Origin of the sequence: Arthrobacter sp. USHLN218 (assembly GCF_037144715.1) — a bacterium.
Lineage (GTDB): Bacteria > Actinomycetota > Actinomycetes > Actinomycetales > Micrococcaceae > Crystallibacter.
Map to the genome: position 1 here is coordinate 342,670 of NZ_JBBCYT010000003.1, position 112,275 is coordinate 454,944.

The window sequence follows — 112,275 nt, forward strand, 5'->3', positions numbered from 1 at the left end:
GTGCTTCAGGTAGACCAGGCGGTCCATCAGGCCGCCGAGCAGGAAGTAGAGCTGGCGCAGGCCCATCAGCGCGAAGATGTTCGCGGTGAAGACGATGAACGCGCTCTGCGTCAGGCCGAAGATCGCCGGGATGGAGTCGACCGCGAAGAGCAGGTCGGTCATGCCGATGGTAATGAAGACCATGACCATCGGCGTGAACATGCGCTTGCCGTTGACCGTGGTGCGCAGCTTGTTGCCATCGTAGTGCTCGCTGACCGGCAGCTTCTTGGTCAGCTTCTGGACGAGGCCGCTCTCCTGCTCCTCGTCCTCGCCGGAGTCGGTGGCCTGCTTCCAGGCGGTCCAGAGCAGGAAGGCGCCGAAGATGTAGAAGACCCAGCTGAAGTGGGTAATGACGGTGGCGCCCAGCAGGATGAAGATGCCGCGGAGGATCAGCGCGATGATGATGCCGAACATCAGCACTTCCTGCTGGTACTTCCTCGGGACCGAGAACCTGGCCATGATGATGATGAACACGAACAGGTTGTCCACGCTGAGGCTGTACTCGGTGATCCAGCCTGCCACAAACTCCTGGCCGTAGTCAGGACCGGCCTGCCAGAACAGCATCCCGGCAAAGATCAGGGCCAGGGCCACGTAGAAGCCGACCCAGAGGCCGGCTTCCTTCATGGACGGCTCGTGCGGCCGCTTGACCACATAGAGCAGGTCGAACAAAAGGATGGCGCCCAAGACCACAAAAGAGGTGATCTCGAAGGGCAGGGATAATTGGTCCGACACGGAACCTTGCCTTTCACAGGTGATGCCGCGCGGTGTGGCCGCGCGGGGGTACGGGTGTTCGCCGCAAGTCTCTCCGCCTCCGGTGTCCGGTCAGGCCACTGCGCCCGGCAGGGCCTCGATGCCCCGCGTGCTGACGTTCGCAGTGTTCGGGATACTCCCCTACGCTCGGACAAGTGTACAGCACGCCTGCCGGCCCTAGGCATGGCCGGCAGAGCGCATCTGCCGCAGTTCCTTCTTCAGCTCCCCCACTTCGTCCCGGATCCGCGCCGCGAGTTCGAATTGCAGTTCGGCGGCCGCGGCGTGCATCTGCTCCGTCATCTGCTCGATCATGCCGGCCAGGTCCTCCGCAGGCGCTGCCGCCAGGCCGTCCTTGCGCACCTTCGCGCTGGCCGCGCCGGCTGTACCTGCCTTGTCTTTCGGCTTGGCGGCGGAATACCCGCGCTTTCCCTTGCCGTAGTCGAAGTCGCCGAGCAGCGCGTCCGTGTCCGCGTCCTCGCGGGCCAACTGGTCCGTGATGTCCGCAATGCGCTTGCGCAGCGGCGTCGGATCGACGCCGTTCTCCTTGTTGTAGGCCAGCTGGATGTCGCGGCGCCGGTTGGTTTCCTCGATGGCGTGCTCCATCGAATCCGTGATCCGGTCCGCATACATGTGCACCTGGCCCGACACGTTACGCGCGGCACGGCCGATGGTCTGGATGAGCGAAGTGCTGCTGCGCAGGAAGCCTTCCTTGTCCGCGTCGAGGATGCTGACCAGCGAGACCTCCGGAAGGTCCAGCCCCTCGCGCAGCAGGTTGATGCCCACCAGCACATCGAAGGTGCCCAGCCGCAGTTCCCGCAGCAGCTCCACGCGCCGGAGGGTGTCCACGTCGGAGTGCAGGTACTGCACCTTGACGCCGTGCTCCAGCAGGTAGTCGGTCAGGTCCTCGGCCATCCGCTTGGTCAGCGTCGTCACCAGGACGCGCTCGTCCCGCTCCACCCGCAGGTGGATCTCGCCGAGCAGGTCATCGATCTGGCCCTTCGTCGGCTTGACGATCACCTCCGGATCGATCAGCCCGGTGGGCCGGATGATCTGCTGGACGTAGCCGTCCGACTTGCCCAGCTCGTACTTGCCCGGCGTCGCGGACAGGTAGATGGTCTGCCCGATCCGTTCCAGGAACTCGTCCCACTTCAGCGGCCGGTTGTCCATCGCCGACGGCAGCCGGAAGCCGTGCTCCACCAGCGTCCGCTTGCGCGACATGTCCCCCTCGTACATGGCGCCGATCTGCGGCACCGTCACGTGCGACTCGTCGATGACCAGCAGGAAGTCGTCCGGGAAATAGTCCAGCAGGCAATGCGGGGCGGTGCCCGGCCCGCGCCCGTCGATGTGCCGCGAGTAGTTCTCGATGCCGTTGCAGAAGCCCATCTGCTGCATCATTTCCAGGTCGTAGGTGGTGCGCATCCGCAGCCGCTGGGCCTCGACAAGCTTGTTCTGCGATTCGAGGGTCTCCAGCCGCTGCTGGAGCTCGTCCTCGATGGCCTTCACGGCCCGGCCCATCCGCTCCGGGCCGGCCACGTAGTGCGAGGCCGGGAAGATGTACATCTCGTTCTCTTCGCGCAGCACCTCGCCGGTAACCGGATGCAGCGTGTGGATCGCCTCGATCTCGTCCCCGAAGAACTCGATCCGCAGCGCCAGTTCCTCGTACATCGGGATGATTTCCACCGTGTCGCCGCGGACCCGGAACGTCCCGCGGTGGAAGTCCATGTCGTTGCGGACGTACTGCATCGCCACGAAACGGCGGAGCAGCTCGTCCCGGTTGACTTCCTCGCCACGGCGCAGCGTCACCATTCCGGCGACGTACTCTTCCGGGGTGCCCAGGCCGTAGATGCAGGAGACAGTGGCAACAACGACGACGTCGCGCCGGGTCAGCAGTGCGTTCGTCGCCGAGTGCCGCAAGCGTTCGACTTCCTCGTTGACGGAGGAGTCCTTCTCGATGAAGGTGTCCGTCTGCGGCACATAGGCCTCCGGCTGGTAATAGTCGTAGTACGAGACGAAGTACTCCACGGCGTTGTTGGGCAGGAGTTCGCGGAACTCGTTCGCCAGCTGGGCCGCCAGCGTCTTGTTCTGCACCATCACCAGCGTGGGGCGCTGCACCTTTTCGATCAGCCACGCCGCCGTCGCGCTCTTGCCGGTGCCGGTGGCGCCCAGCAGGACGACGTCCTTCTCTCCCGCCTGGATCCGTTCAGCGAGTTCCTTGATGGCGGTCGGCTGGTCGCCGGCCGGTTGGTATTCGCTGATCACTTCGAACGGGGCAACGATGCGTTTGATGTCCTGGGCAAGGCTCATGGTCTTAACGGTAGACCCGAATGCGGCCAGCGCGGGTCCGTGATTGCTAGGGGCTGAACTGCCGGCAGCCGGTCGGCAGCCGCACCTTTTCCCGCGCCCGCGTGAAGCCTAAGCAAACTGATCAATCGGGACAAATCCCGGCGATTTGCTTGGTTCATGCCGCTGACAAGCGGATACTGTGTCCTAAACGCCGCATCGAACCGAAAAGAAGATGGCATCCCGCGCGGGCTGTGCATCTGGATGGAGAGAAAATGCCAAGCGACCAACACTCACCGGAGGATAATCCCGCCCGGCGGATTCCGGACGGCTCGGCAGGAGGAGCCGGCCGGGAGCCCGAGCCGCAGTACGCCGCCCCAACTACGGACACGCTGGAAGGCCGGCGGACCATCCGCAAGGCGATCGGCGCATCCGCCATGGGAAATGCGACAGAGTGGTTCGACTACGGCATCTACGCCGTGGCCGTCACCTACATCACGGCAAACTTCTTTCCCACCGAGGGCGGCGTCGCCTTCGCGCTGGCAACATTCGCCATCTCCTTCCTGGTCCGCCCGCTCGGCGGACTGATCTGGGGCCCGCTGGGCGACCGCATCGGGCGCAAGTCCATCCTCGCCCTGACCATCGTCCTGATGGCGGGGGCAACGTTCGCAATCGGCCTGCTGCCCACCTACGACATGATCGGCATCTGGGCGCCCATCCTGCTCATCATCCTGCGCATGGTCCAGGGCTTTTCCACCGGCGGCGAGTACGGCGGTGCCGCCACGTTCATGGCCGAGTATTCGCCGGACAAGAAGCGCGGCTTCTTCGGCAGCTTCCTGGAGTTCGGGACGTTGTTCGGCTTCGTGCTCGGCACTGCGCTAGTGCTCTTCTTCCAGATCATCCTCGGCCAGGAAGCCATGACCGAGTGGGGCTGGCGGCTGCCGTTCCTGGTAGCCGGCCCGATGGGCTTGATCGGCCTCTACCTGCGGAGCAAGCTCGAGGACACTCCCGTGTTCCGGGACCTGGAGGACCACCATCAGGAGGAATCCAGCGGCAAGACCGAGTTGAAGGACCTGGTCGTCAAGTACTGGAAGCCGCTGCTGACCATGGGCGGCCTGGTCATCGCCCTGAACGTCACCAACTACACGCTGCTCAGCTACATGCCGACCTACCTGCAGACCGAGATCAACCTCTCGGCCAACAGCGCGCTCACGCTGACGCTGCTGGGACAGCTGGCCATGATGGTCGTGATTCCCTTCGCCGGACGGTTCTCGGACAAGGTCGGCCGGAAGCCTATGTGGTGGGCCTCGCTGGGCGGCCTGTTCGTGGCAGCCATCCCGATGTACCTGCTGATGCGGATCAACTTCGGCGCGGCGCTGATCGGCTTCGCCGTGCTGGGCCTGCTGTACGTGCTGCAGCTGGCCACGATCTCCGCGACGTTCCCGGCCATGTTCCCCACCCAGGTCCGGTACGCCGGCTTCGCGATCACCTACAACGTGGCGACGGCGCTCTTCGGCGGCACCGCCCCGCTGGTAAACGAGCTGCTCATCGAGTCGACGGGCGACACGCTGGTTCCCGCCTACTACATGATGGTCGCCTGCGCCGTGGGGGCCATCGCGCTCAAGTTCGTCCCGGAGACCGCGGGCTGCTCGATCCGCGGAACGGAGATTCCGAGCCTCGAACGGGACCGCGCCGAAGCGGCGCGCTGACGCCGGGACCGCCCGGTGCCGGACCTGGTCCGGCCTAGAACGCGGCGGCCTCCTCCGGCCGCCAACCGGAGCCGCGGATCCAAGCCTGGAGCCGAGGCTCCGCCGTGTCCGTGAACCACTCGTCCTTGTCCTTGGCGTAGCGGCCGGACGACCGGTCCCCCGCATGCAGCTCGGCCAGCCGCCGCTTCTCCGCAAGGTATTCGGCCGCCACCGGGGCCTCGGCGCGCAGCCAGTCGCGGAAGCCCAGGGCGTAGCACCACCCGGGCGACCCCTGCACCCGGACATGGACGTTGGCCGCACGGCCCGGGTCGGCGTTGCAGTGCATCCGCTTCTCCCAGGCCGCAGGATCCGGGCAGGACGGCTTCGGGGAGTCCCGCCACTGGCCCGGCCAGCGCGGGAACCCCGCCGCGGCGAGGTTAGCGGCTATTGCATCCGCGTCCGCCAAGGTCGCAACGGACACCTGCAGGTCAATGACATCCTTGGCCGGCAGGCCAGGGACGGCCGTCGAGCCGACGTGGGCCACGCCCAGGACGCGGCCGTCCGCGGCCGCGATCCTCGCCGCCAGCCGGCGGGCCTGGTCGCGCCACTGCGGGTCCGCGTCGACCAGCTGCGGACCCCCGCCGCGGGGTGCCGCCCGTTCGGCCTGCAGGTTCTCCGCAAAGGGCACGAGGCGCTCATCCCACAGCCGGTCCACCACGGCGAGGAGGTCTTCCGCACTCGAGACGTTGTCCAGCACGACGTCCGCGGCGGCCCGCCGCTGCTCTGCGGTCGCCTGGGCCGCAATCCGCGACCGCGCGTCCTCGGGCGTCATGCCGCGCAGGTCCACCATGCGGCGGACCCGGATCTCCTCCGGCGCGTCCACGACGAGCACCAGATGGAAGCCGGCCCCCTGCCCGGTTTCCACCAGGAGCGGAATGTCCTGCACGACGATCGACCCGGGACCGGCCGACGCCACGAGCTGCGCCGACCGGGCCCGCACCAGCGGATGCACAATGGCATTGAGCTGCTCCCGCTTGGCCTGGTTCCCGAAGACAATGGCGCCCAGCGCCGCACGGTCCAGCCCGCCGTCGTCGTTAATCACCTGGGGGCCGAAGGCCGCGGCGATGGCGGCCAGGCCATCGGTTCCCGGCTCCACGACTTCGCGGGCCAGGACATCCGCATCCACCAGGACCGCCCCGCGCTCGCTCAGCCGCCGCGCCACCAGCGATTTCCCGGCCGCGATTCCGCCCGTCAGTCCAACCTTCAGCATGCCGCCAGCTTAGCGGCATGCCGAAGGGCCGCCGCGCATCAGTCGGCCGCGGGCGGGATGTTCTGGTTGATATGGAAGACGTTGTCCGGATCGTACTGTGCCTTGACCCGGGCCAGCCGTTCGAAGTTCTCCCGGTAGGAAGCCCTGATCCGTTCCGGACCCTCGTCCATCATGAAGTTGACGTAGGCTCCGCCGTCCGAAGTTGGGTGCAGCTCCTCCCAGTAGGCTTTCACCCAGTCGGCGATCGCGGTGGCGTTGGCCGGATCGGGGTCGACACCCGCAACGATGCCTGACCATCCGCCGTGGCGGTACGCGAAGGCCGTGTCCGTCGGACCAACATCCTGTGCCGCGCCGCTGATCGGATACAGGTGCATGTTGGACAGCGGGGTTGGGATGGCTCCGCCATACTTGCTGTGGATGCCGATGGCCTCGTCGGTGATCTCGGTGAAGAAGTCCGCCTTCCAGTACCACTGCAGGTCCGAAGGAAGCAGCGGGTCGAACATTGATTGCATGGCCGAGAACGGCATCTGCTGCAGGCCCACCAGCAGCGGATTGCCGAATTCGCGGACCGGCGCCAGGACCCGCTCGGCATCGGCATGGGACCCCGTGTAGCACCAGACGATCACACAGGACGGGCGGTCGTGCAGCTCCTCCGGGAACAGCGGCACGGCCGGGATCCGCGTGACCCCGATCCAGCCATTGAGTTCCCCGGGCTGGGCCGGCACGTAGTCCCTGTACCAGCGCATGACCGCATCGGTATCAGCCAGGTCGTAGAACACAGGGCCCCCGATGACTACGCCGTGCTCCCCGATATCGTGGCAGCGGAAGCGGAAGGACGTGACGACGCCGAAATTCCCGCCGCCGCCGCGCAGTGCCCAGAACAGGTCCGGATGATGGTCGGCATCCGCCGTGGCCAATGAGCCGTCGGCCAGGACGACGTCGGCGCTGAGCAGGTTGTCGACACTCAGCCCGAAGCGGCGCGAAAGGTAGCCGATTCCGCCGCCGAGCGACAGTCCCCCGACACCTGTCGAGGATACGAAGCCCGACGGCGTCGCCATGCCGAACGGCACCGTCGCATGGTCGACGTCCCTCCACAGGCAGCCGCCGTCCACCCTGACCTCGTGGTTGGCGGGATCGACGGTGGTGCTGCGCATCAGCGACAGGTCGATGACCAGGGCGCCGTCCCAGACGCCCAGGCCGCTGGCGCTGTGCCCGCCGCCGCGGACCGCGACTTCCAGCGAGTGCTGGCGCGCGAAGCGCACGCAGGCGACAACGTCCGCGGCGTCGCAGCACCGGACGATGACCGCGGGGCGGCGGTCGATCATGCCGTTATAGACCGCCCGGGCTTCGTCATAGGCAGGGTCCGCCGGCTTGATCGTGTAGCCGCGAAGCTGCGCCTCGAGATCCTCGTACGGGTTCACAAGGCCGGTAATAGTCGAGTCGACTGGGGTCGTAGACATAGTGGTTCCTCCTGAGTCCGGCCTCGCCAAACACAGGAGCATCCGGCCGCCCCCGCCGCATACCAGGACAGTCCGCAATGCCAATCGGATGGTTCGCTGCGCACGGCGCGGCACGGCGTTTGCTCTGTCCCCCAACCGCAATTTTTCCACCAGCGGCCATGGCAGGCAACGGCCGCCCGCGTGTCGCGGCAGGCCCGGCGTACTAGGCTGGTCTGGTGCAACCAGCCTCCCCCTCGTCCGCCAGCTACACCACTATCGACGGCGAACACCGGCATGAGGTGGAGATCAAGCGCTCCCGTTTCATCACCGTCCTGCGCCGGGTGGAGACGGAAGAGGCTGCCCGCGAACTCGTCGCCGGGCTGCGCAAGGAGTTCCACGACGCGCGGCACCACTGCAGCGCCTTCATCCTGGGCCCTGACCGCGGGGTGCAGCGTTCCAACGACGACGGCGAACCCTCCGGAACCGCGGGGATCCCCATGCTGGAGGCACTGGCAAAACGCGAGACCGCGCCCGGGGTGACGGACCTCAGCGACGTCGCGGCCGTCGTCGTCCGCTATTTCGGCGGGATCCTGCTGGGTGCGGGCGGACTGGTGCGGGCCTACTCGGATTCGGTGTCGCAGGCTCTATCGGGGGCGCGGCTGGTCCGGCGCGAGCACCTGCAGCTGGTCTCGGTTCCGGCCGGGCATGCCGCCGCGGGACGGCTCGAGAACGAGCTTCGCGGCGCCGGAGTCCAGGTCCTGGGCACGGACTATCTCTCCGACGGGGCACGCATCCAGGTCGCCCTGCCGGACTCGCCGGAAACCCTCGCCGGATTCCGCGAACGGCTGGCGGCGTTGACCGGCGGCGGCCTCGAGCCGGTACCCAACGGCAGCCGATGGGTCGACCGTGGCTGACCTCGATCCCGCCGCCCTGCGCCGCTGGCCCGATGTCGAGGCGGAAAATCTCTTCGCCTATGACGCGGCGGACCGGCTCCTGCTGGCGACGGCGGAGCCACTGCTGGCCGGGCTGGACGGCGCGGCCATCGCCGTCGTCAATGACCACTACGGTGCGCTGACCCTGTCCCTCGCCGCCCGCGGGCTGACGGGAGTGCGGGTGCACCAGGACCCGCTGTCCGGCGAACTTGCTTTGGCGAACAATGCCAAGTCGCTGGGGCTTGGCGGCTACCGCCAGCACCCGTTGGGGCCGGAGATGTTCGAGGGAGTCCGCCTGGTCCTGCTGCAGCTGCCCCGTTCGCTGGATGCGCTCGAGGAAATCGCAGGGTGGATTGCGCACTCGGCCGCGCCCGACGTCGTCGTCCTCGCCGCGGGCCGGCTCAAGCACATGACGAAGGCGATGAACGACGTCCTGGGCACCGCCTTCGGCAAGGTGACGGCAGGCCTGGCCAGGCAGAAGGCCCGGGTCCTGACGGCAACCGGTCCGGCGCCGGCGGCATCCAGCCGGTTCCCGCTGGAGGAAAGCCACGACGTCGGGCTGCCGGCCGCCCTGCGGCTCGTCGCGTTCGGCGGGACCTTCGGCGGGGCCAAACTGGATGTCGGGACCCGCTTCCTGCTCCCCCTGCTCGACGGCGCCCGTGACTGCCGCACGGCGGTGGACCTGGGCTGCGGCAACGGAACGATCGCGGCCTACCTGGCCTTGCGGCGGCCGGGGCTGCAGGTCATCGCCACGGACCAGTCGGCCTCCGCGGTGGCCTCGACCCAGGCGACGGCCGAGGCCAACGGCGTCGCCGGTCGCATCACCGTCCGCCGGGACGACGGGCTGTCCGGCCTCGCCGACGGCTCCGCCGAACTGATCGTGCTGAATCCGCCGTTCCACATCGGCAACGCCGTGCACGCCGGGATCGCCCTGAAGTTGTTCGCCGACGCCGGCCGCGTCCTGGCCTCCGGCGGCGAGCTGTGGACGGTGTGGAACAGCCATCTCGGCTACCGCCCCGCCCTGCAGCGCCTCGTCGGACCGACGCGCCAGGTCGCGCGGAATCCCAAGTTCACGGTCACGGTCAGCGTCCGCGAAGGCTGAGCACCGGCGGCAAGCCCGAAGCCCGATGCCCGCAGTCGTCGTCGTCGTCGTCGTCGTCGTCGTCGTCGTTAAACCAAACGGGACCCCCGCCCGAAGGCAGGGGTCCCGCATGCATCTTCAGCGCCTAGGGCGCCTGGGATTAGTGGCCGGTCAGCTTCTCGCGCAGAGCGGCGAGGGCCTCGTCCGAAGCCAGGGTGCCGCCGCTGCTGGGCTCGGTCGACGCAGCGTCCGAGGAGTAGCTGGTCGGAGCCGCTTCGCCGCCCTCGGAGGATGCCTGGGCATCTTCCTGCAGGTGGCGGGCAACCTGCTTCTTGTGGGCTTCCCAGCGGGCCTGGGCGTCAGCGTACTGCTGCTCCCAAGCGGCGCGCTGGTTCTCGTAGCCCTCGAGCCATTCGTTGGACTCGGGGTCGAAGCCCTCGGGGTACTTGTAGTTGCCCTCTTCGTCGTACTCGGCAGCCATGCCGTACAGCGCCGGGTCGAACTCGGTGCCTTCCGGATCGACGCCCTCGTTGGCCTGCTTGAGGGACAGCGAGATGCGGCGGCGCTCCAGGTCGATGTCGATGACCTTGACGAACAGCTCGTCGCCCACGGAGACGACCTGCTCGGCCAGCTCGACGTGGCGGACGGCCAGCTCGGAGATGTGGACCAGGCCTTCGATGCCGTCCTCGACGCGGACGAACGCACCGAACGGAACCAGCTTGGTGACCTTGCCCGGGACAACCTGGCCCAGCGCGTGCGTGCGGGCGAAGGTCTGCCACGGATCTTCCTGGGTGGCCTTCAGCGACAGGGAGACACGCTCGCGGTCCAGGTCCACCTCGAGGACCTCGACGGTGACTTCCTGGCCGACCTCGACAACCTCGGACGGGTGGTCGATGTGCTTCCAGGACAGCTCGGAGACGTGCACCAGGCCGTCGACGCCGCCCAGGTCCACGAAGGCACCGAAGTTGACGATCGAGGAGACAACGCCCGGACGGACCTGTCCCTTCTCCAGCTTGTTGAGGAAGGTCGAGCGGACCTCGGACTGGGTCTGCTCGAGCCAGGCACGGCGGGACAGCACAACGTTGTTGCGGTTCTTGTCCAGCTCGATGATCTTGGCTTCGATCTGCTGGCCGATGTACGGAGCCAGGTCGCGCACGCGGCGCATCTCGACCAGGGAGGCGGGCAGGAAGCCGCGCAGGCCGATGTCGAGGATAAGACCACCCTTGACGACCTCGATGACGGTACCGGTGACGACGCCGTCCTCTTCCTTGACCTTCTCGATGTCGCCCCAGGCGCGCTCGTACTGTGCGCGCTTCTTGGACAGGATGAGGCGGCCTTCCTTGTCCTCCTTGGTCAGGACGAGGGCTTCGACCTCGTCGCCAACGGAGACAACGTCGCCGGGATCAACGTCGTGCTTGATGGAAAGCTCGCGGGAGGGGATGACACCTTCGGTCTTGTAACCGATGTCGAGCAGGACTTCGTCGCGGTCAACCTTGACGACAGTACCTTCGACGAGATCGCCGTCGTTGAAGTACTTGATGGTCGCGTCGACTGCAGCGAGAAAGTCTTCAGCGGTACCGATGTCGTTGACTGCGACCTGAGGGGTACCGGGCTTCTCGGTGGAGGTGATGGTCATGTAGTAGGGGCTCCGATGTGGATAGTTTTCTTGGTTCCGCACAGCTTGACTCTGCTCTGGACCCAGCACAAAATGGCTGCGGCCTTCCAACATTGCTGACTGTCCGGAAGCGGACATTGTGGTTTGACGCAGGATGAAGCTTCTGCGTACGCATTACGCGCCCAACCATTCTAGCCGCAACGGCCAAGTCGGGTCAAAGCGGGCGCGGCGCGTCCCGGCCTTTTTCCAACCCGCGGCCCGGCGCGTCCGCGGCTGGTTCTGCGCCGTCTTCACCGGTGGTCCTGCGCCTAGAAGTGCGTGATGCAGTACGGCGCCGAGGCCAGCGCGAACAGCCCGTCCAAACGTCCGACGGCGGCCTTGTCGCCTTCCAGCCGTCCCGCGCCAGCCAGGGTCCGTCCCCTGGCTCCCCCGAGATAGAGCGAGCCCAGGACGTCGACGTCCAGGGTGAGGTCCACCGCGGCCGAAGCATCCAGCCGCTCCACACGTGCCTGCCCGCCGGCAGCGTCCAGCCGGAACCGTCCCGCGGCCAGGCCGAGCGGATCCCGGACGGCGAACGCCAGCGAACCGTCCTGCTCGAAGCGGCGCGCTTCCAGCGCCCCCACCGGGTCGAGTATCCGCAGCCAGAGGGCGTCTTCCTCCGCGGTGACGCTGTAGGAGCGCGGGTCGGACAGCGCCCAGGGCAGCGGATCGTCGGCCGGGGCCGCGGACCACACGATCCGCTGGACCAGGTCGATGGAGCCGAGGTACCGCCAGAGTTCGCGGTAGCTTGCCTCCGAGGCCGCCACCAGGTCGACGACCTTCATGGTGTGCGGCTCGGAATGCCAGCCGGCGAACTTGTAGGCGACGTAGCCGCCGGGCTCTCCGTCCGAACGGACGTGCACCGCCACCCGAAGGTCGGGATTCGGTTCGGGTTTCTCCGACTGCCAGCGACCGGATGCCACCTGGGCATACGAAAACTGGCGGTCCAGGGAACCGGTGGTCCGCCCATGGAAGCCGGCGAAGATTCGCGGGGCCAGCTCCAGCATCGCGGCTGGATCGACCAGCTCCATAGTGCCGAAGGGCGCCGAACGCAGCGCGAAGCGTTCGCGGACATCGACCTCGACGCGCCGGGTGAACGCCGCGGCCCCGAAGCCAAAGCGGCCGTAGATGGTTGCCTCCGACGCCGTCAGCGCCGCGACGGCGAAGCCCCTGCCGGCCGCCTGCCCGAGGTCCGCGGTGATCATGGTCCGCAACAGGCCACGGCGGCGGTGTGTCGGGCGGACCGTTACCGCCGTGATCTGGTGGGTCGGGACAAGCCGGCCGCCTCCGACGTTCATCGTGTTGGCCAGGGACCCGTACGTGGCCACCGGAATGTCCGGACCCCAGGCACCCGGCCGGGCGCCGTCGTCGTACGCTCCCCACAACACGCGCCGGTCCGCCGCGTAGGCAGCGACGTAGGCCTCCACGTGTCCTGGCTGCGGCGCCCCGTCATGGAACCCGGCCCGCACCGCCTCGAACCAGCCCATGGTCCGGGCATCGGGCCGGCCATCCTCGAGGCCGGCCGGGAACTGTTCGATCCTGATGGCGTCCGCCCGGGTGTCTGCTGCGCTGGTGTCCACGACAGCCGAGCCTAATGCGCGGCGGCCGCTCCCGCCAGAGGAGCGGCCGCTGCGGCCGGAGCCGCTGCCCGGCCCCGGTGCTTGCGTCAGTGGCCGGCTTCGTGCCAGTTCCGGCCGACGCCGACGGAGACATCCAGCGGAACCGAAAGTTCGGCGGCACCGCCCATCTGCTCGCGCACGAGCCGTTCCAGGGCCTCGCGTTCGCCGGGCGCGACTTCGAACACGAGTTCGTCGTGGACCTGGAGCAGCATGCGCGACTTCAGGTCCTGTGCCTTGAGTTCGCCGTCCACGCCCAGCATGGCCTTCTTGATGATGTCCGCGGCCGACCCCTGGATGGGGGCGTTCAGCGCGGCCCGCTCGGACATCTCGCGCAGCTGCCGGTTGGTGCTGGTCAGGTCCGGCAGGTACCGGCGGCGGCCCTCGATGGTGGACGTGTAGCCGTCCTTGCGGGCCTGCTCGACCACTCCGCGCAGGTAGTCGCGCACGGCGCCGAACCGGGCGAAGTAGTCCTTCATCAGCGTCCGGGCTTCATCCACCGGGATGTTCAGCTGCTTGGACAGGCCGAAGGAACTCAGCCCGTAGACCAGCCCGTAGGACATGGCCTTGACCTTGGCCCGCATCTCGCTGGTGACCTCCTCGGGTGCCACGCCGAAGATGTTGGCGCCGACGAACCGGTGCAGGTCCTCCCCCTCGCGGAATGCGCTGATGAGCCCCTCGTCGCCGGACAGGTGGGCCATGATGCGCATCTCGATCTGCGAGTAGTCGGCGGTGAGCAGCGACTCGTAGCCCTCGCCGACGATGAAGACCTCGCGGATCCGCCGGCCCGCCTCGGAACGGACCGGGATGTTCTGCAGGTTCGGGTTGTTCGACGAAAGCCGACCGGTGGCCGCCACCGTCTGGGCGTAGGTCGTGTGGATCCGGCCGTCCTCGCCCACGGTCTTGCGGAGCCCCTCCACCGTCTGGCGCAGCTTCGAGGAGTCCCGGTAGGCCAGCAGCTGGACCAGGAACGGATGCTGGGTCTTGGCGATCAGGTCGTTGAGGGCGTCCGCGTCCGTCGAGTAGCCGGTCTTGATCTTCTTGGTCTTCGGCAGCTCCAGTTCATCGAACAGGACGGCCTGTAGCTGCTTCGGCGAACCGAGGTTGATCTCCTTGCCGATGATCCGGAAGGCCTCGGAACTGGCCGCATCGATCGTGACCGTGAAGTCGTCCAGCAGCCGGTCGAGCTGGTCGGTCGCCACCGCAATGCCGTGGAGCTCCATCCTGGCCAGCACCAGGGACAGCGGAAGGTCAAGCCCGCCGAGCAGCTGGTTGGCGCCGCGCTCCACGAGCTGCCCGGCGAAGTGCTCGCTGAGCTGGAGGGCGGCAAAGGCCTTGGCAACGGCCGGGGCTGCCGGATCCTCGCCGAGGTCCAGCTGCTGCCCGCCCCCTGAACTGCCCGTCGCCGCAACGGAGAGCTTCAGGTGGTACTGGGCAAGGTCCGCCAGCTCGTAATTGCGGCGGTCCGGCTGGATCAGGTAGGCGGAGATCGCGGTGTCATCGACCACGCCCAACAGCTCGAACCCGCGGTGGAACAGGAGCTTGTACGCGTACTTGAAGTCGTGGACCACCTTGGGCGCATCCAGGTCCTGCAGCCATTCCGCCAGACGCTTCTCCGCGTCCGCGTCGAGGCCCTCAAAGGCGACGTAGGCGGCCGCCGAGGGCGACACCAGCGCCAGCGCGACGGCGTCTTCCCCGCCGGTGGTTCCCTCGGCCACCACCTGGATCGCTACCGGCAGCTGGTTCGTCCCGTCCAACCATGCGTCGAGCTGCTCGGCGGATGCCAGCACATCGTGCCGCGGCGCATGGATCTCGGTGTCCTCCACCTGCTCATCGACAGCGAACAGTTCGAACAGCCGCTTGCGCAGCGTGGTGAATTCCAGAGCGTCGAAGAGCTCTTCGACTGCATCCCGGTCCGGGTGCTCCAGCGTCATCGCGGACAGGTTTACCGGCAGGTCCAGGTCGCGGAGCAGGTGGTTCAGCCGCCGGTTGCGCTTGACCTGCTCGATATTCTCGCGCAGCGAATTGCCGACCTTGCCGCCGATGGAGTCGACGTTCTCGAGGATCCCGTCCAGGCCGCCGTACTGGTTGATCCACTTGGCGGCGGTCTTAGGACCGACGCCGGGCACGCCGGGGAGGTTGTCGGCCGTCTCGCCCACCAGCGCGGCCAGATCCGAGTAGCGGTTCGGCGGAACGAAGTACTTCGCTTCCACGGCGGCGGCGTCCATCGGCGGGATTTCGCTGACGCCCTTCTTCGGGTAGAGCACGGTGACTTTGTCCGTGATGAGCTGGAAGGCATCCCGGTCGCCCGAGACCACCAGCACGTCCCAGCCGGCAGCCTCCGCCTGCTCGCTGAGGGTGGCAATGATGTCGTCGGCCTCGTAGCCGTCCATCGAGATCGTCGGGATGCGCATGGCCTCCATGACCTTGATGATCAGGTCGACCTGGCCGTGGAACTCTTCCGGCGTCTTGTTCCGGCCGGCCTTGTACTCGCTGTACTCGGTCTCGCGGAAGGTCGGCGTGTCCAGGTCGAAGGCCACGGCGACGTGCGTCGGCGACTGCTCGCGGATCATCGCAAGGAGCATGGACGTGAAACCGTACACGGCATTGGTATGCTGCCCGGTGCTCGTGGAGAACTTGTCCGCCGGCAGCGCATAGAACGCCCGGAATGCCATCGAATGTCCATCCACAACCAGGAGGCGGCGCGGGCCCTCCGGCTCAGCCATTGTCTGGCTGTCGGATGCGGCCGCAGGAGGCTCGACGGTGGCAACGGATTCCGGTTTGTTTGTTTCACTCACAGGTGCCAGCCTAGTCGCATGACCGAGAATCTCACTCCGGCTGCGGAGCCGGCCGCCAACGCGGAGAACCGCCTGCAGGAGCTCATCGACGCCGGCGTTCCGGAGCATTTACGCCCTTGGCTACGGCAAATGGGGGTCGGCGCGCTTGTCGTGAAGATGGGCATCAAGTTCATTGAGATGTCCGCCGAGCGAATCGTTGCCACCATGCCCGTGCTCGGAAACACACAGGTCGCAGGCATCCTGCACGGCGGAGCCCACGTCGTCCTGGCGGAAACCCTCGGTTCCTTCGCCGCATCGATACATGCCGGCGCGAACCGCCATGCCGTCGGCATCGAGGTCGGAGCCACACACCACCGGTCCGTCGCCTCCGGACTGGTCACCGGGACCGCCACCGCGCTCCAGCTGGGCCGCACATTGGCCGTCCACGAAGTGGTCATGACGGACGAGGAGGGACGTCGGCTTTCCACGGCCCGCATCACCAATCTGATTCGGGACAACGCGTAGCCAGGTAGCGGCGGGAAACCTGGGCAGGCGGGAGCTTGCCTCGTCGGGGCCTGTGACCGCATCGGCCTGTGCCCTCGGCACACTTTTCCGCCCATCGGCACACCTGGCTGTCGGTGGTTCCATCGGGCTGTCCGCTGGGCCCGTCTGGGCTTGCGTGGGCGCACTCAGACGTCCGCATCCAGGCTTTGTCAGAAGGGCGGTGGTTCGTCGGGACCGCGGTTGTGGTGGTGCCCGGCGGCGTGTGGCGTGCCGGTGTGGTCTGGCGGGTTGGGCGCGTCGGTGGGTGTCGGGAGGGCCGCGGGAGGCGCCTGTGCTGGTTTCGCTGGTCCGGCTGGTTCGGTGTGGCCGGGTTGTTGGTGTTTGCGTTGGTAGTAGGCGCGGAGTTTGGTGTTGATGGTGTGGATCTCGTGGCGTTCGAGGATGCTGGCGAGTTCTTCGGGCGGGGTGTGGACCAGGGGTTCGGGTCTGGTCGGGTAGCTGATGCCGGCCGGGGAGGCCCAGTCGAATTCGCCGGGGCTGGGTTGTCGGAGGTTCCAGTCCGTTTCGGTTTTGAGCCGGTGGTGGCGTTTGCATTCGGGGCCGAGGTTGGCGGTGTTGGTGGATCCGCCCTCGGCCCAGCCGATGGTGTGGTCGAGTTCGCAGTGCTCGCTGGAACGGGAGCAGCCGTAGAACGTGCATTTGTTGTAGAGCAGGCGCAGGTAGCGGCGCTGCGCCGCGGTGGGCCGGTACTGTTTGCGGTCCATGGCCAGGACCGCGCCGGTGACCGGGTCGGTCAGGACGCGGGTGAACGAGGGCGCGTTCGCGGCCAGCCGGGCGGCGGCCTCGATCGGGATCGGCCCGTGGCCGTCGAGGTGGGCCGGTTCCTGGCCGAGGCCGAGCAGGGTCAGGGCGGGGATGGTCAGCGCGACGGTGGGCACGATCCCGTACCCGGCGCCCGGGGGCAGTCCGCCGTCCGGAGCGGGATGTTCCCGTAGGTCCCCGGGCCCCGCCGCCGGGTCACCGGTTGCCGGATCACAAGCCCCGGCAGGGCCCTCGGCGCCGAGGCCGCCGGCGTCGGATGCGCCCGCGGCTTCGGTGCCGGGGGCGGGTGCTACCGCTGGCGGGGGCTGCGGTTTGTGGGTGCTGCTGAGCAGGAGGTGGGTGAGGGCGTCGGCGCGCAGTTGGGTTAGGGTGCGGGGCTCTTCGGGGCCTTGGACGGAGAGCGCGATGGCCTGGACGTGGTTGAACGCGGCGACGGCGGTTTCCGCGGGCAGGTAGGCGGAGAGCCAGGCCATGCCGTCGTAGTCGGGCTTGAGCTCGAGGTGGCGGTCGGCTGCTTTTTTCGCGCGGCGGGCGGTGATGGTTTCGGGGTGGCGTTTTTCGCGGAGGGTTCTTGCGCGGCGGCGCAGGCTGCCGGTGGAGCATACCGGGGCGAGGTCGAGGAGTTCGTGTTCGAATCCGGGCCGGGCCCGGGGCGGCAGCGAGGTGGTTTCGTCGGTGATGATGGCGGCCTGCACCCCGGTCAGGTGGCCTTGTTCGAGGGTTTCGAGGGTGGCGGGGCATTCCCCGGCGATGGTCCGGGCGTAGTTGATCCGGATCGCGGCGGTCCTTTCCGGGATCTGCAGGGCGGCGGCGGCTTCGGCGACGGCCGCGGCTTCGGCCAGGTGTTCGTCCGGGGTGCCCGGCCCGAGTGGCGGGGGCCAGCCGCGGGGCTGTTCGTTCACGGACTCTCGGACCAGGGCGTTGAGCAGGCGCAGGATACGGGCCTCGAGCCAGGCGGAGGCGCGGCGGGCGGCGATGAGTTCGTGCGCGGCTTCCTCGTAGAGCATGCGGGACGGCTCGCGGGAGCCCAGCAGGGGCAGCAGGTCTCTGATCTGCCCGGACCGGGCCGGCAGGACCGGCTCCCAGGCCGGGGGCGTGAACGCGCCGCGGGCGGCGGCCCATGGGTCTTCCTCCGCAGGTGCGTCATGGCCGGTCAGCACGTAGAGCGGGATCGGGGTATCCGGGGCGTCGAGGGGGATGCCCTCGGCATCTACGGCCTCGCCCTCCTCCCAGGAATGCTCCTCCCACGGCGGCCGGCACGAGAACGGGTCCGCCGGCCGCAGACCCACCCCGCAGACGCCGGCCGGGACAGCCGCATCCGGGTCCGCGAGGTCAGATGCGTCAGGATCAGCTGGGTCGTCGGACGTGGCGGAACCGGGCCTGCCGGCTGCGGACCCGGAATCACGCCGGTCGTAGAGGGTTGCGGAATTAGGCGGGTTGGGCGTTGCCACAGCGGCGTCAGGGGAATCGTCCGGGCAGGGTCGAGGGTCACGGGAGCCGTCGCAAGGCTCCAGGCCCTCCTTGTCCTGCGGCCGTTCCGCTGATGTGTTCGCCATCACATAAGTCTAGTCGAATTCATGTTCGATGAATAGGGCTGTGGATAACCGTCGAAGGGCAACGTGCGTCCATTCAGGCCTATCCGAAGATGGCGAGAATCAACCCGACCCACCAGGGACGTAGCTGGGCTACGCGGAAGTGGCAACCGGGGTCGTAGCCGGGCTTCGGGTGGCCGACGGTCTGCGGCCGCGGCTACTTGGCGAGGCTGTAGCGGTTCTCCACCATGCCGGAGCCCAAGGTGCGGGAACCGGTCAAGGAGGCGGGCGCCGTCGTCGTTGTGACCGGCAGAAGGCGCTTGCCGCGGCCGAGGACCACCGGCACGTAGGTGACGATGAGTTCGTCGAGCAGGCCGGCGTCGAGGTACTGCGCTGCCAGTTCACCGCCGCCGATCACCCAGACGTCGCGGTCGCCGGCGTCGGCAACCACGTTGGGGTGGAACACCGTGATGTCGCCGCGGACAAAGGTTATGTCCGCGCCGGGGATGCCCGGTAGTTCATGATGCGTAAAGACCCAGGTGGGCGTGCTGCCGTATTCCCAGGCGCCCTCTCCCCCGTTGTCGAGCAGGAACTTGTAGGTTTCCGACCCCATGACCAGGGCTCCGATGCCGGCAATGAACTCTTCGTAGGATTCCTTCACGCCGTCGGCGTCGTTGAACTGGAAGAGCCACTCCAGCTTGTCGTCCTCGTCGGCGATGAATCCGTCGAGCGAGCTGGCGACGTAGTAGACGGTCCTGGCCATGTCACTCCTTCTTCTTGGCGCGGCTCGGCTGCACGCGCGGCGGTTCGCCCGGCATCTTGGGATAGTCAGGCGGGAAGGGCAGCTCACCCAGGCCGGCGGCGCAGTCGCGCTCCCACCAGCCCAGCAGTTCGTCAACGGTGCCGGGGTTGCTGTGCATCTTTGCCCAGGGATCCCCGGTTTCCTGCAACCGGCCCGGCACGGTCGCGATGGTGAAATCCGAGGGCTTGATATGCTCCAGTTCCTCCCAGGTGATCGGGCAGGACACCGTGGCCTTGGGCAGGGCGCGCGGGCTGTAGGCGCCGGCGATGGTGCGGTCCCGGTTCGCCTGGTTGAAGTCCACGAAGACCTTGCGGCCCCGCTCCTCTTTCCACCAGGCCGTCGTGACCTTCTCCGGCATCCGGCGCTCCAGTTCCCGGGCTGCGGCGATAACGGCGTGCCGCACGTCCAGGAACTCGTGGGTCGGTTTGATCGGCGCGTACACATGCAGGCCGCGGTTGCCGGACGTCTTGATGAACGCCTCCAGCCCGGCCTCCGCCAGCACCTTCCGCAGTTCCAGCGCCGCCGGCACCGCGTCGTCGAAGTCGGTGCCGGGCTGCGGGTCCAAGTCGATGCGCAGTTGGTCCGGATTGTCCGTGTTGGCCGTTCGCGAGGGCCACGGGTGGAAGACGATGGTGTTCATCTGGACGGCCCAGACCGCGGCGGCCGGCTCGTCCAGGACCAGCTGCGGATGCGAGCGCGCGCTCGGATAGATGACCGGGACGGCGCGCACGAACTCGGGGGCGCCCTTCGGCGGGTTCTTCGAGAAGAACTGTTCGCCGTCGATATTCTCCTTGAACCGCTGGAGCGCAAGCGGCCGGTCCCCGTTGGCGGCGATGAAGGCCTCCCCCACTTCGGCGATGTAGCGCGCCAGGTCCAGCTTGGTCAGCCCCAGCTCGGGCCACATCACGCGCGACGGGCTGGAGATCCGCATTTCCCGCTCGCCGTGGGGTCCATCCACCTTCAGGATCGTCTGCTCGCTGGCCATGGGACCACCATAAAGGCATGTCGGCGTCCCTGACGAGGGCCAACGCGGCATCATGGGTACATGCCAGACGAACAGCCACTGCAGCTCGCCGTGGGCGATGCCACGGTTTCCGCCGCCTACGCGCGGCCCGACAAGGCGTCCGCCACGCTCGTGGTCGCCCATGGGGCGGGCGCCGGGATGGAGCATCCGTTCCTGCGCGGCTTCACCGATGCCATGAACGACGACGGCGTGGCCACCTTGCGGTTCAACTTCCCCTACCGGGAGGCGGGCCGAAAGTTTCCGGACCGGCCGCCCGCGGCCATCAACACCTGGCGGGTGGCGATGGCCGCGGCCGCCGAGCGGTCGGGCGGCGAACCCCTGTGGGCCTGCGGGAAATCCTTCGGCGGACGGATGGCCTCCATGGCCGTCGCCGAGGGGATGCCGGCCGCGGGGCTGGTGTACCTCGGCTACCCGCTGCATCCGCCCGGCAAGCCGGAGAAGCTTCGGGACGAGCACCTCTACGGCCTGACGCTGCCGATGCTCTTCCTGCAGGGGACCAAGGACACGTTTGCGACCCCGGAACTGCTGGAGGCAGTAGCGGCGAAGATCGGCCCCACGGCGACGATCCAATGGGTTGAAGGCGGCGGGCATTCCTTCGAAGTCGCCGGCCGGAAGCGGAACGCTTATGACATCGGAGCTTCCGTTGCCGCTCCCGTCGCCGCGTTCCTGCGAGCGCAGCACTGATTCCAGGCCTGCCGGCGCGTCCGTGCCGGGATTACGATGGGCTGGCGGGCATCGTACCCCCGCTTCCCGGCGGTTGGAGCAGGTCATGGGCGGACAGCAGGGCAGTCTGGTGCTGGAGCTGGAGTTTGACGTGGCGGCCCCGCGCGGGCGGGTCTTCCGCCTGCTGACGGACCCGGACGAGCTGGTGAAATGGTGGGGGCCCGAGGGATTCACGACGCCGGAGGCGACGCTGGATCCCAGGCCCGGCGGAAGCTACCGGCTCACCATGCAGCCGCCGGACGGGGAAGCCTTCCACCTCGCCGGAGAATTCGTGGACGTGGACCCGCCGCGGCGCCTCGAGTACACCTTCCGGTGGGAGGAACCCGTGCCGGACGACCGCGAGACGGTTGTGTCCCTGTCCCTCGAGCCCGTGGACGGCGGGACCCGGGTTGTCCTCACCCAGCGCGGCTTCGCCACAGAGCAGCGGCTGGAACTGCACCGGAACGGGTGGACGGAGTCCTTCAGGAAGCTGGCCGCGGTGCTCCGGGCCGCGACTTAGCCGGGTATCCGGCACCCCGGGCCCCTGGGTGCCGACGCTGCCTCACCGGCGCCTCACCTGTGCGCCATCTCGCTCGATGCACCGGTGGGCACCGGATCGTGCCGCAGATAGGCACGGCGGAACCTTCCCGTGCCCCCGGTCAGCGACCGGAGATCGATGGCGTACCGCAGCAGTTCCTGTTCGGGGACTTCGGCGCTGATCTCCGCCCCCTCCCCTTCGGCCGAGTCGGTCCCGGTCAACCTGCCGCGCCGGGCCGACAGGTCGCTCATCACCGCCCCCACGTATTCGTCAGGCACCGTGATGGTCACCGCGGAGACCGGTTCCAGCAACTGGATGCGGGCCGCGGCCGCAGCTTCGCGCAGGGCCAGCGCCCCGGCCGACTGGAACGCGGCGTCCGAGGAGTCGACGCTGTGCGTCTTGCCGCCCACCAGCGTCACCCGGATATCGACGACGGGGAAGCCGGCGGCCACGCCCTTGCCCATCTGCGCCCGGACCCCCTTCTCCACGGAGGTGATGAACGGACCCGGGATCACTCCCCCGACGATCTTGTCCACGAATTCGAAACCGGCGCCACGCTCGAGCGGCTCGACCTCGATGTCGCAGATTGCGAACTGGCCGTGCCCTCCGGACTGCTTCACATACCGCCCGTGGCCGTTGGACGGCGCCGCGAAGGTCTCCCGCAGGGGCGTGACGACGTCGACCGTCCGCACGTTGACCCCCTGGCCCCGCAGCCGGTCGAGCACCACCTCGGCGTGCGATTCGCCCATGCACCACAGGATCAGCTGGTGCGTCTCCGCGTTGCGCTCCACCCGCAGCGTCGGGTCCCCGGCGGCGACCTTGGCCAGGCTCTTGGCCAGCGCCGCCTCGTCGTTGCGCGTGGCGGCCTCGACGGCCACCGGCATCAGCGGTTCGGGCATCTCCCACGGCTGGATCAGCAGGGGCTCGTCCTTGGCGGAGACCGTGTCCCCGGTTTCGGCGCTGCCGATCTTGGTCAGCGCGCAGATGTCTCCGGCGATGCAGTAGGACGCCGCCCGGAGCGTCGAGCCGAGCGGCGCGTGCAGGTGCGTGACCCGTTCGTCGCTGTCGTGGTCCGGGTGGCCGCGGTCCGCGAGGCCGTGTCCGGAGATGTGGACCAGCGAGTCGTCGCGCAGCGTTCCCGAGAACACGCGCACCAGGCAGACACGGCCCAGGAACGGGTCGGTGCTCGTCCGCACCACCTCGCCGGCCAGCGGACCCTCGGGATCGCAGCTCAGCTGGCTGGCCCGCGACCCGTAGAGTCCCGCCACGGTCGGCAGCCGACGCTCCAGCGGGGACGGGAAGGCGCGTTTCAGCATGTCCAGCAGTTCGGGAATGCCCAGGCCTGTCTCGGCCGAGGTCGCCAGGACCGGGTAGAAGGAGCCGCGCGCCACGGCGGTCTCCAGATCGGGGAACAGGACGTCCAGGCCGATCTCCTCGCCGCCGAGGTACCGGTCCATCAGGGACTCATCCTCGCTCTCCGCGATGATCCCCTCGATCAGCGTCCCGCGGGCTTCCTCGGCGGCCGCCAGTTCCGCTGCCTCGGCCGGGCGGACCACCGGCTGGCGTTCGCCCTCGCTGTAGTCCGACACCGTCCCGGAGAGCAGCCCGTGCAGCCCGGTGACGTCCGTGCCGCTGGTGAGCGGCAGGTAAAGCGGCTGCACCGTGTCGCCGAAGGCTTGCCGGCATCTGGCCAGCGCCGCCTCGAAGCTGGCCCGGGGGTGGTCCAGCCGGCTGATCGCTACCGCCCGCGGCATCCCCACGCTTTCGCATTCGCCCCAGAGCGCCGTGGTCGCCGCATCGATGTCGTCGACGGCGGACACCACGAACAGTGCGGCATCGGCGGCCCTGAGCCCCGCACGGAGTTCGCCCGTGAAGTCCGAATAGCCCGGCGTATCGAGGAGGTTGACCTTGACGTCGTCGTACATAAAAGGCAGCACGGACAGCACCACCGAACGCTGCTGGTGGATCTCCGAGGGATCCGAGTCGCTCAGGGTCGTGCCGTCCGCAATCGAGCCCATCCGGTTCGTGGCTCCGGCCGCAGCGAGCATGGCCTCCGCGAGCATCGTCTTGCCCGCACCGGAGTGACCGACCAGCACGACGTTGCGGATCCGGTCCGGGCCCTCCGGCGGCGAAGCCGAGGCTTCCGCCCGCCGCGGATCGGTGCCCCGTCCGGAGCCCTTAGCCGTGCCGTTGCTGGATTTCCCCGACATGAGCGCCTCCTGGCGTCGTAGACATCGTCGTCCCTGCACTCGCCCGTGCTGTTAAGAGATTCGACACCATGAAGGGGCTCAGCGGCAAGGCCCCTTCATTGCGGACGGGAGCGCCGGCGGGATCCGTGGAGCAGCGTCAGCGCCAGCCGGGGGCAGAGAACGACGGCGTCTTCCGCCGCTTCGAGGTCGTCCGCACCGAGGGGGACATTGGACTTGTCCCCCGGAGTCCGGCCGGCGCCGGGGCCTGCTGCCAGCGGATAGCCCCACTGATCCCGCACGAGCCGCCCGGACAGCAGCTCCGTGCAGAGCCCGCGGCCGTCGCACTTCGTCCAGTCGATGTGCAGCACGGCGGCGTCGTCGCGGCTGGTCATGCGGTGGCCGCGTTCCGGTTGCAGTATCCGCCCAGGTGCAGCTCGACGTCGTCCGCAAACGCCGTCAGCGCGCTCTCGACCAATTGCACCGTTCCGTCCGGGTGGTGGCACGATCCGCGACCGGCGACGGCATAACCGAGCCGGCGCAGTTCGGGCAGCAGGTCCGGGCTACGGTCTCCTTCGGCCAGGCGGTCCAGCACCCGTGACACCGCTGGGAGCCCGAACATGCACGGACCGCACTGCCGGGCCGATTGTCCCGCCAGGTAGTCCACGATGCGCGCGGTTTCCGCGAGCCCGCAGCGGTGCGCCCCCAGGACGTGCAGCACGCCTGCACCCGGCCGGACCGTGTCCGCCCCGGAAGCCGCGGCTGCCAGCCGGAGCTCTTCGGGCCGCACCCAGCGCCCGTGGTAACCCCCGGCGAGGACTGCCGCCACCCCGTCCGGGTCCGCACCCGCGGCGGCAAGGATTCCGCCGAGCGCCGCCCCGCCGGCCACTTCCATGACCTGCTCGGCGGGCACGTCGCCGGAGACGGAGACCAGCCGGGTCCCCGGGTCATCCGCTGTGCCGACGCTGCGGAACCAGTCGGCGCCGAAGCGCGCGATCAGCGCGATGTGGGCCAGGGTCTCGACGTTGTGCACGAGGGTGGGACGGTGCTTCAGTCCGTCCTCGCTCAGCCGGCGGACCTTGTCCAGCGGGAGCGCGGTTCCGGTCTGGATAGCGTTGACGACGGCGCTGGCTTCCCCGGAGATGAAGGTTTCCGGCGCTGCCGCCACCCTGATGCTCCGGGCATCGGGGCGCTGCGCCAGCGCCTGTTCGACCGGCGCGAGGTGGGCCGGCACAGCGTACAGGTAGGCGCGCGACGCGCGCAGGGACCGGGCCAGCAGCAGCAGGCCGTCGATCACCAGGTGCGGCGCGTTGTGCAGCAGGGTCGCGTCCTTGAAGCTGAGCGGTTCGCCTTCCGCGCCGTTGGCGATGACGACGGGACCGGCGGCCAGGGCCGGTCCTCGCGCTTCCGCCGTCGCCGCCAGCTTGCGCCAGGCCGCGAATCCCGCGCCGCCGCGGCCGGTCAGGCCCGCGTCCCTCACCAGGTCCGCCAGTTCGGTGGCCGCAATTCCAATGGGCAGCGGTCCGTAGGTCGCGGTATGGGAGGAAAGGCCGGCGAGCGCGCCGGCCGCGAAGAGGCGGTTGACCCCGACCGGCGGCCTCACGCCGGCGGCCACGTTGGCGGGCGCGGTCATTGTACGGCTCCCCGTCGCAGGCTGGCAGACTCGAGGAAACCAGCCGAGAGCCGCCAGATGACGGCGGCCCCCACTGTTGCGCCGGCACCGGCGGCGAGCAGCAGGAACCACTTCTCCGCCGCGTCCGTGCCGTTGCCGACCGCATGGAACATGGCGAGGGGCCACAGCGCGTAGGTCAGCCAATGGACGGCGCGGAACACCCGCGGGCCCACCCGCCGGCGGAGCAGGCTGGTCAGCACCACGGCCAGCAACAGGTCCACGGCCACCGTGCCCAATCCCTGCCAGAACGGTTTGTAGGCGCCGAGGAAGGGGACCACGGTGTCCGCGAGGTCCAGCTGGGCGTACGAGTCCAGCAGCAGCGCGCCGACGTGCAGGCCGAGGAATACCGTGGCCAGCAGGGCGATGTTGCGGTGCACGACGGCGAGCGCGAAGCGCGGCAGCACGAGTAGCGGACGCCCGGAGCGGACCAGGATGCCCAGCACCACGGAGATGGTCAGCAGCATCAGGGAGATGATGCCGTTGGTGCGGCCGAAGGCCCACATCGCCTCATCCATGCAGCTGCACCTCCCCCGCCGGTTCATAGGGCATGGCCGGCCAGTTGCCGGTCGTGATGATGTTTCCGCGCCGGTCGACGAACCGGGCGGCCACGCCGCCGGACTCGAGCCATTCGACCGCCGGATAGCCGCGGACGATGGACGCGGTGCTGAGGGCGTTCGCGCGCAGGCAGGACCGGTGGGCCACGGTGACGCTGCGCCAGACGGTCTCGGCCGGCAGGCCAAACCGCGGGTCGAGGATGTGGTGCATTTCCGTGCCGCCGTGCCGCCACCGCCGATGCTGGGTGCTCGAGGTCGCCATGGCCGATCCGGTGGCGAGGGTCACCTGCTGGGCCGGGTCTGCGGCGGTATCCTGCACCAGCACCTGCCACCCGCCGTCGGGGGCCGGTCCGCCGGTGGCCAGATCCCCGCCGAGCACCACCATCACGCCGGTAGCGGAGGCAGCGGCAACCGCCTGTACCGCCAGGTCCGCCGCCACCGCCTTCGCGGTGGCGCCGAGATCCAGCTGCAGGTCGTCCGGGACCCGGAGGAAGGCGCCGTCCAGCTCGACCCGCTTCCACCCGGGCCCGGTCCCCTCGCGCCGCTTCAGGGGCAGCGGTTCGGCGAACGGGTCGATGCTGCGGAGGTCACGGTCGTAGCCCAGGGCGTCGAGCTCGTTGCCGAGCGTCGGATCCACGTCTCCGCCGGTCCATTCGGCCGCCAGCAGCGCCTGTTCCACGAGCAGGGCCAGCACGGGGCTCGCGTCGATGCCGGCGGCCAGCCCCGGGCGGCACCGCGCCAGCTCCGAATCCGGCCGGAACCGGCTGCACGCCTCGTCGACGGAACGGACCACGGATTGCACCGCGTCGACGGCCGTCCCGAGTTCCTCCGGATCGCGGACGACCACGGACGCCTCGAGGCCCCAAACGTTCCAATTCCGGCTTGCCGCCATGTCAGGACCCCGAAGAGGAACCGTGGGGAGCACGGCCGTTGCCCGGCTGGACCGGCGCGTACTGGATGCCGCCGTCGTCGCTGCCGCCCAGGGAAGACGACGAGTCGTCGCCAGAGTACGGGCTGACCGAACTGTCCTGGCTGCCGGAAGTTTCGTCCTGCCCGCTGCTGCCGGAGGACGATGTTGTGGTCTGCGCCGAAGACGAGGAAGAATCGGAGGTCTTTGTGGTGGCATACACCGCTGCCGTTCCGATGCCGGCGGCGAGGATGCTGGCTGCACCGACGGCGGCGGTGGCGCCGAGGGCCATCCGGTTGCCGGATCTGCGAATACTCATGGTCGGCTCCGTTCTCCGAGGGGGAAACTCTCTTGGGAACCATGGTCCGCGCTGTTTCTTTGAAGTTTCTTAGCCCGCGATCCCGCGATCCGGCGATCCGGCGATCCGGGTTCGCGGGTCAGCGGAGCGGCAGGCGAAGCTCGATGACGGCGCCCGACCCCGGCGGCGAGGGCAGCACGCGGACGGAGCCGTTGTGGCGGGCGGCCACTTCGCCGACCAGGGCCAGGCCGAGCCCGTAGTGCCGCTGCGCCTCCGGGCCGCTGGCGCGCGAACTGGCGAAGCGTTCGAAGGCACGCCCCGCCACGTCGGGCGGGAACCCCGGGCCGTCGTCGGACACCGTGACCACCGCCTGCCTGTCTTCCTCCTGCACCCGGACCTCGATCCGGCTTTCGGCGAAGTCCATGGCGTTGGCGATCAGGGCCGTAAAGACGCGCTGGAGGGAGACCCGGGCGCCGTCGACCAGGACCGGTACCTCAGAGCCTGTCCGGCCCAGCGTAAGGCCGCGTGCCCCCGTTTCGCCGGACTGCGCCTTGACCGCGGCCTCCGCCGCCGCGACCAGATCGACGGCCTCCGGACTGGCCGCCTCGCGCGGGTCGGCGGCGATCAGCAGGTCTTCGAGGATTTCGGTGAGGACGCGCGAGTCTGCCACGATCTCGTCCAGCCCGGCCACGATCCCGGGCTGCCGGTCTCCGCCCTGCAGCCGGGCGGCCTCGCGGCGCAGGAGCTGTGCCCGGGTGCTCAGCAAAGTCAGCGGCGTGCGGAGCTCGTGGCTGGCATCCGCCACGAAGCGCCGCTGGAGCGCCAGGGCCTCGGCCATCGGCTGCATCGCGCGCCGCGCCATCAGCACCGCCGCCGTGGCCGCCACCACGGCAGCTACGGCGCCCGAGAGCAGCAGGGCCGTCAGCAGGCGCTGCAGCTCTTCCCTGCCTTCGTGCTGGTCCACTGCCGCCTGGATGATCCTGCCGTCATGCGCGGCCGTCAGGACCGCGTAGGAGCGGCCCCGCACATCTATACGCTTCTCGACCATTCGCGTACCGGCGGCGACCTGGCGGATCGCGTCGAGATCGGGCAGGCCCGGCGGCATGTTCCGGGACAGCTCCACGCGCCCGCCGCCCCCGACCACGGCGACGAAGACGCCTTGCGGGGCTTCCTCCGGTTCGGCGGCGACGACGGCGTCGCGCAGGGCCCGCTGTTCCGCGCTGGCCGCGGTGGCCGCCACGATCGAGTAGGCCAGCGCCCCCACGAGCGCCAGCAGCACCATCATCAGCGCGGTGAAGCGGATGGCCAGCCGGCGGGAGGCCCTCAGGAGTTCGGCCTTGTCGGCGCCGTTCACTCGGGCGCCCCCAAGCGGTAGCCGACGCCGCGGACGGTCAGGATGGCATCGCGTCCGAGTTTCTTCCGCAGGTAGTGGACGTACGTATCGACGACGCCTTCGTCGCTGGCCTCCGGAAACACGCTCAGCAGGAGGTCGGCGCGGGCGAAGATCCGGGAGGGCCTCCGGGCGAAATGTTCCAGCAGGTCGCCCTCCCGGTCCGACAGGACGAGGACCTCGCCGCCGTCGAGCGTTACCGTCCGCCCCTCAATGTCCAGGGCGCCGCCGGGAACCCGCAGGACGGGAACGGTGGCGGTGGTCCGGCGCAGCAACGCCCGCAGGCGGGCCAGCAGCTCGTCAATGTCGAAGGGTTTGGCCAGGTAGTCCTCCGCCCCGCGATCCAGGCCCTCGACCTTGTCGGACGGGTTGCCCAGCGCGGACAGCACCAGTGCCGGCGCCAGCACCCCCTTCCGCCGCAGCCGGCCCAGGACGTCGAGCCCTTCGATGGCCGGCAGGCCGCGGTCCAGGAGGAGAGCGTCGAACGGCTGGGACAGGCCCAGATGCAGGGCACGCTGGCCGTCCTTCGCGACGACGACCTCATAGCCTTCGCCCCGCAGGAGTTCTTCCAGCATCAAGGCCAGCCGGGCGTCGTCTTCCACCACCAGGACGCGTGTCTGCTCACTCACTCCTGAAGTATGTGCGGAACGGCCCCGGCTCCACAATCCGGCCCTTGCCGAACCCGTCGGAGGGGACTAATCTACAACCAAATGGTTGTAGATCAGCTCAGCGACGCAGGACTCGACGGCCTGTTCCAGGCGCTGTCGGACGGCACCCGGCGCGACATCATCGCCCGCGTCCTCGGCAGCGACGGCGGGTACTCGGTCTCGGGTCTGGCGGCCCACTACGCCATGAGTTTCGCCGCGGTGCAAAAGCACGTGGCGGTCCTGGAACGCGCGCTGCTCATCACTAAGGAGAAGCGCGGACGGGAGCAGATCGTGCGGGCCCATCCCGAAGGGCTGGGCCAAGCCCGCCGTCTGCTCGATGAATACGAAGGGATCTGGCGGCAGCGCGTCCGGCGGATCGAGGAGATTCTCACCGAGGGATAGGAAGGCAGCGGCCATGACCGTTATCGAAGCACGCAAGGACACCGCGGCACTGAACTTCACCATCGTGGCCGAATTCGAGGCCGGTGTTGAACGCGTCTGGCAGATCTGGGCGGATCCGCGGCAGCTCGAACGGTGGTGGGGCCCGCCTACCTGGCCCGCAACCTTCGAGGACCACGAATTCCAGCCGGGCGGCAAGGCCAGTTACTACATGACCGGTCCGGAGGGCGAGAAGGCCCGCGGCTGGTGGCGGTTCACCGCCATCGAAGCGCCGCACCGGCTGGAGTTCGACGACGGTTTCGCCGATGAAAACGGGGACCCGGTCGCGGAGCTGGGAACGACCCACGCCGTCGTGACGCTGGAGGACGTGGGCGGGCGCACACGGATGACCACCGTCTCCAGCTTCGAGTCCGCCGAACAGCTCCAGAAGATCCTCGAGATGGGCATGGAGGAGGGCATGAAGGAAGCCATGGGCCAGATCGACGGCGTACTCGCCTCCCACGCCCCATAGAAGCCCCTCAAAGCCACGCCGGCGAACCTGACGGGTGCGTTGATATGTGCCCCGGGAAACCAATAAGTTTTGTCAAGGGAATACATGACCTAATAGTGCAGTAGTCGAAAAAGCAGGGCCATTGGTCCCGATATCTACCGCAGACCAGAATCTGACAAATCGTTGCCCGTCTACCACGCTACTCTGAAAAATACCCCTTAATTGGATGATGTTGGGGCAATTTGCCGCTCCCCTATTGCCTTCCCGAAATAGCACGTCAAGGTTGAGGGAGGCAATATCGCATCCATCACCGTGGGGGGCACTGATGGCGCATTGGGACCTTGGTCTTTTCGGCACTTGGAGTCTTCACACATCGAACGGCCGCGTACGACTCAATCATCGCGAGCAACGCCTCCTCGCAGCCTTGGCCCTGCACGGAACTACATCACGAGCATTCCTAGCGGACTTGCTGTGGCCAGACAGCGACAGGGCGCAGGGGCTGGAAAGCGTTCGGGTAAGCCTCTGGACAATCAATCATCGTGCCGCAGGACTAGTGGCCGTGAATCGGGAGAGGCTGGCCCTCTCTGCAAGCGCCCGAATCGACGTACACGATTTGGAGGCCTACGTCCAAAGCTGCGGCTTGGCAGCCAGCGAGCAATACGCCAAGATCGTGGAATCAGCGGGGACAGCAGACCTGCTGCAAGGTTGGGCAGAAGAGTGGGTGACTCTGGAAAGGGAAAGAATGCACCAAATCAGAGTTCGAGGACTAGAAAAGCTCGCAGAGTACTACTTTTCCCGGGGAAGATTCGACTGCGCCATCGAGACTGCCGGTAAAGCGGCATCACTGGAGCCCTTCAGGGAAGAGGCTTATGGCATCATTATTCGCACGCACGTTTCCAGCGGTGACCATGCCTCAGCTGTTCGCTGCTACCGCTCTCTCACTACCCGCCTCAACAGTGAGCTCGGTGTTGATCCGTCGGGAGAACTTGCCAGCCTGGTACGACATCTGCGGTACCGGTGACACCTCAGGGCCGATCTAGGACATGGTGCCAATCCGTCCACGCTTCCTGAACGTCCATCTGCTCAACGCTAGGAGGACCAGCCGTCGTCGTACGGGTCGCGGAGATGCGCGCGAAGGTACTCCCCGACCACTGCCGCGCCGAGGTCCCCCGGATCGGGTGCGACGACGCGGCCGTCGATCCGGCGGGCCATGCGCTGGACGAAACGCTCAAGCCCGGGGTCGTCGCCGAGCCGGAAGAACGTGGCCTGCGTTCCGGCGCGCCCTAGGCGGTCCAGTTCGGCGACCGTGAGGCTGATGGTCGCCGGGTCCGGCGGCCAGGAGAACCAGGACTCGCCGTCGGGGAGCAGGTGGGCGGTCGGTTCGCCGTCGGTCACCACGAGCAGGACGGACTGCATCGACGGGTGCTGCCGGAAGAACCGGCCGGCCAGGAGCAGGCCGTGATGCATGTTGGTCCCCTGCTCCCGCAGCGCGGGAAGCGCCGTCAGCTCGCCGATGTCCATGGACTGCGCATAGCGGCCGAACGTGATCAGCTGCAGCCGGTCCCCGCGGAACCGGGTCGAGACGAGATGGTGCAAGGCGAGGGCGGTGCGTTTCATCGGCACCCACCGCCCCTCGGCGGCCATCGAGAAGGAGACATCGACAAGGAGGACGACGGCGGCCTGGGTGCGGGCCTCGGTCTCCGTCACCTCGATATCGCCGGGCCCCAGGCGCAGTCCGCGACCCGGGTCGCCGCCGTCGGCCGCCGTGCGGCGGATGGCGTTCGTCAGGGTACGGGTGACGTCCCACGGTTCGGCGTCCCCGAACTGCCACTCGCGACTGGAGCCGGTCTGCTCCCCGGCGGCACCGGCCACCCGCGTGTCCCGGCCGCCCTGGCGGCCGGAGAGCTGCTTCGCGGTGTCGCGCAGGAGCGCCTTCCCGAGGCGCCGCATGGCCTGCGGGGACAGGCGGAGGTCGCCGTCTGCCCCGCGGCGGAGGTAGCCGCCGTCCTGCATGGCCCGCTCGATCTCGGCGAGGGTCCGGGCCGACACGGCGGCATCCTGCCCGAGCTGGCGGGCAAGCGCGTCAAGGTCCAGGTCGTCGAGGTTCGAGCCGCTGTAGGACTGGGAAAGCTGCTCGGACAGCGCGTCGAGTTCGGCAATGTCCTGGAGCGCGCCGGTGCCGTCGCCGAGCCCGAGTCCCTCCTGGCCTTCGAAGCGCTCCGAACCGGTCCAGTCCTCTCCGGGACGCAGGGCGCGGAGGCTCGAGTCGAGCTGGTCGAGCTGGGCCATGAGCTCCGGCGAGCCGAAGGCCTGGGCCGAGAGCCGCATCAGCTCCTCGCGCTGTTCCGGGGACATCGACTGCATCAGGCGCTGGGCGGCGGCGGCGCGCTGGGCGAGGGCATCGATCAGCTCCTCGACCGACTGCGGATTCTCCGGAAAGAAGTCGCCGTGCCGCGCCATGAACTCCTCGAAGTCCGCCTCGGTGTCCTCGCCGCGCCGGTGTTTATCGAGCAGTTCGTTGAGGTCGCGCAGCATCTCGCCCACGGCAGCGCGGTCGGCGTCGGAGGCGTTCTCGAGCGCCTGCTTCATGCCCGCGAACCGCTGGTCGAGGATCTCCCGGCCCAGCAGGTCCTTGATCCGGTCGTAGGCCTCCCTGGCGCTGCTGGACTGCCAGTCGTAGGAGGCGAGCTCGTTGACCGCCGCCGCGGTGGACTGGGGCAGGTTCTGCAGCTGCATCTCCCGGAAGGCGCGGTCCGTGTCGTCCATCCCGGCGTCCCGCGCCAGCTGCTTGCGCTCATCGAGCACCGCGGTGTCTAGCAGCTTGCGGACCTCGTTGAGGGTGCCGTCCAGCCGGTGGCGGCTCAGCAGTTCGTTCCGCCGCTGCTGCACCCGGCCGGCGAGGTTGTCGAGCCCGGAGCGGTTCCGCCCCCCGCGCCGCAGGAACTCCTGCAGCGCGTGCCGCGGCGTGTAGCCGGCCATCACGTCCTCGGCGATCGCGTCGAGCGCCTCCCCCAGATCGACCGGCGGGGCGAGCGGATCGGGTCCTCCCGCGTACCGGCCGTACCGGGAGGTCCGTTTGTGGGCGCCCATGATGCTGCCTCCCTACTGCCTGTTCCTAGCCGTAGATGGTCTCCTCGTCGTCGGACTCCTTGGAGATCCGCCGGGCGAGGAAGAGACCTTCCAGGGCAAGTTCGACGGCGGCGGCACGCTGTCCGTCGGTCTGCGCGCCTACGCGGGCGCTGACTTTGTCATAAAGATTGGAGGCATCGAGCGAAGGGAGGTTGTCGAGGAACTCCCGTGCGGTGACCTGCTCGCCCGTCGTTACCGTCGTGTGGCCGTCCAGCGCCGCCACGAGCGGAGCGAAGTCGATGCCGCGGTAGTGTTCGCGGACGGCCTCGGCCGTGGCCGTGCGCAGGAGATGCTCGAGGATGGCTTCCTCTCGTCCTTCCTCGCCAGGTTCGAACTCAATCTTGCCGGTGAGGACATCGACGGCGCTGTCCAGGTCGACGATGCGGGCGACCGCTTCGTCCTCCCCGCGCACGGTGGCCCGGCGCAGTGCCGCCGCGGCCACCGTCTCGGCACCGGCGATGGCGAACCGCGCCGAGACACCGGAGCCCTGGTTGATGGCCGGCGACTGGCGCAGCGCGCGGGTGTAGCGCGCCAGGATCTCGAGGATGACCGGCGGGACATCCGCCACCAGGCGCCCCTCCTGCTCGATCACGGCCACCTCGTCGTCCAGCTCGATGGGGTAATGCGTACGGATCTCGGCGCCGAAACGGTCCTTCAGCGGCGTGATGATCCGGCCGCGGTTGGTGTAGTCCTCGGGATTGGCGGATGCGACGACAAGCACGTCGAGCGGCAGGCGCAGGACGTAGCCGCGGATCTGGATGTCGCGCTCCTCCATCACGTTCAGCATCGCCACCTGGATGCGCTCGGCGAGATCGGGCAGTTCGTTGATGCCGATGATGCCGCGGTTGGAGCGCGGCACGAGGCCGTAGTGGATGGTTTCCGGGTCCCCGAGCCGGCGGCCCTCGGCCACCCGCATCGGATCCACGTCGCCGATGAGGTCGGCGACGGAGGTATCGGGGGTCGCCAGCTTTTCGACATACCGCTCGGACCGGTGCCGCCATGCCACGCGCAGCCGGTCCCCTTCTGCGAGCGCCCGGGCCCTCGACTGCTCGGTGATCGGCTCGTACGGGTGTTCGTTCAGCTCCGACCCTTCGATCACCGGCGACCACTCGTCCAGCAGCCCGACCAATGTCCGGAGCAGACGCGTCTTGCCCTGCCCGCGCTCGCCGAGCAGTACGACGTCGTGGCCCGCGATAAGGGCGCGCTCGAGCTGGGGAAGGACGGTCCGGCTGAAACCGAACAGACCCGGCCACGGATCGCGGCCCTCGGCGAGCGCGGCGAGCAGGTTGTCGCGGATTTCGTGGCGCAGGTCCTTCTGGACGTGGCCGGCGGCGCGCAACTCGCCGACGGTGAAGATATCGGGACGATCAGTCACACCTCAACGGTAGTCCCCGAACGCGCGGGGAATCGAGCATTGAAGGGCCCGATCCGGCGCGGGCCCTGCAAGAGAGCCGCCAGGGGTCCCCGGACCGAGCTTGCGAGGCATGGGTAAGGCGGCGAACGCTACTCTGGACTTGATGACTGAAGCAGCTCCCCCATCTCCACCGGCACCCGCGACAGCGCCGAGCACCCTGCTCCTCCTGGTGCGCCATGGGGAGACGCCGACCACTGGCGCGGTGCTGCCCGGGCGGGCCGCCGGCCTGCATCTGTCCAAACGCGGACAGGCCCAGGCAGAACGGATCGCGGAACGGCTGGCGGGGCTCGCCGTCGACGGCATCTACTCCTCGCCGCTGGAACGCACACTCGAGACGGCGGCGCCCGCGGCAAGTGGCACGGGGCTCGAGGTCAAGCGTGAGCCCGGCCTGATCGAGTGCGACTTCGGCGCTTGGACGGGCGCCGCGCTCGCCGACCTTGCAGGCCTGCCGGAATGGCAGACCGTGCAGCACGCACCCTCGGTCTTCCGTTTCCCTGATGGGGAGAGCTTCGCCGGAATGCAGGCGCGGATGGTCGAAACGCTTGAGGCGCTGCGCACCACCCACACCGGCGGCGTCGTCGTCTGCTTCTCGCACGCGGACCCGATCAAGGCCGCCGTCGCCCACGCCCTCGGCACGCACCTGGACCTCTTCCAGCGGATCGCGATCAGCCCGGGCTCGGTCTCGGCAATTTCCTACGCGGACGGCCAGCCGCCCGCTGTGCTCACGGTGAACTCGACGGCGGGACCGCTGGCAGAGCTGAGGCAGCCGCGACAGGGCGCAGAAGATGCCCGACCGTGAACTGACGCTGCTCGCCGAGGGCCGGATCGAACTGCTCGGGCGCATCCTGCACAGCAGCAACGCCACCTTCCTGGCCGAAATCTCCTGCGGGGAGGACACCGCCTGGGCTGTCTACAAGCCGGAGGCCGGGGAACGGCCACTCTTCGACTTCGCTCCCGGGCTGTACCGGCGGGAACGCGCTGCCTACCTGCTCAGTGAGCATCTGCAGTGGGGAATCGTGCCGGCGACGGTCATCCGCGACGACTCACCGCTCGGCATCGGGTCGCTGCAGTGGTTCATCGAAAACGACCTGCACGAGCACTATTTCACCCTCTATTCGGAGTCACCCGAAACCCATCAGGTCCTGTCGCAGATTGCCCTATTCGACTGCGTCGCCAACAACACCGACCGCAAGAGCGGGCATGTGCTGCGCGGGCAGGACGGGCACGTCTGGGGCATCGACCACGGACTGTGCTTCTCGGCGGCCTTCAAGCTGCGCACGGTGATCTGGGACTTTGCGGGCGAACCCATCCCCCCGGGGCTGCTCGAGGACATCGCGCCGCTGGCGGACGAGGTGCCCGGCGAGGTCGCGGACCTCCTGGACGACGAGGAGACCGGCGCGCTGAAGCGCCGGGTGCAGCGGCTGCTGCGCGAGGGAGTCCTCCCCGTGGACCGCGGCGGCATGCGCTATCCCTGGCCGCTCGTGTAGGTGGATGGGTGGGTGGCCGGCACTTCGTTGCAGGCATCCGCACCGGGCGTGCGAAAGTTGTCGGTTTCCGGCCTTGTGCCCCCTTCCCGGCCGGGTTCCTACTGGTTGCAGGAGCCCTTACCAGTCGTTAGCGTCCCCTGGGTTCCCGACGGCAAGAAGTGGAGGAAGACCGATGTTCGCACGAGTCAGCACGTACACGGGCAGCCAGGCAACGTCCGGCGGCCCCTCGGAGGACCTCGTCAGGCGCGTGCTGCAGCTCCCGGGCTGCCAGGCGTTCTATTTCCTGACCGGGAGGGGGACGGGCAAGTCCCTGTCCGTCGCCATCTACGACACCGAGGAAAACCTCGCCGCGGCCAAAGAGGCCGCTAGTAAACTCCGCAGCGAGGCCAGCAGTTCCTTGACTCTGGAGGTCATCGACGTCGAAGAATACGAGGTCGTCACCAGCGCACGCAACGACTGAGCGCGTCCGGTTCAGCCGGCTCGTTCCTGCACCTGCGCCTTGGCTTGTGCCGACGTGTGCATCGCGTCAGTGTTGCGGATCAGGACCAGGAGCCAGCTGAAGATGAGCACGAAGGCGACGAGTTCAACAGCGGTCAAAGTGTAGTAGCCCGTGAAGAAGAACACTGCCAGGACGAGAATCACCGCAACAAAGACGTAGCCAAGGACCAGGAAGGTCCGGGGCATGGCGGGAATGAGCCACCGAAGTCCTGCGACCAAGGCGATGTAGGTCACCGCCATGCCGCTCGCGGCAAGGGTGTGCAGGACAAGGAACTCGTCCACCGGGAGGATGCCGACCCAGGCGAGGAGGACGCCGATCAGCGCTAGGCCGGACCTGACCCGGCGTCTTCCTCGCTGTTCCTGGTCTGTTCCGGCAGGTATCGCCGACGTTGCGTAGTGGGCGATGGTCGTTACGACGACGCCCCCGATAATGAGCGTGATATTGAAGGCGCGGGCCGAGACGTCACCGGTGACCCCGAGCATGCTCATGTTCACCTGCCACCAAAGCGGGTCACTGGCGGTGAGCATGCTCGTGAAAATTCCCTCCACGAGGAAGAGGACGAGGAGCAGCGATAGGGACAACGGGGTGAGATGCACCGCCGACAGGAAAACCGTGTAACTCGTCACGGCGACAGCGACGCCCGCCAGGAGGGCCGCGGAGAGGCTGTAGACCACGGCACCTTGGAAGCTCTCGCTGACCACGTTGGCGATGGCGCTCCACCCGAGCAGCGCAATGACGGCATAAGCCAGGGCCACTGCGGCGATGTCGTACCAACCGAGGCGCTCGCGCGGTAGCCCGGATGGCCCGGCAGCGGCCCTCGAGGCGTCGCGGGCCCGCACCGACATGACCGCCGCCATGAAGACGGCGACGGCGGTGATCGCCCCCGCCAGTGCGACGAACTGGCCGATGGATCGATGTCCGGAAATAGGAACGTATTGGCCCCGGAACACCACAAGGGCGACCAGTGCCGCGACGACGAACACCGTTCCCGAGAGAATGACCGCCGCGGACTCGACGGGCGCCACGCTCCGATCGAGGTGACGGCGCAACCGTCCGAACGGTAGCCACAACCGCATGGACATCATGGGTGCCCCCTGACTGGACGATGTCGGGAGCTTATCCCGAGGGCGCAGACTTTGTCATCGGCGGTTCCGGCCGGTATCGGTCACCCCGGCTTATCATTGGCACATAGGGGTTGCTGCTCTTGAGGAGTCCGGCCATGGCCCGCTGGAACGCCGCGGCACGTTATACGTCCGCGCTGGTACTGACACTGGCACTTTCTTCCTGCGGTGCTGCGCCGGGGCCCACCGAAGCGGACGCGCCGGGCACAGCCCAGGCGGATGCGCCGGGAACAGTCCAAGCGGAAGTGAGCCCCCATCCCGAGTCGACCGCAGCGGCGGCGGCACCGGAAACGGACTGGACTGCCCTGGACTCCGCCGTCCGGGACTACGCTGCCACACTGCCCGTGGAATTCTCCGCCGCGGTATACGACGAGCTAACCGGCGAATCATGGACTTTTGAGCCCCGGACCGAGTATTTCGAAGCAAGCCTGGTCAAGGTCCCCATGTTGTTGACGCTGTTCCGGGAAGTCACCGACCAGGGCCGGGAATTGACGACTGACGAAGAATATCTGGCCACTCAGATGATCCGGTACAGCGACAATGAGGCGGCTCGCTGGATGTACAGCCATATTGGCGGAGCCCCGGCATTGGCAGCGACCTATGACCTGATCGGCGTATCCCGGACAATTCCCGGCGAACGATGGGGCGTGACTGCCACCAACGCCGAAGACCAGCTAAAGATCATGAGGACAGTGGCCGAGGGCGCCGACTGGCTGAGGGAAGGGCTGCGGCTGTACCTGCTGGGATTGATGGAATCCGTCGATCCCAGCCAGGCCTGGGGTGCCTCGGCAGGCGCAGCGGCCGACGGGGCCGAGGTCGCCTTGAAGAACGGCTGGCTTCCGGACGACGCCCTGCTGTGGAACGTCCATACCGACGGCGTGATAAACGCCGGCAATGCCAGGTATGACATCGCGGTTCTCTCCTCCGGACATAAGACTTTCCCCGACGGCATCGTTGTGGTCGAAAAAGTCGCGAGGCTCGTCTACGACTTCGAGAAGTCGGGCGCCGCTGACGCCGCTGGCGGCAACGCAGCCTTCGGCCCAAGGCCCTAGGCTACCCGGGAGAGTACGCGGGCCATTCACCCCTCGGCGACGGACTAGGTCCCAGGGAGCCCCACGTCGACGATGCCGATGAACCGGCTGCCGATCCCGTCGTATTCGCTGCGGACCGTCCCCGGGTCCGGCACGGGCACCTCGCCGGGCCCGTGATCGTCGCAGTACAGGAAGGTGAACTCCGGCCACCACTTTTTCGGCCGGGCGGTCTCGTGATAGCCGCAGATGCTGCACTCCAGCCGCACCCACACAGGCTTCTTGCCCGTGCGGTTGGCGCGGGACTGGAGCAGCCATGCTGGTGGATTCTTCTCCAACTCCGCCAATTCATCTTCCGACAGCCGGGACGGTATGCCATGACGGCGGGCCATCTCCAGAGGAATATCAAGGAAGATCGCTGCTTCCCGTCGAATAACCATGGTCATCAACACTAGGCCATCAACCGGCAGGTAGTTCCGCTACAACCACCGATGTATGCAGCTTTTACATCACACGGCCGACGACTCAGCACCGCTGCCGCGGGCATTCTGGTTCCGATCCTGCACGACAGACGTTGGAAGAGGGACTAAGAATGTTCGGTACGGACGAGCCGGCTGCAATATCCACGCTCGAAAGCCCGGAAATAGTGCCGGCCGCGCTGACTCCTATGATGACCTCATCCGGAGCCAAGTGGATTCTGCAGTTGATCGGCGGCTGGCGCCTTGGGCGCGAATCGATGGAATACGAACTACCCAAGCGCCAGCAACGGCTCATCGCATTGCTTGCCGTGAACGGACCAATGAAGCGTTCGACGGCGGCCCGCCTCCTCTGGCCCGAGGGCAGCGATGTCCAGGCCTCCAACTGCCTTCGCGGGGCCATCAGCCAGGTGTCCAGCGCTTTGCCTGGCCTGCTCGTAGCCGAGCCGGGGAGGATTCAGCTGTCCGACGATGTCGAAGTTGATCTGCGCACCGTCCGAGGCCAGCTGGACGGTTCGGTCAACGTGGAGGGCGCAGCGGCCGCTTCCCGCATCCAGCTGCTGAGCCGCGGCGAGCTGTTGCCCGGCTGGTACGACGAGTGGGTCCTCGAGGCGCAGGATGAGTGGCGAACCTCGAGGGTGGATGCGCTGCAGCAGCTCGCCGCCCACCTCCTTGAGCGCGGCGACACCCACGGTGCGGTGGACGCCGCGTCGTCGGTGATGCAGATCGATCCTTTGGATGAAGAGGCGCAGGAGCTCGTCCTGCGGGCCCAGCTGGCGGAGGGCAACCGCGCCTTGGCTCTGCGTGGCTATGCCGACTTCAACTCCCGCTGTCTCGCCGAGCTCGGCCTCCCGGCTTCCTTCAGCCCAAGCGAACTATTCGGATTGGCGTTCGAAGGCTCGCTGCGATGAAGACTCTGCTTGTCGGGGCCGGGGCAACGGGAGGCTACTTCGGGACACGTCTGGCCATGGCCGGCCGCGACGTTACCTTCCTGGTCCGTTCCAAGCGGGCCAGCCAATTGCGGGACGGACTTCGGGTCTACGGTCCGGGCTATGACGAGACAGTGCCGGTCCAGACCATTACCGCAGCGGAACTTGGGGACCAGTACGACCTGGTCCTGCTCATGACGAAGGCCTGGTCTCTGGAAGCCGCGATCCGGGACATCGCACCGGCCGTGGGACCGGATACGACAATCCTGCCCCTGCTCAACGGTATGGTCCACCTGCGGCAGCTTAACGACCGCTTCGGCGCCGACGCGGTCCTGGGCGGAATCGTCCGCGTTGTCTGTACGGTAACGGCGGAGGGGGCGGTTTTCCAGATGAAGCCGCATGCTTCGTTGACCTTCGGTGCACAGGACAGGCAGCAAACCGAGCGGCTGCAGATGATCGGCCGGGAACTGAAGGCTCCAGGATTCAGCAGTGTCATCTCCGGCGACATCCTGGCCTCCATGTGGCACAAGTGGGCGTTCATCACCGCCGGCGGGGTCGTCACATGCCTGATGCGCGGCCCCATCGGGCACATCATGGCAGTCCCGGCCGGGAAGGAATTCATCCTGGATGCCATCGACGAGACGGAACGAGTGGCCGCGGCGGCAGGCTACCCCGTCTCGGCCGATGCGCATGCCGCGAGCCTTGAGATGTTCACCGAGCCAGGTTCGGTATTCACATCGTCCTTGTACCGGGACGTCGTTGCGGGCAACCGGCACGAGGGCGAGCACCTGCTTGGCCAATACGTGCGGATCGCAGACTCCCTGCGGGTCGAGGTACCCCTGACGCGCCTGGCACTAACTCAACTGCGCGTCCATGAGCAGGCGGCGCCGGCGAGTCATCCCTCGGATTGACGCTGAAGTCCACTCCCGGGATGGACGCAGGGATCCGGGAACCGGCAGAAACTTGGAAGTCGGCTGCAGCCATAACCTACGCCGCAGCAATATCAACTACCCCGCAACAACCGACAACCCATCACCTAGAAGGAGCATTTCCATGAACGCAACCGCCGGGCGCCGCAGCCCTCTGACAGTGATCTCGGTCCTGCTGGCCACCCTCTTCGCCGCAACGGGCCTAACCGTCTTGGCTTCTCCCGCCAATGCAGCCGAGGCCGCGGCCCCGCAGGCCGCCGACCGCTACCTCGGCATCGCTTTCTCCCCTTCCACTCTGGGGTGGTACGCAGTCTGGAGCTCGAATAGCAATACCGCTTATAACGACAGTCTGGACCTTTGCAACCTCTACCAGTCCGACAACACCTACGACTGCGTCCAGGCCGGAGTTGCGAAGAACGAGTACCTGGCCCTGGCACTGTCGACGAAGAACGGCCCTTGGGGCTCCTGGGCAGCCTCGACAGCGACCACCGCAGGCAAGAACGCGCTGGCCTGGTGCAAGTACTACGGCGGCGGGAACGACTGCACGGTGGAGTTCAACGAAAGCGCCAACTCCTAGGCCGGAGGACTGCGGTCCTCATACAGAATCCGAAGGGCAGATGGCTGCCGGCACCTTGTGCCGACAGCCATCTGCTGCGCCCGCCGCCGGCCGCATTGAGCGAATCCGTGAGCCGAGCGGCCGGGGTGCGTTCGAAGATACCGGAAGCACTTCAGCCTGACCTTGATCGAGGTCATTTTGCAGGGGCAGAATCGTGGTTGTGGGAAAGCCCGCCATCAAAGTCCGTCGCGCTGGAGCCGGCGACGTCCCCGCCATCATTGGTCTGCTCGCGCAACTCGGTTACACCGCTCACGAGGACTGGGTACGCACGTGGGTGACTAGCAGCTCGCCGGACGACCGATGCATGGTGGCTGAGGTCGGCTCACGAGTGCTCGGACTCGCACACGTCCACCGGGTCCCCTTCCTGACCGAGAGTGCCTACAGAGCAAGGCTGACCGCCTTGGTAGTCGAGGAGGCCGAACGTTCACGCGGCATTGGTGCCTTGCTCCTGCAAGCAGCGGAGCAAGCGACCCGGGACATGGGAGCGGCCGTGTTGGAGCTAACGACCTCAAGCCGACGCGAACGCGCGCACCACTTTTACGAACGGAGCGGATACATCCGGCCGTCCCGCCATTACCAAAAGGCACTGGTGCCGCCAGAGCCCAAGGCGTACTCGCCGGCAGCAGAACCAACCTCGGCCGAACACGCCGCAGAGGCTGCGGACGGGACGATTCAGTAACCTCCGGTCTGCGTTCGTGGTGGTTCGGTTCCCTTTCACCCCCAACGGGTGACGACTGCCCCCCCGCTGGAAGCGTTTACTTGGACCACACGTAGTCGACGAGCCCCTTATCGCTTGTGCGACCTCTTTGAAGGCTCCCGCCGCCCAGCGGAAGGAGAAGGCATGCTCAACTGTTACCGCGGCCAGGGCACGCCGACGCGTTTAGGGGGAAGGACGTTCGGGCTGACCCTAGCCGTCGCAGACTCTCAGGGCTGCGGCGCATGAGCGAACCTGCCGCGTCGCCGCCCGGTATCGATCCGGTCGCCGTCATTCGTTCCAGAACGTACATTGCTGCGCTCGTGCTGGCCGCGGTCTTGGGCGTTCCTATCTCGATGCTCGCCTACGGCTTCCTCGCTGCGGTCGCGGCGATCCAGCGGTTCGTTTTCGACGAACTGCCGAATCAAGTCCTCGGGGGTCCCGCTCCTGCGTGGTGGCCCGTGCCGTGGTTGACGCTGTGCGGACTCCTGACGGCCTTGACTATCCGGTATCTGCCGGGAACCGGGGGCCACTCCCCTGCCTTCGGATTCAAGGTCGGAGGCGGTCCACCCAGCGGCCGGGAGCTCGCGGGCATCGTTCTCGCGGCGCTGACCACGCTGAGCCTCGGCGCGGTGCTCGGTCCCGAGGCACCGCTGATCGCGATCGGCGGCGGCCTCGGGGCGTTGGCGGTGCACCTGGTAAAGAGGGACGCTCCGCCGATGGCCCCGACAATCATGGCGTCGGCCGGCAGCTTCGCGGCGATCAGTACCCTGCTCGGGTCTCCCGTGCTCGGTGCATTCCTGATCATGGAGGCCGCTGGGATCGGGGGGATGACGCTGAGCCTGATGGCCTTGCCCGGACTGCTCGCATCCGGCGTCGGCGCGCTGGTATTCGTCGGCTTGGACGGTTGGACCGGACTGGGCAGTTTTTCGCTGGCACTACCCGTCGTACCCCCCGCGGTGCCGCCGACGCTGGCGTCCTTGGGCTGGGCGGTCGTCATGGGCGCGGTCGGCGCGCTGCTGGGATGGCTGATCCGCGCGGTCGCACTGTCGCTCCGTCCTATGGTGCATATGAACCGGGTGTTGGTCACGTCGGCGCTCGGATTGCTGATCGGGCTTACCGCGATGGCATACCAGTTGATTTCCGGGCGAAGCTTCACGCAGGTGTTGTTCTCGGGGCAGGACGCACTTCCGGAGCTGGTCGAACACGCCGCCGGCTACTCGCTCGCTGTGATGGTCCTGCTGATCGCTTGCAAGACCTTGGTCTACGGGCTCTCGCTGAGCGCATTTCGTGGCGGGCCTGTATTCCCATCGATGTTCATCGGCGCGGCGCTCGGTATTGCTGCTAGCGGACTGCCCGGAATGGATCCTGCGGCAGGGATCGGCATGGGCATGGGAGCCATGTGTGCAGCTATGCTTCGGCTGCCGTTGACGTCGACGCTGCTGGCCACGCTGCTGCTGGGCGTGGACGGCGTGGCCGTAACGCCCCAGGTGGTCGTGTCTGTGGCGGTGGCCTTCGTGATCACCAGTGTGCTCCCGGTGCCGGGCCCAGGAACGACCACGGAGCCTGGCAAGACCGGCAACAGCCAAGGGGCTCCTTCAGGGTCCGGCCCGGCCACCGGGATCGCGGGCGCGGAGCGTCGGACAGTACGTCAGCCGTGGACTGCCTGGCTGTTCATCATTGGCTCGAGCCTATTCGCGCTGGGGGCGATGCCGTTCTACGCCGCGGCGGTGGGATTGCGCTTCGACGCACTTACATTCTTCGTCGGTTCGCTGTTCTTCACTTCTGCGGCGTTCCTGCAGTACCGCGAAGCCGTTGACGCTCTTCCGGCCTCGGGTCCCGGACGGCGCCGTTCATTTTGGGTATGGGCGCCTCAGAACCTCGGCTGGCTCGCCGCCGCGGTCCAGCTTGCCGGCACGCTGTGGTTCAACTGGAGTACGGGAAACGCCATGGCTGGCAACCTCAGCGCGGCACTAACTGAGCAACGGGTGTGGCGGCCGGACGCACTGGGTTCAATCGCCTTCCTTGTTTCAAGCGCTGTGGCCTTGCGTGATGCCGGCCGGGGCGCCATGGCCGGCTGGCCCAAACCCCGGGCCTGGAAGATCGGCGTGGTCAATCTGGCGGGCTCCGTTGCCTTCGGAATTTCCGCTGTCGGAGCCTTCATCGTCCCGTCGAGCGGCGATGTCTGGAGCGCCGAACTGTCGAATCTCGGCACATTCGTGGGGGCCCTGTGCTTCCTCGCCGGCGCAATCCTGATGCTGAGCCCGGAACCCGCCGGCGCCCCGGTCCGTGCGGACCGGGGCGCTCATCCATAACCCCTCGTCAACCCCTCGTCTACAGTTCCTGAAGGAGAAACGATGTCACCGAATTTCGAGCCGACAGACGCCGATGCGACGCTGTTCGGAAACCGATTCGTCACCCAGGAGGTTCCGAGCCGGGAATTCCCGGAGGCCGGCATTCCTGCCCAGGACGCTTTGCGGCTGGTGGCGGAGGATTTGGCCCTGGAGGGTGATCCGGCCCGCAACCTGGCGACCTTCGTGACGACGTGGATGGAGCCGGAGGCGCAGCAGATCATCGCCATGAACCTGCACCGCAATTTCATCGACCACGCCGAATATCCGCGCACGGCCGAGATCGAGCAGCGCTGCATTCGGATGCTCGCCGACCTCTTCCACGCACCCGGCGAGACGACGGGGGCCCGCACACAGGGATCGTCAGAGGCGATCATGCTTGGCGGTTTATCGCTGAAGTGGAACTGGCGCAAGCGCCGCGAGGCCGCCGGCGCGCCGACGTCGAGCCCGAACCTGGTGTTCGGCGGAGACGTGCATGTGGTGTGGGAGAAGTTCTGCCGCTACTTCGACGTCGAACCGCGGATCGTGCCGCTGCAGAGGGGGAAGTACACCATTGAGCCGGACGACGTTCGGGCCCACATCGACGAGAACACCATCGGTGTCGCGGCAGTGCTGGGTACGACGTTCACCGGACACAAGGACGACATCGTCGGCATCAACGACCTGCTGCTGCGGATCAAGCATGAGCAGGGCCTTGATGTGCCGATGCACGTGGACGGGGCCAGCGGCGGATTTGTCTGGCCCTTCCTCTACCCGGACTCGGCCTGGGACTTCCGGCTCGAGCAGGTCCGCTCCATCAATGTCTCCGGGCACAAGTTCGGGCTGGTCTATCCCGGCATCGGCTGGCTGATCTTCCGGGAGAAGGCCGACCTGGCCAAGGACCTGGTCTTCGAGGAGAACTACCTCGGCAAGGTTGACTCGACCTTCACCCTGAACTTTTCCACCGGCTCGTCGATGGTGCTCGCCCAGTACTACAACTTCGTGCGCTATGGCCGCGCCGGTTACACCTACATCATGCGGAATATGCAGGCCAACGCCCGTGTCCTCGCCGAAAAGCTGGACGCCATGGGCCGGTTCGAAATCATCGGACGCAGCGAGGAGCAACTTCCCCTGGTCGCGTTCCGGCTCGCCGAGGACCCCGGGTACGACGAGTTCGACATAGCCTGGCAACTCGCAGCCGAGCGCGGCTGGATGGTGCCGGCCTACACCCTCCCGCCGAACGCGCAGGACGTGACGATTATGCGCGCCCTGGTCAAGGAAACGCTGAGCCGCGAACACGTCGACACGCTGGCCCGCGACATCGAAGAGGCGTGCTCCACGCTGGCGAAAAAGGGCGGCGCGCACGAGGCCGAACGCAAGAAGATCGTCATCGGACCCGGCCATTGACCCGGTGAAGGCACACCGCAGGGGGTCCGTGCACAAAGTACAGGCGCTCAAGGAGGAAAATCTCCCCGGCCGGGGAAAGCACGGTGCCCGAGGTGGGACTCGAACCTGCTTCCAACCCTTGTAAACACTCGGCTCACGCGCGCTAACCTGCGAATGCGGCCCGGTCCGGACGATATACGGGACAGTACGACGGCGAATGTGTGCACCTTCTGCACAGCCGATTTCGGCACTTGTACGACATACGCCTGTTGCCGAAATCCCTCGTCCTACCACGCTGCCACCTGCTGGCACCCCTGCCATATGCTCCGCACAGATCTGTCATTCAAGGTAGGCGCGCGCAGCCCTCCGCACCTCATCGAAGCGTCCTTCACGGATTGCCGTCGCCGGGGGTTCATCGCCGAGCAGCTGACTGGAGTCAACGAACCAGGAGCGGGCGCTGTCCTCCCCTCTGGCCTCGGCCAGCAGGTTCCACAGCTCAACGGCGCACCGAAGCCGCTCCGCCGCATCGGCATCGGGCTCCGGACCGTCTTCAAGCACCCCGTCGTTGGCAGTTAGTTTGACGCGGTTGCCTGTCAGGGCAGCCACCACAGTTTGGCCTAGGGCATCGGTCAGCATTCGGACGACCTCACGCATTCCCGGTTCCGCTTCCTGGCTCATCTGCGGGCTCCCTTCAACTCGTGCTCCCAATCCCACACTAAGCCTCCTGTCCCCATGTCGGCCGTACAGAAGAGGAAACGACTACGCATCAGTGACGGTGCCTCAACCGCAGCCGGAGCTGAAGAGCGGAGATTGTGATGAAGTGGTAACAAGCGTTTGGCCAGGACGCTGATCTTGCACTCAGGCCGGCAGGCCGCGGTTCATCCCGTTTGCATGGCCGATGGAAGAGCAACGCAACAGGGAGAAAACGGCGCCGGCATCCAGGCGCCCGTGGGAACGGAATCCAAGATGCCGGCGGGGCTCAAAATTGCTTGACTCCATGCCGTTCTCCGCTCAATGTTGAGCCTATAAATGGGCGGTGCCGTGCCTGATGGCCAGCGGTTAGCCCATCCTTTGCAGGGTCTCCGAGACGAATGCCGATTTCGCAGAGGCCCATGCACTCACTATCGGATCCGACCTTGTTCATCCAAGGAAGTGAGCCTCATGGCTTCCCACCGCGAACTCAAGAAGACCCTCAAGCCCCGGCATCTATCGATGATCGCCATCGCCGGCGTCATCGGGGCGGGTCTGTTCGTTGGCTCCGGCGCGGCGATCCAGCAGGCCGGCCCCGGCATCCTGCTCGCCTACATAGCCGCGGGCGTCGTCGTCGTCCTCGTCATGCGCATGCTAGGCGAGATGGCCGCTGCCAACCCGGAGACGGGTTCGTTCTCCGCCTATGCGGACAAGGCCCTGGGCCGCTGGGCCGGCTTCAGTATCGGCTGGCTCTACGCCTGGTTCTGGATCATTGTGCTGGGCATCGAGGCCACCGCCGGTGCGGCGATCATGCACCGCTGGGTCCCGGGCGTCGACCAGTGGATCTGGGCCCTGGTACTGATGGTCCTGCTCACCCTCACGAACGTGTGGAGCGTGAAGTCCTACGGTGAGTTCGAGTTCTGGTTTGCCTCCATCAAGGTCACTGCCATTGTCCTCTTCCTCATCGCCGGGGTCATCGCGATCCTGGGCTTCATGCCGGGCGTCCCGGCCCCGGGCCTGACGAACCTCGTGGGCCACGGCGGATTCATGCCCAACGGCGCTAGCGCTGTCCTGGCCGGCATCCTCGTCGTGGTGTTCTCCTTCTTCGGTGCGGAGATCGCCACCATCGCCGCCGGCGAGTCCTCCGACCCTGTCACCGCCGTCCGCAAGGCCGTTAATTCCACGGTGTGGCGGATCCTGATCTTCTATATCGGCTCCATCGCGGTCGTAGTGACCCTGCTGCCGTGGGACGACGCGTCTGTGGCCAAGAGTCCCTACGTCGCGGTGATCGAGAGCTTCGGCATCCCGGCCGCCGGGACGATCATGGATGTCGTGGTGCTTACTTCGGTGCTGTCCTGCCTGAACTCGGGCCTCTACACTGCGAGCCGCATGATCTTCTCCCTTTCGACCCGGGGCGACGCTCCGGGCTCCTGGAGCCATATCTCAAGGCGCGGCGTGCCGGTCAGTGCAGTCCTCGCGTCGACGGTTGTGGGCTTTATTACGGTCGGGTTGAACTATCTCTGGCCGGACACCGTCTTCCTGTTCCTGGTGAACACTTCGGGTGCGATCGCCCTGTTCGTATGGCTCGTCATCGCCTGCTCGCAGCTCATTCTGCGCCGTCACGCCGACGCCGCCGGCACCAAGCTCACGCTCCGGATGTGGCTGTTTCCGTATCTGACGTGGATCTCGATCATCGTCATCACGGCCATGATCGTGGGAATGCTCTTCCTCGACAGCACGCGCGAGTCGCTGCTCCTCTCCGTTGGGCTCGCTGTCGTGGTCGTGGCGATTGGCCTGATCCGCTACCGTCGCCAGCTCAGCCCGGTCGGTCCGCACGAGCATACCGAGGCCGAAGACCGTGCGGAGGCCCTGGAGGAAGAAGCCGAAGCCCATGGCCACGGTGCCTGAGCGGGCCGGCGACCGCGGCCCCGATCAGGCTCGGCGGCCGCCGACCACCTCCTGGCCCCCACCACCGCCAGCGATGTCGCCGTGGGCTTGACTGATTGGGAAGCTGCACCGGGAAGAACTGTCCAAGTATCCGCACACCCGCCAACGGTCGATGTGGGCTTCAAGTTCGGTGTGCAGTTCCATCACGCCCACCCCTCTAACGTCCCACTGGAACACTTCTGCCGGCTACCCGCTCTGGTCATATCACCGGAGCGGTCCGGGCGCATGGTGAGGTGTCAGCACCAAACCGCCGGGCCCCAGAAAGGGAAATACATCTACAGCGCTCCGCAGAAACGGGGCCTCCATGGGCAGACCAACACACCCCGCCCGCGAACAACACCACAGCCGGCCGGACGCCCATCGACCTCATGGAGCCGTAGTCAGCGGGATCCGTGCACAAAACAGAGGCAACTCAAGGAGGAAGACGTCCCTGACTGGGGAGAACACTGTGCCCGAGGTGGGACTCGAACCCACACACCTTTCGGCGCCGCATTTTGAGTGCGGTGCGTCTGCCAATTCCGCCACTCGGGCCCGGCCGCTAGGGCCGATGATCGCAGAAGCAAGCCTCCCGATCGATGTTTCGCGCGTGTGAATACTGTCATGCATCGCAGTGCGCGAATCTACTCTACATGCCGATAGGCTGTTTTCGTGAACCGCCACAGCGGGTTACCCGTACGTCGTCAAGGAGCACCTGTGTCCGAGCAAACTGAGACCACCCCCGCACGCCGCGTCGTCGTCGCCGAGGACGAAACCCTGATCCGCCTGGATATCGTCGAGATCCTTCGCGGCGAGGGGTACGACGTCGTCGCCGAGGCGGACAACGGCGAGAAGGCGGTCGAGCTGGCCACCGAGCTGAAGCCGGACCTGGTCCTGATGGACGTCAAGATGCCTGTCATGGACGGCATCACCGCCGCCGAGCAGATCGTGAAGGCGCGGATCGCCCCGGTCGTGCTGCTGACGGCCTTCAGCCAGAAGGAACTGGTGGAGCGGGCGCGCGACGCCGGCGCCATGGCCTACGTGGTCAAGCCGTTCACGCCGGCCGACCTGGTTCCCGCGATCGAGATTGCGCTCTCGCGCCACCAGGAGATCAAGGCGCTGGAATCCGAGGTCAGCGACCTGCAGGAACAGTTCGCCACGCGCAAGCTGGTGGAGCGCGCGAAGAGCCTGCTGATCACCAAGATGGGCCTGACGGAGCCGGAGGCTTTCCGCTGGATCCAGAAGACCTCGATGGACCGCCGCCTGAGCATGCGCGAGGTGGCCGACACCATCATCAACCAGGTCAACTAGAGCCCGGTTGGCTGATTAAGGAAGAATGCGGGGCCGGTCCAAAGGACCGGCCCCGCATTTGTCATATCAGCCGGCCTGCAAAATCAGGCAGGCTGACCGACCCGCGCCTGATCAGCTGGTCGGCCAGGGGCCGACACGTTCGCGCCGAGCTGCGAGCTGGCTCTCCAGCTGCTCGCCGGCGTCGGCCAGGTCGCCGACACGGTGGACCTTGAGTGAGTTGGTGGAGCCGGCCTTTCCGGGGGGCGAGCCGGCGGCAATGACCACCAGGTCATCGATGTCCACCAGGCCCTTCTCGAACAGCACCCGGTCCACCTGCGCCGTCATCTTGTCCGTGTGCTCCACGAAGTCCACGAGCAGCGGCTGGATGCCCCAGATCAGCGACATGACGTTCAGCGTGCTCTGGTCCGGCGTGAACGCGAAAATCGGCCGTCCCGGCCGGAGCCGCGAGAGCCGGCGCGCGGAGTCGCCGGACTGCGTGAAGGTGCAGATGTACTTGGCGTCCAGCTGGTTGGCGATCTCGACGGCGGCACGGGTGATCGCTCCGCCGCGCGTGCGGGGGCGGCTGCCCAGCGGCGGCACCCGGTCCAGGCCGTGCTGCTCGGTGGATTCGATGATCCGGGCCATGGTCTTGACCGTTTCCAGCGGGTAGGCGCCCACGCTGGTCTCGCCCGAGAGCATCACCGCGTCCGCCCCGTCCAGCACCGCGTTGGCGCAGTCCGAGGCCTCGGCACGGGTGGGCCGGGGGTTGTCGATCATCGATTCGAGCACCTGGGTGGCCACGATCACCGGCTTCGCCCAGCGCCGCGCCAGCTCAATGGCGTGTTTCTGCACCACCGGCACGTCTTCCAGGGGAAGCTCGACGCCGAGATCTCCTCGCGCGACCATGATCGCGTCGAACGCGTCGATGATCTCCTCCAGCGCGTCTACGGCCTGCGGCTTTTCGATCTTCGCGATGACGGGAGCCCGGCGGCCCTCCTCGTCCATGATCTCGTGCACCCGCCGCACATCGGCCGCGTTGCGGACGAAGGACAGCGCGACCATGTCCGCGCCGGCGCGGATCGCCCAGCGCAGGTCGTCCTCATCCTTGTCGCTCAGCGCCGGCACGTTGACGGCGACGCCGGGCAGGTTGATGCCCTTGTTGTTGGAGACCGCGCCGGCCACCGTGACCTCGGTGACAACGTTCTCGTCGTCGACCTCCACGGCGCGCAACGCGACCTTGCCATCGTCGATCAGCAGCGGATCGCCGACGTTCACGTCCTGCGGGAGGCCCTTGAACGTGGTCGAGCAGATTTCCGCCGTGCCCGCGATGTCCCGGGTGGTGATGGTGAACCTGTCCCCCACGGCCAGTTCATGCGGGCCGTCAGCGAAGCGGCCGAGCCGGATCTTCGGCCCCTGGAGATCCGCGAAGATCCCCACGGGCTTGCCCAGCTCGGCCGCCGCGCGGCGAACGTTGTCGTACGTGGCCTGGTGCACGTCATGGTCGCCGTGGCTCATGTTCATGCGTGCAACATCCACACCGGCCTTCAGGACGGCAAGGGTGCTCTCATAGCTGGCGATGGCTGGACCAAAGGTGGCAACGATTTTCGCTCGTCTCATAGTCCTTAGCCTAGCCATGTCCGGACGCTCTGCGGGCCACTTGAGCCGCAGGACACGTCAGGGCTGCGGAAGGGCAACAATCGCACGGTCGGTCGGCGCCACCGGGGACGGCAGGCGGGTCTTGCCCATCAGCCACTTGTCGACCGCCGCAGCACATGCCCGACCCTCGGCGATCGCCCACACGATGAGCGACTGGCCGCGGCCGGCGTCGCCCGCCACGAAGATGCCGTCCGTGTCTGTCATGTAGTCGGCATCGCGTTCCACATTGCCGCGCCCATCGAAGGAGGCGTTGACCTGCTCCGCGATGCCGGCCGGTTCCGGACCGGTGAAGCCCAGCGACAGGAACACCAGGTCCGCCGGGATCTCCCGCTCGGTACCGGCCTTCGGCAGGCGCTTGCCGTCGACGAACTCGGTCTCCGCAACCTTGAGGGCGCGCAGCTTGCCGTTCTCGTCGCCCACGTACTCGACGGTCGACGCCAGGTACGTGCGTTCGCCGCCCTCCTCGTGGGCGCTGGCCACCTCGAACAGCGTCGGGAAGGTCGGCCACGGCTGGTGCGGTGCCCGCTCCAGCGGCGGCTGCTTGCCGATGGCCAGCGTCGTCACCGAGGCGGCCTGCTGCCGGTGCGCGGTGCCGAGGCAGTCCGCTCCGGTATCGCCGCCGCCGAGGATCACCACGTGCTTGCCGCGGGCGTCGATCTGGTTCGGCACGCTCTCGCCGGCCACCACGCGGTTGGCCTGCACCAGGTACTCCATGGCGTAGTGGACCCCGTCCAACTCACGGCCCGGCAGCGGCAGGTCGCGCGGCACGGTGGCGCCGGTCGCGATCACCACGGCATCGTAGCGGCGCCGCAGCTGTTCCCAGCTGACGTCCTTGCCGACCTCGATGCCGGTACGGAACCGGGTGCCCTCCGCCTGCATCTGCTCCAGGCGGCGCTCCAGGACTTCCTTCTCCATCTTGAAGTCGGGGATGCCGTAGCGCAGCAGCCCGCCGACCTTGTCGTCCCGTTCGTAGACCGCGACCGTGTGGCCGGCGCGGGTCAGCTGCTGGGCAGCGGCGAGTCCCGCGGGGCCGGAACCGACGACGGCGATCGTCTGTCCCGTAAGCCGTTCCGGTGCCAGCGGGGTAATCCAGCCGCTGTCGAACGCTTCGTCAGCGATGGAGACCTCGATCTGCTTGATCGTCACCGCGGGCTGGTTGATCCCCAGCACGCAGGACGCCTCGCAGGGCGCGGGGCAGAGCCGGCCGGTGAATTCCGGGAAGTTGTTCGTGGCGTGCAGCCGCTCGCTGGCTTCCTGCGGCTTGCCGCGCCAGGTCAGGTCGTTCCACTCCGGGATCAGGTTGCCCAGCGGGCAGCCCTGGTGGCAGAACGGGATGCCGCAGTCCATGCAGCGACCGGCCTGGCTCTTCAGGACGCCCTTTTCCTGCGCCTCGTACACTTCCTTCCAATCCATGATGCGGACCGGAACCGGACGCCGGGGCTGGGTCTGGCGTTCGCGTACTTTCATGAATCCGCGTGGATCAGCCACCGGTTACCTCCAAAATTCGATGCCAGACAACGTCGCCGTCGGGGTCCAGGCCCTCGGCTTCGGCGGATGCCCGGGTTGACAGCACTGCGGCGAAATTGCGCGGCAGCACCTTGGTCATGCGTGCAAGGGTTCCGTTCAGGTCCTGCAGGAGGCGCTCGGCCAGGTCGGACCCGGTCTCCTCCGCGTGGCGCTTGAGCAGCCCGGCGACCGCCTCACGGTCCTCGGAGTCAAGGTCCTGCAGCAGCAGCTCCTTGTTGTCCAGGCTCTGCCGGTTCACGCGGGCCTCGTCCAGGTCGAGGACGTATGCCACGCCGCCGGACATGCCCGCGCCGAAGTTGCGGCCGGTGCGGCCCAGGATGAGCGCGAGGCCACCGGTCATGTACTCGCAGCCGTGGTCGCCGATACCCTCGACCACCGCCGTCGCGCCGGAGTTGCGGACCAGGAAGCGTTCGCCCACCTGGCCGCGCAGGAACATCTCGCCGCTGGTCGCGCCGTAGCCGATCACGTTGCCCGCGATAACGTTCCGCTCGGACTGGAAGACGTTCGACCGGTCGGGACGGACGATGATCCGGCCGCCGGAAAGGCCCTTGCCGACGTAGTCGTTCGAGTCGCCCAGCAGCCGCAGGGTGATGCCGGCGGGCAGGAACGCGCCCAGCGACTGCCCGGCCTGGCCGCTCAGGGTGACGTCGATCGTGTCGTCGGCGAGCGTGTCGATGCCGAACCGCTTGGTCACCTCATGGCCCAGCATCGTGCCCACGGAGCGGTCCGTGTTGACCACGTCCAGGCTGATGCGCACCGGTGCCCGGCTGCTCAGCGCCTCGGCGCTCATAGCGATGAGCCGGTTGTCGAAGTGCTTGTCCAGCTCGTGGTTCTGGCCGGTCATGTTGCGCAGCGGCGACTGCGCATCGAAACCGTAGCCGTTGAGGATCGGCGCCAGGTCCAGCCCGGAGGCCTTCCAGTGGTCGATTGCCTCACGGGAATCGAGCAGCTCCGAGTGGCCGATCGCCTCGTCCAGGCTGCGGAAGCCCAGCTCGGCGAGGATCTCGCGGACCTCTTCGGCGATGAACTCGAAGAAGTTCACCACGAACTCCGGCTTGCCGGTGAACCGCTTCCGCAGCTCCGGGTTCTGCGTGGCCACGCCGACCGGGCAGGTATCCAGGTGGCAGACGCGCATCATGATGCAGCCGGAGACCACCAGCGGAGCCGTGGCGAAGCCGAATTCCTCGCCGCCCAGCAGCGCGGCGATCACGACGTCGCGGCCGGTCTTCAGCTGGCCGTCCACCTGCACCACCGTACGGTCGCGCAGGCCGTTGAGCATCAGCGTCTGCTGCGCCTCGGCCAGGCCCAGCTCCCACGGGGCACCGGCGTGCTTGAGCGAATTGAGCGGGCTCGCGCCCGTACCGCCGTCGTGCCCCGAAATGAGCACGACGTCGGCCTTCGCCTTGGTCACACCGGCCGCCACGGTGCCGATCCCGACTTCCGAGACCAGCTTCACGTGCACCCGCGCCTGCGGATTGGCCCGCTTGAGGTCGTAGATCAGCTGCGCCAGGTCCTCGATCGAGTAGATGTCGTGGTGCGGGGGCGGCGAGATCAGCCCCACGCCGGGGGTGGAGTGCCGCGTCCGGGCCACCCACGGGTAGACCTTCTGGCTCATCAGCTGGCCGCCCTCGCCTGGCTTGGCGCCCTGAGCCATCTTGATCTGGATGTCGTCCGCGTTGGTCAGGTACAGGCTGGTCACGCCGAAGCGGCCCGAGGCAACCTGCTTGATGGCCGAGCGGCGCTCGGGGTCGAGCAGCCGCTCGACGTCCTCGCCGCCCTCACCCGTGTTGGACTTCGCACCCAGCCGGTTCATTGCAATGGCCAGGGTCTCGTGCGCCTCCTGGGAGATCGAGCCGTAGCTCATCGCGCCGGTGGAGAAGCGCTTGACGATGCTGGAGACGGATTCGACTTCCTCGAGCGGCACTGCCGGACGGTCCCCCGTCTTGAATTTCAGAAGGCCGCGCAGGGTCATCAGGTCCCGCGACTGGTCGTCCACGCCCTTGGTGTAGGCCTTGAAGATGTCGTAGCGGCGTTCGCGGGTAGAGTGCTGCAGCCGGAAGACCGTCTCGGGGTTGAACAGGTGCGGCGGACCCTCGCGGCGCCACTGGTACTCGCCGCCGGTGTCCAGCTCACGGTGCGGTTCTTCGATGCCGTCGCTGGGGTAGGCAGCGGCGTGCCGGGCGGCGGTTTCGGCCGCGATGACCTCGAGGCCGACGCCGCCAAGCTGGGATTGGGTGCCGGCAAAGTACTGGTCGACCAGGGCCTGGGACAGGCCGAGGGCCTCGAACGTCTGGGCCCCGCAGTACGACGCCACGGTGGAGATGCCCATCTTCGACATGATCTTCAGGACACCCTTGCCGAGACCCTTGATCAGGTTGTAAACGGCTTCCTGCTCCGTCACGCCCTGGATGTCGCCGCGGCGGACCAGGTCCTCGCAGCTTTCCATCGCCAGGTAGGGGTTCACGGCGGACGCGCCGTAGCCGATCAGCACGGCCACGTGGTGGACCTCGCGGACGTCGCCGGCTTCGACCAGCAGCGAGATCTTGGTCCGGTTGGCGCTCTTGAGCAGGTGGTGGTGGACCGCGCTGGTGAGCAGCAGCGAGGGAATCGGGGCCCACTGCGCGTTCGAATCGCGGTCGGAGAGGATGATGAACTTCACGCCGCGGTTCACGGCGGCGGAAACCTTCTCGCAGATTTCCTGCAGCCGGGCGCGCAGCTCCGCTTCCCCGCCGTCGGGCCGGTAGAGCCCGCGGACCTTCAGCGTCTCCTTGACGCCGTCCTCCGACTCAAGCGCGGCAATCTTCGCCAGTTCGTCGTTATTGATGACCGGGAACTTCAGCGCCACCTGCTTGGCACGGACCTGGCCGTTGGCGAGCAGGTTGCCGTCCGGCCCGATGGATCCGCGCAGCGAGGTGACGAGCTCTTCGCGGATGGCATCCAGCGGCGGGTTCGTGACCTGTGCAAAGGACTGCACGAAGTAGTCGAACAACAGGCGGGGACGCTTGGACAGCACCGCGATCGGGGTGTCCGTGCCCATGGCGCCCAGCGGCTCGGCGCCGGTGCGGGCCATCGGCCCGAGCAGGATGCGCAGTTCCTCCTGCGTGTAGCCGAAGGTGCGCTGCCGGCGGTTGATCGAGGCCGGGGTGTGCACCACGTGCTCGCGCTCGGGCAGGTCCTCGAGGCGGATCATGTTTTCCTTCAGCCACTCCCCCCAGGGGTTGGCGGAGGCGATCTCGGCCTTGATCTCCTGGTCCTCGATCAGGCGGCCGGCTTCGGTGTCCACCAGGAACATCTTGCCGGGCGAGACACGGCCCTTCTTGACCACGCGCGAGGGCTCGAGGTTGAGCACGCCGACCTCGGAGGCCAGCACGACGAGGCCGTCTTCGGTGACCCAGTAGCGGGCCGGGCGGAGGCCGTTGCGGTCCAGGACGGCGCCGACCAGCTGGCCGTCGGTGAAGGAGACCGCCGCGGGGCCGTCCCACGGCTCCATCAGCGCGGAGTGGTACTGGTAGAACGCCCGGCGGGCCGGGTCCATCGAAGTGTGGTTCTCCCAGGCCTCGGGGATCATCATCATGATCGCCTGGGTGATGGGCTTGCCGGAGAGCATGAGCAGCTCGGCGACCTCGTCGAAGGACGCGGAGTCAGATGCACCCGGGGTGCAGATCGGGAACAGCTCCTCCGGGGTGTCGCCCAGGATCGGATTGCTCAGCTGGGACTGGCGGGCGCGCATCCAGTTGCGGTTGCCCTTGACCGTGTTGATCTCACCGTTGTGGGCGATCGTGCGGAACGGCTGGGCCAGCGGCCAGGACGGGAAGGTGTTCGTGGAGAACCGCGAGTGGACGATGCCCAGCTTGGTCTTGAAGCGGGTGTCCGACAGATCGGGGTAGAACGGCTCGAGCTGGGCCGTGGTCAGCATGCCCTTGTAGACAATCGTCTTCGAGGACAGCGACGGGAAGTAGACGCCGAACTTGTTCTGGGCGCGCTTGCGGAGGCGGAAGACCCGCGCGTCGATTGTGGCTACGTCGGCCCCGGCGTCGGAATCGATGCCCAGGAAGACCTGGACGAAGTGCGGCATGCAGGCCCGGGCCATCGCGCCGACGAGCTCTGCCACGACGGGGACTTCGCGCCAGCCAAGGATCTTCAGGCCTTCATCGGCGGCCAGCGACTCGATCCCGGCCTGGGCAACCTCGGCCTCGGCTTCGTCGCTGGGCAGGAAGGCCGTGCCGACGGCGTACTCACCGGGGGCCGGCAGGGTAAAGCCGGTGACAGCGCGGAAGAATTCATCGGGGATCTGGGTGAGCAGGCCGGCGCCGTCTCCGGTGCCTTCGTCGGCGCCGACGGCGCCGCGGTGTTCAAGGTTACGCAGGGCGGTCAGGGCCGCATCGACGATGTCGTGCCCCGGTTCGCCGCGGAGGGTGGCGATGACAGCGAGGCCGCAGGCGTCTTTTTCGTTGGCAGGATCGTAGAGTCCTGCCGCTTCGGGATAGGCGGCGAATCGCTTGAACGGCGAAACTGCATCAGCAGCGGCGATCGGACCGCCTACTGTGCGTGGTGTACTGGATCCGTTGAACGGAGGAGTCATCTTGATTTTCTCCTTCTCCTGTATGTGATCTCGAGAAGGGGACTCCTTTGGCCCCACAACACGGCGAGGCAAACATTCCACGCCGTACTTAAGTACTGGAATTGTATGGCCTGGCCCATGCCATGCAGCAGTGCTGGTGCATAACGATTCTTACCGGCCGGGAAAAGGACCGGGGGCGTCAGCCACATCCGGCGGTGGCCGTTCGGGTAACTGGGTTACCGCCGGAATCCACATCGACGTGGGTGGCACGATTCTGATAGTCCGGGCGGTGGCCCGGGGGCTATTTCTCTTCGCGGTCTGCGGGCCCAGCCGTGCCGCTGGCTCCGGGCGCAGATGAGCCTTCCGGCTCTATCGAAGTACCAGTGAGATTACCACGATGTGAGTCCGGCGAAACATTTTTCCCGGGTTTTTTCGGCTTCGTTTCCGGCGCGTTAACCTCGGTCTGCTTGGACGTCCCGCCGTCCGCCTCGGCCCCCGGGGTCCCGTTCCCGGCCGTGTCGGATCCCGCATCGCCGCTATTCTCGGCCTCCGGGCCATGCCCGGGCAGGTAGACCGTGTCGGATTCGGCTGTGCGGGGCATGCGGGCGAGCACCGCAAATATTACGAGCGCAGCCACCAGCAGCAGCAGCGAGGTCCACACGTTGAGCCGCTGGGTCACGCCGAAGAGCGTAATCATCTCGGCATCGTCGATCCGCAGCATCTCGATCCAGACGCGGCCCAGCGTGTAGTAGGCAACGTAGAGCCAGAACAGCATGCCTCGACGGAGCCGGAATTTCCGGTCGAGAATCAGCAGCAGGGCCACGCCCGCAAGGTTCCAGAGCGATTCGTACAGGAACGTCGGGTGGAACAGCGTGCCCGGTTCCGCCCCGGCGGGAAAGTTCGGGTTATCCGCGTCAATTTGCAGGCCCCACGGCAGATCCGTCGGGGCGCCGAAGAGTTCCTGATTGAACCAGTTGCCCCAGCGTCCGATCGCCTGCGCCAGCAGCAGGCCCGGAGCGGCGGCATCCATGAAGGCGGTCAGTTTGACCCCGGCCCGCCGGCACCCGATCCACGCGCCGACGAGGCCCAGCGCCACAGCCCCCCAGATTCCGAGGCCCCCCAGCCAGATCTGCGGAATCAGGGCCAGGTTCCCGTTCGGACCGAAGTAGGCGTCCGGCGAAGAGAAGACGTGGTACAGCCGGCCGCCGATGATCCCGAACGGGATGGCCCAGATGGCGACGTCCCACACCGTTCCTTCGGGGCCCCCGCGGGCTAGCCATCGCCGGTTCGTCAGCCACAGGGCCGCGACGATCCCGGCCAGGATGCACAGCGCATAGGCATGGATCGTGACCGGCCCGATCGTGAAGCCGGACCAGCCCGGGCTCGGTATCGACGCGGGGATCACAAGGGCGGAAGACATGGTTTGCACCGGGGCGGTCCTTAGGATCGGCGGAAGGAGCGAGGATCAGTTCTTGGGAGTACCGCTGCGCAGTTCGGCGGCCAGTTTGGCGACGCCGTCCACGCCATCCTTGCCCAGCGCCGCAACGAGGGCGGTGCCCACAATGGCGCCCTCGGCGTATGCGGCAATTTCCCGCACGTGCTCGGCCCGGGACACGCCCAGGCCGACGCAGACGCGTTCCGCACCGGCTGAATGGGCGGACTCGACAACGCGGTGGGCCGCATCGCTGACCGATTCCCTCGCGCCCGTGACACCCATGATTGAGACGGCGTAGACGAAGCCGCGGCTGGCCTTGACCGTCATGGCCATCCGTTCCGGCGACGACGACGGAGCGACCAGGAACACCCGGTCCAGTCCGTACTTGTTCGAGGCCTCGAACCATTCGGCCGCCTCGTCGGGGATCAGGTCCGGTGTGATGAGCCCGGCTCCCCCGGCTTCCGCCAGGCGCCGGCTGAACTCATCCACGCCCATCCGCATGACGGGGTTCCAGTAGGTCATCACCAGTACGGCGGCATCGCAGCGGGCCGTGATGGCGGAGACGATGTCGAAGATCTGCGCAACGCGGAAGCCGTTCGCCAGGGACTGGACTGTTGCAGCCTGGATGACCTGGCCGTCCATGACGGGATCCGAATACGGCACGCCGATCTCGATGACGTCAGCGCCGTTCTCCGCCAGCGCTACGGCCGCGTCGATGGTGGCCTGCGCATCCGGGAAGCCCGCCGGCAGGTAGCCCACCAGCGCCGTGCGGCCGGCCGCCCGGGCCCTGTCGATCGCTGCCGCGGATTTGCTCTGGATGTCGGAATTCACAGCTGTTCTCCTTCGGCGCCGATCTCGGATTCCGGCCCCTTCTCGTCCAGCAGTCCGAACCATTCGGCTGCGGTGGCGACGTCCTTGTCCCCGCGTCCGGAGAGGTTGACGATGATGATGACGTCCTTAGGGTCGGCCTTGCCCTCGGTGAGCGACTTGCCCACCTTAAGCGCGCCGGCCAGCGCATGGGAGGACTCGATGGCGGGAATGATGCCCTCGGTCCTGCAGAGCAGGCGGAAGGCCTCCATGGCTTCGGAATCGGTGATCGGCTGGTACTTGGCCCGTCCGAGGTCCGCCAGGTAGGAGTGCTCGGGACCGACGCCCGGGTAGTCCAGGCCGGCGGAGATCGAGTGCGATTCGATCGTCTGGCCGTCTTCGTCCTGCATCAGGTACGAGCGTGCGCCGTGCAGCACGCCGGGCCGGCCGAGCGTGATGGTCGCGGCGTGGCGTCCGGTTTCGACGCCCTCGCCGCCGGCCTCGAACCCGTAGAGTTCCACCGACGGGTCGTCGAGGAAGCCGTGGAAGATGCCGATAGCGTTGGAGCCGCCGCCGATGCAGGCGCAGACCGCGTCCGGGAGCCGTCCGGCCTGGCTGAGGATCTGTTCCCGCGTCTCCTCGCCGATGACTTCGTGGAAGTAACGCACGAGTGCCGGGAAAGGATGGGCGCCCGCGGCGGTGCCCAGCAGGTAATGGGTGCTCTGCACGTTCGTGACCCAGTCGCGGAGCGCCTCGTTGATGGCGTCCTTCAGTGTCTGCGACCCCGCCGTCACCGGAACGACGGTAGCCCCGAGGAGCTCCATCCGCGCGACGTTGAGCGCCTGGCGGCGGGTGTCCTCCGCCCCCATGTAAACGACGCATTCAAGCCCCAGCAGGGCCGCCGCCGTCGCGCTCGCGACGCCGTGCTGCCCGGCGCCGGTCTCGGCGATGATGCGGGTCTTGCCCATCCGTTTGGCGAGCAGGGCCTGGCCGAGCACGTTGTTGATCTTGTGCGAACCGGTGTGGTTCAGGTCCTCGCGCTTGAGGAAGACCCGCGCCCCGCCGGCGTGCTCGGAGAAGCGCTTGGCCTCGGTCAGCAGCGACGGGCGGCCCGAGTAGTTGCGGTTCAGGTCGGCGACCTGGGCGATGAATTCGGGGTCCGACTTGGCCTTCTCGAAGGTGTCCTCGAGTTCGTCCAGCGCCGCGATCAGCGATTCGGGCATCCAGCGGCCGCCGTACTTGCCGAAGTACGGACCGGCGGCGTGGCGGAGGCTCGCTCCGGCAAGGAAGGCGTCCGCCGTGTCGCTGGCTGCGCCGGTCTCGGGCGTCTGGGGGCTCTGTGTCATGGCCGTCCTCATCTGTTCTCTCTGGCGGCTGGCCGGGCGGGCATCGGAATGCGGGCCCGGCCGGGCCGTCCTCATGCTGAAGCTGTCTGCTAGGCCAACCGGCGTTCGGCGATGGCAGCGGCGCCGGCGGCGGAGAAGTCCGCGATCGCCTGCTCCGGCTGGTTGCCGATTACCAGTGCCTCGCCCACCAGCACTGCGTTGGCACCGTGGGCTGCGTAATGGGCCACGTCCTCCGCATTGCGGACGCCGGATTCGGCGACGATTACGGCCTCCGGCGGGATGCCGCCGGCCAGCGCGGCGAAGACCGAACGATCCACGTCCAGGGTCTTCAGGTTGCGCACGTTGACACCGATGATCCGGCTGCCCACCGCGACCGCGCGCTGGATCTCTTCGGCCGTGTGGGTCTCGACCAGCGCGTTCATGCCCAGGCTATGGGTGAGTTCCAGGAAGCCGCGGAGCTGCGCGTCGTCCAGGGCGGCGACGATGAGCAGGACCAGGTCCGCGCCGTGGGCGCGGGCTTCCCAGATCTGGTACTCATCCACCGTGAAGTCCTTGCGCAGCAGCGGGATGTCGACGGCGGCACGGACCGCGTCGAAATCCTCCAGCGACCCGTTGAAGCGGCGCTGCTCGGTGAGCACGCTGATCACGGCCGCTCCGCCGCGCTCGTAGCGGCTCGCCAGCCCGGCCGGATCCTCGATCGAGGCGAGGTCCCCCTTCGAGGGGCTCTTGCGCTTGACCTCGGAAATCACCCGCAGCCCGGTCCGCGGCTCCGTGTTGCCGCCCAGGGCGGCGTAGGCGTCGCGGGCGGCGGGCGCCGCTTCGGCGCGGGCCTTCAGTTCCTCCAGCGAAACCGCAGCCCGCCGGGCCTCAAGATCCTCCCGGACACCGGCGATGATGTCGTCGAGAACCGTCACTACTAGTGACCGCTGCTCTGGAGCTTGGACCCGTCGACGCCGTAGCCGGCCTTCTTCATGATCCAGCCCACGATGAGGCCGATGACAACGATGCCGATGCCGAAGCCCCAGAAGACCAGGTTGGAGGCCATGATGAAGCCCACGGCGGCGATGATGCAGCCCACGGTCATGATCAGGACGCAGGTCCAGGCCGCCGGGCTGTTGCCGTGGCCGATGACCTCGTCGTGGATGCTCGGGGCGGTGTCTGCAGTCTCCTGCTCGGTGGCGGTGGCGTGATGAGCCATGATCTAACTCCCTCGAAAACGATGCTGTTTCTTATTCTGCCATTGTTTGCACGGGCTACAGGCCACTGTGACGGGGCCGCGCGCCAGGAACGGCGGGTTCAGTCCGTGGGGTCGGTGCCGCGGCTGAGCTGGTCCCAGCTGTCGATTTCATCCGCGGGGCCACGGTCCGACGGCGAGCCGTCCGCCTGCCGCGGTCCGGTCGCCGCGGAGTACTTCCGGCTGGTGGTCCAGTGCCGGCCGGCGACGGCGAGCCAGACGGCCACGACGACCATCAGCAGCCCGCAGGCAAGGCCCAGGGCCGGAAACACGGTAACCGTGACGACGGCGTCCTGGCCGACCTGTCCGGTCGCCTCGCCGATCTTCGACGACGCCGCCGCGTAGGGGTCGGCGAGCACCATGGCGCAGGCCGCCGCGACTCCGGCGCCGGCCAGGCCGAGCAGCACCGCGGTGATGATGCGGGCGACCCGTCCGGCGATGGTCGCGGCCAGCGCAGCGGCCAGGCCCACCAGGGCCAGCGCGGTCACGGCGACCGCCGCCTCGCTGCCCGGCACGGCCAGGTCCGGCGTCTGCACGCTCCCTTCGGGGAGGCGGACGTTGACCCAGGTCTGGGTGGTGGTGCCGAAGGCGGCCAGGGAGGCGGCGATGGCCGCCAGCACCACGATCGCCTTCCGGCGCCACCAGGCGGAAGGACCCGAGGTGCGCTTCGCCGTCGTCATTTGCGCTCCCCCGTGACGATCCGTTCCGGGTCCGCCGCATGCAGCCGCGCCGCCAGGGTGACGGCACGCAGCGGGGCGGCCGCCTTGTTCACCGTCTCCAGCGCCTCGGCGGCCAGCACGGAGTCCGCGACGATGCCGCCGCCTGACTGCACGTAGGCCCGCCCGTCGCGCAGCAGCGCTGAGCGGATGGCGATCGCCATGTCCATGTCGCCGGCGAAGTCGAGGTAGCCGACGACTCCCCCGTAGACGCCGCGGCGGTGCGGTTCCAGCTCGTCCAGCAGCCGCAGGGCGCGCGGCTTGGGCGCGCCGGAGAGCGTGCCCGCCGGGAAGGTCGCGGACAGCACGTCGTAGGCCGTCTTGTCCTTGGCGAGGCGTCCGACGACGGTGGAAACCAGGTGCATGATGTGGCTGAACTTCTCCACCTCCATGAACTGGCTGACGTCGACGGTGCCGGGATCGCACACCTTGGAAATGTCATTGCGGGCCAGGTCCACCAGCATCAGGTGCTCGGCGCGCTCCTTCTGGTCCGCCAGCAGTTCCTCGGCCAGCTCGCGGTCCTGCTCTACGGTCTTGCCGCGCGGCCGGGAGCCGGCGATCGGATGGGTAACGACCTCGTCCCCGGTGACCGTCACGAGCGCCTCGGGCGAGGAGCCGACGATCGAGTAGGCGTTGCCGTCGACGTCCTCGAGGCAGAACAGGTACATGTAGGGACTGGGATTGAGGTTGCGCAGCACCCGGTAGACGTCCAGCGGCGTGGCCCGGCATTCGGCTTCGAAGCGCCGCGAGATCACCACCTGGAACACCTCGCCGTCCACGATGGCTTCCTTGCCGCGCTCCACCGCCGCCAGGTACTTCTCCTCGGCCCAGCTGTGCCGGACGCCGGCCATGATGTCCTGCGTGGTCAGGGCGCTGTCCTCCAGGACGGAGACCTGCTGGGCCAGCGGTTCGTTCAATTGCGCGAGCATCCCGCGCAGGCGTGCGACGGAGTCCTGCCAGGCCTCGTCCACCCGTTCGTCGCTGCCGTCGAAGTTGATCGCGTTGGCAATCAGCGTCACGGCGCCCTCGGCATTGTCGTGCACCGCCAGGTCCGTCACCAGGCACATCGCCAGTTCGGGCAGGGGCAGGTCTTCCTCGGGCGGGCTGGTGAGCTTTTCCCAATGGCGCACGGCTTCCCAGCCGACGAAGCCCACCAGTCCGGAGGTCAGCGGCGGCAGGTCGTCGAACCGCTCGGTGCGCAGGGCCTCCACGGTTGCCCGCATGGCCTCGACGGGATTGCCGTCCAGCGGCACCCCGGCAGGCGGCTGCCCCAGCCAATGGGCCTGGCCGTCCTTGCTGGTCAGGACCGCACGCGAGTGCGTCCCGATAAACGAGTAGCGGGACCACACGCCGCCGACCGCGGCCGATTCCAGCAGGAACGTGCCCGGCTGCCCGCCGCCCAGCTTGCGGTAGAGGGAGATCGGCGTCTGGTCATCGGCCAGGACCTTCAGCGTCACGGGGACGACGCGCCGGTCGCGGGCCAGGACCCGGAACTCCTCGAGGGTGGGGCTGACGACTCCAAGGTCCTGCATTACTTGCTTTCTTTCGCGGTCGGGTGCTCTTCTGCTGCGGGGCCGACGACGGCGTCGATCGAGCGCCCGTCGAAGCAGGTGCGGGTGCCGGTGTGGCACGCGGCCCCCACCTGGTCCACCCGCACGAGGAGGGCATCGCCGTCGCAATCCAAGGCGACGGACTTCACCCACTGGACATGGCCGGAGGTGTCCCCCTTGCGCCAGTACTCCTGCCGGGAGCGGGAGTAGAAGGTGACACGGCCGGTGCTGAGCGTGCGGCGCAGCGCTTCATCGTCCATCCAGCCGAGCATCAGGACCTCGTTGGTGTCGTGCTGCTGGATGATGGCGGCGACCAGTCCGGCTGCGTCGCGCTTCAGCAAGCGGGCGACGGCGGCCGGCAGCTGATCTTCTTCGGTGCCGGCAGCGGACGGCACGGGGTTTGATAGGGAGGACATCCCCTCAAGTCTAGTGGTTTGCCGGGAGGGGGTTTCGACGGCGTTAACATCGGTGGCACAAACGCTGCGGCCCAAGCCCAAGATGACGGCTTCGTGCTAGGTTCAGGACTGATGCATTTCGTTCAACCGTCCCGAGAAGTCCTGGCCGAGACGCTGCTAGCCGCCGGCCCGGACTCCCCCACGCTGTGCGCGGGCTGGCGGACGGCCGATCTTGCCGCCCACCTGTACCTGCGCGAGCACCGCCTGCTGGCCCAGCTAGGCATGGCGTTCAAGCCGCTGGCCAGGGTGTCCGACGAGGCTACCCGCAAGCTGGCGGACACGTCGCGGGGCGCGGCCGGCTACGCAAAACTGGTCGGGTCCTTCCGTGCCGGGCCCCCGCGGCTCTCACCGCTGCGACTGAAGCCGGTCGACGAAGCCGCCAACCTGATCGAGTACTTCGTGCACACCGAAGACATTCGCCGCGCGCCTCACCGCTGGGCGCCGCGGGCGCTCGACGAGGCGTACTCCAACGCGCTCTGGGACGAACTCATCAAGCGGGCGGCCATCCTCTACCGCGGCGTGGACCTGGGCATCATCCTGGTCCGGCCGGACGGACCGAGGCATGTGGCCAAGCGTGCGGCAGTGTCCGTCGCCATCACCGGCGAGCCGGGCGAACTGTTGATGCACGCGCACGGACGGACCAAGAACGCGCTGGTCACGTTCGAAGGCCAGGCGGACGCTGTCGCGCTCCTGGAGAGCGCCGATATCGGGCTGTAGCCACTCCGCTGCGACAGTCCGCACCCGCCGTTACCCAGCGGACGCCGCCGGCAGGGGCGGTCAGCGGACCGGGTAGCCCGCTTCGCGGATGGCCTTCTTGACCTGCGCGATTGCGTCGTCCGGACCGAAGTGGAACACCGAGGCTGCCAGGACCGCGTCCGCGCCGGCCGCCACGGCCGGCGGAAAATGCTCCGGCTTGCCGGCACCGCCGGAGGCAATCAGCGGCACCTTCACGGCGGCACGGACGGCCCGGATCATCTCCAGGTCGAAGCCTTCCTTGGTACCGTCCGCGTCAATCGAGTTCAGCAGGATTTCGCCGACACCGCGGTCCGCCGCCTCCCGGGCCCAGGCGATGGCGTCGATGCCGGTGCCCTTGCGTCCGCCGTGCGTCGTGACCTCGAACCCGGAGGGAACGGAGCCGTCCGCCGTGCGCCGGGCGTCGAGGGACAGCACCAGGACCTGGGAACCGAAGTGCCGGGCGATCTCGTCGATCACGTCGGGGCGCACTACGGCGGCGGTATTGATCGAGGCCTTGTCTGCGCCGTAGCGCAGCAGCTTGTCGACGTCGGCCACGCCGCGCACGCCGCCGCCGACCGTCAGCGGGATGAAGACTTCCTCGGCGGTGCGGGCGACGACGTCGAACGTCGTTTCCCGGTTGCCAGAGGAGGCGGTCACGTCAAGGAAGGTGAGCTCGTCCGCCCCGGCACGGTCATACCGGTGGGCGAGTTCCACCGGGTCGCCGGCGTCACGCAGGCCCTCGAAGTTGACCCCCTTGACCACGCGTCCGGCGTCGACGTCGAGGCAGGGAATGACACGGATGGCGACTGACATGCTGTCCTCCCCGTTCAGATGCGGCAGGCGTGGATGGTGCTGACCAGGATGGCGCGGGCGCCCAAGTCGTAGAGCTCGTCCATCACCCGGTTGGTCTGGCTGCGGCGGACCATGGAGCGCACGGCCACCCATTCGGTGTCCCGCAGCGGCGAGACCGTCGGCGATTCGAGCCCGGGCGTCAGCGCAGCGGCCTGCTCGACCAGGTTCTTGCGGATGTCGTAGTCCATCATCACGTACTCGCGGGCGACGATGACGCCCCTGAGCCGGCGCATCAGCACGTCGAGGCCCGCCGGCGCCGCGTGCCCCTTGCGGCCGATGAGGACGGCCTCGGACTTCAGGATCGGGTCGCCGAAGATCTCCATGCCGGCCGCCTTGAGCGTGTTGCCGGTTTCGACCACGTCGGCGATGGCGTCCGCGACACCGAGCCGGACCGAGGACTCCACCGCGCCGTCGAGCCGGACAACCTTGGCATCGATGCCGCGCTCCGCCAGGTAGTCGCGCAGGAGCCCGTCGTAGCTGGTGGCCAGCCGCTTGCCTTCCAGCTGGTCGGCCCGGGAGAACTCGCCTACGGGCCCGGCGAAGCGGAAGGTGGAGGCGCCGAAGCCCAAGGACAGCAGCTCCTCGGCTTCGACCTGGGCGTCGAGGAACAGGTCGCGGCCGGTGATGCCGACGTCCAGGGTGCCCTTGCCGACATAGACGGCGATGTCGCGGGGACGGAGGAAGAAGAATTCGATGTCATTGTCCGGATCGACCATGACGAGTTCACGGTTGTCACGGCGCTGCCGGTAGCCGGCCTCCGTGAGCATGCCGGAAGCGGCCTCGGACAAGGAACCTTTATTGGGAACAGCTACACGCAGCATGGACTGACTTTCTGCAAGGATGTGGCCGGCTCCAGGGCCGGCGGGGTCGGAAGAACGTTGCCGGTGGTCTTAGCGGAACACCTTCTGAGGCGGTGTCCCGCTACAGATGCTTGTACACGTCCTCCAGCGACAGGCCCTTGGCGAGCATCAGCACCTGCAGGTGGTAGAGCAGCTGGGAAATTTCCTCGGCGGCCGCCTCGTCCGACTCGTACTCCGCGGCCATCCAGACCTCCGCGGCTTCCTCGACGACCTTCTTGCCGATGCCATGGACGCCGGAATCCAGTTCGGCTACGGTGCCGGAGCCCTCCGGGCGGTTCAGGGCTTTCTCGCTGAGCTCGGCGAAGAGGGATTCGAAGGATTTCACGCTCTTTAGAGTACGTCAGGGTTCCGCGTGCGCCGCAAAAGGCCGCGGCCTATGTGACAAAGGCCACCGGCCCGGCGACGCACCGGGCCGGTGCCGCGTCACACTCCCAGCTTGCGCAGTGTCGCGGCGGTGGCCAGGGCGGCGGTGACGGCCTCGTGACCCTTGTCCTCGTTGGAGCCCGCCAGCCCGGCCCGGTCCAGCCCCTGCTCCTCCGTGTCGCAGGTCAGCACGCCGAAGCCCACCGGCGTGCCCGTGCTGACGCTGACGTTCGTCAGGCCTTCCGTGGCAGCCTGGCAGACGTACTCGAAGTGCGGCGTCCCGCCGCGGATAACGACGCCGAGGGCCACGACCGCGTCGAAGTGCGGTGCCAGCCGGGCAGCAGCTACCGGCAGCTCGAAGGCGCCGGGAACCCGGACGAGTTCGGGCTCGGCAATGCCTGCCTCGGCAGCGGCGCGGCGTGCCCCGTCGACCAGGCCGTCCATGATCCTGGTGTGCCAGCTGGCTGCCACGATGGCCAGCTTGAAGCCGTTGCCCTCCGTGTTGAGGCCTTCGAGGTCGATGACGGGCGCTCCGTGTCCGCTCATGGGTGCTTCTTCCTTCCGGTGCCGCTGATGCCGCGGCATGTGGTTCAAGTGGGTGTTTCGAGGCTGCGCGGCTGCGTCAGCTCTGGTGGATCGGCTGCTCTTCCAGCAGGGCCAGGCGGTGGTCCATACGGTCCCGCTTCGTCTGCAGGTAGCGGCGGTTCTGTTCGCGCGAGGGCACTTCCGAGGAGACCATCTCCTCGACGGTGATTCCGAAGGCAGCGAGCTTGGAACCCTTGATCGGGTTGTTGCTCAGCAGCCGGATACGGTCCAGCCCCATCGTGTGCAGGATCGCGGCGGCAGCAGAGTAGTCCCTGCCGTCGACCGGCAGGCCGAGCTGCTCGTTGGCTTCCACCGTGTCCGCGCCGCCTTCCTGCAGCGCATACGCGCGGATCTTGTTGGCCAGGCCGATGCCGCGTCCCTCCTGGCCGCGCAGGTACAGCACCGTGCCGCCATGCTCGGCGATCAGGGTCAGCGCCTGCTCCAGCTGCTCACCGCAGTCGCAGCGGTAGGAGGCGAAGACGTCGCCCGTGAGGCACTCAGAATGCAGCCGGACCAGCGGGGCGGATTCCGGGCGGACCGGAGACGTGACGCTCAGGTGCTCCACCCCGGTGCCGTCGTCGGTCCACGCGCGCGCGGTGAAAAAGCCGAAGGCCGTCGGCAACTGGACGGAGGGGCCGCCGGTGACGCTGGCCAGCGGCGCCGCCGGCGCGGTGCCCGGCGCCGCCGTCTCGTCGACGCCGTTCATCGTCCGGCCTCCCCCGCCGCGGGCCGTGCCGCGGACAGGTGGTTCACCAGGTCCTCGATGGAGACCAGCGGGCAGCCGTGCTCATTGGCGAACTCGCGGAGCGCGGGCAGCCGCATCATTTCGCCGTCGTCGTGCACCAGTTCGGCGATGACTCCGACCGGTTCCCGACCGCCCAGCCGGCACAGGTCCACCGCCGCTTCGGTGTGGCCGCGGCGGGCCAGGACACCGCCGTCGACCGCCCGCAGCGGGAAAATGTGGCCGGGACGGCTCAGCTGGGCCGCGCTGCTCTGCGGCGACGCCAGGACCAGCGCGGTGCGCGCGCGGTCCGAGGAACTGATCCCGGTGGAAACGCCCGACGCGGCATCGCAGGAGACGGTGTAGGCGGTGCCCTTGGCATCCTGGTTGTCCTCCACCATCGGCGGAAGGTTCAGGTGGTCCGCCCGCGCACCGGTCAGGGGCACGCAGATTACGCCGGAGCTATGCCGCACGGTCCAGCCCATCAGGGCAGGGGTGGAGGCATCCGCGGCGAAGATGATGTCGCCCTCGTTCTCGCGGTCCTCGTCATCGACGACGACGACCGGCCGGCCGGCGGCAATGGCGGCGATCGCCAGTTCGATCGCGTCCAGCCTGATCGGGGATTCGACGGCCGCGCTCATGCCTGCTCTCCTGCCGCGTGGCGGGCCGGCTGGCTGCCGGCAGCGGTGTAGGCCAGCAGCCGCTCCGCGTACTTGGCCAGCACGTCCACCTCGAGGTTGACCTTGTCGCCGATGGCCTTGGCGCCCAGCGAGGTTTCGGCCAGCGTGGTGGGGATCAGTCCGACCTCGAACCACGGCTCCTCGGCGCCGGGTTCGCTGACCGCCGTCACGGTGAGGGATACACCGTCGACCGCGATGGAGCCCTTCTCCGCGATGTACCGGGCCTGCCGGGCCGGGACGGAGAAGCGCAGCCGGTCCCAGTCGCCGACGTTCTCCCGCTCCAGCAGCGCGCCCACGGCATCGACGTGGCCCTGGACCACATGGCCGTCCAGCCGCCCGCCGGCCGGAACGCAACGTTCCAGATTGACGCTCATGCCTTCCTTCAACTCGCCGGTGGTGGTCCGGCGCAGGGTCTCCCCCATGACGTCGACGGCGACCCGGCCGTCCGCGATGCTCACGGCCGTCAGGCAGACACCGTTGACCGCGATGGAGCCGCCGAGTCCGAGGTCCTCCGCGGCCGCGCCGGCGGAGAACGTCAGCACGGCGCTGTCCGTTTCGGGGTGGAGGACCAGCGACTCAACGCCGCCTCGCTCCGTGACAATTCCGGTAAACATCAGAGTCCTTTCTGTACCGCAGGCGTGGTGCCAGCCGGTGCTGGTTCAAGATGCAGGCGCAGGTCAGCGCCGAGATTGATGGTGTGGCCGCCGCCGGAGCTGTCCCAGCGCCAGTGCGCCGCGTCGGCCAGGGTGCTGATACCCAGCGGCGCCGTCGAACGCGTGCCGGCACCGAGCAGCAGCGGCGCAAGATAGAGGACCAGCTCGTCCACGAGGTCCGCCTTCAGGAAAGCGGCCGCCACCGTGGCGCCGCCTTCGATCATGGCGTGGGCCACGCCGCGGCGCGCCAGCGAGTCCAGCACTTCGGCGGGATCGTGGGTGTGCAGCTGGAGGAACTTCCCGTCACTGCCGCGCACCGCCGCGTCATCGGGAACGTCGCGGGCGCCCATGACCACCCGCAGCGGCTGGGCGGCAGCGGGCTCCCCGTTCCCGGACCGGGCGGTCAGCCGGGGGTTGTCGGCGAAGACGGTCCCGGTTCCGGCGATTATGGCGTCCACCCGCGCCCGGATGCCGTGGCTGTCCTGCCGGGCCGCCTCCGAGGTGATCCACTGGCTGCTGCCGTCGGCCGCCGCGATCAGGCCATCGAGAGTCTGTGCGATGTGCATGGTGGTGAACGGCCGCTGGGCGGACTTCGCCTTGAACCACCGCTGGTTCAACTCCAGTGCCTCGCCACGGCAGAGGCCGGAGCGCACATCCACCCCGCGGCTGCGCAGGTAGTCGGCTCCCCCCGCGGCCGCGGTCTGGTCGTCCGAGGCATGGACCAGGCGGCCGATCCCGGCCTCGGCCACGGCGACCGCACAGGGGCCGGTCCGGCCCTGGTGGTTGCATGGCTCCAGCGTTACCACCATGGTGCAGCCGGCCAGGGTGGTCCGGTCCAGCCCCTCCGGCAGGTTTGCCAAGGCCTCGATCTCTGCATGCGGGAAGCCGGCGCCCCGGTGGTGGCCGCTCGCCAGGATCGCTCCGTCGGCGTCGAGGACTGCCGCACCGACCAGCGGGTTTGCCCCGCGGATCCCGCGCCGCGCCTCGCCGAGGGCCAGCTGCATCGCACGTTCCTCGGCCGCCGTGAACTTTTGAATCGCCATCAGCGGGCCGCCCCTTCCAGTTCCGGCTCCGCGACAGCCGCCCCGGCCTCGGCCTTGATGCGGTTATGCGCGCGCCACCAGACGAAGAAGCCGACGAGGGTGAATGCTCCGTAGAAGAGGTACATGACGGCCGAGGCGTAGTAGCCGGCGCTGAAAAGCAGCGGCACGCCCACGATGTCAACGGCAACCCAGACCAGCCAGAACTCGACCCAGCCGCGGGCCATCCCGTAGGTCGCCAGCAGGGAGCCGACGAAGGTCCAGGCATCAGCCCAGACAGGCTCGTAGGAGCCCAGCGCCGCGAACAGCGGAGTGAGAGCCACGGTGCCCAGCACCATGCCGGCTGCCAGGCCGATCCGTTCCCGGCCGGAGGCGAATCGCGGGGCCAGCGCATGGCCGGCTCCATCGGCGCCGTCCCGGCGGCTTTGGCTCCAGCGCCGCCACCCGTAGACCGCTACGGCAATGAACATGATCTGGCGGCCGGCCTGTCCGAGCAGCGTGGCCGTACTGGCGGCGCCGAACAGGGACCCGAGGAAGACGGTGAGGAGCAGGATGTTGCCGGCGATGCCGACCGGCCAGGCCCATACTTTCCGCCGCATGCCCCCGAGGGCGCTCAGCAGGCCGAAGATATTGCCCAGCACCTCGCGCAGCAGCAACACGCTGCCGGCGACGGGTATCTGGGCTTCAAAGAGCCACCGCAGGAGATCCATGCCGTTCCTTTCCGAAAGCCGCGGCGGCTCCGGGGTAACGACAGTGCGGTAGATGCAGGCAACGGCGGCCAGGTCCATGCGGACCGTGCGCACCGTCGGCTGGCTGCCAACTGTACGTGCTTCTCCCATCCAGACTTTGACTGTCGGTACCGGAATTCCACCGGTTCAGCCGCTGCCTGCGGAACATTGCTGTTCCACCGGCCGCGGGTCGCGGACTATAACCGCCGGTTCGGACTTACACCGACCCCGGAGCACGTTGTTTGTGATTGCTATTGTGCCATAACTGCCGGCGGCTCCACGGCTATTCCCGTCATGGCCTGTAACACACGACACAATTGATGTATCAGTCCCGGGACAGAGCCTTTTGGGCGGCGTTCCTCAACGACGTGATGGCGGCATCCGGGTCCTCGGCCCCGTACACCGCCGAGCCGGCGACGAAGACAGTGGCCCCGGCCGCGGCAGCCCGGTAAATGGTCTCCTCGGTGACGCCGCCGTCCACCTGGATGGCCACCGGGAGGCCCGATCCGGCGACGGCGTCCGCGGCACGGCGGATCTTCGGCAGGGTGACGTCCAGGAAGGACTGGCCCCCGAATCCGGGTTCCACCGTCATGATCAGCAGCATGTCCAACTCGGGCAGCAGGTCCAGATAGGGTTCGACGGCGGTGGCGGGCCTCAGCGCCATGCCCGCCTTCGCGCCGCGATCCCGCAGGTCGCGCGCCAGCTTGACCGGCGCCGCCGACGCTTCGACGTGGAAAGTCACCGACTCCGCGCCGGCTTCGGCGTAGCCCGGCGCCCACCTGTCCGGATCCTGGATCATCAGGTGTACATCCAGCGGCAGCCTGCTCACCGCCTGGATCCGTTCCACGACCGGCAGGCCGATGGTCAGGTTGGGCACGAAGTGGTTGTCCATCACGTCCACGTGGACGGCGTCGGCCGATCCGATCCGGGCAAGTTCGGACTCAAGATTGACGAAGTCTGCGGACAGGATGCTCGGGTTGATGCAGCACTGGTGCATGGCTGGTGGTCAGTCCTTTCCCGCCGGCGCGCCGGCGGATGTCTTCTTGCGCAGCAGGGACAGGAACATCGCGTCCGTCCCGTGGATGTGCGGCCACAGCTGGGCCGTGCTGCCGGCGCCCTCGGCCCGGCCGGCCTGCAGGTCCCCGGTGAGGCTTGCGGCATCCAGCGCGGCAGCCGAATCCCCCGGTTCCATCTCCGGGTGGCGACGGAGCGCATCGGAGACGACCGCCGTCGTTTCGGCAATGTGCGGGGAGCAGGTGACGTAGGCGACCAGGCCTCCCGGCTTCACCGCGGCGATGGCTGAGTCGAGCAACTCGCGCTGCAGCGGGGCCAGTTGGGCGACGTCGGCGGGGCGGCGGCGCCAGCGGGATTCAGGCCGCCGGCGCAGCGCGCCGAGGCCCGTGCACGGAGCGTCCACGAGCACCCGGTCGAAGCTTTCCGGCTCAAGGCTACCGAGGTCCCGCCCGTCTCCCGTCCGCACGTCCCAGACCCGGTGGTCCACCGGACGCAGGGCCTGCCGGACCAGTTCGGCACGGTGGGCCGCCGGCTCGTTCGCCAGCAGCGTCGCCCCCTGTTCCGCCGCAAGCGCCGCCAGCAAGGCCGCCTTTCCGCCGGGGCCGGCGCACAAATCGAGCCATCGTTCCGGGCCATCGGTCCGCAGCGCCGCGCCCGCCAGTGCGCGCGCCACCAGCTGGGATCCGGCGTCCTGGACGCGCGTTGTGCCCTTCCGGACCGAGTCGAGCCTGCCCACGTCACCGCCGGAGTAGAGCGCGGAGTCCCTCACCAGCCCGCCCGGTTGGGCGCCAGCGTCGAAGGCCTCTTCAAGGTCTCCCAGTCCAGGCAAGGCGACGAGGTTGACCACGGGAGCCGCGTTGTCCGCATCCAGCAGCTGACCGATCTCTTCCACGCTCCGGCCGTGGCCCGCCAGCGCCTGGCGCAAAGCGCGCACGATCCACTCCGGGTGGCTCTGGGCGATGGCGGCGGCGGCCACCGGATCGCTGCCGTCCGTCAGCTCCGCAGTCCAGTCCGCGAGGTCCCGCGCACTCACCCTCCGGAGGACGGCGTTGATCAGGGAGGCCGGACCCGCGCCGATCACGGCACGGGCCAGCCCGACGGTCTGGTCCAGGGCGGCATGGGCCGGCACGCGCATGGCCAGCAGCTGATGAGCGCCCAGCCGCAGCGCGTCGAGGATCGCGGGATCCAGCTGGTCCAGCGGGCGGTCCACGCACTTGGCCAGGATCGCGTCGTAGGTGCCTTGCGCCCGCAGCGCGCCATAGGCGAGCTCGGTAGCGAAGCCGGCATCACGCTTGTCCAGGCGGTGCTGCCGGATCCGGGCCGGAAGCACCAGGTTCGCGTACGCATCTTCGCTGCTCACCGCGCGGAGCACTTCGAAGGCCACCAGCCGTGCCGGGTCCGCCCGCCGGGTGCGCTCCGACGGAGCGGCGCGCGTATGGCTGCGGTTGACGGGGCGGTTGCGTTCCCGCCCGGCAGCGTTGCGCCGCCCGGCCCCCGGCCTGTGCCTGCCGCGCTGGCCGTCCTCGTTTCCGCTCATTCGAACCGCACATCCTCACGTTGTCCCAGGCCGCGTGCCCAGTCGGCCGCCGCCATCATCTTCTTGCCGGCCGGCTGCACCTGGCCCAGTTGCACGGCGCAGGAGCCGGTTCCCACCAGGGCCGAGGCGGACCCGCCGGAGCTGGGCAGCACCTGGCCGGGCGCCAGGTCACTGCGGTCCTGCCGGAGCGTGACCGGGCCGAGCTTAAATCGTTGGCCCGCGAGCGTGGTCCACGCTCCGGGCTCCGGAGTCACGCCGTTGACCCTGCGCCGGATGGCCAGCGCCGGCTGGTTCCAGTCGATGTGGCCATCCTCAAGTCCCAGCTTCGGGGCCGCCGTAGGCCGGCCGGCCTGCGGAACGGCAACGCCTTTTCCTGACAGCACGACCGACAGCGTCTGGGCCAGCAGCGTCGCCCCGCTGAGCGAGAGCCGCTCAAGCAGCTCGCCGCTGGTGTCCTCCGGCCGGATCGCTTCGGTGAGAGTGCCGTACACGGGACCGGTGTCCAGCCCCTTTTCGAGCAGGAAGGTCGAGGCGCCGGTCATCTCGTCCCCGTTGATCACCGCATGCTGCACGGGGGCAGCACCGCGCCACTGAGGCAGCAGGGAAAAGTGCAGGTTGATCCAGCCGTGGGCCGGCAGCGCCAGCGCCTCCTCCGGCACCAGGCCGCCGTAGGCCACGATCGCCGCCACATCCGGGGCGGCCTCGGCGATGGCCGCAAGGGCAGGATCATCGAGGCGGTTCGCCTTGATGATGCGCAGCCCAACCTCGGCCGCCCGCCGGGCCACCGGTGACGCGGTCATGATCTTCTTGCGTCCGACCGGAGCGTCCTCGCGGGTCAGGACGGCCACGATGTCGAAACCGGCTGCCGCAATCGCGTCGAGGGACGGGACAGCCACACCGGGCGTGCCGGCAAAAAGGACCCGCGGCCGGGCCTCGGGGACGGTCATGCCTGCGGCTGCCCGAAGGCGCCGGCACCGAAGCCCGACCCGACACTCGCCGACCGCTTGGCCGTCGTGTCCCGGGCAACGGTGTTGTAGGAGGCGTTCCGGATCGCCCGCAGGGCGCTCTTGCGTTCCTCGCCGGACAAGTGGTCGATGTAGAGCACGCCGTCCAGATGGTCCGTCTCGTGCTGGAAGCAACGCGCCAACATTCCTTCGCCCTCGACAGCCACGGGGTTGCCGTACATATCGACGCCGGTCACGCGGCTCCAGCGCCGGCGCCGTACCGGATAGCCGAGCCCCGGAATGGAAAGGCATCCTTCCGCCTGGTCCTCCTGGAAATCGTCGCTGTTGTCCAGCACCGGATTGACCACATGGCCGCGCCGTCCGTCGATCTGGTAGGTGAACACGCGCAGGCTGACCCCGACCTGCGGTGCGGCCAGCCCGGCTCCCTCGACGTTCTCCATCGTCTCGTCCATGTCGGCAACGAGCTTTTCCAGTTCGGGGCCGAACTCGGTCACCGGCTCGGCCTTGGTGCGAAGCACCGGATCTCCGATGATCCGAATACCTAGGACGGTCATCTGCTCTTCTACCTCACTTCTGCCGTGGAAAACGTCGCTTCAAGTCTATGTGCCTTCAGCTGGCAGCCGGCTCGACAGCGCGCACTGCCGGCGCCGGAGGGCCGACGGGCAACAACGCGCGGCCGGCGTCCGCCACCTGCAGCTGAAGGTCCCACACCCGGCGCAGTGCGCAGAACTTGTACCAGTGGTACCTCAGGACCTCCGGGTTGGCGCGCATCGGGCGTACTTCCGTTTCCCCGATGGCCACACCCAGGAGGACCGGGTCATCACCGTACGCCCATGGCTCCCAGCTACCCGCCGCCGCATCGACCAGGCTTTCCTGCGCCTTCATCCCGGCCACCAGCTGCATGACGACCTTCTCGTCCATGGCCTTGACCTGTCCGTTGCGGTCCGTGCCCTTGGTCTTGAAGTCGATCAGGCACAGCCGGCCGCCGATCCGGGCCACCAGGTCCATTGTTCCGGCGTAACCGAGCTCGGTGTTCCACACGGTGATCTCGGGTTCGATCGGCTCGACCGCGTACAACTCCCACCACTCGTCGAAGCGCGCCGCGAACGCCTCTTCACCGTTCGCCTTCAGCGCCTCGCGTGCCTCCGCCATTCGGTGCGGACGCCCCAGTGCCCGCAGCGACACCTGCTCGCAATAGGAATGCACCCGGTCCCCGCGCGACGCCGCCGCATCCCTGTACCGTTCCGCAGCGGAAGACGCTTCTTTTGCCAAGGCCCGCAGCTTGGCGGGATTCCCGGCGGCCTCGGCCAGCCGGTGGTCCTGCGCCATGGCGGTGGCCGCCATATGAGAAAACCACCCGCCCAGGTCCGTGGGTGCCTGCGATATCACGGTCGTAATGGAGGGGACACTCGGAAGTTCCGAGGTGGAGCGGGAGTACATCCGTCCGAAATCGGTCTTGTGGGCCAGCGCCGGATCTGTCATACCAAGCATCATCTCAGAGACAACTGACGGTTTCGGGCCGCGCTGCTGGAGGGGCCGCCCCTCGGCCGCAACGGAAGAGGCCCCCGCCCAGGCTGAATTGCCTGGGCGGGGGCCTCCCGCATGGTGGGCGATACTGGGTTCGAACCAGTGACCTCTTCGGTGTGAACGAAGCGCGCTACCACTGCGCCAATCGCCCGGGTTGGATCCGCCATGCGGACCAACGTCGCTTATGCATCGTAGCCGACAGATGGCGATGCGCAAAAACGCGCTCTTCGTCCTGCCCGCCGGGCCCCAATAGCGGCGCAGCCGGCGGGCAGGACGGAGAGCCCGATTGGACGAAGCACGATTCGTCCTATAGAGTTCTTACTCGTTGGAAATCGCCGAGGCGCTCCGGAAAGACAACCGGACCGGGCGATATCACGACATGCGGACGTAGCTCAGCTGGCTAGAGCACCACCTTGCCAAGGTGGATGTCGCGGGTTCGAATCCCGTCGTCCGCTCGCAAGTCACTGTTTGTGCCAGCTCTGCTGGCCGGTCCTGAGTCTGCAGGCCACGGTGGGGTGGCCGAGAGGCGAGGCAGCGGCCTGCAAAGCCGTATACGCGGGTTCGAATCCCGTCCCCACCTCGTATGCAGGTAGTACTTGCTTACAACCCTTACGGGCGATTGGCGCAGCGGTAGCGCGCTTCCCTGACACGGAAGAGGTCACTGGTTCGATCCCAGTATCGCCCACGGATGGAGCCCGTTCACGGATCCTCTCCACGCGGACGTAGCTCAGCTGGCTAGAGCACCACCTTGCCAAGGTGGATGTCGCGGGTTCGAATCCCGTCGTCCGCTCCACTCCCCCAATACCGGCGGCGTTCACAGCTGCCCCGGTCTTGGAACCTGGGCGATTGGCGCAGCGGTAGCGCGCTTCCCTGACACGGAAGAGGTCACTGGTTCGATCCCAGTATCGCCCACGGATGGAATCCGATTTCGGATCCTCTCCACGCGGACGTAGCTCAGCTGGCTAGAGCACCACCTTGCCAAGGTGGATGTCGCGGGTTCGAATCCCGTCGTCCGCTCCACTTCTCCCGATTCCAGGGGCCACTCAGGTCCGCCGGTATCGGATCCGGGCGATTGGCGCAGCGGTAGCGCGCTTCCCTGACACGGAAGAGGTCACTGGTTCGATCCCAGTATCGCCCACCACTTGGAACGGCTCCGGCGCGGAGCCGTTCTTTGTTTAATCGGCCAATCCCGTCCCGGTACCAGCCAGGAGCTGTCGAGGCTGCCGCTGCCTGTTCTTCCGCCTTTCACGGAAGGGCAGACCCTGCCATGGTGGAAGACTCCACGGGCGAACAGGAGAATCCATGGCCGGCAATGCGGAACCCCATGACAATGAACTGGACACCCTGCTGGCTTTCCTGGCCCAGCAGCGCTACGTCCTGAAACTGACGGCGTACGGGCTGGGAGAAGACCAACTGAGGCTGAGGCCCACCGCGAGCGAGTTGAGCATCGGCGGCCTGATCAAGCACGTCAACGCTACCGAAGCGTCGTGGATCGACGTCGTGGAAGGCCGGGAGCGCAGGCAGGACCCGTCAAGCTACACAGCTGGTTTCACCCTGCGTGCGGATGAGAGCGCCGCGGAACTGCTGGAAGACTATGAGGCTACCGGCCACCGTACTGACCAGGTCTGCCGGGCCCTCGGAGCAGTCGACGCCCCGGTGCTAATGCCTGATGACCCCTGGTTCTCCGGTCGTCGGGAGGGCTATAGCCTGCGCTGGATCCTGGCGCATTTGATCGCGGAGACCGCGCGGCACACTGGCCACGCGGACATCATCAGGGAATCTATCGACGGTGCCACGGCATTCCCGCTCATGGCCGCGGCCGAGCACTGGCCGCCATTGGACTGGATGACACCGTGGACTCCGCCCGAGCGCAGCCGTTGACGCTGTGGCTGCCTCGCCTAGGATGGAACCCGAAGGGAACAGACGGTTCCCGCGGGAGAAAGGAGGTGGCTGTGTCTATATTTGACGAGCTCAAGGGCAAGGCCGGAGGGCTGAAGGACAAGGCAGCCGTGCTGGTCGGCAACAACGCCGACAGCATCAAGGGCGGCATCGGCAAAGTCGGTGACTTCATCGACAACAAGACCGGAGGCAAATACTCCGGACAGGTCGACGGCCTCCAAGCCAAAGCCTCCGAACTCATCGACCGGGCGCCGGGGAACAACGGTTCCGGACGCGCCGGCGGGGTAAACCCTCCGGCCTCGTAGCTCTTTGGGAACGGCAAAGGTGGCGCCGGTCCTGCCGCGAGGCAGCACCGGCGCCTCTTGCGTTCCTAGGAGGCTTCCCCGGTCATGCCCTCGCGGGCCAGGGCCGTCAGGCGTGAGACCGCACGGTAATACTTCTTCATGTAGCCCCCGGACATCATCTCCGGGGTGAACAGCTCATCGAAGGGGGCACCGCTGGCGATGATGGGAACATCCTTGTCGTAAAGCCGGTCGGCCAGGACCACGAACCGCAGCGCGACCGACTGTTCCGTAATAGTGGCCACGTTGTGCCAGGCCACCGCGTCAATTCCGTCGATGAACTGCCGGTAGCGGCTCGGGTGGACGCCCTCCAGGTGGCTGACGAGGTCGCTGAACTCGTCGGCGGCGACCACCTGCCCGTCGAAGTCGCTGTATACCCGCCGCTTGAGTTCCTGGTCGCTCAAGGGCGCGGGTGCGGCCGGCAGTCCGCGGTGGCGGTAATCTTCGCCGTCGATCCTGATGACATCGAACTGGTCCGCCAGGACCTGGATCTCGCGCTGGAAGTCGACGGCGGCGAAGCGGCCCTCCCCCAGAGATCCGGGCAGCGTGTTGGAGGTCGCAGCCAGCTTCACGCCGGCGTCGGCTAGTTCCCGCATGAGCCGGGACATCAGGACGGTGTCGCCCGGGTCGTCGAGCTCGAATTCATCGATGCAGACCAGCTTGTAGCTGCTCAGCGCGTCAACGGTCTTGCGAAAGGACAACGCGCCGACGAGGTTCGTGTATTCGACGAAGGTGCCGAATGCCTTCGGTCCCTCGACGGCGTGCCACAGGGACGCCAGCAGGTGGGTCTTGCCGACGCCGAAACCGCCGTCGAGGTAGATGCCCGCCCGGCCGGGGGCCTTCTTGGCCCCGAAAAGCCGCCTGAGCCCGGTCGGCGCGCGGTGGTCCGTAGAGGCGGCAAAGTCCTGCAGCGCTTTGACCGCGGCGGCCTGGGACGGCTGCGACGGGTCGGGGCGGTAGCTGGCGAAGGAGACCTCACCGAAGCGCGGCGACGGATGGAACCCCTTCAAGAGTTCGTCGACGGAAACCTTCGGGGTCCGGCGGGTTAGCTGTTCGATCTGGGGCACGTTGGGCCGACCAATGCCTTCCTGGGATTTGCTCGGCGGTGATTTGCCGCCAGAAAAACGATACGCTACGCCGTCTATATTGTCGGATTCCTGCCGGATGTGCCGCTTCTAACGGATGAGGCGGCGGAAGCATTTGCCGCGGGCTGTGGTTAGGCTAGGCGGGAGCCCAATCCCTGTTTACCCGAAAGGACAGCCGTGCCCGTTGCCGCTGAATCGAACGAGAAGTTTGCCGCCTACGCCAACCCGGAGCGGCTCGTGTCCACCGAATGGCTTGCCGCCAACCTGGACAACGAATCGCTGGTCGTCGTGGAGTCCGACGAGGACATCCTGCTCTACGAGACCGGCCATATCCCCGGTGCAGTAAAGATCGACTGGCACACCGACCTCAACGACCCGGTGGCCAGGGACTACGTGGACGGCGCCGGCTTCGCCAAGCTCATGAGCACCAAAGGCATCTCGCGCGACAGCACCGTGGTGATCTACGGCGACAAGAGCAACTGGTGGGCGGCCTACGCCCTCTGGGTCTTCACGCTGTTCGGCCACGAGGACGTCCGCCTGCTGGACGGCGGCCGCGACAAGTGGATCGCGGAAGGCCGGGAACTGACCATGGAGGTGCCCCAGCCGGTCTCCACCGACTACCCGGTCATCGAACGCAACGACGAACCCATCCGCGCCTACCTGTCCGACGTGCTGGCGCATTTCGGCAAGCCGCTGATCGACGTCCGCTCTCCCGAGGAGTATTCGGGCCTGCGCACAACCATGCCGGCCTACCCGGAGGAAGGCACCCTGCGCGGCGGCCACATCCCGAGCGCGGCATCCGTTCCGTGGGCCAAGGCCGCGGCCGAGGACGGGACCTTCAGGAACCGCGAAGAGCTTGAAGCCATCTACAAGGGAGAGGCCGGACTCAAGGAAGGGGACGAGGTGGTCGCCTACTGCCGGATCGGGGAACGCTCGAGCCACACGTGGTTCGTCCTCAAGCACCTGCTGGGCTTCGGCAACGTACGCAATTACGACGGCTCCTGGACCGAATGGGGAAATGCCGTCCGCGTCCCGATCGTCAAGGGCTCCGAGCCCGGCGAAGCACCGGCCCCGCGGCGCTGACCGGCGTAGGATAGATGACTGTGACTGAACAACAGATCCCTGCCCAGCTGGCGGAAATCATCGACGACTTCCAGGCCATGGAGGAACCCGACCGCCTGCAGCTTCTGCTGGAATTCTCCCGCTCGCTGCCGGAACTGCCCGAGCACCTCGCGGACCATCCGGAACTGCTCGAGCAGGTCGTTGAGTGCCAGTCACCGCTATTCCTGGCCCTGGAACTCGGGGACGCTCCGGAACAGCCCGTGGAGATCTTCTTCTCGGCTCCCCCGGAGGCCCCGACCACCCGAGGCTTTGCTTCCGTCCTCCACGAGGGACTCAACGGTTTGCCCGCGGACGAGATCCTCGCGGTGCCGGATGACGTCCCGGACCAGCTCGGGCTGACCCGGGCGATCACGCCGCTGCGGATGCGCGGCATGGCCGCGATGCTCGCCCGGATCAAGCGGCAGATCACCGACGCCCGCTCCGCAGCCTGAGCGGGCCGGGTTCCAATGGCCAAGCGCGCTGCCTCCTCCGGGACGCCGGCGACGCTGCTGCTGGACCAGGCAGGCGTCGCCTATGAGCTGCACGGCTACGAGCACGATCCGCGGGCGGCCAGCTACGGGCTGGAGGCGGCGGAGGCCCTGGGCTTCCCTCCGGCCCGGGTGTTCAAGACGCTGATGGTGAGCACGGGACCGTCCCTCGCTGTCGCGATCATCCCGGTGGCCACCAGCCTCGACCTCAAGGCCTGCGGTGCCGTCCTGGGCGTGAAGCGGGTCGCTATGGCCGATCCTGCTGCAGCGCAGCGCCGGACGGGATACGTCCTTGGCGGCATCTCGCCGCTCGGCCAGCGGCAGCCCAGTCCTACCGTCCTTGACGGTTCCGCGCTCGGCTTTCCCACCATCCTCGTGTCGGCCGGCCGCCGCGGTCTCGACATTGAACTGGCCGCCGGGGACCTTGTCCGGCTGACCGGTGCCACGGTAGCGGACCTGGGCGCAGGTTAGGTCCCGGCCGGCCGCTCTCCGGCGGTGCCGTTGGCCCCGGCATGCTGTCCGGCTGCGCCGGTGCGGCCGGTCCGTGCCGCTCCGAGGACCTCGGCCAGCCATTCGGCCACCGTGGACTCCCAGCGGTCCGGGTCCACATTCCATTCCCTGGTGTGGCCGGCACCGGAGAACCGTTCGAAGGTCACCAGGCGGGGATTCTGCTCCGCGAGCTCGGCCGAGGGACCGTACGGCACGAAGTCGTCATCCTGGCTGTGCAGGATCAGGGTGGGCACGCTGAGCTGGTCCGCCCTGTCCACCCAGTTCATCTTGCGCAGGTCCAGCGGGGAGGCGAGCCCTGTCAGCAACCGGCCCGCCTTGTTGGAGATCAGCCACTGCGTGAACCGGCCGATGGCCGCCGGAATCCTGTTCAGCCGTGCCTGGTAGGCCAGCACATCGATCCAGTTGATGACCGGTGCGTCCAGCACCAGGGCGCGGATCCGGTTCCGGTGGATGGACTGATCCGCTGCCTGGAGGCAGATCGCGCCGCCCATGGACCAGCCGAAGAGGACCACATTGTGCGCACCATGGTCCAGGGCATAGCCGATCGCGGCTTCCACGTCGAGCCATTCGGTAAGCCCGAGCCCGTACCTGCCATCCGGCGCCGCCGGCGCCTCGCCGTCGTTGCGGTAGGAGATCAGCAGTGACGTCATGCCCAGGTCCTTCGCGGTCCGCACGGCGCGGATGCCCTCCTGCCGGGTGGCACCCCGGCCGTGCACCATGATGGCCCAGGTGCGGCTGGCCGCGTCCCCGCGGATCAGCCAGGCGGGCGCGTGGCCGCCGTCGACGTCGATCCGGACTTCTTCGTTGGCCAGACCTGCGGCGGCCGGATCCGGGTAGACCGCGCCGCCCCACCAGCCCCGGCGCGCCGAGCCCAGTTCCCCGCTGTAGACCCGCTCCACGCGGCGCTGCACCGTGCCGTCCTTCGGTGAGTACGACGTGATCCCGCCGATCCTCGCATGGCCGCGTCCGCCGTCGAAATAGATGCTGTAGATCCCGGGGGAAGTGGTGTCCAGGGCGGCCGGCAGGATGATTTCCTGGTCCTCCCCGCTGCCGACGACGGCGTAGATTTCCAGGTTCTGCTCGTGCTCGCGCACCGGCGTCAGCAGTTGCCGCGCGAAATAGGATGCCAGCCCGGAGCTGGCCGCGGCCAGCACCGATCCCGTCCCGGCACCGATCATGGCGCCCAGGCTGATCCAGCGCACCCAAGGCAGGGTCGTGGCCGCGGCCTCCCCTGCCGCTGACGCCGTCGATGACTTCCGGGAAACAAACAGGGCCATGATTCCATTCTTACCTCACGCGCGATGATGAGCGGCCATACCCCGCCGAGGCGGCCCCACCCGCCGGCATGAGGCGGAATGCGCCGCCGTATTGTTGGCGGTCGCCGATGCTGGCTACGCTGGGCCCATGACGGAAACGATCGTGGTACTCACCGAGGAACCGCTCAACAGCGCGGACCTGAGGAATCTTGAACTGCTGGCCTCGGAGGGCACCATGTTCAACGTGCTGATCCCGGAAGACACCAAACGCAACCTGGTGCTGGACTTCCTGGACAACCTGAGCCTGCTCGACGTCGCGGCAGCCTTCCGGGAACTGCTCCACGGGCAGCCGTCGGCGGACGAGGCCAAGACGGAGGCCGAGGAGGCCAAGCGGCTCTCCATCGAAGCGCTGGCCGGCAGCAGGCTCGCCGGCACGGTGGAGATCGTCGGGGACGACGCGGTGTCCGCCCTCGTGGACCACGTCCGCCGGCACCCGGTGGACCGGGCCGTGGTCATCACCACCCCGCATGCCGTCGAGGACACCTTCCACACCGATTGGGCCAACCGGGCCCAGGACAAGCTGGGAATCCCTGTGCTCCACCTCTACTCCGGATCGGGATACATCGGCGATTCGTAGGCGTTGAAAGGATATGACCAACGTGGACAACACTGAAGAAGCCTTCCCCGTCACCAAGTCCGAGGACGAGTGGCGCCGCGAATTGACGCCGGAGGAATACCACGTGCTGCGCCAGGCCGGCACTGAGCGGCCCTACACCGGCGAATATTGGGACACCCACACCAACGGCGTCTACAAGTGCCGGGCCTGCGGCGCTGAACTATTCACCAGCAAAGAGAAGTTCGACTCGCACTGCGGCTGGCCGTCCTTCTGGGCCCCGCTGGCAGAGGGCAAGGTCCGTTACCTGCACGATGCAACGCTCGGAATGGAGCGGATCGAGGTCCGCTGCGCGAACTGCAACTCGCACCTGGGCCATGTCTTCGAGGGCGAGGGCTACCAGACGCCGACCGACCAGCGCTACTGCATCAATTCTGTCTCGCTGACGTTGGAGGAAGACGCCGCCGCCGGCTAGCCGCGATCCGCCCCGCGCCCGTCACCCCAGCGCGAGCCCCGCTGGGCCTGCCGGCCGGTCCAGCCGTCTCCGAGCATGAGAAGTGCTAATCAGTCACTTCTTTTCTGATTAGCTGAGCTTTTTCGTTGCTACGCTCGAGCCACAGTGCAGATTCGTCCGCACGGCCCGGCCGTGCCACAGAACAGGGGGGCTCCATCATGACTCTGGCCATCACGCCGTCCGGCGCCGAACAGCGCAGCGGCTCCGCCCTGCCCGCGCATCCGGCCTGGCTCCGCCTAAAGGCCGCGGCCGCCGCGCTGCGACCGCGCCAGCTGCACGATGGGTCCATACCTGATCCCGCCCATCACGCCGAGGCCGGCCGGCAGGTGGATACCATCGTCGCCGCCATCGCCGAGCTCGCGCCGTTCCTGGAGTACGACGGCGACTACCTCCGCCTGCTGCAGCAGGACTTCCTGCGGTGGGCCGGCGAAGGCTTCGGAGTTCCGGACTTCCTGGACTCCCTCATGGCCTTCCAGCCGCAGCAGCAACGCCGCGACGGGCTGGTCCACCTGGTGGTTTTCCCGATGTACACGCAGAACGGTAGCCCGGACCGACTGGTCGAGGCCGTGCTGGCCGAAGTCATCTGGCCGGATTTCATCGACGACCTGGAGGCCGGGAACTATTCCAACAAGCTCTTCGTCCCCATCCGCTTCCTCGACTTCACGGACGGCTACGACACGAACTCCGCCGTGCTCTTCCCCGAAACAGTCGCCGTCCGCGAGACACCGGCCTTCACGTGGGGCGCCATCTTCGCCGACCGCGAGGCCGCCCGGTTCCGCCGCGTTGTCAGCGCCGCAGCCCGGACCACTTCGCTCGAGCTGCCCGAAGAGGCGGCCGCGCTCCTTGCGGACCAGCAACTCGCCGAGGAAACCTTCGTCATGTGGGACCTCATCCACGACCGCACCCACATGCGCGGCGACCTACCGTTCGACCCGTTCATGATCAAGCAGCGGATGCCCTACTTCCTCTACTCGCTGGAGGAACTGCGCTGCGACCTCACGGCCTTCCGCGAATCCGTGCGGCTCGAACATGACGTCCAGGCGTCCGCGGAAATCCGTGCCCACGCCCGGCTGGTCCAGTACGCGGTGATCTTCGACCGGATCTTCCGCTTCGCGATCACCGGGAGCCGGGTCCGCAACTACGACGGCCTCGGCGGCCAGCTGCTGTTCGCCTGGCTGCACCAGCACCACGTGCTGCACTGGACCGATTCCAAGCTGACCATCGACTGGGAGCACGTGGCGGACGCCGTCGTCGCCCTTGGCCAGCAGATCGATGACCTGTACTGGCGCTCCATCGACCGCCCGAAGCTGGCGCACTGGCTCGCGGCGTACGAGATGCTGACCGCTACACTGACCCCGAATCCGGCCTCCGTCTGGGCCAAGGGGCCCGCCGCCCTGCCGCTGACGGCGCCTCTGCGTGAAATTACCGACCAGGTCATGGATGATGAGTTCCCACTGTCCATGTTCTACGAGGCACTGGGGAAGAAGATGAAATCCGTCATTGAATCGACCTCCGGCATCACCGGAGCCGCGGCATGAGCGGCAACCCGCCGGAGGGACCGGAAGGCCCGGAGATCCCGGCTGGCCTGCGCGTGGTGGTCGCCGGGGCCTCGGGCGCCTCGGGCCAGGCCGTCACCGCCGCGCTGCGCCGGGCCGGGGCGGAGGTCATTGCCGTGGGCAGCAATGCGGAGCGCCTGCGGCGGGCCTACGGCGACGACGACGGCGTAGCCACGTTCGCCTGCGACCTCGCCGACCGCGTGGCCGTGGAGGGGCTGGCCGCCGACGTGCTTGCCCGCGGCGGCGCCGATGGCCTCATCCACCTGGTCGGCGGCTGGCGCGGCGGCAAAGGCATCACGGGCCAGAGCGACGAGGATTGGGACTTCCTCCACCGCAACCTGGTCACGACCCTGCGCAACACGACCCGGGCCTTCTACCCGCAGCTGGCCTCGTCGAAGCTCGGCCGTGCCGTCATCGTGTCCTCCACCGCCGTGGGTTCCGCCACCGCCGGCGGGGCCAACTACGCAGCGGCCAAGGCCGCGGCCGAGAGCTGGATGCAGTCCTTCGCGGACGCTTTCGAGCGGGAGCGGAAAGCCGCCGAAAAGGACACGGGACGCCCCGCACCCGCCCGGGCCGCCGCCGTCGTACTGGTGGTCACGGCGCTGGTGGACGACGGCATGCGCCGCGCGGAACCGGAGAAGACCTTCGACGGGTTCACCGACGTTGCACAGCTGGCCGAGGCCGTGAAGAATTTGTTCGGCACGCCCGCCGCCGACCTGAACGGACAAAGGATCCCGCTCGTGTGAGCGCTTCCGCCCCTACACATCTTTTCGAGAAGGACATTGCCATCGTGACCGATTCCTCCCTGCTCGCCGCTCCCCTGCACGACGCCGCCGCCCGCGGCTTCGCCTCGGACAACTATTCGGGGGTGCATCCCGAGATCCTGACGGCGCTGGCCCACGCCAACGGCGGCCACCAGGTCTCCTACGGCGAGGACGACTACACGGCACGGCTGCAGGAAATCATCCAATCGCATTTCGGCCCGCAGGCGGTCGCCTACCCGGTGTTCAACGGTACCGGCGCGAACGTGCTGAGCCTGCAGTCGATGCTGCCGCGCTGGGGGGCCGTCATCTGTGCCGCCACCGCCCACATCAACGTAGACGAGAACGGCGCCCCCGAGCGGATCGGCGGGATGAAGCTGCTGGCTGTGCCCACCGACGACGGCAAGCTGACGCCCGAGCTGATCGACCGCGAGGCCTGGGGCTGGGGCGACGAGCATCGCGCGCAGCCGCTGGCGGTGTCCATCACCCAAACCACGGAGCTCGGCACGCTGTACAGCATCGAGGAGATCCGGGCGATCGCCGACCATGCCCACGGACACGGGATGAAGCTGCACATGGACGGGGCGCGGCTGGCCAACGCGGCCGCGGCCCTCGACGTTCCGCTGCGCGAATTCACGACGGAGGCGGGGGTGGACATCGTCTCCCTCGGCGGCACCAAGAACGGCCTGCTCTTCGGCGAATGCGTCGTGGTGCTGAACCCGGAGGCGGCAACCGGCCTGCCGTACCTGCGCAAGATGAACATGCAGCTGGCCTCGAAGATGCGCTTCATCTCGGCCCAGTTCGTGGCGCTGCTGGAGGACGGCCTGTGGCTGCGTTCGGCGGCGCATGCGAACGCGATGGCGGCCCGGCTGCGCGCGGCGGTGGCCGGGGTCGACGGCGTCCGGCCCACCCAGGAAACGCAGGCCAACGCGGTGTTCGCCACGCTGCCGGCGGGTGCGGCGGACCGGATCCGCAAGAAGTTCCGGTTCTATGACTGGGACGCCGCCCGCGGCGAGGTCCGCTGGATGTGCTCGTTCGATACGTCGGAGGCTGACGTGGACGCGTTCGCCGAGGCCATCCGCGCCGAGGTCGGGGACAGCACAGGAGCATAACGATTCATGGCTCCGGCGCGTCTGGTTCCCGGCTGTCAGTGCCGCGAATTAACCTGTGGGTGTGAGTGCGATTGGTGATCTGTCCGCGGTGCCCGCGGACTTCATGACCGCCCTGGCCGCGTTGCGCCGGGCACAGTGCCGCAGCGAGCTTCGCCTCGAAGAGCTGCCCGCTCCCTCGCGCCTCGCCCCGTTCGCCGTGGCCATCGGCGCCGAAGTCGTTCAGCCCGCCGCTCCCGCCGGCAGGCCGCTGCACGGGCCCGCCCTCGCCGCCGTCGGCAGTTCCGGGGAGACGGAGCTGGCCACCGGCCGGTTCGTCCTGCTCTACGATGCCGAGGGGTCTGAGCTCTGGGACGGCACCTTCCGGATCGTGACCTACATCCGCGCCCAGCTCGACGCCGAGATGGGCAATGACTCGCTGCTGGGATCGGTCGCCTGGACCTGGCTGGTGGAGGCGCTGGACGTCCACCACGCCGGATACCGCAACGCCGGCGGAACGGCGACCCGGATCCTCTCGGAGAGCTTCGGCACCCTCGCGGACCAGCAGGATGCGATCGACATCGAGCTGCGCGCCTCCTGGACCCCCGATTCCGCCCAGGTCCAGGCCCACCTCGAGGCCTGGTCCGACATGGTCTGCACCTTCGCCGGCCTGCCCCCGCTGCCGGACGGCGTGGCCCCGCTGCCGAATCGCCGCCGCAATTAACTGCGCAGTAGACTGAAAGGACCATGACTTTCTTGACTTCGGACTCTTCCGCCGGACCGTCGCGCCCCTCTATCGGTGCACCACCCGCGGAAGCGGCCCCGGAGCAGGCCCCCGAACTGGTTGAGCTGACCGCGCCGCGGGAGGGGGTGCCCCCTGTCATCACCACCGCCAACGGGCTGGCGCGCGCCGCGGCCGCGCTGGCCGGCGGACGGGGCCCGGTGGCCGTGGACGCCGAGCGCGCCTCCGGCTTCCGCTACGGCCAGCGGGCCTTCCTCGTGCAGCTCCGCCGCGAAGGCGCAGGCACCTGGCTGATCGACCCCGAACCCTTCGACGACCTGGTGCTCATCAACGATGCAATCCGTGGCGCCGAGTGGATCCTGCACGCCGCCACCCAGGACCTGCCGTGCCTCTCCGAGCTTGGCATGTGGCCGGACCGGCTCTTCGACACGGAGCTCGCCGCCCGGCTCGCCGGGCTCCCCCGCGTCGGCCTAGCCGCGGTCATCGAGAACCTCCTGGGGTTCACGCTGGCCAAGGAACATTCCGCGGCGGACTGGTCCACCCGCCCGCTGCCCGAACCCTGGCTCCGCTACGCCGCCCTGGACGTCGAGGTCCTGATCGAGCTCCGCGAGGCCATGGTTGGGTTGCTCACCCGGCAGGACAAGCTGCGCTTTGCCGAGCAGGAGTTCGAGGCCCTGCGCAAGACGCCGCCGGCCCCGCCGCGCCAGGACCCCTGGCGGAAGACCTCGGGCCTCCACCAGATCCGCGACCGGAGGCAGCTGGCGGCGGTGCGGGAGCTGTGGCAGGAACGCGAACAGCTGGCCGAGAAGCGGGACATCGCGCCCGGCCGCCTGATCCCGGACTCCGCCATCGTGGCCGCGGCCCGGGCGATGCCCGCAACCGTGCCGCAACTGCTGGACGTCAACGGCTTCCACGGACGGGCCGCCCAGCGGGAGGCCCCGCGCTGGCTCCGCTGCATCAACACCGCCCGGCAGTTGAAGGAACTGCCCGAACTGCAGCTACCGACCAACGCTCCCCCGCCGCCCCGGGTGTGGGCGGACAAGGACCCGGCGGCGGCAGCACGCCTGCAGACGGCCCGGCCCCGCCTCGCCGCCCTTGCCGAGAAGCTGGATATGCCGGTGGAGAACCTGCTCACTCCGGACTTCCTGCGCCGTGTCGCGTGGCGGCCGCCGGCCGCGGTCACCGAGGGATCCGTCGCCGCGGCCCTGCGTGAACTGGGCGCCCGCCCGTGGCAGCTGGAACTCGCCGTTCCTGTCATCACCCAGGCCTTCCTCGATCCGGACCCGCTGCCGGAGCCGAAGGGCAAGGGGAACCATCGGGGAAGCGCGGCCTAGCTTCCGGGACCGCCACGCGCCGCCCGCGAGGAGCCTTGCCGCCTAAGTTACCCGCGGGTAACATGAGGGGCGTCACGCTGCCGTCCCAAGGAGCCCCGGTGAGTCCTGTCCTGCCTGTCCGTGCCCTGCGCGACGTCGTCTTCGTGGACGGCGTCCGCACCCCGTTCGGCAAGGCGGGTGACAAGGGCATCCACGCCGGCACCCGGGCCGACGACCTGGTGGTCAAGTGCATCCGCGAACTGCTGCGCCGCAATCCGTCCCTCCCGCCCGAGCGCATCGACGAGGTGGCCGTTGCCGCAACCACCCAGACCGGAGACCAGGGCCTGACCATCGGCCGCAGCGCCGCCCTGCTTGCCGGCCTCCCCCGCTCGGTTCCCGGATTTGCCATAGACCGCATGTGCGCCGGGGCCATGACGGCAGTAACAACGACGGCGGGCGGCATCGCCTTTGGTGCCTACGACGTCGTCATCGCCGGCGGCGTGGAGCACATGGGCAGCCACCCGATGGGCCAGGGGGCCGAGCCCAACCCGCGCTTCGCCGCCGAGAAGCTCGTTCACCCTGATGCCCTGAACATGGGCAGCACCGCCGAGACCCTGCACGACCGCTCGCCCGGCATTACGAAGGAGCGCGCCGACGCCTACGCCGCGGCGAGCCAGGCCAAGCTAGCCGCGGCCTACGAGGCGGGCGCGATCCAACAGGACCTGGTTCCGGTTGCGGGCCGGAAGCCGGGCGAGGGCTGGGCTCTGCACCGCGCCGACGAGCCCCCGCGTCCCGGCACCACGGTGGCAGACCTGGCCGGGCTGCGCACGCCGTTCCGCCCCCACGGGCGGGTCACCGCGGGCAATGCCGCCGGGCTCACCGACGGCGCCACCGCAGCCGTCCTGGCGTCGGCCGGGACGGCGGCCGAGCTGGGCCTGCCCGCCAGGATGCGCCTGGTTTCCTATGCGTTCGCCGGTGTCGATCCCGAAGTCATGGGGATCGGCCCGATCCCCGCGACCGCGAAGGCGCTCAAGCTGGCCGGGCTGGACATAGCGGACATCGGCCTGTTCGAGATCAACGAGGCGTTCGCGGTGCAGGTGCTCTCTTTCCTGGACCACTTTGGACTGGCCGACGACGACCCCCGCGTGAACCGCTATGGCGGGGCGATCGCCGTCGGACATCCGCTGGCTGCGTCCGGGGTACGGCTGATGACGCAGCTGGCCCGGCAGTTCGAGGAGGATCCGGACGTCCGGTACGGGCTGACCACCATGTGCGTCGGCCTGGGTATGGGCGGCACGGTGATTTGGGAGAACCCGCACCATCCGGAGTACGACCGCTCGACCCCGTCCGGCCCCAAGAAGGAGCAAGCATGATTCCGGCAGACTACGCAGACCTGGCCGCCAGGTTCCCGGACGAGACGGTGACCCATGCCTACGTCCGCGACATCGAATTGCCGGGCGCCGGGACGCTCGCGCTGGTGACCCTCGACAATGACCTCGACCACCGCAGGCCCACGACGCTCGGCCCGAACTCGCTGCTGGAGCTTGGCGCCGTCTTCGAGCAGCTGAAGACCCGCACGGAAGCGGGCGCGCTGGCGGCTGTCGCCGTCACCGGAAAGCCTTACTACCTCGCCGCCGGCGCGGACCTGTCGGCGGTGGGAAGGCTGGCCACGGAGGAGGACGGCCGGCAGATGGCCAGGCTCGGCCACGACGTCTACGGCACGCTGTCCGGCCTGGGCGTGCCTACGTTCGCCTTCATCAACGGCGCCGCGATGGGCGGCGGACTGGAAATCGCGCTGGCCGCCGACTACCGAACGGTCTCGGCGGCCGCCAACGGGATCTCGCTGCCCGAGGCCTTCCTCGGCCTGATTCCCGGCTGGGGCGGCGTCTACAGGCTGCCGCGGCTCATCGGTCCGCGGAACGCGCTGAAGGTCATGATCGAGAACGCGCTGGGCAACAACAGGGTGCTCAAAGGCCCTGAGGCGTATGAGCTGGGCATCGCCGACGCTTGCCTCGGGCAGGCGGATTTCCTCGAGCAGTCCCTTGTCTGGGCCGGTCGCATCCTCGCCGAGGGGGCCGAGCGTGCCATGGTCGCGGAGCGCCGCGCGCAGAAAGCCGCGGCCTCCGAGGACGACTGGGAGCAGGCAATCTCAGCGGCCCGCTCCTTCGTGGCGGCCAGAACCGGCGGGGCCGCTCCGGCCCCGGCCAAGCTGCTGGAAGTGCTGGCGGCGGGCCGCGGAAAGACACAGGAGCAATCGGCGGCGTTGGAAATCGACGCGCTGGCCGAATTGATGCAGACCCCGCAGTTCCGCGACACCGTGCATGCGTTCCTGGAGCTCGTGCAGAAGCGCGCCAAGCGTCCGGCCGGCGCCCCGGACAAGGCGCTGGCACGGCCGGTAGCGAAGGTCGGAATCGTGGGAGCCGGGCTGATGGCGAGCCAGCTCGCACTGCTCTTCGCCCGCCAGCTCAAGGTGCCCGTGGTCATGACGGACGTGGAGCAGGCCAGAGTGGACAAGGGCGTGGCCTACGTGCGGGCCGAAGTGAACAAGCTGCTCGCGAAGAACCGCATGGCGCCGGATGCGGCAAACCGCACCAAAGCCCTGGTCACCGGCGCGGTCTCCAAAGAGGCCTTCGCCGATGCAGACTTTGTGATCGAGGCGGTGTTCGAGGACCTCGCCGTCAAGAAGCAGGTCTTCGCCGAAGTCGAGGCGGTGGTCCCGGACGAGTGCGTCCTCGCCACCAACACCTCATCGCTATCGGTGGGTGCCATGGCCGCAGACCTGCTGCACCCCGAGCGCGTGGTGGGCTTCCACTTCTTCAACCCGGTCGCCGCGATGCCGCTGCTGGAGATCGTCCGTGCTCCGAAAACCAGCGACGAGGTCCTCGCGAAGGCCTTCTCGGTGGGGCAGGCACTGAAGAAAACGACGGTGCTGGTCCAGGACTCCGCCGCGTTCGTGGTCAACCGGGTCCTGCTGCGCCTGCTCGGCGAGATCACCGCGGCGTTCGATGCAGGCACTCCCGCCGAGGTCGCAGACAGCGCGCTGAGGCCGATGGGCCTGCCCATGACCCCGTTCAACCTGCTCGCCATGGTCGGCCTGCCCGTCGCGCAGCACGTCACGGAGTCGCTGCACGCCGCCTTCGGCGACCGGTTCCGGGTCTCCGCCAACCTGCAGCGGCTTATCGACGCCGGCGTCACGTCCCTGTGGTCCACGGACGACGACGGACGGCAGGTGGTTCCCGCCTCCACCCTGTCGCTGCTCGAGTTCGGCGGCTCCCCAAGCACGGCCGATGAACTGCTCCGCCGCATCCAGGACGCCCTGGCCGAGGAAGTCGGCCTGATGCTGGAGGAAGGCGTCGTCCAGGCACCCGAAGACATCGACCTCTGCATGATCATGGGAGCCGGGTGGCCGCTGCACCTGGGCGGCATCACGCCCTATCTGGACCGGGTAGGAGCCGCAGAACGGGTCGCCGGCAGGAAATTTAACCAGCGCCGATAACCAACGGGCCCGTTCCTCTGGAAAAATCCAAGCTCCCACGACAAGAATGGCTGGCATGGAACCCTCACGCCGCACCATCCTGATCGTCACCGCCGCCACAGGAACGGCCGGTGTCCTGGCCGGCTGCTCTCCCTTCCAGGATCTGGTCGGGGATACGAGCGGAAAACCATCCACCGTCGAGACCGACGGCGCCGCCGTCCGGGTGGGCAAGCTCAGCGAAGTGCCGGTCGGCGGCTCCGCGAACCGGGATGTCGACGGCAAGCCGATCCTGGTCCACCGCCCGGACGAGGAGACGGTCCTGGCCTTCAGCGCCAAGTGCACCCACCAGGGCTGCAAGGTCGCGGCGACCGAAAGCGAGATCGCCTGCCCCTGCCACGGTTCGACGTTCGCCCTGCAGGACGGCGCCGTGACGGGCGGCCCGGCGCCCGCGCCGCTCCCCCGCTATGCCGCCGCCATCGACGGCGAGTGGATCACCGTCGTCGTATCATGATGACCTCGGCGGGCGGCACCGGCCAGCCGGCTCCGCCCGTCTCCAACGTTACGACCGGACCGGCCGCTGGATACCCATCGCACAGGCGAGCGAGAGCAGCACGCCGATGACCGAGAAGCCCAGCATGCCGGCAAAGCCTCCGCCGGATGCTTCGATGAGCATGCCGCTGGCCATCGGTCCCACGGCGAAGCCGGAGCCGATCATCAGGTTGGTCGAGTTCATCACGTGTTTGCCGCCGATATCCGCGAGGGACGAGAGCAGGTACGGCAGGATGAACGTCCATGCGAACTTGAAGATCATCGCCGCCAGGGCGAACCGGATGACCCCAGGGGCTCCGAACAGCAGTGCAATGCTCGCCGCCAGCCCGGTGTAGCCGGCCAGGAGGAACCACTTCCGCTTCGGGCTGTCGCCCAGGAACGTGGCGATCAACGGGGCCGCGATGCCGGGCAGGGTGGCGATGGCCAGGATCAGGCTCGATGTCGGCAGGTCGATTCCGGCGCCGCCGGAGACCTGGGCCATGAAAGACCACACTCCGCTCAGGGAGACGTAGAAGAGCAGAACCGCGGCAAGCCCAACGGCGAACCGGGCCTTCGACGCGGGAAGCGCGGCCGGCGCGGAAGCGGTCTCAGCGGCATCGTCGCCGCTCGGCCGGCGGAGGACTTCGCCGTCGATCATTCGCACCACGGGCAGGCAGCACAGCGCCAGTGCCGCCATGGTCCAGTAGATGGCCGCCACGTTCGAATCAGCGTACAGCAGCGGGAAAGCAAACAGGATGATGGCGCCCATGAGCAGCTGGAACACCACGAACACTCCGAAGGCGCGGCTCGGATTGGCGGTCTTGCCGCTCAGTGTCAGGATGATCACGGTGATCGAGCCCGCCGCGAGCGACGTTACGACCCGTGCCAGTACCAGCAAGGCAAAGCTGTCCAAGAAGCCAGAGACGATGTTGCCGGCAATAACGACGGCGGTGCACACGTAGGTGACCGTCCGCAGGTTCACCCGGTTCAGCCAGAGGTAGGCGGGGACTGTGGCCAGGCTGAAGGCACCGAGTTCCAGGGAGAACAGCATGCCAAGCTCCGTCGGCGCCAGGTCAAACTGGGCCGCCAGTTTGCCGGCGATAACAGGGGCGATCAGCAGCACCATGTAGAGCACGGCGCTGAAGACGGCAATGTACGTATAAATTCCGCGATCGTGGCCGGTTTTTGGGCGCGCGGAAGTGAGCAGGGTGGTCATGAGGCACCTTTCGAAGTTCGGTTCAGGCCAGGGCGGACTGCCCGGCGGCCGGTGCAGCCGCACGGGCATCGTCGGCGTCGTACACTTTCCGCCCGGCGAACCAGGTCTGGCGGGCGCGGACACCGCGAACGGCATCCAGCGGAATGTCGTGAGGGTCGTCCGTGAGGACGATAAAGTCCGCGGATTTGCCCGGGACCAGGGAGCCCGTGATGTCATCGACCCCCATCGCCTCTGCACTCGCCGTGGTGTAGATACGAATTGCTTCCTCCAGTGTGACCGCCTGCTCCGGCCACAACGTCCCGGGGAACTGGCCGGTCGGGTCCTGTCGTGTCACGAGGCCGTAGATCCCCTCCCAAGCGTTCGGCGAGACCGAGACTGGCCAGTCGGAGCCGCCGGCAATCCTTGCGCCGGCGTCGAGCAGTGCCCGGTTGGGCTGCATCCGGGAGGCGCGCTCAGGCGGAAGCACCGTGGCAATGGCTTCGGAAATGACACCCGGGAACCACAGCGATGGCGAGATGTCTGCCGTAACGTCCAGCTCCGCGAACCTCGCGATGTCGTCAGGATGCACGAATTGGCCGTGCGCGACGTGGTACCTGGGCGTGGAAAAGCCTGCGGCCCGAACGTTCTGCACCGTGTCGAGGACGAGCCGCACCGATGCGTCACCGGTGCAGTGGATCTTCGCCGAGATTCCGCGGGCAGCTGTGCCCATGAGCCAGTCCTCGAGCTCGGCCGGGTCCATGGTCGTGGTGCCGCAGTGGCATTTGGGGAAGCCGGCATCCGGCAGGTAGGGCTCGATGAAAGCCGCCGTGCCGGCCGGGGGCACGCCGTCCAGGAAGATCTTGATGAAGTCCGGCCGGTGGTGGCGCGAACGGGTTTCCTCCCGGTGCTCGATGATGCCCTCACCCAGCGGGGTGGTTCCCAGGATGAAGTCATTCGCCTGCATGGACGTAACCACCCAGGCATCCAGGTCACCCTCGTCGTCCAGCCGCTTGAGGGCCCTCATCAGCTGAAGCGACGCGGCCGCGTCCTGGAACGCGGTCACCCCGAAGGAGTGCAGGATCTCGATGCCTCGCCTGGCGGCCCGGGCCAACTGTTCAGTGCTCACCGGCTGCAGCCTCGACAGTGTGTGCTCGACCAGGACGCCGCCCGCCTCAATGAGGACGCCGGTCGCCTTGCCGGAGGAATCGCGCAGGATCTGCCCGCCCTCCGGGTCCGGGGTACCGTCGCCGATTTCCGTGAGTTCGAGCGCCCGGGAGTTGGCCCAGCGGTTGTGCTTGGAGTCGTCCTTGAGCAGCGCCGGCCGCCCGCCGGTCGCAGCATCAAGCCGGGCCAGTGCCTCCGCCGAGTTCATCTGGTTCATAAGCCCGGATCCCCAGCTGCCGCCGACCACCCATTCCTCCGGCCCGAGCGTGGCCGCGTACTCTTCGATGGCAGCGAGGAAGCCGTCAAGATCCAACGTGGGCGGCGCATCGAGCTCAAACAGATCCATCTGTCCGGCGATCATGTGGTGATTGTGGATGTCCAGCAGGCCCGGCATCACATAGGCGCCGGCAAGGTCGACAACCTGCGTGCCCGGTCCCTGCAGCTCCATGGCGCTGCTTCCGAAGGCCAGCACAAGTCCGTCCTTGACTGCCATCGCGCTGCTGCGCGGCAGATCCCCATCCAGCGTGTCGATAGTTCCGTTAAGCAGCAGCAGATCCGCTGATTCCCTGACCATGCCGTTCCCCTTTAGTCGTCCTCACCCTACGAGTTGAAGACAGACTAGCCAGCCCACGACGCCGGAACTTGGCTTCCAGCGCACGCCACTTGATTTCTACGGCAGGAGAATTTCCATGATGTGCAACCTTCAGGTTGCACACTGTGCCTGGTTTCTGCAACCATGGAGTTGCACATCAACGGAAGGGGACAGCCATGGACGGAACACTGGACCGGATCGAGCGGCAGATCGACATCGAGGCCAGCGCCGAGCGCGTGTGGCAGCTTGTGTCGGTACCTGGCTGGTACATCAACAACGGAACCATCATCGACCATCGGATTGAACGGGCCGGCGATGTGGACATCGTGCATGACCCTGTCCACGGAGCGTTTCCAATCCGGACCGTGAAACTCGAGGAGCCGCGCTATGCCGCATTCCGCTGGCTCGCAGGCTCCGCGAGCGAGGGCTTCCGGGAGGAGGAGTCGACGCTCGTGGAGTTTTGGATCGACGAGCGGCCCCAGGGTGGCGTGACCCTCCGTGTGGTCGAGAGCGGCTTCTCCACGCTGCCCGGCGGTGAGGAAAAGCGGCGCAAGGCCCTCCAGGAGAATACCGAGGGCTGGAACATCGAACTGGCCGCCGCCCGGTCATTCCTTGCGGCTACGGCCGCGGAAAGCGCCGGCTAGCGGTGCCGGCAGCCCAACTGGCGCCGGTCTTCGCGGCGCTGGGCGACGAGACCCGCTGGCAGATCCTGACGACGCTGGGCACGGCACCGGCCTCCGCCTCGGCTTTGGCCGCCGGGTTCCCGATCAGCCGGCAGGCCATCGTCAAGCATCTCGATGTGCTGCAGGCGGCAGGACTCGTGGAAGCGGCCCGCCGCGGGCGCGAAGTCCGCTACAGCGTCCTCGGCGACCGCCTGAGTTCGCTCGGCCGCGACCTGGAACGTATCGGCTCAGCCTGGGACCGCCGGCTCTCGAGCATCAAGGAACTCGCCGAGTCGGAACAGTGAGCCGCGGCGAGCCCGGCCGGCCCCGGCTCGGTCAGGCGGCGCAGCCACGGCGGCCGGCGCTAGCGCCGCGCGGCTGCGCGACTTCCCAATTCCACGGTCCGGTGGCAGTTCTCCCGGGCAAAGGCCAGATCATGCGTCGACAGCAGGACTGCCGCGCCGCGCCCTGTCGCCGCCGCGAGGACCCGGGCCAGGACTTCGCGGCCCTGCCCGTCCAGTGACACGGTGGGCTCGTCGAGGATGAGCACCCGGGGGCGCCTGGCCAGCACCGTGGCGAGCGCGACCAGGCGGCGCCCCGAGGCGGGCAGCTCGTAGGGGTGCCCGTCGGCCAGGTCCGCCAGACCGCAGTCCGACAGAGCGGCCTCTACTGCGTCCTGCCCGGGCCGCGCCCCTTTCGGACCGAATCCGACCTCCCGGCGCACGGTCCGCTCAAACAGCTGGTCGGCCGGGTTCTGGAAGAGCAAGCCCGCGGAGGAAGCCAGTTCGGCCGCGCCCGGGCCAGTGCGCGCGACGTCGCGGCCGGCCAGGATGACGGCACCTGTGTCCGGCCGCACCAACCCGAGCGCCATCTTGAGCAGCGTGGTCTTCCCGGCACCGTTGGGCCCGGTCAGCGCCACGCACTCCCCCGCCCGTACGTCGATGCAAACGCCGTCCAGCAGCCGACGGCCCGGCTGCGGCCCGGGCGGTCCGGGGCGGCTGGCCGCGCGCCCGAACCTCCGGCGAGGGCGAGGGGCCGCCAGGCCGTCCGGCCCGGCCGCATCCTCCGCGGGGTAACTGAAGCCGACTTCCCGATAGGACAGCAGGACCTCCGGGCCGGGAGCATTCACCGCTTCTCGGGCGGCGCCGGACTGCCCGGTGCCCGGAATTCCTCCCGCGGCGTCGCATCTCCCCGGACCCGCGGCCACGCCGGCATCGAACCGCCCCGCGCCCCCGACAACACCTGCGGCGGCGGCTTCGCGCCGCGCACCCGCCAGGCCCTCAGCCACCACGGACCCTTCCTTCAGCAGCAGCAGCTGTCCTGCTTCTCCCGCCAGCTCATCCAGCATCTGGGTGAGGAGGACGACGGCGGTGCCAGCGTCCCGCAGTTCCCGCACCGCGGCGGCCACCCGGGCGGCCGCCTCCCGGTCGAGTCCGGCCAGTGGTTCGTCGAGCACCAGCACCGGTGCCGCGACTACGGCGGCCGCGGCGATGGCGACGAGCCGTTCCTGCCCGCCGGAAAGCCGCGCGGGGTGGCGCGGCAGCAGGTGGTCGAGGCCGAACAGTCCGGCGGCCGCATGCACGCGCTTCCGCATCGCTTCGAGCGGCAGGCCGGCGTTCTCCAGGCTGAAGGCGAGCTCTTCCGCGACGGTGGGGCGCACCTGGGACAGGTAGTTCCGGGCGTCCTGCGGCACGCAGGACACCTGGCGGGACCATCGGCGGAGGTCGACGGCGGGTGGTTCCGCGCCGCCGTCGTATTCCACCTGCTCCCCGGCGAGGCGGACGGTGCCGGCCATCCGCCCTCCGGTCCGCCCGGGCAGGCTGCCGGCCAGGATGCCGGCGAGCGTGCTTTTGCCGCTCCCGGAGCCGCCGGCAACAACGGTCAGCGTGCCCGGTTCGATCGCCAGCCGGATGCCGGACAGCGCGGGGGCAGCATGCCCCTGATGCCAATAGTGTTCGAGGTCCAGTTCCATCAGCGTGCCCCGGCCAGGAGGAACACCACCAGGGCGGCGGCTGTGCACAGCACCACGGCGGCGACCGGCCGCTCCCACCTGCGGGCGCTCACCGTGACGTACTGGGTGCGCTTGGGGCCGGCGGGGAAACCTCGCAGCTGCAGGCTCACGGAGCGCTCCGTAGCGTCCTGCAGGCTGGCCAGCACCAGGGGCACTGCCAGCATCCGGGCCGCAGCGAGGCGACCTGCGGGGCCGCGGCCCCCGACGCCTCGGACCGCCTGCGCCTGGCTAATCGCCCTGGCCCGTTCCAAGGTGGCGGGCACCAGCGCCAGGGTGGCGGCGACGATGTAGCCGAGCTGGGCGGGCATTCCGGACTGGTCAAGCGCCCGGACGAGCGCGTAACGGTCCACGGTCAGCGAGTAGAGCAGGAACACCGTGGCGAAGGCCGCCACCCGCAGCCCCAGACCGCCCGCCGTCGTCAATCCCTCCACGGTCAGCCGCACTGGTCCCCCGGCGAGGAGCACGTGGCTGCCGGTCCGGTCGAACACCGCGTGCACCAGCAGCTGGGAGAGCCAGAGCGGTACCAGCACCGCGGCGGCCGTGCCCGCCAGGCGCCGGGTGATGCCGCGGCGGCGGGCCAGCACCAGGCACGCGGCCACGATGGCAAGGCTCAGCCACCAGCGATCGGCGGCCAGGCTGACCAGGGCAGCGGAGCCCGCGAACGCCAAGCCGGTGAATGGATGGAGGCGCGCCATCGTGCGTGCGCCAGGTCAGTCCCGGTCCGCGGCGGCGCGGCGCGGAAGCGGGAACTGCAGCCGGATCTGCCGCGGCAGGGCCAGCACCAGCAGGGCGGCGACCAGGAAGGCCACCGCCTTGTCCGCCGGGTCGGAGATCAGCGCCTGCTTGGTCACCGAGGCGAGCAGCGAATCGCCCATGGCGCGGAACATGCCCACGATGGCGCCCGTCGCGGCGCCGGACGTGCCGCCGTAGACGAAAGCCGCGACCGGCGCGGAGACCACGGCGGCGACGATACCGGCGAGGAACCCGGCGACCGGAGCCAGCCAGGCGCGGCGCAGCACCAGCGTGCCGACGGAACCGGCCAGGAAGCCGACCACCGCCGCGCCCGCGGCGAAGGGCAGCACGGTGGGGTTGAACAGGGACCAGACGAGCGAACCGAGCACCCCGGTGGCAGCGCCGGCGGCGCGGCCCGCGAGCAGCCCCACCAGCACGGTGCCGATGGAATCCAGGTAGAGCGGCACTAGCGTGCTGCCGACGAACTGGCCGAGCACGATGTTAAGCACGAGGCCCACGGGGATGATGGTCAGGACGGAGGCCGGCAGCTGCGGCAGGACGCCGGCCAGCAGCAGGACGGCACCGGACAAATAGCCGGCGAAGGCCACGACGGCCGGCCAGCTGGTGAGCCCCGCGGCGGCCTCCGAGGGCTGGAGCAGCACGAGCATGGCGTAAGTGGCGGCGATGAGGGCCGCGCCGAGCAGCGGCAGCAGCCGGGAGCGCAGCGTGACGCCGGACCGGGCGGGCAGGATCAGGGAATTGGACATAGGTCTTCCTGGGTAAAGCTGGCGGGAATGGGCCTATGTCACCTCGACCCGGTGACCCATTCTACCGAACCGGCCCGGCCTGCCCTTCCAGCTGGCGGGCCAGGGCGGCGATGGAACCGAGGACTTCGTCGAACACCGCCGGAGGATCATTCCAGCTCACGATGCGCGCGTTCGGCTTCCTCCCCCACAGCCCGCGGTAGTCGGCGACCGTGGTGCCCACCAGCGGACCCGGTGCCGTCTCGACGTGCACGGTGGCCGGCCGGGCGCGGTACTCGACGGTCCCGGCGGCAACGGCCGCCGCAAAGACGTCATGCACGTGCGCGACGTAGCCCTGGTCGTACTGGCGGTGGAATTCGAAATAGAAGCGCAGCGCGTCCGAGAGGAAGCGGACCAGCGGGCTGGAGGCCGTGCTGCGGGCCCCCGGAGCATCTTCCGGGCCCACCAGCTCCTCCTCGGCGCAGCCGGACTCCCTGGCGAGCCGGGCCACATGCGCCGGCTGCAGCTCGATCCGCTCGGTGGTCTCCAGCGCGCAGACGATGGGCAGCTGCTCCTCCGGCAGCCCCTCGAACGCGGCGAAGACCTCGGCGGCCGCGTGCGGGTCCACGTGGGTGTTCCATTCGGCGGTGGGCGTGGTGTTGCCCTGGTAGAAGTAGCAGCCGCCCATGATCACGGTGCGCTTGAGCAGCCGCGGCAGCTCCGGGTCGCGGCGCAGCGCCAGCGCGAAGTTGGTCAGCGGTGCGGTCAGCAGCGCCGTCAGTTGCCCAGGGGCACGGCGCACCTCCTCGATCCAGAGGTCGACGGCGGAGCGGCGCGATACGTGCGCGGAGCCAGCGGCCAGTTCCGCGTAGCCCAGGCCCTGCTCGCCATGCGTCTCCGGGGTGGTGACCAACGGAATGGAGAGCGGATCGCCCGCCCCGGCCGCCACCTCCACCTGGGGCCGTCCGCACAGCCGCAGCAGGGCGAGGTTGTTCCGGGCCACCTGTTCGGCCGACACGTTGCCGGCTGAACAGGTGATCGCCGCCAGGTCGACGTCGGGCCGGCTCAGCAGGTACACGAGCGCCAGGGCGTCGTCGATCCCGGTGTCATTGTCGAAGATGATGCGCACGCCAGGCCTAGAAGAGCGCGACCTTGGGCACCGTGGGGAAGATTTCGTCCAGCGCCGCCAGGTCCTCGGCCGTCGGCTTCCAGCCGGCGGACGAGGCGTTCTGCCGGATCTGCTCCGGCTTGGTGGCTCCGGCGATCACGGAAGCGACCGACGGCCGGGACGCCAGCCAGGAGAAGGCCACCTCGATCTCCGCCAGCCCGCGGTCCGCCGCGAACTTGGAGAACGCCCCGAGCTGTTCCCAGTCGGCGTCCTGGAGCAGGTTGGTGCGCGAATGGCTCAGCCGGCTGCCTTCGGGCGCCTTGCCTTCCTTGTACTTGCCGGTCAGCAGCCCGTTGGCCAGCGGAAAGTACGGCAGTACGCCCAGCCCGTAGGCCTCGGCCGCCGGGGTGACCTCGAGCTCCGCCCGGCGGTCCAGCAGGTTGTAGTGGTTCTGGCTGGAGACGAAGCGTGTAAAGCCATGCATCCGGGCGGTGAACTCGGCCTCGGCGATCTGCCAGCCGGCACGGTTGGAGTGCCCGATGTAGCGCACCTTGCCGGCCCGGACCAGGTCGTCCAGGGCCGAGAGGGTCTCCTCGATCGGCGTCAGCGGGTCCGGGGTGTGGAATTGGTAGAGGTCGATCCAGTCCGTGCCCAGCCGCCGCAGCGAGGCCTCGGCGGCCTTGACGATGTAGCGCCGCGACCCGCGGGCGCCGAAATCCTCGCCGTTGGCCCCGCGCATGTCCATGCCGAATTTGGTGGCGACGACGACGTCATCCCGCCGCTGCCCCAGGGCCCGCCCCAGGAACTCCTCGCTCAGCCCGGGCTCCTTCCCGTAGCTGTCCGCGACGTCGAACAGCGTGACGCCGGCCTCCAGCGCCGCGTGCACGACGGCGTCCGTGCCTTCCTGGCTCTCCGTGGGCGTGCCGGCACGGCCCAGGTTGTTGCAGCCGAGCCCCACAGCGGAGACAGTGAGACCTGAGTTGCCGAGTCTGCGGTATTCCATCCTTGGTTCCTTCGCGTTGGCCTATGTAACCCGCCTCGCATCCTACCCCCGCGTGCCGGCCCGAAACCGGGTGCAGTGGTGATTTCGCGCACGTCACGAAGCCGCTAACGGGCGGCCGCTTCGGCCTTTGGCGCCCGGTGCACCTATTATCGAGAGCATGGCCAAAGTTCTCACTTCTCTTCCCGTCGGCGAACGCGTCGGCATCGCCTTCTCCGGCGGACTCGATACTTCCGTGGCAGTTGCGTGGATGCGCGACGGCGGCGCCGTGCCCTACACCTACACCGCGGACCTCGGTCAGTACGACGAGCCGGACATCGACGCCGTTCCCGGACGTGCGGCCGAATACGGCGCGGAGCTCTCCCGCCTGGTCGACTGCAAGCCCGCCCTGGTGGAGGAAGGCCTGGCCGCGCTGGCCTGCGGCGCCTTCCACATCCGCAGCGCCGGGCGCGCCTACTTCAACACCACCCCGCTGGGCCGCGCGGTCACCGGCACCCTGCTGGTGCGTGCCATGCGCGAAGACGGCGTGGACATCTGGGGCGACGGCTCCACCTACAAGGGCAACGACATCGAGCGGTTCTACCGCTACGGGCTCCTGGCGCACCCGCGCCTGCGCATCTACAAGCCTTGGCTCGACCCGAAGTTCGTCGCAGAGCTGGGCGGCCGCAAGGAAATGTCCGAGTGGCTCACCGCGCATGACTTCCCCTACCGCGACTCCGCGGAGAAGGCCTACAGCACCGACGCCAACATCTGGGGCGCCACGCACGAGGCCAAGACGCTGGAGCACCTGGACACGAGCCTCGAGGCCGTCGAGCCCATCATGGGCGTCGCCTTCTGGCGCGACGACGTCGAGATCGCCACCGAGGACGTCACGATCCGCTTCGAGGCGGGCCGTCCGGTGGCCATCAACGGCACCGAATACGCAGACGCTGTCGCCCTCGTCAACGAGGCGAACGCCATCGGCGGCCGCCACGGCCTGGGCATGAGCGACCAGATCGAGAACCGCATCATCGAGGCCAAGAGCCGCGGCATCTACGAAGCCCCGGGCATGGCCCTGCTGCACATCGCCTACGAGCGGCTGCTCAACGCCATCCACAACGAAGACACCGTGGCCAACTACTACGCCGAGGGCCGCCGCCTGGGCCGCCTGATGTACGAGGGCCGCTGGCTGGACCCGCAGTCGCTGATGCTGCGCGAGTCGCTGCAGAAGTGGGTCGGCTCGGCCGTGACCGGCGAGGTCACCCTGCGCCTGCGCCGCGGCGAGGACTACACCATCCTGGACACCGCCGGACCACACCTGAGCTACCACCCGGACAAGCTCTCCATGGAGCGCGTCGGGGACGCCGCCTTCGGGCCGCTGGACCGGATCGGCCAGCTGACCATGCGCAACCTGGACATCGCGGACTCGCGGTCGCGCCTGGAGCAGTACGCCGTGCAGGGACTCGTCGGCGGACCGACCGCGGAACTGGTCGGCGCACTGGAGGCCGGCGGAGCCAACGAGATCGCAGACACCCAGCGGGTGGACGAGGCGGACCGGGCGGCGGATGAGGCCCTGGACCGCGCAGCGTTCGACGCCGGAACGGACTGATCGCACTAGAGGTAACTTCCGCCGTCGTACGCGCCGGCGGACGAGGGCCCGGTGTTCCCGCCTGCGAGGCGGGCCACCGGGCCTTGCCGTACCCGGCGCTTCGCCTCGGACGGCTGGTGCGTGAAAGAGTGGGGCCGTGCGCTTTACCCGTGACGAACTGCTCAGCTACCGCGACGCCACGGTGCCGGACCTGCTGGGCCCGGGGCTGCGCCTGCTCTTCGTGGGCATCAATCCCGGCCTGTGGTCGGCGGCGACGGCCACCCACTTCGCGCGGCCGGGCAACCGCTTCTACCCCGCCCTGGCGGCCGCCGGCATCACGGACCACCTGATCCGTGCGGGAGACGGCATGGCGGACGCGGACCGCAGCCACCTGGTGGCCCGCGGCGTGGGCATTACCAATATCGTCGCCCGGGCCACGGCGAGGGCCGACGAGCTGGAGGCCGCGGAGCTCAGGGACGGAGCGGACCGCCTCGCCGCAAAGGTCACAGCACTTGGCCCGCGCGTCGTGGCGGTGGCCGGGATCACCGCGTACCGCGTCGGGTTCGGCAGGCCGAAGGCGACGCTCGGACGGCAGCCCGAGACGATCGCCGGGGCCGAGTTGTGGGCCGTGCCCAATCCCAGCGGGCTGAACGCGCATGAGAGCGTGGCCAGCCTGGCGGATGCGTATCGTGCCGCCGCCCGCGCCGCAGGCCTGTGCCTGCCCGGAAACGGCGCCGCCGGCGAGGCGTAGCCGAAGGAGCGCCTCCGGTCAGCCCAGGCTGAACGGCGCCTTGGCGGGCAGCGGGTGCTTCTGCTTCAGGGCGGCCCGGTCCTGCGGCGGCGCCGCGGCAATGCTCAGCTTGGTGAAGTCCAGCTTGGCCTCGCGCAGGCACACCTTCAGGCCCGCCACGGCCTTCGCGGCGTCCGGGGCCAGGCAGAAGATGTTCAGCTTGTGCGGGGCGAACTCGGTGCGGTCCACGGTGCCGAGGCCGCGCCAGGCGAAGAACTCGGTGATGGCGCGCCGGGCCTTGTCCTCGAGGTAGCGGTCCCGCTCGCTGCCGCCCGCGGTCTTCAGCGCGTACTGGGCTACTACCGTGGACTGTTCCTCCGCCGGGATCTCGGCGTAGCCGTCCTCTGCGCACTGCTGCCCGAAGGCGTCCAGCAGCCCGCCGGCGGCCTCGGCCGTGACGTCGCGGGTCTCCTTGGTGCTGCTCTGGTGCCCGACCGTGCCGTGGTTGACCACGAACTGGGCGTAGTCCTCGTCGAACCAGGCCTCCCGGAACACCAAAGTGCCGTCGTCGAGACGCTTGTAGAAACGGAGGAAATTCATGCCCGTGCCTTCCTGAACCAGTGTGCCGCCGTGCCGTCGAAGGGAGCCGTCCGGTCCCGCACCGCTGCGTAGATCCTGTCGGCCTCGGCGCGCATCGCCTCGATCACCGGCCCGGGGTAGGACATGGACGCCTGGTGGGCGGAGAACTCGTCCTCGTCGTCGATCCACGTGCCGGGTCCGTTGAAAGTCCTGATGACGTCCAGGTCCATGTCGACGAGGGTCACCTCGAATCCGCGCCCCGCGTGCAGTTCGCTCCAGCGGATGTCCGTGGCGATGTCGACATAGATCTCCACGTCCTTGGGGTGCAGCTCGTCGAAGAACGTGACCACATGGTCCCCGCTGTGCGGCACCATGACCAGCGCATCGGAGGCCGCGTAGAAACCGTAGCCGGGCTTGGACACGAAGGAGCCCTCCGGCTGCCAGATCCAGTGCCCGAAGCCGTCGCGGCCGAGGTATTCGCCGGGGACCACCCAGTGCGGCGTGCCGTTCCATTTGCGGTTGCGAAGCACGACCAGCTGGCCACGGTCGATGGAATCCGGTTCCCTCACTGGATCTTCGGGATCTGTCCGGTGGGCAGTTCCTGCCCCGGCAACGGCCGCGCGAACGGAACCTTCGTGCCCAAAACCTGGGCAACGACGTCGTGCGTCACCTGCTGCGCGGTGAGCCCCACCCGCTCCATCACCTGGGCACGCGTGCCGTGCGCGAGGAACTCTACCGGGAGGCCGACCTCGTTCAGCGCGGTATCCACGCCGGCCGCGCGCATTTCCTGGCGGATCCTCGACCCGACGCCGCCGGCGCGGACACCGTCCTCGACGACGATGACGATCCGGTGCCGGGCGGCCAGGGAAATGATCGACGGCGGAACCGGCAGTACCCAGCGCGGATCCACCACGGTGGAACTGATGCCCTGGGCCCCGAGCCGGTTGGAAACCTCCAGCGCCAGCTCGCCCATGGCGCCGACGCTGACGATGAGGACGTCGTTCTCGGTGGATCCGGAGGGGCGGCGCGCGAGCACGTCCACGCCGTCGGAGAGCCGTTCGATGGCCCGGACTTCCTCGCCCACGGAGCCCTTGGAGAAACGCACCACGGTGGGCGCGTCATTGATGGCCACCGCCTCGCGCAGTTCCTCGCGCAGCCGGGTGGCGTCGCGGGGCGCGGCCAGGTGCAGCCCCGGGACGATCTGGAGCATCGACAGGTCCCACATGCCGTGGTGGCTGGGTCCGTCCGGCCCGGTGACGCCGGCGCGGTCCAGCACCACGGTCACACCGGCCTTGTGCAGCGCGACATCCATCAGCAGCTGGTCGAAGGCGCGGTTCAGGAAGGACGCGTACACCGCGACCACCGGGTGCAGCCCGCCAAAGGCCATGCCCGCGGCGCTGGTGAGGGCGTGCTGCTCCGCGATGCCGACGTCGAACACCCGGTCCGGGTGCTTGGCGGCCATCTTGTGCAGGCCCACCGGGATCAGCATGGCACCGGTGATGCCGACGATGTCCGGACGCTCGTCCGCGATGGCCGCGATCTCCTCGGAAAACACGGACGTCCACGACTGCACGCCGCCGGCGTCCAGCGGCTCGCCGGTTTCCGGGTCGATGACCCCGACGGCGTGGAACTGGTCCGCTTCATGGGCGCGGGCGGGCGCGTAGCCGCGCCCCTTCTCCGTCATGGCGTGCACGATCACGGGGCCGCCGTACTTGCGGGCCTGGGTCAGCGCATCCTCCACGGACGCCATGTCATGGCCGTCGATGGGGCCGATGTACTTCATGCCCAGGTCTTCGAACAGGCCCTGCGGGGCCCACCAGTCCTTGAGGCCCTTCTTGGCGGCGTGCAGGCTCTTGTAGGCCAGCTGGCTCAGCAGGCCGCCGTTCTGCAGGCGCCGCTTCCACCAGTCGAGCGTGCCCTCGTAGGCCTTGTGGGTGCGGACCCTGTCGATCGTGGCGCGGAGCGCGGCCAGCTGGTCCGCGAGGCCGCCGATGGTCGGGGCGTAGGACCGGCCGTTGTCGTTGACGACGATGACCACGCGGCGGCTCTTGTCCGCGGCGATGTTGTTGATGGCCTCCCAGGCCATGCCGCCGGTCAGGGCGCCGTCACCGATCATGACCACGACGTACCGCTCCCCCTCGCCGTTCAGCTGCCGCGCGCGCGAGATGCCGTCCGCCCAGGACAGGGAGGACGACGCGTGCGAAGACTCGACGATGTCGTGGATGGATTCGGCGCGGTCCGGGTAGCCCGACAGGCCGCCCTGCTGCCGGAGCGTGGAAAAGTCCTGCCGCCCCGTGAGGAGCTTGTGCACGTACGACTGGTGCCCGGTGTCGAAGACAATGCTGTCCCGCGGGGAATCGAAGACACGGTGGATCCCCAGCGTCAGCTCCACCACGCCGAGGTTCGGGCCGAGGTGCCCGCCGGTCTGGGCGACATTCGTGATCAGGAACTGCCGGATCTCCGCCGCCAGGCTCATCAGCTGCGTCGTGCTGAGCTTGCTGAGGTCCTGAGGATTACGGATTGTCTCCAGTAGGCCCATAGTGCCTCCCTTGCCGTGTCTAGACTGCCTCCGCGCGCTGAAGACTTCGCGGTGGCCAACACTTAACCATAACGCGCAGCGGGCCCCCGGCCCGCCCGAAGGACGGATTGCCGGGGGCCCGCTGCGTTGGGGCCGAACGCGCTTAGGCCGCGGTCAGCTGACGCAGAACGTACTGCAGGATGCCGCCGTTGCGGTAGTAGTCGGCTTCGCCCGGCGTGTCGATTCTCACGACCGCGTCGAACATGGTGACCTTTCCGTCTTCGTCGGTGGCGGTGACCTTCAGGGTCTTCGGGGTGGTGCCGTTGTTCAATTCGGTCACTCCCTCGATCGCGAAGGTCTCGGTGCCGGACAGGCCCAGCGAGGCAGCGCTCTCGCCGGCCGGGAACTGCAGCGGCAGCACGCCCATACCGATCAGGTTCGAGCGGTGGATGCGCTCGAAGCTCTCGGCGATGACGGCCTTGACGCCCAGCAGGGCGGTACCCTTGGCTGCCCAGTCGCGGGACGAGCCGGAGCCGTACTCCTTGCCGGCCAGGACGACCAGCGGGGTGCCGGCGGCCTGGTAGTTCATCGCGGCGTCGTAGATGTAGGCCTGGGGCCCGCCGGTCTGCGTGAAGTCGCGGGTGAAACCGCCCTCCACGCCGTCCAGCAGCAGGTTCTTCAGCCGGATGTTGGCGAAGGTGCCGCGGATCATCACCTCGTGGTTGCCTCGGCGGGATCCGTAGGAGTTGAAGTCCTTGCGCTCCACGCCGTGCTCCAGCAGGTAGCGGCCTGCCGGGCTGTCGGACTTGAAGGAGCCCGCCGGGCTGATGTGGTCCGTGGTCACGGAGTCGCCCAGCTTGGCCAGCACGCGGGCACCGCTGATGTTCGTAACGGGCTCCGGCTGCGCCTTCATGCCCTCGAAGTACGGAGGCTTGCGCACGTAGGTCGAGTCATCTGCCCAGGCGAAGGTGTCGCCCAGCGGGGTCTCGAGTGCACGCCAGCGGTCGTCGCCGTCGAACACGCCGTCATAGCCCTTGGCGAACATCTCTTCGTCGATCGAGGAGTCGATGATGGCCTGGACTTCGGTCGGGCTCGGCCAGATGTCCTTCAGGAAGACCTCGTTGCCTTCGGAGTCCGTGCCGAGCGCGTCCTTCTCGAAGTCGAAGTCCATGGAACCGGCCAGGGCGTACGCGATGACCAGCGGCGGCGAGGCCAGGTAGTTCATCTTGACGTCCGGGTTGATCCGGCCCTCGAAGTTGCGGTTGCCCGAGAGCACCGCGGTCACGGAGAGGTCGTTGGCCTGAATGGCCTCGGAGATCTCGCTTTCGAGCGGTCCCGAGTTGCCGATGCAGGTCGCGCAGCCATAGCCCACGGTGAAGAAGCCGAGCTTCTCAAGGTAGGGCACCAGGCCGGACTTCTCGTAGTACTCGGTGACGACCTTGGAGCCGGGGGCGACAGACGTCTTGACCCACGGCTTGGAGGTCAGGCCCTTGTCGACGGCGTTGCGCGCCAGCACCGCGGCCGCCAGCATCACCGACGGGTTGGACGTGTTGGTGCAGGAGGTGATCGAGGCGATGGTGACCGCGCCGTGGTCCAGCACGAACTCGCGGCCGTCCTCCATCTTGACGTCGACCGCCTTGGTCGGGCGGCCGTCGGAGTTCGCGGCTGCCGAGTGGCGGACGGTCGAAGTCATCGCCGGAGCGTCCGAGGCGGGGAAGCTCTCTTCGAGTGCCTCGTCCAGGGCGTCCTCGTTGGCTGCCTTGACGTAGTTGTGCAGGTCCTTGCGGAACTGGTCCTTGGAGGCGCTGAGCTCGATGCGGTCCTGGGGACGCTTCGGGCCGGCGATCGACGGCACAACCGTGGACAGGTCCAGCTCGAGGTACTCGGAGAAGCGCAGCTCGCGGCTCGGGTCGTGCCAGAGGCCCTGCTCCTTGGTGTAGGCCTCGACGAGGGCGATGTTCTCCTCGGAGCGGCCGGTCAGGCGCAGGTAGTCCAGGGTGACGTCGTCGATCGGGAACATGGCGGCGGTCGAGCCGAATTCGGGGCTCATGTTGCCGATCGTGGCGCGGTTGGCCAGCGGCACGGCCGCGACGCCCTCGCCGTAGAACTCGACGAACTTGCCGACGACGCCGTGCTTGCGCAGCATCTCGGTGATGGTCAGCACCACGTCGGTGGCGGTGGCGCCGGCGGGGATTTCGCCGGTGAGCTTGAAGCCGACAACGCGCGGGATCAGCATCGAGACGGGCTGGCCGAGCATGGCAGCCTCGGCCTCGATGCCGCCGACGCCCCAGCCCAGCACGCCCAGGCCGTTGACCATGGTGGTGTGGGAGTCGGTGCCGACGCAGGTGTCCGGGTAGGCACGGAGCTTGGCCTGCCCGTCTTCGACTACTTCGCGGGTCATGACCGTGCGGGCCAGGTATTCGATGTTGACCTGGTGAACGATGCCGGTGCCCGGGGGGACAACCTTGAAGTCGTCGAACGCGGTCTGGCCCCAGCGCAGGAACTGGTAACGCTCGCCGTTGCGCTGGTACTCGATCTCCATGTTGCGCTCGACCGCCTGGGCGTTGCCGAAGACATCGATCTGGACGGAGTGGTCGATGACCATCTCGGCCGGTGCCAGCGGGTTCACGCGCTTCGGGTCGCCGCCGAGCTCCTTCACGGCCTCGCGCATGGTGGCCAGGTCGACCACGCAGGGAACGCCGGTGAAGTCCTGCATGATCACGCGGGCGGGCGTGAACTGGATTTCGGTGTTCGGCTGGGCCTTGGGATCCCAGCCGGCCAGGGCGCGGACATGGTCCGCGGTGATGTTGGCACCGTCTTCGGTGCGCAGCAGGTTCTCCAGGAGAACCTTGAGGCTGAACGGAAGGCTGTCGGCGCCTTCGATCGAATTCAGCCGGAAAATTTCGTATTCGGTACCGCCGAC

102 protein-coding genes, 9 tRNA genes and 1 riboswitch (2 of these 112 cut by a window edge) are annotated in these 112,275 nt (G+C 68.1%); of the genes, 48 read left to right on the forward strand and 63 right to left on the reverse strand.

What is annotated here, in order from left to right:
• Together WFH44_RS08860 and uvrB are read right to left on the reverse strand one after the other, a co-directional pair.
• On the reverse strand, window positions 1-771 hold the 5' portion of the coding sequence (locus WFH44_RS08860) for a TerC family protein (RefSeq protein WP_336713409.1). The gene continues 279 nt to the left of window position 1, outside the view; 771 of the gene's 1,050 nt are visible here — the first part of the coding sequence; its start codon is at window positions 769-771; its stop codon lies beyond the left edge, outside the window.
• Between the two features lie 195 nt (window positions 772-966).
• The gene (uvrB, locus tag WFH44_RS08865) at window positions 967-3,093 is read right to left on the reverse strand and encodes an excinuclease ABC subunit UvrB (RefSeq protein WP_336713411.1); all 2,127 of its coding nucleotides are present in this window, start codon (window positions 3,091-3,093) and stop codon (window positions 967-969) included.
• 251 nt (window positions 3,094-3,344) lie between these two features.
• Here uvrB and WFH44_RS08870 point away from each other — a divergent pair, with 251 nt between their 5' ends.
• Window positions 3,345-4,778: an MFS transporter gene (locus tag WFH44_RS08870; RefSeq protein WP_336713413.1), complete on the forward strand. Its 1,434-nt coding sequence runs from the start codon at window positions 3,345-3,347 to the stop codon at window positions 4,776-4,778.
• A gap of 34 nt (window positions 4,779-4,812) precedes the next feature.
• On the opposite strand, the gene coaE is transcribed toward WFH44_RS08870, so the two are convergent.
• Window positions 4,813-6,027, reverse strand: coding sequence for a dephospho-CoA kinase (coaE, locus tag WFH44_RS08875; protein WP_336713415.1), 1,215 nt, complete (start codon window positions 6,025-6,027; stop codon window positions 4,813-4,815).
• A gap of 38 nt (window positions 6,028-6,065) precedes the next feature.
• Window positions 6,066-7,487: an FAD-binding oxidoreductase gene (locus WFH44_RS08880; RefSeq protein ID WP_336713417.1), complete on the reverse strand. Its 1,422-nt coding sequence runs from the start codon at window positions 7,485-7,487 to the stop codon at window positions 6,066-6,068.
• Window positions 7,488-7,702: 215 nt separating this feature from the next.
• Here WFH44_RS08880 and WFH44_RS08885 point away from each other — a divergent pair, with 215 nt between their 5' ends.
• The gene (locus WFH44_RS08885; RefSeq protein WP_442892891.1) at window positions 7,703-8,380 is read left to right on the forward strand and encodes an IMPACT family protein; all 678 of its coding nucleotides are present in this window, start codon (window positions 7,703-7,705) and stop codon (window positions 8,378-8,380) included.
• A complete protein-coding gene (locus WFH44_RS08890) occupies window positions 8,373-9,500 on the forward strand; it encodes a class I SAM-dependent methyltransferase (protein ID WP_336713419.1) in 1,128 nt (375 codons plus the stop codon). The genes WFH44_RS08885 and WFH44_RS08890 overlap by 8 nt, the downstream gene beginning before the upstream one ends.
• A gap of 139 nt (window positions 9,501-9,639) precedes the next feature.
• Here the strand turns inward: WFH44_RS08890 and rpsA are convergent, their stop codons facing one another.
• The 3 genes from rpsA to polA form a co-directional block, all read right to left on the reverse strand.
• Complete coding sequence (rpsA, locus tag WFH44_RS08895) at window positions 9,640-11,115, reverse strand: 30S ribosomal protein S1 (protein ID WP_264794237.1); 1,476 nt, start codon at window positions 11,113-11,115, stop codon at window positions 9,640-9,642.
• Between the two features lie 287 nt (window positions 11,116-11,402).
• The gene (locus WFH44_RS08900; protein WP_336713421.1) at window positions 11,403-12,713 is read right to left on the reverse strand and encodes a GNAT family N-acetyltransferase; all 1,311 of its coding nucleotides are present in this window, start codon (window positions 12,711-12,713) and stop codon (window positions 11,403-11,405) included.
• Between the two features lie 86 nt (window positions 12,714-12,799).
• Window positions 12,800-15,475: a DNA polymerase I gene (polA, locus tag WFH44_RS08905; protein WP_336713651.1), complete on the reverse strand. Its 2,676-nt coding sequence runs from the start codon at window positions 15,473-15,475 to the stop codon at window positions 12,800-12,802.
• Between the two features lie 90 nt (window positions 15,476-15,565).
• Between polA and WFH44_RS08910 the strand changes: the two genes are divergently transcribed.
• Entirely contained in the window at window positions 15,566-16,051 is a 486-nt protein-coding gene (locus tag WFH44_RS08910) for a hotdog fold thioesterase (protein WP_336713423.1), read from the forward strand.
• A 188-nt stretch (window positions 16,052-16,239) separates the two neighbouring features.
• Here the strand turns inward: WFH44_RS08910 and WFH44_RS08915 are convergent, their stop codons facing one another.
• The 3 genes from WFH44_RS08915 to ligD form a co-directional block, all read right to left on the reverse strand.
• On the reverse strand, window positions 16,240-18,408 hold the full coding sequence (locus tag WFH44_RS08915; RefSeq protein ID WP_336713424.1) for an HNH endonuclease signature motif containing protein: 2,169 nt from the start codon (window positions 18,406-18,408) through the stop codon (window positions 16,240-16,242).
• A gap of 193 nt (window positions 18,409-18,601) precedes the next feature.
• Complete coding sequence (locus tag WFH44_RS08920) at window positions 18,602-19,147, reverse strand: dihydrofolate reductase family protein (protein ID WP_336713426.1); 546 nt, start codon at window positions 19,145-19,147, stop codon at window positions 18,602-18,604.
• Window position 19,148: 1 nt separating this feature from the next.
• Window positions 19,149-20,171: a non-homologous end-joining DNA ligase gene (gene ligD / locus WFH44_RS08925; protein ID WP_336713427.1), complete on the reverse strand. Its 1,023-nt coding sequence runs from the start codon at window positions 20,169-20,171 to the stop codon at window positions 19,149-19,151.
• 60 nt (window positions 20,172-20,231) lie between these two features.
• Here ligD and WFH44_RS08930 point away from each other — a divergent pair, with 60 nt between their 5' ends.
• Complete coding sequence (locus WFH44_RS08930; RefSeq protein ID WP_336713429.1) at window positions 20,232-20,894, forward strand: alpha/beta hydrolase family protein; 663 nt, start codon at window positions 20,232-20,234, stop codon at window positions 20,892-20,894.
• An 85-nt stretch (window positions 20,895-20,979) separates the two neighbouring features.
• The gene (locus WFH44_RS08935; RefSeq protein WP_336713430.1) at window positions 20,980-21,432 is read left to right on the forward strand and encodes an SRPBCC family protein; all 453 of its coding nucleotides are present in this window, start codon (window positions 20,980-20,982) and stop codon (window positions 21,430-21,432) included.
• A 53-nt stretch (window positions 21,433-21,485) separates the two neighbouring features.
• On the opposite strand, the gene WFH44_RS08940 is transcribed toward WFH44_RS08935, so the two are convergent.
• The 8 genes from WFH44_RS08940 to WFH44_RS08975 all read right to left on the reverse strand — a co-directional run bounded on the left by WFH44_RS08940 (window position 21,486) and on the right by WFH44_RS08975 (window position 29,086).
• Window positions 21,486-23,660 (reverse strand): elongation factor G-like protein EF-G2, encoded by a 2,175-nt coding sequence (locus WFH44_RS08940; RefSeq protein WP_336713432.1) that lies wholly within the window; start codon window positions 23,658-23,660, stop codon window positions 21,486-21,488.
• A gap of 95 nt (window positions 23,661-23,755) precedes the next feature.
• Complete coding sequence (locus WFH44_RS08945) at window positions 23,756-24,031, reverse strand: ferredoxin (protein ID WP_336713433.1); 276 nt, start codon at window positions 24,029-24,031, stop codon at window positions 23,756-23,758.
• Window positions 24,028-25,269: an NADH-ubiquinone oxidoreductase-F iron-sulfur binding region domain-containing protein gene (locus WFH44_RS08950; protein ID WP_336713435.1), complete on the reverse strand. Its 1,242-nt coding sequence runs from the start codon at window positions 25,267-25,269 to the stop codon at window positions 24,028-24,030. The genes WFH44_RS08945 and WFH44_RS08950 overlap by 4 nt, the downstream gene beginning before the upstream one ends.
• Complete coding sequence (locus WFH44_RS08955; protein ID WP_336713437.1) at window positions 25,266-25,823, reverse strand: ferric reductase-like transmembrane domain-containing protein; 558 nt, start codon at window positions 25,821-25,823, stop codon at window positions 25,266-25,268. The genes WFH44_RS08950 and WFH44_RS08955 overlap by 4 nt, the downstream gene beginning before the upstream one ends.
• On the reverse strand, window positions 25,816-26,754 hold the full coding sequence (locus WFH44_RS08960) for an FAD:protein FMN transferase (protein ID WP_336713439.1): 939 nt from the start codon (window positions 26,752-26,754) through the stop codon (window positions 25,816-25,818). Before WFH44_RS08960 ends, WFH44_RS08955 begins: the two co-directional genes overlap by 8 nt.
• Before the next feature lies 1 nt (window position 26,755).
• A complete protein-coding gene (locus WFH44_RS08965) occupies window positions 26,756-27,088 on the reverse strand; it encodes a hypothetical protein (protein WP_336713441.1) in 333 nt (110 codons plus the stop codon).
• A gap of 118 nt (window positions 27,089-27,206) precedes the next feature.
• On the reverse strand, window positions 27,207-28,421 hold the full coding sequence (locus WFH44_RS08970) for a sensor histidine kinase (protein ID WP_336713443.1): 1,215 nt from the start codon (window positions 28,419-28,421) through the stop codon (window positions 27,207-27,209).
• Window positions 28,418-29,086: a response regulator transcription factor gene (locus tag WFH44_RS08975; RefSeq protein WP_336713445.1), complete on the reverse strand. Its 669-nt coding sequence runs from the start codon at window positions 29,084-29,086 to the stop codon at window positions 28,418-28,420. The genes WFH44_RS08970 and WFH44_RS08975 overlap by 4 nt, the downstream gene beginning before the upstream one ends.
• Window positions 29,087-29,167: 81 nt before the next feature.
• Between WFH44_RS08975 and WFH44_RS08980 the strand changes: the two genes are divergently transcribed.
• The 3 genes from WFH44_RS08980 to WFH44_RS08990 all read left to right on the forward strand — a co-directional run bounded on the left by WFH44_RS08980 (window position 29,168) and on the right by WFH44_RS08990 (window position 31,014).
• On the forward strand, window positions 29,168-29,506 hold the full coding sequence (locus WFH44_RS08980; protein WP_336713447.1) for an ArsR/SmtB family transcription factor: 339 nt from the start codon (window positions 29,168-29,170) through the stop codon (window positions 29,504-29,506).
• A 13-nt stretch (window positions 29,507-29,519) separates the two neighbouring features.
• The gene (locus tag WFH44_RS08985; RefSeq protein WP_336713449.1) at window positions 29,520-30,014 is read left to right on the forward strand and encodes an SRPBCC family protein; all 495 of its coding nucleotides are present in this window, start codon (window positions 29,520-29,522) and stop codon (window positions 30,012-30,014) included.
• Between the two features lie 619 nt (window positions 30,015-30,633).
• Window positions 30,634-31,014: an AfsR/SARP family transcriptional regulator gene (locus tag WFH44_RS08990; RefSeq protein WP_336713451.1), complete on the forward strand. Its 381-nt coding sequence runs from the start codon at window positions 30,634-30,636 to the stop codon at window positions 31,012-31,014.
• A gap of 68 nt (window positions 31,015-31,082) precedes the next feature.
• Here the strand turns inward: WFH44_RS08990 and WFH44_RS08995 are convergent, their stop codons facing one another.
• Together WFH44_RS08995 and WFH44_RS09000 are read right to left on the reverse strand one after the other, a co-directional pair.
• Window positions 31,083-33,083, reverse strand: a complete 2,001-nt coding sequence (locus WFH44_RS08995) for a vWA domain-containing protein (protein ID WP_336713452.1) — start codon at window positions 33,081-33,083, stop codon at window positions 31,083-31,085.
• A 25-nt stretch (window positions 33,084-33,108) separates the two neighbouring features.
• On the reverse strand, window positions 33,109-34,497 hold the full coding sequence (locus WFH44_RS09000; protein ID WP_336713454.1) for a magnesium chelatase: 1,389 nt from the start codon (window positions 34,495-34,497) through the stop codon (window positions 33,109-33,111).
• Between the two features lie 142 nt (window positions 34,498-34,639).
• Between WFH44_RS09000 and WFH44_RS09005 the strand changes: the two genes are divergently transcribed.
• The 3 genes from WFH44_RS09005 (at window position 34,640) to WFH44_RS09015 (ending at window position 36,483) form a co-directional block, all read left to right on the forward strand.
• Window positions 34,640-35,335: an MSMEG_4193 family putative phosphomutase gene (locus WFH44_RS09005; protein WP_336713456.1), complete on the forward strand. Its 696-nt coding sequence runs from the start codon at window positions 34,640-34,642 to the stop codon at window positions 35,333-35,335.
• A complete protein-coding gene (locus WFH44_RS09010) occupies window positions 35,322-36,023 on the forward strand; it encodes an SCO1664 family protein (RefSeq protein ID WP_336713458.1) in 702 nt (233 codons plus the stop codon). The genes WFH44_RS09005 and WFH44_RS09010 overlap by 14 nt, the downstream gene beginning before the upstream one ends.
• Before the next feature lie 172 nt (window positions 36,024-36,195).
• Entirely contained in the window at window positions 36,196-36,483 is a 288-nt protein-coding gene (locus tag WFH44_RS09015) for a hypothetical protein (RefSeq protein ID WP_336713460.1), read from the forward strand.
• A gap of 11 nt (window positions 36,484-36,494) precedes the next feature.
• Here WFH44_RS09015 and WFH44_RS09020 read toward each other — a convergent pair whose 3' ends face one another.
• Window positions 36,495-37,547: a hypothetical protein gene (locus WFH44_RS09020; protein ID WP_336713462.1), complete on the reverse strand. Its 1,053-nt coding sequence runs from the start codon at window positions 37,545-37,547 to the stop codon at window positions 36,495-36,497.
• A gap of 194 nt (window positions 37,548-37,741) precedes the next feature.
• On the opposite strand from WFH44_RS09020, the gene WFH44_RS09025 reads away from it, so the two are divergent.
• Window positions 37,742-38,695 carry a serine hydrolase gene (locus tag WFH44_RS09025; protein WP_336713464.1) on the forward strand — a complete coding sequence of 318 codons (954 nt, stop codon included), beginning with the start codon at window positions 37,742-37,744 and terminating at the stop codon, window positions 38,693-38,695.
• A gap of 44 nt (window positions 38,696-38,739) precedes the next feature.
• On the opposite strand, the gene WFH44_RS09030 is transcribed toward WFH44_RS09025, so the two are convergent.
• Window positions 38,740-39,111 carry a hypothetical protein gene (locus WFH44_RS09030; RefSeq protein WP_336713653.1) on the reverse strand — a complete coding sequence of 124 codons (372 nt, stop codon included), beginning with the start codon at window positions 39,109-39,111 and terminating at the stop codon, window positions 38,740-38,742.
• 227 nt (window positions 39,112-39,338) lie between these two features.
• On the opposite strand from WFH44_RS09030, the gene WFH44_RS09035 reads away from it, so the two are divergent.
• The 6 genes from WFH44_RS09035 to WFH44_RS09055 all read left to right on the forward strand — a co-directional run bounded on the left by WFH44_RS09035 (window position 39,339) and on the right by WFH44_RS09055 (window position 46,052).
• Complete coding sequence (locus WFH44_RS09035) at window positions 39,339-40,058, forward strand: AfsR/SARP family transcriptional regulator (protein WP_336713466.1); 720 nt, start codon at window positions 39,339-39,341, stop codon at window positions 40,056-40,058.
• Window positions 40,055-40,987: a ketopantoate reductase family protein gene (locus WFH44_RS09040; RefSeq protein WP_336713468.1), complete on the forward strand. Its 933-nt coding sequence runs from the start codon at window positions 40,055-40,057 to the stop codon at window positions 40,985-40,987. The genes WFH44_RS09035 and WFH44_RS09040 overlap by 4 nt, the downstream gene beginning before the upstream one ends.
• A gap of 142 nt (window positions 40,988-41,129) precedes the next feature.
• Window positions 41,130-41,582, forward strand: a complete 453-nt coding sequence (locus tag WFH44_RS09045) for a DUF4189 domain-containing protein (protein WP_336713470.1) — start codon at window positions 41,130-41,132, stop codon at window positions 41,580-41,582.
• A gap of 313 nt (window positions 41,583-41,895) precedes the next feature.
• Entirely contained in the window at window positions 41,896-42,300 is a 405-nt protein-coding gene (locus WFH44_RS21440) for a GNAT family N-acetyltransferase (RefSeq protein WP_442892896.1), read from the forward strand.
• 260 nt (window positions 42,301-42,560) lie between these two features.
• On the forward strand, window positions 42,561-44,630 hold the full coding sequence (locus WFH44_RS09050) for a chloride channel protein (RefSeq protein WP_336713471.1): 2,070 nt from the start codon (window positions 42,561-42,563) through the stop codon (window positions 44,628-44,630).
• 42 nt (window positions 44,631-44,672) lie between these two features.
• Complete coding sequence (locus WFH44_RS09055; RefSeq protein ID WP_336713473.1) at window positions 44,673-46,052, forward strand: glutamate decarboxylase; 1,380 nt, start codon at window positions 44,673-44,675, stop codon at window positions 46,050-46,052.
• Window positions 46,053-46,370: 318 nt separating this feature from the next.
• Here the strand turns inward: WFH44_RS09055 and WFH44_RS09060 are convergent, their stop codons facing one another.
• Window positions 46,371-46,709: a hypothetical protein gene (locus tag WFH44_RS09060; RefSeq protein ID WP_336713475.1), complete on the reverse strand. Its 339-nt coding sequence runs from the start codon at window positions 46,707-46,709 to the stop codon at window positions 46,371-46,373.
• Window positions 46,710-47,192: 483 nt separating this feature from the next.
• Here WFH44_RS09060 and WFH44_RS09065 point away from each other — a divergent pair, with 483 nt between their 5' ends.
• Complete coding sequence (locus WFH44_RS09065; protein ID WP_336713476.1) at window positions 47,193-48,629, forward strand: amino acid permease; 1,437 nt, start codon at window positions 47,193-47,195, stop codon at window positions 48,627-48,629.
• Window positions 48,630-49,117: 488 nt separating this feature from the next.
• Here the strand turns inward: WFH44_RS09065 and WFH44_RS09070 are convergent.
• A tRNA-Leu gene (locus tag WFH44_RS09070) sits at window positions 49,118-49,199 on the reverse strand.
• 162 nt (window positions 49,200-49,361) lie between these two features.
• On the opposite strand from WFH44_RS09070, the gene WFH44_RS09075 reads away from it, so the two are divergent.
• Complete coding sequence (locus WFH44_RS09075; RefSeq protein WP_262104352.1) at window positions 49,362-49,955, forward strand: ANTAR domain-containing response regulator; 594 nt, start codon at window positions 49,362-49,364, stop codon at window positions 49,953-49,955.
• A gap of 111 nt (window positions 49,956-50,066) precedes the next feature.
• Here the strand turns inward: WFH44_RS09075 and pyk are convergent, their stop codons facing one another.
• From pyk to hisI, 11 genes are all read right to left on the reverse strand, one after another.
• Window positions 50,067-51,569 (reverse strand): pyruvate kinase, encoded by a 1,503-nt coding sequence (gene pyk / locus WFH44_RS09080; protein ID WP_336713478.1) that lies wholly within the window; start codon window positions 51,567-51,569, stop codon window positions 50,067-50,069.
• 39 nt (window positions 51,570-51,608) lie between these two features.
• Window positions 51,609-53,078 (reverse strand): glutamate synthase subunit beta, encoded by a 1,470-nt coding sequence (locus WFH44_RS09085; RefSeq protein WP_336713480.1) that lies wholly within the window; start codon window positions 53,076-53,078, stop codon window positions 51,609-51,611.
• Window positions 53,071-57,699: a glutamate synthase large subunit gene (gene gltB, locus WFH44_RS09090; RefSeq protein ID WP_336713482.1), complete on the reverse strand. Its 4,629-nt coding sequence runs from the start codon at window positions 57,697-57,699 to the stop codon at window positions 53,071-53,073. Before gltB ends, WFH44_RS09085 begins: the two co-directional genes overlap by 8 nt.
• Window positions 57,700-57,979: 280 nt before the next feature.
• Window positions 57,980-59,098: a prolipoprotein diacylglyceryl transferase gene (lgt, locus tag WFH44_RS09095; RefSeq protein ID WP_442892897.1), complete on the reverse strand. Its 1,119-nt coding sequence runs from the start codon at window positions 59,096-59,098 to the stop codon at window positions 57,980-57,982.
• A gap of 45 nt (window positions 59,099-59,143) precedes the next feature.
• Entirely contained in the window at window positions 59,144-59,944 is an 801-nt protein-coding gene (gene trpA, locus WFH44_RS09100; RefSeq protein WP_336713486.1) for a tryptophan synthase subunit alpha, read from the reverse strand.
• Complete coding sequence (gene trpB, locus WFH44_RS09105) at window positions 59,941-61,266, reverse strand: tryptophan synthase subunit beta (RefSeq protein WP_336713488.1); 1,326 nt, start codon at window positions 61,264-61,266, stop codon at window positions 59,941-59,943. Before trpB ends, trpA begins: the two co-directional genes overlap by 4 nt.
• Window positions 61,267-61,355: 89 nt before the next feature.
• Window positions 61,356-62,180: an indole-3-glycerol phosphate synthase TrpC gene (gene trpC / locus WFH44_RS09110; protein WP_336713490.1), complete on the reverse strand. Its 825-nt coding sequence runs from the start codon at window positions 62,178-62,180 to the stop codon at window positions 61,356-61,358.
• 2 nt (window positions 62,181-62,182) lie between these two features.
• Window positions 62,183-62,464 (reverse strand): HGxxPAAW family protein, encoded by a 282-nt coding sequence (locus WFH44_RS09115; protein WP_336713491.1) that lies wholly within the window; start codon window positions 62,462-62,464, stop codon window positions 62,183-62,185.
• Window positions 62,465-62,562: 98 nt separating this feature from the next.
• Window positions 62,563-63,180, reverse strand: coding sequence for a Trp biosynthesis-associated membrane protein (locus WFH44_RS09120; RefSeq protein WP_336713493.1), 618 nt, complete (start codon window positions 63,178-63,180; stop codon window positions 62,563-62,565).
• On the reverse strand, window positions 63,177-64,748 hold the full coding sequence (locus tag WFH44_RS09125) for an anthranilate synthase component I (protein WP_336713495.1): 1,572 nt from the start codon (window positions 64,746-64,748) through the stop codon (window positions 63,177-63,179). Before WFH44_RS09125 ends, WFH44_RS09120 begins: the two co-directional genes overlap by 4 nt.
• A complete protein-coding gene (hisI, locus tag WFH44_RS09130) occupies window positions 64,748-65,182 on the reverse strand; it encodes a phosphoribosyl-AMP cyclohydrolase (protein WP_336713497.1) in 435 nt (144 codons plus the stop codon). Before hisI ends, WFH44_RS09125 begins: the two co-directional genes overlap by 1 nt.
• 111 nt (window positions 65,183-65,293) lie before the next feature.
• Between hisI and WFH44_RS09135 the strand changes: the two genes are divergently transcribed.
• Complete coding sequence (locus tag WFH44_RS09135; RefSeq protein WP_336713499.1) at window positions 65,294-65,938, forward strand: TIGR03085 family metal-binding protein; 645 nt, start codon at window positions 65,294-65,296, stop codon at window positions 65,936-65,938.
• 60 nt (window positions 65,939-65,998) lie between these two features.
• On the opposite strand, the gene hisF is transcribed toward WFH44_RS09135, so the two are convergent.
• From hisF to WFH44_RS09210, 15 genes are all read right to left on the reverse strand, one after another.
• A complete protein-coding gene (hisF, locus tag WFH44_RS09140) occupies window positions 65,999-66,769 on the reverse strand; it encodes an imidazole glycerol phosphate synthase subunit HisF (RefSeq protein WP_336713501.1) in 771 nt (256 codons plus the stop codon).
• 14 nt (window positions 66,770-66,783) lie between these two features.
• On the reverse strand, window positions 66,784-67,629 hold the full coding sequence (gene hisG / locus WFH44_RS09145; RefSeq protein WP_336713504.1) for an ATP phosphoribosyltransferase: 846 nt from the start codon (window positions 67,627-67,629) through the stop codon (window positions 66,784-66,786).
• Window positions 67,630-67,729: 100 nt separating this feature from the next.
• Complete coding sequence (locus WFH44_RS09150; RefSeq protein WP_264794276.1) at window positions 67,730-67,993, reverse strand: phosphoribosyl-ATP diphosphatase; 264 nt, start codon at window positions 67,991-67,993, stop codon at window positions 67,730-67,732.
• Between the two features lie 98 nt (window positions 67,994-68,091).
• Window positions 68,092-68,577 (reverse strand): 6,7-dimethyl-8-ribityllumazine synthase, encoded by a 486-nt coding sequence (gene ribH / locus WFH44_RS09155; RefSeq protein ID WP_336713506.1) that lies wholly within the window; start codon window positions 68,575-68,577, stop codon window positions 68,092-68,094.
• 76 nt (window positions 68,578-68,653) lie between these two features.
• A complete protein-coding gene (gene ribA / locus WFH44_RS09160; RefSeq protein ID WP_336713508.1) occupies window positions 68,654-69,322 on the reverse strand; it encodes a GTP cyclohydrolase II in 669 nt (222 codons plus the stop codon).
• On the reverse strand, window positions 69,319-69,978 hold the full coding sequence (gene ribB / locus WFH44_RS09165; protein WP_336713510.1) for a 3,4-dihydroxy-2-butanone-4-phosphate synthase: 660 nt from the start codon (window positions 69,976-69,978) through the stop codon (window positions 69,319-69,321). Before ribB ends, ribA begins: the two co-directional genes overlap by 4 nt.
• On the reverse strand, window positions 69,975-70,631 hold the full coding sequence (locus WFH44_RS09170) for a riboflavin synthase (RefSeq protein WP_336713512.1): 657 nt from the start codon (window positions 70,629-70,631) through the stop codon (window positions 69,975-69,977). Before WFH44_RS09170 ends, ribB begins: the two co-directional genes overlap by 4 nt.
• Window positions 70,631-71,713, reverse strand: coding sequence for a bifunctional diaminohydroxyphosphoribosylaminopyrimidine deaminase/5-amino-6-(5-phosphoribosylamino)uracil reductase RibD (gene ribD / locus WFH44_RS09175; protein WP_336713514.1), 1,083 nt, complete (start codon window positions 71,711-71,713; stop codon window positions 70,631-70,633). The genes WFH44_RS09170 and ribD overlap by 1 nt, the downstream gene beginning before the upstream one ends.
• Entirely contained in the window at window positions 71,713-72,420 is a 708-nt protein-coding gene (gene pnuC, locus WFH44_RS09180; protein ID WP_336713654.1) for a nicotinamide riboside transporter PnuC, read from the reverse strand. Before pnuC ends, ribD begins: the two co-directional genes overlap by 1 nt.
• A 113-nt stretch (window positions 72,421-72,533) precedes the next feature.
• A riboswitch (FMN riboswitch) is annotated at window positions 72,534-72,678 on the reverse strand.
• An 85-nt stretch (window positions 72,679-72,763) separates the two neighbouring features.
• Window positions 72,764-73,435 carry a ribulose-phosphate 3-epimerase gene (gene rpe / locus WFH44_RS09185; protein ID WP_336713516.1) on the reverse strand — a complete coding sequence of 224 codons (672 nt, stop codon included), beginning with the start codon at window positions 73,433-73,435 and terminating at the stop codon, window positions 72,764-72,766.
• Window positions 73,436-73,444: 9 nt separating this feature from the next.
• Complete coding sequence (locus tag WFH44_RS09190) at window positions 73,445-74,989, reverse strand: RsmB/NOP family class I SAM-dependent RNA methyltransferase (RefSeq protein WP_336713518.1); 1,545 nt, start codon at window positions 74,987-74,989, stop codon at window positions 73,445-73,447.
• Window positions 74,986-75,936, reverse strand: a complete 951-nt coding sequence (fmt, locus tag WFH44_RS09195) for a methionyl-tRNA formyltransferase (RefSeq protein WP_336713520.1) — start codon at window positions 75,934-75,936, stop codon at window positions 74,986-74,988. Before fmt ends, WFH44_RS09190 begins: the two co-directional genes overlap by 4 nt.
• The gene (def, locus tag WFH44_RS09200; protein WP_336713522.1) at window positions 75,933-76,508 is read right to left on the reverse strand and encodes a peptide deformylase; all 576 of its coding nucleotides are present in this window, start codon (window positions 76,506-76,508) and stop codon (window positions 75,933-75,935) included. Before def ends, fmt begins: the two co-directional genes overlap by 4 nt.
• Before the next feature lie 55 nt (window positions 76,509-76,563).
• Window positions 76,564-77,436 (reverse strand): cytochrome, encoded by an 873-nt coding sequence (locus tag WFH44_RS09205; protein WP_336713524.1) that lies wholly within the window; start codon window positions 77,434-77,436, stop codon window positions 76,564-76,566.
• Between the two features lie 121 nt (window positions 77,437-77,557).
• Window positions 77,558-77,632, reverse strand: a tRNA-Val gene (locus WFH44_RS09210).
• 230 nt (window positions 77,633-77,862) lie between these two features.
• On the opposite strand from WFH44_RS09210, the gene WFH44_RS09215 reads away from it, so the two are divergent.
• The 9 genes from WFH44_RS09215 to WFH44_RS09255 all read left to right on the forward strand — a co-directional run bounded on the left by WFH44_RS09215 (window position 77,863) and on the right by WFH44_RS09255 (window position 79,685).
• Window positions 77,863-77,936 (forward strand) — tRNA-Gly (locus WFH44_RS09215).
• Window positions 77,937-77,990: 54 nt separating this feature from the next.
• Window positions 77,991-78,061: transfer RNA gene (locus tag WFH44_RS09220), tRNA-Cys, on the forward strand.
• A 33-nt stretch (window positions 78,062-78,094) separates the two neighbouring features.
• Window positions 78,095-78,166 (forward strand) — tRNA-Val (locus WFH44_RS09225).
• A 31-nt stretch (window positions 78,167-78,197) separates the two neighbouring features.
• Window positions 78,198-78,274 (forward strand) — tRNA-Gly (locus tag WFH44_RS09230).
• Window positions 78,275-78,321: 47 nt separating this feature from the next.
• A tRNA-Val gene (locus WFH44_RS09235) sits at window positions 78,322-78,393 on the forward strand.
• 31 nt (window positions 78,394-78,424) lie between these two features.
• Window positions 78,425-78,501: transfer RNA gene (locus tag WFH44_RS09240), tRNA-Gly, on the forward strand.
• A gap of 46 nt (window positions 78,502-78,547) precedes the next feature.
• Window positions 78,548-78,622 (forward strand) — tRNA-Val (locus tag WFH44_RS09245).
• Between the two features lie 161 nt (window positions 78,623-78,783).
• Window positions 78,784-79,362 (forward strand): DinB family protein, encoded by a 579-nt coding sequence (locus WFH44_RS09250; protein ID WP_336713526.1) that lies wholly within the window; start codon window positions 78,784-78,786, stop codon window positions 79,360-79,362.
• A 71-nt stretch (window positions 79,363-79,433) separates the two neighbouring features.
• On the forward strand, window positions 79,434-79,685 hold the full coding sequence (locus tag WFH44_RS09255) for an antitoxin (RefSeq protein ID WP_264794289.1): 252 nt from the start codon (window positions 79,434-79,436) through the stop codon (window positions 79,683-79,685).
• Between the two features lie 65 nt (window positions 79,686-79,750).
• On the opposite strand, the gene zapE is transcribed toward WFH44_RS09255, so the two are convergent.
• Complete coding sequence (gene zapE / locus WFH44_RS09260; RefSeq protein WP_336713528.1) at window positions 79,751-80,788, reverse strand: cell division protein ZapE; 1,038 nt, start codon at window positions 80,786-80,788, stop codon at window positions 79,751-79,753.
• 195 nt (window positions 80,789-80,983) lie between these two features.
• On the opposite strand from zapE, the gene WFH44_RS09265 reads away from it, so the two are divergent.
• From WFH44_RS09265 to ybaK, 3 genes are read left to right on the forward strand one after another with little or no spacing between them, the layout of a single operon-like run.
• Window positions 80,984-81,889: a sulfurtransferase gene (locus tag WFH44_RS09265; protein ID WP_336713529.1), complete on the forward strand. Its 906-nt coding sequence runs from the start codon at window positions 80,984-80,986 to the stop codon at window positions 81,887-81,889.
• A gap of 14 nt (window positions 81,890-81,903) precedes the next feature.
• On the forward strand, window positions 81,904-82,359 hold the full coding sequence (locus WFH44_RS09270) for a SufE family protein (RefSeq protein WP_336713530.1): 456 nt from the start codon (window positions 81,904-81,906) through the stop codon (window positions 82,357-82,359).
• A gap of 15 nt (window positions 82,360-82,374) precedes the next feature.
• Window positions 82,375-82,866: a Cys-tRNA(Pro) deacylase gene (gene ybaK, locus WFH44_RS09275; RefSeq protein ID WP_336713531.1), complete on the forward strand. Its 492-nt coding sequence runs from the start codon at window positions 82,375-82,377 to the stop codon at window positions 82,864-82,866.
• On the opposite strand, the gene WFH44_RS09280 is transcribed toward ybaK, so the two are convergent.
• A complete protein-coding gene (locus WFH44_RS09280) occupies window positions 82,863-84,182 on the reverse strand; it encodes an alpha/beta hydrolase family protein (RefSeq protein ID WP_336713532.1) in 1,320 nt (439 codons plus the stop codon). The genes ybaK and WFH44_RS09280 overlap by 4 nt on opposite strands.
• Window positions 84,183-84,309: 127 nt before the next feature.
• Here WFH44_RS09280 and WFH44_RS09285 point away from each other — a divergent pair, with 127 nt between their 5' ends.
• From WFH44_RS09285 to WFH44_RS09330, 10 genes are all read left to right on the forward strand, one after another.
• The gene (locus tag WFH44_RS09285; protein WP_264794295.1) at window positions 84,310-84,798 is read left to right on the forward strand and encodes a hypothetical protein; all 489 of its coding nucleotides are present in this window, start codon (window positions 84,310-84,312) and stop codon (window positions 84,796-84,798) included.
• A gap of 13 nt (window positions 84,799-84,811) precedes the next feature.
• Window positions 84,812-85,249, forward strand: a complete 438-nt coding sequence (msrB, locus tag WFH44_RS09290; protein ID WP_336713533.1) for a peptide-methionine (R)-S-oxide reductase MsrB — start codon at window positions 84,812-84,814, stop codon at window positions 85,247-85,249.
• Window positions 85,250-85,446: 197 nt separating this feature from the next.
• Window positions 85,447-86,826, forward strand: a complete 1,380-nt coding sequence (locus WFH44_RS09295) for a DUF6421 family protein (protein WP_336713534.1) — start codon at window positions 85,447-85,449, stop codon at window positions 86,824-86,826.
• Window positions 86,823-87,590, forward strand: a complete 768-nt coding sequence (locus WFH44_RS09300; protein WP_336713535.1) for an SDR family NAD(P)-dependent oxidoreductase — start codon at window positions 86,823-86,825, stop codon at window positions 87,588-87,590. Before WFH44_RS09295 ends, WFH44_RS09300 begins: the two co-directional genes overlap by 4 nt.
• Window positions 87,591-87,625: 35 nt before the next feature.
• A complete protein-coding gene (locus WFH44_RS09305; RefSeq protein WP_442892898.1) occupies window positions 87,626-88,717 on the forward strand; it encodes a threonine aldolase family protein in 1,092 nt (363 codons plus the stop codon).
• Between the two features lie 103 nt (window positions 88,718-88,820).
• Window positions 88,821-89,417 (forward strand): DUF3000 domain-containing protein, encoded by a 597-nt coding sequence (locus WFH44_RS09310; RefSeq protein ID WP_336713657.1) that lies wholly within the window; start codon window positions 88,821-88,823, stop codon window positions 89,415-89,417.
• 23 nt (window positions 89,418-89,440) lie between these two features.
• On the forward strand, window positions 89,441-90,769 hold the full coding sequence (locus tag WFH44_RS09315) for an HRDC domain-containing protein (protein WP_336713536.1): 1,329 nt from the start codon (window positions 89,441-89,443) through the stop codon (window positions 90,767-90,769).
• A gap of 62 nt (window positions 90,770-90,831) precedes the next feature.
• A complete protein-coding gene (locus tag WFH44_RS09320) occupies window positions 90,832-92,121 on the forward strand; it encodes a thiolase family protein (protein WP_336713537.1) in 1,290 nt (429 codons plus the stop codon).
• A complete protein-coding gene (locus tag WFH44_RS09325) occupies window positions 92,118-94,244 on the forward strand; it encodes a 3-hydroxyacyl-CoA dehydrogenase NAD-binding domain-containing protein (RefSeq protein WP_336713538.1) in 2,127 nt (708 codons plus the stop codon). The genes WFH44_RS09320 and WFH44_RS09325 overlap by 4 nt, the downstream gene beginning before the upstream one ends.
• A gap of 55 nt (window positions 94,245-94,299) precedes the next feature.
• Entirely contained in the window at window positions 94,300-94,734 is a 435-nt protein-coding gene (locus WFH44_RS09330) for a QcrA and Rieske domain-containing protein (protein WP_336713539.1), read from the forward strand.
• Window positions 94,735-94,782: 48 nt separating this feature from the next.
• On the opposite strand, the gene WFH44_RS09335 is transcribed toward WFH44_RS09330, so the two are convergent.
• Both WFH44_RS09335 and WFH44_RS09340 read right to left on the reverse strand, forming a co-directional pair.
• Window positions 94,783-95,967 carry an MFS transporter gene (locus WFH44_RS09335; RefSeq protein ID WP_336713540.1) on the reverse strand — a complete coding sequence of 395 codons (1,185 nt, stop codon included), beginning with the start codon at window positions 95,965-95,967 and terminating at the stop codon, window positions 94,783-94,785.
• Window positions 95,968-95,989: 22 nt separating this feature from the next.
• Window positions 95,990-97,684, reverse strand: a complete 1,695-nt coding sequence (locus WFH44_RS09340) for an amidohydrolase (RefSeq protein WP_336713541.1) — start codon at window positions 97,682-97,684, stop codon at window positions 95,990-95,992.
• Window positions 97,685-97,878: 194 nt separating this feature from the next.
• On the opposite strand from WFH44_RS09340, the gene WFH44_RS09345 reads away from it, so the two are divergent.
• Both WFH44_RS09345 and WFH44_RS09350 read left to right on the forward strand, forming a co-directional pair.
• Window positions 97,879-98,346 carry an ATPase gene (locus tag WFH44_RS09345; protein ID WP_336713542.1) on the forward strand — a complete coding sequence of 156 codons (468 nt, stop codon included), beginning with the start codon at window positions 97,879-97,881 and terminating at the stop codon, window positions 98,344-98,346.
• 2 nt (window positions 98,347-98,348) lie between these two features.
• Window positions 98,349-98,669, forward strand: a complete 321-nt coding sequence (locus WFH44_RS09350; protein ID WP_336713543.1) for an ArsR/SmtB family transcription factor — start codon at window positions 98,349-98,351, stop codon at window positions 98,667-98,669.
• 59 nt (window positions 98,670-98,728) lie between these two features.
• On the opposite strand, the gene WFH44_RS09355 is transcribed toward WFH44_RS09350, so the two are convergent.
• The 5 genes from WFH44_RS09355 to WFH44_RS09375 form a co-directional block, all read right to left on the reverse strand.
• Window positions 98,729-100,336, reverse strand: a complete 1,608-nt coding sequence (locus tag WFH44_RS09355) for an ABC transporter ATP-binding protein (RefSeq protein WP_336713544.1) — start codon at window positions 100,334-100,336, stop codon at window positions 98,729-98,731.
• On the reverse strand, window positions 100,336-101,070 hold the full coding sequence (locus tag WFH44_RS09360) for an energy-coupling factor transporter transmembrane component T family protein (RefSeq protein WP_336713545.1): 735 nt from the start codon (window positions 101,068-101,070) through the stop codon (window positions 100,336-100,338). Before WFH44_RS09360 ends, WFH44_RS09355 begins: the two co-directional genes overlap by 1 nt.
• Window positions 101,071-101,085: 15 nt before the next feature.
• Window positions 101,086-101,874: an ECF transporter S component gene (locus WFH44_RS09365; RefSeq protein WP_336713546.1), complete on the reverse strand. Its 789-nt coding sequence runs from the start codon at window positions 101,872-101,874 to the stop codon at window positions 101,086-101,088.
• 61 nt (window positions 101,875-101,935) lie between these two features.
• Window positions 101,936-102,979 (reverse strand): nucleoside hydrolase, encoded by a 1,044-nt coding sequence (locus WFH44_RS09370; protein ID WP_336713547.1) that lies wholly within the window; start codon window positions 102,977-102,979, stop codon window positions 101,936-101,938.
• 7 nt (window positions 102,980-102,986) lie between these two features.
• Window positions 102,987-103,961: an aldo/keto reductase gene (locus tag WFH44_RS09375; protein ID WP_336713548.1), complete on the reverse strand. Its 975-nt coding sequence runs from the start codon at window positions 103,959-103,961 to the stop codon at window positions 102,987-102,989.
• Between the two features lie 157 nt (window positions 103,962-104,118).
• Here WFH44_RS09375 and argG point away from each other — a divergent pair, with 157 nt between their 5' ends.
• Together argG and WFH44_RS09385 are read left to right on the forward strand one after the other, a co-directional pair.
• Entirely contained in the window at window positions 104,119-105,546 is a 1,428-nt protein-coding gene (argG, locus tag WFH44_RS09380) for an argininosuccinate synthase (protein WP_336713549.1), read from the forward strand.
• A 136-nt stretch (window positions 105,547-105,682) separates the two neighbouring features.
• A complete protein-coding gene (locus tag WFH44_RS09385; RefSeq protein WP_336713550.1) occupies window positions 105,683-106,276 on the forward strand; it encodes a mismatch-specific DNA-glycosylase in 594 nt (197 codons plus the stop codon).
• Window positions 106,277-106,294: 18 nt separating this feature from the next.
• Here the strand turns inward: WFH44_RS09385 and WFH44_RS09390 are convergent, their stop codons facing one another.
• The 4 genes from WFH44_RS09390 to acnA form a co-directional block, all read right to left on the reverse strand.
• Window positions 106,295-106,855 (reverse strand): hypothetical protein, encoded by a 561-nt coding sequence (locus tag WFH44_RS09390; protein ID WP_336713551.1) that lies wholly within the window; start codon window positions 106,853-106,855, stop codon window positions 106,295-106,297.
• Window positions 106,852-107,403: a DUF402 domain-containing protein gene (locus tag WFH44_RS09395; protein WP_336713552.1), complete on the reverse strand. Its 552-nt coding sequence runs from the start codon at window positions 107,401-107,403 to the stop codon at window positions 106,852-106,854. The genes WFH44_RS09390 and WFH44_RS09395 overlap by 4 nt, the downstream gene beginning before the upstream one ends.
• A complete protein-coding gene (gene dxs / locus WFH44_RS09400; RefSeq protein WP_336713553.1) occupies window positions 107,400-109,373 on the reverse strand; it encodes a 1-deoxy-D-xylulose-5-phosphate synthase in 1,974 nt (657 codons plus the stop codon). Before dxs ends, WFH44_RS09395 begins: the two co-directional genes overlap by 4 nt.
• A 142-nt stretch (window positions 109,374-109,515) precedes the next feature.
• Window positions 109,516-112,275 carry the 3' portion of an aconitate hydratase AcnA gene (gene acnA, locus WFH44_RS09405; RefSeq protein ID WP_336713554.1) on the reverse strand. It continues 42 nt past the right edge of the window, so only the last 2,760 of its 2,802 coding nucleotides appear in the window; the start codon falls outside the window, past its right edge — the gene reads right to left on this strand; the stop codon is at window positions 109,516-109,518.

Excerpts from the sequence above, each read along its gene's own strand:
- uvrB (WP_336713411.1), bottom strand. The coding sequence starts at position 3,093 with ATGAGCCTTGCCCAGGACATCAAACGCATCGTTGCCCCGTTCGAAGTG.
- WFH44_RS08870 (WP_336713413.1), top strand. The coding sequence starts at position 3,345 with ATGCCAAGCGACCAACACTCACCGGAGGATAATCCCGCCCGGCGGATT.
- coaE (WP_336713415.1), bottom strand. The coding sequence starts at position 6,027 with ATGCTGAAGGTTGGACTGACGGGCGGAATCGCGGCCGGGAAATCGCTG.
- WFH44_RS08880 (WP_336713417.1), bottom strand. The coding sequence starts at position 7,487 with ATGTCTACGACCCCAGTCGACTCGACTATTACCGGCCTTGTGAACCCG.
- rpsA (WP_264794237.1), bottom strand. The coding sequence starts at position 11,115 with ATGACCATCACCTCCACCGAGAAGCCCGGTACCCCTCAGGTCGCAGTC.
- polA (WP_336713651.1), bottom strand. The coding sequence starts at position 15,475 with ATGGCTGAGCCGGAGGGCCCGCGCCGCCTCCTGGTTGTGGATGGACAT.
- WFH44_RS08910 (WP_336713423.1), top strand. The coding sequence starts at position 15,566 with ATGACCGAGAATCTCACTCCGGCTGCGGAGCCGGCCGCCAACGCGGAG.
- WFH44_RS08915 (WP_336713424.1), bottom strand. The coding sequence starts at position 18,408 with ATGGCGAACACATCAGCGGAACGGCCGCAGGACAAGGAGGGCCTGGAG.
- WFH44_RS08920 (WP_336713426.1), bottom strand. The coding sequence starts at position 19,147 with ATGGCCAGGACCGTCTACTACGTCGCCAGCTCGCTCGACGGATTCATC.
- ligD (WP_336713427.1), bottom strand. The coding sequence starts at position 20,171 with ATGGCCAGCGAGCAGACGATCCTGAAGGTGGATGGACCCCACGGCGAG.
- WFH44_RS08930 (WP_336713429.1), top strand. The coding sequence starts at position 20,232 with ATGCCAGACGAACAGCCACTGCAGCTCGCCGTGGGCGATGCCACGGTT.
- WFH44_RS08935 (WP_336713430.1), top strand. The coding sequence starts at position 20,980 with ATGGGCGGACAGCAGGGCAGTCTGGTGCTGGAGCTGGAGTTTGACGTG.
- WFH44_RS08940 (WP_336713432.1), bottom strand. The coding sequence starts at position 23,660 with ATGTCGGGGAAATCCAGCAACGGCACGGCTAAGGGCTCCGGACGGGGC.
- WFH44_RS08945 (WP_336713433.1), bottom strand. The coding sequence starts at position 24,031 with ATGACCAGCCGCGACGACGCCGCCGTGCTGCACATCGACTGGACGAAG.
- WFH44_RS08950 (WP_336713435.1), bottom strand. The coding sequence starts at position 25,269 with ATGACCGCGCCCGCCAACGTGGCCGCCGGCGTGAGGCCGCCGGTCGGG.
- WFH44_RS08955 (WP_336713437.1), bottom strand. The coding sequence starts at position 25,823 with ATGGATGAGGCGATGTGGGCCTTCGGCCGCACCAACGGCATCATCTCC.
- WFH44_RS08960 (WP_336713439.1), bottom strand. The coding sequence starts at position 26,754 with ATGGCGGCAAGCCGGAATTGGAACGTTTGGGGCCTCGAGGCGTCCGTG.
- WFH44_RS08965 (WP_336713441.1), bottom strand. The coding sequence starts at position 27,088 with ATGAGTATTCGCAGATCCGGCAACCGGATGGCCCTCGGCGCCACCGCC.
- WFH44_RS08980 (WP_336713447.1), top strand. The coding sequence starts at position 29,168 with ATGGTTGTAGATCAGCTCAGCGACGCAGGACTCGACGGCCTGTTCCAG.
- WFH44_RS08985 (WP_336713449.1), top strand. The coding sequence starts at position 29,520 with ATGACCGTTATCGAAGCACGCAAGGACACCGCGGCACTGAACTTCACC.
- WFH44_RS08995 (WP_336713452.1), bottom strand. The coding sequence starts at position 33,083 with ATGGGCGCCCACAAACGGACCTCCCGGTACGGCCGGTACGCGGGAGGA.
- WFH44_RS09005 (WP_336713456.1), top strand. The coding sequence starts at position 34,640 with ATGACTGAAGCAGCTCCCCCATCTCCACCGGCACCCGCGACAGCGCCG.
- WFH44_RS09010 (WP_336713458.1), top strand. The coding sequence starts at position 35,322 with ATGCCCGACCGTGAACTGACGCTGCTCGCCGAGGGCCGGATCGAACTG.
- WFH44_RS09015 (WP_336713460.1), top strand. The coding sequence starts at position 36,196 with ATGTTCGCACGAGTCAGCACGTACACGGGCAGCCAGGCAACGTCCGGC.
- WFH44_RS09025 (WP_336713464.1), top strand. The coding sequence starts at position 37,742 with ATGGCCCGCTGGAACGCCGCGGCACGTTATACGTCCGCGCTGGTACTG.
- WFH44_RS09030 (WP_336713653.1), bottom strand. The coding sequence starts at position 39,111 with ATGGTTATTCGACGGGAAGCAGCGATCTTCCTTGATATTCCTCTGGAG.
- WFH44_RS09035 (WP_336713466.1), top strand. The coding sequence starts at position 39,339 with ATGATGACCTCATCCGGAGCCAAGTGGATTCTGCAGTTGATCGGCGGC.
- WFH44_RS09040 (WP_336713468.1), top strand. The coding sequence starts at position 40,055 with ATGAAGACTCTGCTTGTCGGGGCCGGGGCAACGGGAGGCTACTTCGGG.
- WFH44_RS09045 (WP_336713470.1), top strand. The coding sequence starts at position 41,130 with ATGAACGCAACCGCCGGGCGCCGCAGCCCTCTGACAGTGATCTCGGTC.
- WFH44_RS09050 (WP_336713471.1), top strand. The coding sequence starts at position 42,561 with ATGAGCGAACCTGCCGCGTCGCCGCCCGGTATCGATCCGGTCGCCGTC.
- WFH44_RS09055 (WP_336713473.1), top strand. The coding sequence starts at position 44,673 with ATGTCACCGAATTTCGAGCCGACAGACGCCGATGCGACGCTGTTCGGA.
- WFH44_RS09060 (WP_336713475.1), bottom strand. The coding sequence starts at position 46,709 with ATGAGCCAGGAAGCGGAACCGGGAATGCGTGAGGTCGTCCGAATGCTG.
- WFH44_RS09065 (WP_336713476.1), top strand. The coding sequence starts at position 47,193 with ATGGCTTCCCACCGCGAACTCAAGAAGACCCTCAAGCCCCGGCATCTA.
- pyk (WP_336713478.1), bottom strand. The coding sequence starts at position 51,569 with ATGGCTAGGCTAAGGACTATGAGACGAGCGAAAATCGTTGCCACCTTT.
- gltB (WP_336713482.1), bottom strand. The coding sequence starts at position 57,699 with ATGACTCCTCCGTTCAACGGATCCAGTACACCACGCACAGTAGGCGGT.
- lgt (WP_442892897.1), bottom strand. The coding sequence starts at position 59,098 with ATGTCTTCCGCCCTTGTGATCCCCGCGTCGATACCGAGCCCGGGCTGG.
- trpB (WP_336713488.1), bottom strand. The coding sequence starts at position 61,266 with ATGACACAGAGCCCCCAGACGCCCGAGACCGGCGCAGCCAGCGACACG.
- WFH44_RS09115 (WP_336713491.1), bottom strand. The coding sequence starts at position 62,464 with ATGGCTCATCACGCCACCGCCACCGAGCAGGAGACTGCAGACACCGCC.
- WFH44_RS09120 (WP_336713493.1), bottom strand. The coding sequence starts at position 63,180 with ATGACGACGGCGAAGCGCACCTCGGGTCCTTCCGCCTGGTGGCGCCGG.
- WFH44_RS09125 (WP_336713495.1), bottom strand. The coding sequence starts at position 64,748 with ATGCAGGACCTTGGAGTCGTCAGCCCCACCCTCGAGGAGTTCCGGGTC.
- hisI (WP_336713497.1), bottom strand. The coding sequence starts at position 65,182 with ATGTCCTCCCTATCAAACCCCGTGCCGTCCGCTGCCGGCACCGAAGAA.
- WFH44_RS09135 (WP_336713499.1), top strand. The coding sequence starts at position 65,294 with ATGCATTTCGTTCAACCGTCCCGAGAAGTCCTGGCCGAGACGCTGCTA.
- hisF (WP_336713501.1), bottom strand. The coding sequence starts at position 66,769 with ATGTCAGTCGCCATCCGTGTCATTCCCTGCCTCGACGTCGACGCCGGA.
- hisG (WP_336713504.1), bottom strand. The coding sequence starts at position 67,629 with ATGCTGCGTGTAGCTGTTCCCAATAAAGGTTCCTTGTCCGAGGCCGCT.
- ribH (WP_336713506.1), bottom strand. The coding sequence starts at position 68,577 with ATGAGCGGACACGGAGCGCCCGTCATCGACCTCGAAGGCCTCAACACG.
- ribA (WP_336713508.1), bottom strand. The coding sequence starts at position 69,322 with ATGAACGGCGTCGACGAGACGGCGGCGCCGGGCACCGCGCCGGCGGCG.
- ribB (WP_336713510.1), bottom strand. The coding sequence starts at position 69,978 with ATGAGCGCGGCCGTCGAATCCCCGATCAGGCTGGACGCGATCGAACTG.
- WFH44_RS09170 (WP_336713512.1), bottom strand. The coding sequence starts at position 70,631 with ATGTTTACCGGAATTGTCACGGAGCGAGGCGGCGTTGAGTCGCTGGTC.
- ribD (WP_336713514.1), bottom strand. The coding sequence starts at position 71,713 with ATGGCGATTCAAAAGTTCACGGCGGCCGAGGAACGTGCGATGCAGCTG.
- pnuC (WP_336713654.1), bottom strand. The coding sequence starts at position 72,420 with ATGGATCTCCTGCGGTGGCTCTTTGAAGCCCAGATACCCGTCGCCGGC.
- rpe (WP_336713516.1), bottom strand. The coding sequence starts at position 73,435 with ATGCACCAGTGCTGCATCAACCCGAGCATCCTGTCCGCAGACTTCGTC.
- WFH44_RS09190 (WP_336713518.1), bottom strand. The coding sequence starts at position 74,989 with ATGAGCGGAAACGAGGACGGCCAGCGCGGCAGGCACAGGCCGGGGGCC.
- fmt (WP_336713520.1), bottom strand. The coding sequence starts at position 75,936 with ATGACCGTCCCCGAGGCCCGGCCGCGGGTCCTTTTTGCCGGCACGCCC.
- def (WP_336713522.1), bottom strand. The coding sequence starts at position 76,508 with ATGACCGTCCTAGGTATTCGGATCATCGGAGATCCGGTGCTTCGCACC.
- WFH44_RS09205 (WP_336713524.1), bottom strand. The coding sequence starts at position 77,436 with ATGACAGATCCGGCGCTGGCCCACAAGACCGATTTCGGACGGATGTAC.
- WFH44_RS09250 (WP_336713526.1), top strand. The coding sequence starts at position 78,784 with ATGGCCGGCAATGCGGAACCCCATGACAATGAACTGGACACCCTGCTG.
- WFH44_RS09270 (WP_336713530.1), top strand. The coding sequence starts at position 81,904 with ATGACTGTGACTGAACAACAGATCCCTGCCCAGCTGGCGGAAATCATC.
- ybaK (WP_336713531.1), top strand. The coding sequence starts at position 82,375 with ATGGCCAAGCGCGCTGCCTCCTCCGGGACGCCGGCGACGCTGCTGCTG.
- WFH44_RS09280 (WP_336713532.1), bottom strand. The coding sequence starts at position 84,182 with ATGGCCCTGTTTGTTTCCCGGAAGTCATCGACGGCGTCAGCGGCAGGG.
- WFH44_RS09285 (WP_264794295.1), top strand. The coding sequence starts at position 84,310 with ATGACGGAAACGATCGTGGTACTCACCGAGGAACCGCTCAACAGCGCG.
- msrB (WP_336713533.1), top strand. The coding sequence starts at position 84,812 with ATGACCAACGTGGACAACACTGAAGAAGCCTTCCCCGTCACCAAGTCC.
- WFH44_RS09295 (WP_336713534.1), top strand. The coding sequence starts at position 85,447 with ATGACTCTGGCCATCACGCCGTCCGGCGCCGAACAGCGCAGCGGCTCC.
- WFH44_RS09300 (WP_336713535.1), top strand. The coding sequence starts at position 86,823 with ATGAGCGGCAACCCGCCGGAGGGACCGGAAGGCCCGGAGATCCCGGCT.
- WFH44_RS09310 (WP_336713657.1), top strand. The coding sequence starts at position 88,821 with ATGACCGCCCTGGCCGCGTTGCGCCGGGCACAGTGCCGCAGCGAGCTT.
- WFH44_RS09315 (WP_336713536.1), top strand. The coding sequence starts at position 89,441 with ATGACTTTCTTGACTTCGGACTCTTCCGCCGGACCGTCGCGCCCCTCT.
- WFH44_RS09320 (WP_336713537.1), top strand. The coding sequence starts at position 90,832 with ATGAGGGGCGTCACGCTGCCGTCCCAAGGAGCCCCGGTGAGTCCTGTC.
- WFH44_RS09325 (WP_336713538.1), top strand. The coding sequence starts at position 92,118 with ATGATTCCGGCAGACTACGCAGACCTGGCCGCCAGGTTCCCGGACGAG.
- WFH44_RS09330 (WP_336713539.1), top strand. The coding sequence starts at position 94,300 with ATGGAACCCTCACGCCGCACCATCCTGATCGTCACCGCCGCCACAGGA.
- WFH44_RS09335 (WP_336713540.1), bottom strand. The coding sequence starts at position 95,967 with ATGACCACCCTGCTCACTTCCGCGCGCCCAAAAACCGGCCACGATCGC.
- WFH44_RS09340 (WP_336713541.1), bottom strand. The coding sequence starts at position 97,684 with ATGGTCAGGGAATCAGCGGATCTGCTGCTGCTTAACGGAACTATCGAC.
- WFH44_RS09345 (WP_336713542.1), top strand. The coding sequence starts at position 97,879 with ATGGACGGAACACTGGACCGGATCGAGCGGCAGATCGACATCGAGGCC.
- WFH44_RS09355 (WP_336713544.1), bottom strand. The coding sequence starts at position 100,336 with ATGGAACTGGACCTCGAACACTATTGGCATCAGGGGCATGCTGCCCCC.
- WFH44_RS09360 (WP_336713545.1), bottom strand. The coding sequence starts at position 101,070 with ATGGCGCGCCTCCATCCATTCACCGGCTTGGCGTTCGCGGGCTCCGCT.
- WFH44_RS09365 (WP_336713546.1), bottom strand. The coding sequence starts at position 101,874 with ATGTCCAATTCCCTGATCCTGCCCGCCCGGTCCGGCGTCACGCTGCGC.
- WFH44_RS09375 (WP_336713548.1), bottom strand. The coding sequence starts at position 103,961 with ATGGAATACCGCAGACTCGGCAACTCAGGTCTCACTGTCTCCGCTGTG.
- argG (WP_336713549.1), top strand. The coding sequence starts at position 104,119 with ATGGCCAAAGTTCTCACTTCTCTTCCCGTCGGCGAACGCGTCGGCATC.
- WFH44_RS09390 (WP_336713551.1), bottom strand. The coding sequence starts at position 106,855 with ATGAATTTCCTCCGTTTCTACAAGCGTCTCGACGACGGCACTTTGGTG.
- dxs (WP_336713553.1), bottom strand. The coding sequence starts at position 109,373 with ATGGGCCTACTGGAGACAATCCGTAATCCTCAGGACCTCAGCAAGCTC.